General features: G+C 70.5%; 106 protein-coding genes, 1 tRNA gene and 1 pseudogene (2 of these 108 running past the window's edge). 54 read left to right on the forward strand and 54 right to left on the reverse strand.

Features of this window, described 5'->3' with window-relative positions; translation table 11 throughout:
• The 3 genes in view from KZJ41_RS08055 to KZJ41_RS08065 are tightly spaced (at most 4 nt apart) and all read right to left on the reverse strand, a layout consistent with a single transcriptional unit that may run on beyond the window.
• Nucleotides 1-75: the beginning of an SGNH/GDSL hydrolase family protein gene (locus tag KZJ41_RS08055; RefSeq protein WP_050034797.1), read on the reverse strand. 591 nt of this gene lie to the left of the window's left edge; only the first 75 of its 666 coding nucleotides appear in the window; it begins with the start codon at nt 73-75; its stop codon lies beyond the left edge, outside the window.
• Nucleotides 72-1193 carry a glycosyltransferase gene (locus KZJ41_RS08060; RefSeq protein WP_185713734.1) on the reverse strand — a complete coding sequence of 374 codons (1122 nt, stop codon included), beginning with the start codon at nt 1191-1193 and terminating at the stop codon, nt 72-74. The genes KZJ41_RS08055 and KZJ41_RS08060 overlap by 4 nt, the downstream gene beginning before the upstream one ends.
• Before the next feature lie 4 nt (nt 1194-1197).
• A complete protein-coding gene (locus KZJ41_RS08065; protein WP_251550429.1) occupies nt 1198-1752 on the reverse strand; it encodes a colanic acid biosynthesis acetyltransferase in 555 nt (184 codons plus the stop codon).
• Between the two features lie 100 nt (nt 1753-1852).
• On the opposite strand from KZJ41_RS08065, the gene KZJ41_RS08070 reads away from it, so the two are divergent.
• Genes KZJ41_RS08070 through KZJ41_RS08080 form a run of 3 tightly spaced genes read left to right on the forward strand, consistent with a single transcriptional unit; the run spans nt 1853 to nt 5318 of the window.
• On the forward strand, nt 1853-3088 hold the full coding sequence (locus tag KZJ41_RS08070; RefSeq protein ID WP_231771885.1) for a hypothetical protein: 1236 nt from the start codon (nt 1853-1855) through the stop codon (nt 3086-3088).
• An 8-nt stretch (nt 3089-3096) separates the two neighbouring features.
• A complete protein-coding gene (locus tag KZJ41_RS08075; protein WP_231771884.1) occupies nt 3097-3993 on the forward strand; it encodes a glycosyltransferase in 897 nt (298 codons plus the stop codon).
• The gene (locus KZJ41_RS08080; protein WP_050034801.1) at nt 3993-5318 is read left to right on the forward strand and encodes a lipopolysaccharide biosynthesis protein; all 1326 of its coding nucleotides are present in this window, start codon (nt 3993-3995) and stop codon (nt 5316-5318) included. The genes KZJ41_RS08075 and KZJ41_RS08080 overlap by 1 nt, the downstream gene beginning before the upstream one ends.
• On the opposite strand, the gene KZJ41_RS08085 is transcribed toward KZJ41_RS08080, so the two are convergent.
• Nucleotides 5281-5892, reverse strand: a complete 612-nt coding sequence (locus KZJ41_RS08085; protein WP_072634641.1) for a serine O-acetyltransferase — start codon at nt 5890-5892, stop codon at nt 5281-5283. The genes KZJ41_RS08080 and KZJ41_RS08085 overlap by 38 nt on opposite strands.
• Nucleotides 5893-5902: 10 nt before the next feature.
• A complete protein-coding gene (locus tag KZJ41_RS08090; RefSeq protein WP_050034803.1) occupies nt 5903-6406 on the reverse strand; it encodes a YdcF family protein in 504 nt (167 codons plus the stop codon).
• 296 nt (nt 6407-6702) lie between these two features.
• Here KZJ41_RS08090 and KZJ41_RS08095 point away from each other — a divergent pair, with 296 nt between their 5' ends.
• Nucleotides 6703-7839: a glycosyltransferase gene (locus tag KZJ41_RS08095; RefSeq protein ID WP_251550431.1), complete on the forward strand. Its 1137-nt coding sequence runs from the start codon at nt 6703-6705 to the stop codon at nt 7837-7839.
• Here KZJ41_RS08095 and KZJ41_RS08100 read toward each other — a convergent pair.
• The 3 genes from KZJ41_RS08100 to KZJ41_RS08110 form a co-directional block, all read right to left on the reverse strand.
• The gene (locus tag KZJ41_RS08100; protein WP_251550433.1) at nt 7836-9323 is read right to left on the reverse strand and encodes a lipopolysaccharide biosynthesis protein; all 1488 of its coding nucleotides are present in this window, start codon (nt 9321-9323) and stop codon (nt 7836-7838) included. The two genes, KZJ41_RS08095 and KZJ41_RS08100, sit on opposite strands and share 4 nt — an antisense overlap.
• A 96-nt stretch (nt 9324-9419) precedes the next feature.
• On the reverse strand, nt 9420-10364 hold the full coding sequence (locus tag KZJ41_RS08105) for a TIGR03621 family F420-dependent LLM class oxidoreductase (RefSeq protein ID WP_251550435.1): 945 nt from the start codon (nt 10362-10364) through the stop codon (nt 9420-9422).
• A gap of 44 nt (nt 10365-10408) precedes the next feature.
• Nucleotides 10409-11479: a class I SAM-dependent methyltransferase gene (locus KZJ41_RS08110; protein ID WP_251550437.1), complete on the reverse strand. Its 1071-nt coding sequence runs from the start codon at nt 11477-11479 to the stop codon at nt 10409-10411.
• A gap of 14 nt (nt 11480-11493) precedes the next feature.
• Here KZJ41_RS08110 and rfbC point away from each other — a divergent pair, with 14 nt between their 5' ends.
• Nucleotides 11494-12048 carry a dTDP-4-dehydrorhamnose 3,5-epimerase gene (gene rfbC, locus KZJ41_RS08115; RefSeq protein ID WP_043800389.1) on the forward strand — a complete coding sequence of 185 codons (555 nt, stop codon included), beginning with the start codon at nt 11494-11496 and terminating at the stop codon, nt 12046-12048.
• On the opposite strand, the gene KZJ41_RS08120 is transcribed toward rfbC, so the two are convergent.
• From KZJ41_RS08120 to KZJ41_RS08135, 4 genes are read right to left on the reverse strand one after another with little or no spacing between them, the layout of a single operon-like run.
• Nucleotides 12032-13060, reverse strand: coding sequence for an NAD(P)-dependent oxidoreductase (locus tag KZJ41_RS08120; RefSeq protein ID WP_251550439.1), 1029 nt, complete (start codon nt 13058-13060; stop codon nt 12032-12034). The two genes, rfbC and KZJ41_RS08120, sit on opposite strands and share 17 nt — an antisense overlap.
• A gap of 1 nt (nt 13061) precedes the next feature.
• The gene (locus tag KZJ41_RS08125) at nt 13062-13715 is read right to left on the reverse strand and encodes a PIG-L deacetylase family protein (RefSeq protein WP_029542156.1); all 654 of its coding nucleotides are present in this window, start codon (nt 13713-13715) and stop codon (nt 13062-13064) included.
• On the reverse strand, nt 13712-14506 hold the full coding sequence (locus tag KZJ41_RS08130; protein WP_029542158.1) for a glucose-1-phosphate cytidylyltransferase: 795 nt from the start codon (nt 14504-14506) through the stop codon (nt 13712-13714). The genes KZJ41_RS08125 and KZJ41_RS08130 overlap by 4 nt, the downstream gene beginning before the upstream one ends.
• A complete protein-coding gene (locus KZJ41_RS08135) occupies nt 14503-15759 on the reverse strand; it encodes a class I SAM-dependent methyltransferase (protein WP_029542160.1) in 1257 nt (418 codons plus the stop codon). Before KZJ41_RS08135 ends, KZJ41_RS08130 begins: the two co-directional genes overlap by 4 nt.
• Nucleotides 15760-16005: 246 nt before the next feature.
• Between KZJ41_RS08135 and KZJ41_RS08140 the strand changes: the two genes are divergently transcribed.
• From KZJ41_RS08140 to KZJ41_RS08165, 6 genes are all read left to right on the forward strand, one after another.
• Nucleotides 16006-16467, forward strand: coding sequence for a GyrI-like domain-containing protein (locus tag KZJ41_RS08140; RefSeq protein ID WP_072634659.1), 462 nt, complete (start codon nt 16006-16008; stop codon nt 16465-16467).
• Entirely contained in the window at nt 16464-16889 is a 426-nt protein-coding gene (locus KZJ41_RS08145; protein ID WP_029542164.1) for a hypothetical protein, read from the forward strand. Before KZJ41_RS08140 ends, KZJ41_RS08145 begins: the two co-directional genes overlap by 4 nt.
• Nucleotides 16890-17402: 513 nt before the next feature.
• Nucleotides 17403-17747: a hypothetical protein gene (locus KZJ41_RS08150; RefSeq protein WP_251550441.1), complete on the forward strand. Its 345-nt coding sequence runs from the start codon at nt 17403-17405 to the stop codon at nt 17745-17747.
• Nucleotides 17747-19876: an Rv1355c family protein gene (locus KZJ41_RS08155; protein ID WP_373566469.1), complete on the forward strand. Its 2130-nt coding sequence runs from the start codon at nt 17747-17749 to the stop codon at nt 19874-19876. The genes KZJ41_RS08150 and KZJ41_RS08155 overlap by 1 nt, the downstream gene beginning before the upstream one ends.
• A 45-nt stretch (nt 19877-19921) precedes the next feature.
• A complete protein-coding gene (locus KZJ41_RS08160) occupies nt 19922-21778 on the forward strand; it encodes a bifunctional diguanylate cyclase/phosphodiesterase (protein ID WP_029542170.1) in 1857 nt (618 codons plus the stop codon).
• Nucleotides 21779-21999: 221 nt separating this feature from the next.
• Complete coding sequence (locus KZJ41_RS08165) at nt 22000-23412, forward strand: sugar transferase (protein ID WP_050036302.1); 1413 nt, start codon at nt 22000-22002, stop codon at nt 23410-23412.
• Nucleotides 23413-23449: 37 nt separating this feature from the next.
• On the opposite strand, the gene efeB is transcribed toward KZJ41_RS08165, so the two are convergent.
• Genes efeB through efeU form a run of 3 tightly spaced genes read right to left on the reverse strand, consistent with a single transcriptional unit; the run spans nt 23450 to nt 26768 of the window.
• The gene (efeB, locus tag KZJ41_RS08170) at nt 23450-24724 is read right to left on the reverse strand and encodes an iron uptake transporter deferrochelatase/peroxidase subunit (protein ID WP_029542174.1); all 1275 of its coding nucleotides are present in this window, start codon (nt 24722-24724) and stop codon (nt 23450-23452) included.
• Entirely contained in the window at nt 24721-25860 is a 1140-nt protein-coding gene (efeO, locus tag KZJ41_RS08175; RefSeq protein WP_050034810.1) for an iron uptake system protein EfeO, read from the reverse strand. Before efeO ends, efeB begins: the two co-directional genes overlap by 4 nt.
• Before the next feature lie 29 nt (nt 25861-25889).
• Nucleotides 25890-26768, reverse strand: a complete 879-nt coding sequence (gene efeU, locus KZJ41_RS08180; RefSeq protein WP_050034811.1) for an iron uptake transporter permease EfeU — start codon at nt 26766-26768, stop codon at nt 25890-25892.
• 139 nt (nt 26769-26907) lie between these two features.
• On the opposite strand from efeU, the gene KZJ41_RS08185 reads away from it, so the two are divergent.
• The 6 genes from KZJ41_RS08185 to KZJ41_RS08210 all read left to right on the forward strand — a co-directional run bounded on the left by KZJ41_RS08185 (nt 26908) and on the right by KZJ41_RS08210 (nt 31410).
• The gene (locus KZJ41_RS08185; RefSeq protein ID WP_006940789.1) at nt 26908-27669 is read left to right on the forward strand and encodes a lytic transglycosylase domain-containing protein; all 762 of its coding nucleotides are present in this window, start codon (nt 26908-26910) and stop codon (nt 27667-27669) included.
• A 153-nt stretch (nt 27670-27822) separates the two neighbouring features.
• Nucleotides 27823-29109, forward strand: coding sequence for a phosphopyruvate hydratase (gene eno, locus KZJ41_RS08190; protein WP_006940797.1), 1287 nt, complete (start codon nt 27823-27825; stop codon nt 29107-29109).
• A gap of 10 nt (nt 29110-29119) precedes the next feature.
• Nucleotides 29120-29782, forward strand: coding sequence for a septum formation initiator family protein (locus KZJ41_RS08195; protein ID WP_006940798.1), 663 nt, complete (start codon nt 29120-29122; stop codon nt 29780-29782).
• Nucleotides 29779-30306 (forward strand): DUF501 domain-containing protein, encoded by a 528-nt coding sequence (locus KZJ41_RS08200; protein WP_065922861.1) that lies wholly within the window; start codon nt 29779-29781, stop codon nt 30304-30306. Before KZJ41_RS08195 ends, KZJ41_RS08200 begins: the two co-directional genes overlap by 4 nt.
• Nucleotides 30303-31262 (forward strand): Ppx/GppA phosphatase family protein, encoded by a 960-nt coding sequence (locus KZJ41_RS08205; RefSeq protein WP_029542185.1) that lies wholly within the window; start codon nt 30303-30305, stop codon nt 31260-31262. Before KZJ41_RS08200 ends, KZJ41_RS08205 begins: the two co-directional genes overlap by 4 nt.
• Before the next feature lie 74 nt (nt 31263-31336).
• Nucleotides 31337-31410, forward strand: a tRNA-Leu gene (locus KZJ41_RS08210).
• A 218-nt stretch (nt 31411-31628) separates the two neighbouring features.
• On the opposite strand, the pseudogene KZJ41_RS28590 reads toward KZJ41_RS08210, so the two are convergent.
• Both KZJ41_RS28590 and KZJ41_RS08215 read right to left on the reverse strand, forming a co-directional pair.
• A pseudogene (locus tag KZJ41_RS28590) lies at nt 31629-32354 on the reverse strand (DUF1214 domain-containing protein); the annotation flags it as partial.
• A complete protein-coding gene (locus KZJ41_RS08215) occupies nt 32351-32701 on the reverse strand; it encodes a DUF1254 domain-containing protein (RefSeq protein ID WP_029542191.1) in 351 nt (116 codons plus the stop codon). The gene KZJ41_RS08215 and the pseudogene KZJ41_RS28590, both read right to left, overlap by 4 nt.
• Before the next feature lie 533 nt (nt 32702-33234).
• Between KZJ41_RS08215 and KZJ41_RS08220 the strand changes: the two genes are divergently transcribed.
• Nucleotides 33235-33405, forward strand: coding sequence for a hypothetical protein (locus tag KZJ41_RS08220; protein WP_006935777.1), 171 nt, complete (start codon nt 33235-33237; stop codon nt 33403-33405).
• Between the two features lie 32 nt (nt 33406-33437).
• Here KZJ41_RS08220 and KZJ41_RS08225 read toward each other — a convergent pair whose 3' ends face one another.
• Nucleotides 33438-33617 (reverse strand): hypothetical protein, encoded by a 180-nt coding sequence (locus KZJ41_RS08225; RefSeq protein WP_006935779.1) that lies wholly within the window; start codon nt 33615-33617, stop codon nt 33438-33440.
• A 144-nt stretch (nt 33618-33761) separates the two neighbouring features.
• On the opposite strand from KZJ41_RS08225, the gene KZJ41_RS08230 reads away from it, so the two are divergent.
• Nucleotides 33762-35255 carry an amidase gene (locus KZJ41_RS08230; protein WP_050034814.1) on the forward strand — a complete coding sequence of 498 codons (1494 nt, stop codon included), beginning with the start codon at nt 33762-33764 and terminating at the stop codon, nt 35253-35255.
• A 19-nt stretch (nt 35256-35274) separates the two neighbouring features.
• Here the strand turns inward: KZJ41_RS08230 and KZJ41_RS08235 are convergent, their stop codons facing one another.
• The 3 genes from KZJ41_RS08235 to KZJ41_RS08245 all read right to left on the reverse strand — a co-directional run bounded on the left by KZJ41_RS08235 (nt 35275) and on the right by KZJ41_RS08245 (nt 36640).
• Complete coding sequence (locus tag KZJ41_RS08235) at nt 35275-35424, reverse strand: hypothetical protein (protein ID WP_006935782.1); 150 nt, start codon at nt 35422-35424, stop codon at nt 35275-35277.
• A gap of 94 nt (nt 35425-35518) precedes the next feature.
• A complete protein-coding gene (locus KZJ41_RS08240; protein WP_050034815.1) occupies nt 35519-36220 on the reverse strand; it encodes a type 1 glutamine amidotransferase domain-containing protein in 702 nt (233 codons plus the stop codon).
• A gap of 276 nt (nt 36221-36496) precedes the next feature.
• The gene (locus KZJ41_RS08245) at nt 36497-36640 is read right to left on the reverse strand and encodes a hypothetical protein (protein ID WP_006935784.1); all 144 of its coding nucleotides are present in this window, start codon (nt 36638-36640) and stop codon (nt 36497-36499) included.
• Nucleotides 36641-37004: 364 nt separating this feature from the next.
• On the opposite strand from KZJ41_RS08245, the gene KZJ41_RS08250 reads away from it, so the two are divergent.
• Nucleotides 37005-38516 (forward strand): DUF4389 domain-containing protein, encoded by a 1512-nt coding sequence (locus tag KZJ41_RS08250; RefSeq protein WP_050034816.1) that lies wholly within the window; start codon nt 37005-37007, stop codon nt 38514-38516.
• A gap of 69 nt (nt 38517-38585) precedes the next feature.
• On the opposite strand, the gene KZJ41_RS08255 is transcribed toward KZJ41_RS08250, so the two are convergent.
• Nucleotides 38586-38783: a CsbD family protein gene (locus KZJ41_RS08255; protein WP_006935789.1), complete on the reverse strand. Its 198-nt coding sequence runs from the start codon at nt 38781-38783 to the stop codon at nt 38586-38588.
• Nucleotides 38784-38918: 135 nt separating this feature from the next.
• On the opposite strand from KZJ41_RS08255, the gene KZJ41_RS08260 reads away from it, so the two are divergent.
• Nucleotides 38919-39110, forward strand: a complete 192-nt coding sequence (locus tag KZJ41_RS08260; protein ID WP_029542193.1) for a hypothetical protein — start codon at nt 38919-38921, stop codon at nt 39108-39110.
• 25 nt (nt 39111-39135) lie between these two features.
• Here the strand turns inward: KZJ41_RS08260 and KZJ41_RS08265 are convergent, their stop codons facing one another.
• Nucleotides 39136-40152, reverse strand: a complete 1017-nt coding sequence (locus KZJ41_RS08265) for a magnesium transporter CorA family protein (RefSeq protein ID WP_006935791.1) — start codon at nt 40150-40152, stop codon at nt 39136-39138.
• A 51-nt stretch (nt 40153-40203) separates the two neighbouring features.
• A complete protein-coding gene (locus KZJ41_RS08270; RefSeq protein ID WP_065922860.1) occupies nt 40204-43698 on the reverse strand; it encodes a serine/threonine-protein kinase in 3495 nt (1164 codons plus the stop codon).
• A 161-nt stretch (nt 43699-43859) separates the two neighbouring features.
• On the opposite strand from KZJ41_RS08270, the gene KZJ41_RS08275 reads away from it, so the two are divergent.
• The 3 genes from KZJ41_RS08275 to KZJ41_RS08285 all read left to right on the forward strand — a co-directional run bounded on the left by KZJ41_RS08275 (nt 43860) and on the right by KZJ41_RS08285 (nt 46306).
• Entirely contained in the window at nt 43860-44219 is a 360-nt protein-coding gene (locus KZJ41_RS08275; RefSeq protein ID WP_006935793.1) for a hypothetical protein, read from the forward strand.
• Nucleotides 44213-45358, forward strand: a complete 1146-nt coding sequence (locus KZJ41_RS08280) for a class I SAM-dependent methyltransferase (protein ID WP_006935794.1) — start codon at nt 44213-44215, stop codon at nt 45356-45358. The genes KZJ41_RS08275 and KZJ41_RS08280 overlap by 7 nt, the downstream gene beginning before the upstream one ends.
• Nucleotides 45359-45454: 96 nt before the next feature.
• Nucleotides 45455-46306 (forward strand): Bax inhibitor-1/YccA family protein, encoded by an 852-nt coding sequence (locus KZJ41_RS08285; RefSeq protein ID WP_029542200.1) that lies wholly within the window; start codon nt 45455-45457, stop codon nt 46304-46306.
• Here the strand turns inward: KZJ41_RS08285 and KZJ41_RS08290 are convergent.
• A complete protein-coding gene (locus KZJ41_RS08290; protein ID WP_251550446.1) occupies nt 46303-47265 on the reverse strand; it encodes an SGNH/GDSL hydrolase family protein in 963 nt (320 codons plus the stop codon). The genes KZJ41_RS08285 and KZJ41_RS08290 overlap by 4 nt on opposite strands.
• Before the next feature lie 120 nt (nt 47266-47385).
• On the opposite strand from KZJ41_RS08290, the gene KZJ41_RS08295 reads away from it, so the two are divergent.
• The 3 genes from KZJ41_RS08295 to KZJ41_RS08305 all read left to right on the forward strand — a co-directional run bounded on the left by KZJ41_RS08295 (nt 47386) and on the right by KZJ41_RS08305 (nt 51670).
• Entirely contained in the window at nt 47386-48771 is a 1386-nt protein-coding gene (locus KZJ41_RS08295) for a cystathionine beta-synthase (protein WP_006939058.1), read from the forward strand.
• A 69-nt stretch (nt 48772-48840) separates the two neighbouring features.
• On the forward strand, nt 48841-49995 hold the full coding sequence (locus KZJ41_RS08300) for a cystathionine gamma-synthase (RefSeq protein ID WP_185713730.1): 1155 nt from the start codon (nt 48841-48843) through the stop codon (nt 49993-49995).
• A 280-nt stretch (nt 49996-50275) separates the two neighbouring features.
• A complete protein-coding gene (locus tag KZJ41_RS08305) occupies nt 50276-51670 on the forward strand; it encodes a bifunctional lytic transglycosylase/C40 family peptidase (RefSeq protein WP_203329468.1) in 1395 nt (464 codons plus the stop codon).
• A 92-nt stretch (nt 51671-51762) separates the two neighbouring features.
• Here KZJ41_RS08305 and greA read toward each other — a convergent pair whose 3' ends face one another.
• Nucleotides 51763-52257, reverse strand: coding sequence for a transcription elongation factor GreA (greA, locus tag KZJ41_RS08310; RefSeq protein ID WP_003935085.1), 495 nt, complete (start codon nt 52255-52257; stop codon nt 51763-51765).
• Between the two features lie 222 nt (nt 52258-52479).
• Nucleotides 52480-52911, reverse strand: coding sequence for a DUF4307 domain-containing protein (locus tag KZJ41_RS08315; protein WP_065922857.1), 432 nt, complete (start codon nt 52909-52911; stop codon nt 52480-52482).
• A gap of 154 nt (nt 52912-53065) precedes the next feature.
• Between KZJ41_RS08315 and mca the strand changes: the two genes are divergently transcribed.
• The 3 genes from mca to KZJ41_RS08330 are packed head-to-tail and all read left to right on the forward strand — an operon-like array spanning nt 53066 to nt 56251.
• Nucleotides 53066-53944, forward strand: coding sequence for a mycothiol conjugate amidase Mca (gene mca, locus KZJ41_RS08320; protein WP_185713729.1), 879 nt, complete (start codon nt 53066-53068; stop codon nt 53942-53944).
• Complete coding sequence (locus tag KZJ41_RS08325) at nt 53941-54216, forward strand: hypothetical protein (RefSeq protein ID WP_006940388.1); 276 nt, start codon at nt 53941-53943, stop codon at nt 54214-54216. The genes mca and KZJ41_RS08325 overlap by 4 nt, the downstream gene beginning before the upstream one ends.
• Nucleotides 54217-54226: 10 nt before the next feature.
• Nucleotides 54227-56251: a thioredoxin domain-containing protein gene (locus tag KZJ41_RS08330; protein WP_043799697.1), complete on the forward strand. Its 2025-nt coding sequence runs from the start codon at nt 54227-54229 to the stop codon at nt 56249-56251.
• A gap of 12 nt (nt 56252-56263) precedes the next feature.
• Here KZJ41_RS08330 and KZJ41_RS08335 read toward each other — a convergent pair whose 3' ends face one another.
• Nucleotides 56264-57178 carry a mechanosensitive ion channel family protein gene (locus KZJ41_RS08335; protein WP_043799699.1) on the reverse strand — a complete coding sequence of 305 codons (915 nt, stop codon included), beginning with the start codon at nt 57176-57178 and terminating at the stop codon, nt 56264-56266.
• Between the two features lie 62 nt (nt 57179-57240).
• The gene (locus KZJ41_RS08340) at nt 57241-57909 is read right to left on the reverse strand and encodes a hemolysin III family protein (protein ID WP_006940391.1); all 669 of its coding nucleotides are present in this window, start codon (nt 57907-57909) and stop codon (nt 57241-57243) included.
• A gap of 164 nt (nt 57910-58073) precedes the next feature.
• Here KZJ41_RS08340 and KZJ41_RS08345 point away from each other — a divergent pair, with 164 nt between their 5' ends.
• Nucleotides 58074-58841 carry an isoprenyl transferase gene (locus KZJ41_RS08345; RefSeq protein ID WP_006940394.1) on the forward strand — a complete coding sequence of 256 codons (768 nt, stop codon included), beginning with the start codon at nt 58074-58076 and terminating at the stop codon, nt 58839-58841.
• 60 nt (nt 58842-58901) lie between these two features.
• Here the strand turns inward: KZJ41_RS08345 and coaA are convergent, their stop codons facing one another.
• The gene (gene coaA / locus KZJ41_RS08350) at nt 58902-59834 is read right to left on the reverse strand and encodes a type I pantothenate kinase (RefSeq protein WP_006940397.1); all 933 of its coding nucleotides are present in this window, start codon (nt 59832-59834) and stop codon (nt 58902-58904) included.
• A gap of 175 nt (nt 59835-60009) precedes the next feature.
• Here coaA and KZJ41_RS08355 point away from each other — a divergent pair, with 175 nt between their 5' ends.
• The 3 genes from KZJ41_RS08355 (at nt 60010) to KZJ41_RS08365 (ending at nt 64230) form a co-directional block, all read left to right on the forward strand.
• Entirely contained in the window at nt 60010-61200 is a 1191-nt protein-coding gene (locus tag KZJ41_RS08355) for a DUF885 domain-containing protein (RefSeq protein ID WP_203329467.1), read from the forward strand.
• Nucleotides 61201-61311: 111 nt separating this feature from the next.
• Complete coding sequence (gene glyA, locus KZJ41_RS08360) at nt 61312-62607, forward strand: serine hydroxymethyltransferase (protein ID WP_006940399.1); 1296 nt, start codon at nt 61312-61314, stop codon at nt 62605-62607.
• A 267-nt stretch (nt 62608-62874) separates the two neighbouring features.
• Nucleotides 62875-64230, forward strand: coding sequence for a PhoH family protein (locus KZJ41_RS08365; RefSeq protein WP_170914056.1), 1356 nt, complete (start codon nt 62875-62877; stop codon nt 64228-64230).
• An 85-nt stretch (nt 64231-64315) separates the two neighbouring features.
• Here KZJ41_RS08365 and KZJ41_RS08370 read toward each other — a convergent pair whose 3' ends face one another.
• Genes KZJ41_RS08370 through KZJ41_RS08380 form a run of 3 tightly spaced genes read right to left on the reverse strand, consistent with a single transcriptional unit; the run spans nt 64316 to nt 66811 of the window.
• On the reverse strand, nt 64316-64726 hold the full coding sequence (locus KZJ41_RS08370) for a carboxymuconolactone decarboxylase family protein (RefSeq protein WP_006940401.1): 411 nt from the start codon (nt 64724-64726) through the stop codon (nt 64316-64318).
• 52 nt (nt 64727-64778) lie between these two features.
• Nucleotides 64779-65204, reverse strand: a complete 426-nt coding sequence (locus tag KZJ41_RS08375; protein WP_006940402.1) for a limonene-1,2-epoxide hydrolase family protein — start codon at nt 65202-65204, stop codon at nt 64779-64781.
• Complete coding sequence (locus KZJ41_RS08380) at nt 65201-66811, reverse strand: serine hydrolase (protein ID WP_043799707.1); 1611 nt, start codon at nt 66809-66811, stop codon at nt 65201-65203. Before KZJ41_RS08380 ends, KZJ41_RS08375 begins: the two co-directional genes overlap by 4 nt.
• Nucleotides 66812-67137: 326 nt before the next feature.
• On the opposite strand from KZJ41_RS08380, the gene KZJ41_RS08385 reads away from it, so the two are divergent.
• Nucleotides 67138-67728 carry an LGFP repeat-containing protein gene (locus tag KZJ41_RS08385; RefSeq protein ID WP_029542213.1) on the forward strand — a complete coding sequence of 197 codons (591 nt, stop codon included), beginning with the start codon at nt 67138-67140 and terminating at the stop codon, nt 67726-67728.
• 25 nt (nt 67729-67753) lie between these two features.
• Here KZJ41_RS08385 and KZJ41_RS08390 read toward each other — a convergent pair whose 3' ends face one another.
• From KZJ41_RS08390 to KZJ41_RS08400, 3 genes are read right to left on the reverse strand one after another with little or no spacing between them, the layout of a single operon-like run.
• The gene (locus tag KZJ41_RS08390; protein ID WP_029542215.1) at nt 67754-68737 is read right to left on the reverse strand and encodes an NADPH:quinone oxidoreductase family protein; all 984 of its coding nucleotides are present in this window, start codon (nt 68735-68737) and stop codon (nt 67754-67756) included.
• Nucleotides 68738-68777: 40 nt separating this feature from the next.
• The gene (locus tag KZJ41_RS08395) at nt 68778-69572 is read right to left on the reverse strand and encodes an SDR family oxidoreductase (protein ID WP_165036117.1); all 795 of its coding nucleotides are present in this window, start codon (nt 69570-69572) and stop codon (nt 68778-68780) included.
• Between the two features lie 3 nt (nt 69573-69575).
• Nucleotides 69576-70832, reverse strand: a complete 1257-nt coding sequence (locus tag KZJ41_RS08400) for an acyl-CoA dehydrogenase family protein (protein WP_029542219.1) — start codon at nt 70830-70832, stop codon at nt 69576-69578.
• 169 nt (nt 70833-71001) lie between these two features.
• On the opposite strand from KZJ41_RS08400, the gene KZJ41_RS08405 reads away from it, so the two are divergent.
• Nucleotides 71002-71478: a MaoC family dehydratase gene (locus KZJ41_RS08405; RefSeq protein WP_029542221.1), complete on the forward strand. Its 477-nt coding sequence runs from the start codon at nt 71002-71004 to the stop codon at nt 71476-71478.
• Nucleotides 71479-71545: 67 nt separating this feature from the next.
• Here the strand turns inward: KZJ41_RS08405 and KZJ41_RS08410 are convergent, their stop codons facing one another.
• Nucleotides 71546-72928 (reverse strand): MFS transporter, encoded by a 1383-nt coding sequence (locus KZJ41_RS08410; protein ID WP_029542223.1) that lies wholly within the window; start codon nt 72926-72928, stop codon nt 71546-71548.
• Nucleotides 72929-73079: 151 nt separating this feature from the next.
• Between KZJ41_RS08410 and KZJ41_RS08415 the strand changes: the two genes are divergently transcribed.
• On the forward strand, nt 73080-74597 hold the full coding sequence (locus KZJ41_RS08415) for a class I adenylate-forming enzyme family protein (protein ID WP_006932894.1): 1518 nt from the start codon (nt 73080-73082) through the stop codon (nt 74595-74597).
• A gap of 51 nt (nt 74598-74648) precedes the next feature.
• On the opposite strand, the gene KZJ41_RS08420 is transcribed toward KZJ41_RS08415, so the two are convergent.
• From KZJ41_RS08420 to glpX, 3 genes are all read right to left on the reverse strand, one after another.
• Nucleotides 74649-75623, reverse strand: coding sequence for a phosphotriesterase (locus tag KZJ41_RS08420; RefSeq protein ID WP_006932897.1), 975 nt, complete (start codon nt 75621-75623; stop codon nt 74649-74651).
• 94 nt (nt 75624-75717) lie between these two features.
• Nucleotides 75718-77127, reverse strand: coding sequence for a class II fumarate hydratase (locus tag KZJ41_RS08425; RefSeq protein WP_006932904.1), 1410 nt, complete (start codon nt 77125-77127; stop codon nt 75718-75720).
• Nucleotides 77128-77211: 84 nt separating this feature from the next.
• The gene (gene glpX / locus KZJ41_RS08430) at nt 77212-78249 is read right to left on the reverse strand and encodes a class II fructose-bisphosphatase (protein ID WP_006932905.1); all 1038 of its coding nucleotides are present in this window, start codon (nt 78247-78249) and stop codon (nt 77212-77214) included.
• A 178-nt stretch (nt 78250-78427) separates the two neighbouring features.
• On the opposite strand from glpX, the gene KZJ41_RS08435 reads away from it, so the two are divergent.
• Entirely contained in the window at nt 78428-78997 is a 570-nt protein-coding gene (locus tag KZJ41_RS08435; RefSeq protein WP_072634681.1) for a DUF4245 domain-containing protein, read from the forward strand.
• Nucleotides 78998-79009: 12 nt separating this feature from the next.
• Here the strand turns inward: KZJ41_RS08435 and KZJ41_RS08440 are convergent, their stop codons facing one another.
• The 3 genes from KZJ41_RS08440 to KZJ41_RS08450 form a co-directional block, all read right to left on the reverse strand.
• Nucleotides 79010-79213 (reverse strand): exodeoxyribonuclease VII small subunit, encoded by a 204-nt coding sequence (locus tag KZJ41_RS08440; RefSeq protein WP_037201491.1) that lies wholly within the window; start codon nt 79211-79213, stop codon nt 79010-79012.
• 103 nt (nt 79214-79316) lie between these two features.
• Nucleotides 79317-80564, reverse strand: a complete 1248-nt coding sequence (gene xseA / locus KZJ41_RS08445; RefSeq protein WP_006932910.1) for an exodeoxyribonuclease VII large subunit — start codon at nt 80562-80564, stop codon at nt 79317-79319.
• Entirely contained in the window at nt 80561-81295 is a 735-nt protein-coding gene (locus KZJ41_RS08450; RefSeq protein WP_006932911.1) for a lipid droplet-associated protein, read from the reverse strand. Before KZJ41_RS08450 ends, xseA begins: the two co-directional genes overlap by 4 nt.
• Nucleotides 81296-81374: 79 nt before the next feature.
• On the opposite strand from KZJ41_RS08450, the gene KZJ41_RS08455 reads away from it, so the two are divergent.
• A complete protein-coding gene (locus tag KZJ41_RS08455) occupies nt 81375-82376 on the forward strand; it encodes a 4-hydroxy-3-methylbut-2-enyl diphosphate reductase (protein ID WP_006932912.1) in 1002 nt (333 codons plus the stop codon).
• Between the two features lie 10 nt (nt 82377-82386).
• Here the strand turns inward: KZJ41_RS08455 and KZJ41_RS08460 are convergent, their stop codons facing one another.
• On the reverse strand, nt 82387-83292 hold the full coding sequence (locus KZJ41_RS08460; protein WP_006932913.1) for a DUF6542 domain-containing protein: 906 nt from the start codon (nt 83290-83292) through the stop codon (nt 82387-82389).
• 53 nt (nt 83293-83345) lie between these two features.
• Entirely contained in the window at nt 83346-84509 is a 1164-nt protein-coding gene (locus tag KZJ41_RS08465; protein ID WP_029542241.1) for a DNA recombination protein RmuC, read from the reverse strand.
• An 84-nt stretch (nt 84510-84593) separates the two neighbouring features.
• On the opposite strand from KZJ41_RS08465, the gene KZJ41_RS08470 reads away from it, so the two are divergent.
• Nucleotides 84594-85769 carry an exonuclease SbcCD subunit D gene (locus tag KZJ41_RS08470; RefSeq protein ID WP_006932915.1) on the forward strand — a complete coding sequence of 392 codons (1176 nt, stop codon included), beginning with the start codon at nt 84594-84596 and terminating at the stop codon, nt 85767-85769.
• The gene (locus KZJ41_RS08475) at nt 85766-88741 is read left to right on the forward strand and encodes an AAA family ATPase (protein ID WP_043799172.1); all 2976 of its coding nucleotides are present in this window, start codon (nt 85766-85768) and stop codon (nt 88739-88741) included. The genes KZJ41_RS08470 and KZJ41_RS08475 overlap by 4 nt, the downstream gene beginning before the upstream one ends.
• Before the next feature lie 10 nt (nt 88742-88751).
• Here KZJ41_RS08475 and KZJ41_RS08480 read toward each other — a convergent pair whose 3' ends face one another.
• Nucleotides 88752-89930 carry an AI-2E family transporter gene (locus KZJ41_RS08480; RefSeq protein WP_043799175.1) on the reverse strand — a complete coding sequence of 393 codons (1179 nt, stop codon included), beginning with the start codon at nt 89928-89930 and terminating at the stop codon, nt 88752-88754.
• A 127-nt stretch (nt 89931-90057) separates the two neighbouring features.
• On the opposite strand from KZJ41_RS08480, the gene KZJ41_RS08485 reads away from it, so the two are divergent.
• Genes KZJ41_RS08485 through ychF form a run of 3 tightly spaced genes read left to right on the forward strand, consistent with a single transcriptional unit; the run spans nt 90058 to nt 92204 of the window.
• Complete coding sequence (locus tag KZJ41_RS08485) at nt 90058-90474, forward strand: hypothetical protein (RefSeq protein WP_029542247.1); 417 nt, start codon at nt 90058-90060, stop codon at nt 90472-90474.
• Between the two features lie 29 nt (nt 90475-90503).
• Nucleotides 90504-91112, forward strand: coding sequence for a bifunctional 2-polyprenyl-6-hydroxyphenol methylase/3-demethylubiquinol 3-O-methyltransferase UbiG (locus KZJ41_RS08490; protein ID WP_029542249.1), 609 nt, complete (start codon nt 90504-90506; stop codon nt 91110-91112).
• A gap of 12 nt (nt 91113-91124) precedes the next feature.
• Nucleotides 91125-92204, forward strand: a complete 1080-nt coding sequence (gene ychF, locus KZJ41_RS08495; RefSeq protein ID WP_006934885.1) for a redox-regulated ATPase YchF — start codon at nt 91125-91127, stop codon at nt 92202-92204.
• 224 nt (nt 92205-92428) lie between these two features.
• Here the strand turns inward: ychF and KZJ41_RS08500 are convergent, their stop codons facing one another.
• The 3 genes from KZJ41_RS08500 to KZJ41_RS08510 all read right to left on the reverse strand — a co-directional run bounded on the left by KZJ41_RS08500 (nt 92429) and on the right by KZJ41_RS08510 (nt 95456).
• Complete coding sequence (locus KZJ41_RS08500) at nt 92429-93406, reverse strand: pseudouridine synthase (RefSeq protein WP_043799180.1); 978 nt, start codon at nt 93404-93406, stop codon at nt 92429-92431.
• A gap of 301 nt (nt 93407-93707) precedes the next feature.
• Entirely contained in the window at nt 93708-94670 is a 963-nt protein-coding gene (locus tag KZJ41_RS08505; protein WP_043799183.1) for a hypothetical protein, read from the reverse strand.
• 156 nt (nt 94671-94826) lie between these two features.
• The gene (locus KZJ41_RS08510) at nt 94827-95456 is read right to left on the reverse strand and encodes a bifunctional 2-polyprenyl-6-hydroxyphenol methylase/3-demethylubiquinol 3-O-methyltransferase UbiG (RefSeq protein ID WP_044475844.1); all 630 of its coding nucleotides are present in this window, start codon (nt 95454-95456) and stop codon (nt 94827-94829) included.
• 242 nt (nt 95457-95698) lie between these two features.
• On the opposite strand from KZJ41_RS08510, the gene KZJ41_RS08515 reads away from it, so the two are divergent.
• The 3 genes from KZJ41_RS08515 to KZJ41_RS08525 all read left to right on the forward strand — a co-directional run bounded on the left by KZJ41_RS08515 (nt 95699) and on the right by KZJ41_RS08525 (nt 98031).
• On the forward strand, nt 95699-96238 hold the full coding sequence (locus KZJ41_RS08515; RefSeq protein WP_231385873.1) for a nitroreductase family deazaflavin-dependent oxidoreductase: 540 nt from the start codon (nt 95699-95701) through the stop codon (nt 96236-96238).
• A gap of 256 nt (nt 96239-96494) precedes the next feature.
• Nucleotides 96495-96719 (forward strand): hypothetical protein, encoded by a 225-nt coding sequence (locus tag KZJ41_RS08520; protein WP_065922847.1) that lies wholly within the window; start codon nt 96495-96497, stop codon nt 96717-96719.
• Nucleotides 96720-96807: 88 nt separating this feature from the next.
• Entirely contained in the window at nt 96808-98031 is a 1224-nt protein-coding gene (locus tag KZJ41_RS08525; RefSeq protein ID WP_029542262.1) for an EAL domain-containing protein, read from the forward strand.
• Here KZJ41_RS08525 and KZJ41_RS08530 read toward each other — a convergent pair.
• Together KZJ41_RS08530 and KZJ41_RS08535 are read right to left on the reverse strand one after the other, a co-directional pair.
• The gene (locus tag KZJ41_RS08530) at nt 98018-99709 is read right to left on the reverse strand and encodes an FAD-binding oxidoreductase (RefSeq protein ID WP_065922846.1); all 1692 of its coding nucleotides are present in this window, start codon (nt 99707-99709) and stop codon (nt 98018-98020) included. The two genes, KZJ41_RS08525 and KZJ41_RS08530, sit on opposite strands and share 14 nt — an antisense overlap.
• A 25-nt stretch (nt 99710-99734) precedes the next feature.
• Entirely contained in the window at nt 99735-101390 is a 1656-nt protein-coding gene (locus tag KZJ41_RS08535) for an alkaline phosphatase D family protein (protein ID WP_065922845.1), read from the reverse strand.
• Nucleotides 101391-101610: 220 nt separating this feature from the next.
• Between KZJ41_RS08535 and KZJ41_RS08540 the strand changes: the two genes are divergently transcribed.
• A complete protein-coding gene (locus KZJ41_RS08540) occupies nt 101611-101811 on the forward strand; it encodes a hypothetical protein (RefSeq protein ID WP_260502470.1) in 201 nt (66 codons plus the stop codon).
• Nucleotides 101812-101949: 138 nt separating this feature from the next.
• Here the strand turns inward: KZJ41_RS08540 and KZJ41_RS08545 are convergent, their stop codons facing one another.
• A complete protein-coding gene (locus KZJ41_RS08545) occupies nt 101950-102432 on the reverse strand; it encodes an SRPBCC family protein (protein WP_050034837.1) in 483 nt (160 codons plus the stop codon).
• Entirely contained in the window at nt 102429-102761 is a 333-nt protein-coding gene (locus KZJ41_RS08550; RefSeq protein WP_043799194.1) for a metalloregulator ArsR/SmtB family transcription factor, read from the reverse strand. Before KZJ41_RS08550 ends, KZJ41_RS08545 begins: the two co-directional genes overlap by 4 nt.
• A 66-nt stretch (nt 102762-102827) precedes the next feature.
• Here KZJ41_RS08550 and KZJ41_RS08555 point away from each other — a divergent pair, with 66 nt between their 5' ends.
• The 6 genes from KZJ41_RS08555 to KZJ41_RS08580 all read left to right on the forward strand — a co-directional run bounded on the left by KZJ41_RS08555 (nt 102828) and on the right by KZJ41_RS08580 (nt 112499).
• The gene (locus KZJ41_RS08555) at nt 102828-103325 is read left to right on the forward strand and encodes a DUF2505 domain-containing protein (RefSeq protein ID WP_006948023.1); all 498 of its coding nucleotides are present in this window, start codon (nt 102828-102830) and stop codon (nt 103323-103325) included.
• A 114-nt stretch (nt 103326-103439) separates the two neighbouring features.
• Nucleotides 103440-106736, forward strand: coding sequence for an exodeoxyribonuclease V subunit gamma (recC, locus tag KZJ41_RS08560; protein ID WP_029542272.1), 3297 nt, complete (start codon nt 103440-103442; stop codon nt 106734-106736).
• A complete protein-coding gene (locus KZJ41_RS08565; RefSeq protein WP_185713699.1) occupies nt 106733-110029 on the forward strand; it encodes a UvrD-helicase domain-containing protein in 3297 nt (1098 codons plus the stop codon). Before recC ends, KZJ41_RS08565 begins: the two co-directional genes overlap by 4 nt.
• Nucleotides 110026-111909, forward strand: coding sequence for an exodeoxyribonuclease V subunit alpha (gene recD, locus KZJ41_RS08570; RefSeq protein WP_065922843.1), 1884 nt, complete (start codon nt 110026-110028; stop codon nt 111907-111909). Before KZJ41_RS08565 ends, recD begins: the two co-directional genes overlap by 4 nt.
• A 24-nt stretch (nt 111910-111933) precedes the next feature.
• A complete protein-coding gene (locus tag KZJ41_RS08575) occupies nt 111934-112137 on the forward strand; it encodes a hypothetical protein (protein ID WP_006948033.1) in 204 nt (67 codons plus the stop codon).
• A 53-nt stretch (nt 112138-112190) separates the two neighbouring features.
• Entirely contained in the window at nt 112191-112499 is a 309-nt protein-coding gene (locus tag KZJ41_RS08580; RefSeq protein ID WP_235194056.1) for a type II toxin-antitoxin system death-on-curing family toxin, read from the forward strand.
• On the opposite strand, the gene KZJ41_RS08585 is transcribed toward KZJ41_RS08580, so the two are convergent.
• A protein-coding gene (locus KZJ41_RS08585) for an NAD(P)/FAD-dependent oxidoreductase (RefSeq protein WP_065922841.1) crosses the window boundary here: on the reverse strand, nt 112444-113097 show its 3' portion. 564 nt of this gene lie beyond the right edge of the window; only the last 654 of its 1218 coding nucleotides appear in the window; its start codon lies off the right edge, out of view; its stop codon occupies nt 112444-112446. The genes KZJ41_RS08580 and KZJ41_RS08585 overlap by 56 nt on opposite strands.

A 113097-nucleotide genomic window follows, 5' to 3' on the forward strand; every position in this document is an offset into this window, starting at 1 on the left:
TACGAGTGCGCTGACCAAGACGTTGGCCGCGAGGACGGCCACGAGCGTCCGTGGAGCAATGGTGAGTCGCTTCATCGTTCACTCCCGGCCACGTCCGTGTAGGTATCGAGCAGTCGGTCACCGACCGCGTGCATCCCCAGGTCGGTGCGCACAGCACGGCGTCCTCGTTCCCCCATGGCACGCGCGAGAGACCGGTCGGCAAGCAGCGACTCGACCGCGGTGACCAGCGCGGGCACTGCCGGCTCCGTGACGATTCCACTGCCTGTTCGTTCGATCGTCGGGGCGAGCCCACAGTCGCGGGTCACCACGACGGGAACACCCACGGACATGGCCTCGAGCACCGACATCGGGTAGGGCTCACGCACTGAGGGGAGCACGTACACGGTCGCTGCCGCCATTCGCCGGGGCACGTCGTCCGGGTCGAGCGCTCCCTCCCAGGAAATCCGCGGGTCTGCTTCGGCTGCGAGCATGGCGCGCAGCGCCGGGCCCTCGCCCTCGTCCGGTCCCACCAGGGTGAACCGGGCGTCCATCCCGGCGGAGAGCAGAACTTCGGCCATTTCCACGAAAGCCGTCGGGCGTTTGCGCGGGTGCATGCGTGCGACGAAGAGCACCTCGGGAGGTTCCGCGCTCGGCCGGCCGGGTGGGTAGCACGGCACGCCGTTGCCGAGCTGCACGAAAGGCAATGACGTCCGTGCGACGGTGGCGAGCTGGTCCTTCTCCAGCGCGGTGAGGTGGAACACGGCTCCGGCGTCGCGCAGCACCTTCCTCGTCCACAGTGCGTCGAGTGGGCCGGCGAGCGGATGATCGGACGGAGTGACCATGCCGTGGGGCTGGAGCACGTACAGGATCCCGTGGTGCCGCGCGCTCACCGCAAGCGGGAGCACGACGAGGTCGCGGCCGAAATGGATGTGGACGATGTCGAACCGAGTTCGGTTGCGGTGGAACCATCGCTGCAATCCGGGCGCACCGACACCGGCGAACCCCGTCCTGGGAACTACGGTTCGGACGGTGAACAGCTTGACCGGTACGTCGTTCAAGCGGGTCGGTACGACCGGGAACCCCCGGGCGCCGGCGCCGAGCGTCACCTCGTGGCCCCGGCGGATCAGCTCCATACTCTGATTGAGCGCGACCCGGGCGGGTCCCCCGTACGCGCCGTCGGGGTCGAGCAGCGTGACCACTTGCAGGATGCGCACGGAGTCAACCCGGTGTGACGATCGATCGCGGAGCCCGGACGAGTGAATCGGGAGGAACGTCGGCGGTCACCAGTGCTCTCGCTCCCACGACCGAATTCGCGCCGATGGTCACGCCCCGCAAGACGGTGGAACCGGCGCAGAGCCAGACGCCGTCCTCGATGACGATCGGGCCGTTGTCGAACTCGAAGGTCTTCGACCGCCTGTCGTGACTCCCCGTGCAGAGGTAGGTGTACTGCGAAACGCAGACATCCGAACCGATCACGATTTCGTCGATGTTGTAGAGATCGGCATCTGTTCCGATCCACGAATCGTTCCCGACCACCAGCTTCCACGGCCATTGAACTTTGACCCGGTGCTTGATCAGCACCCCGGTGCCGATGCGGGCCCCGAAGCACCGCAGGATCGTGCACCGCAGGCGCGCCGGACACCATACCTGGGTGAAGATCAGCGTCGAGACCGCAACCCACAGGGCTTGGGCGGCGAAGCCGCGACCCTTGTCGTAGGGGCGGCCACGCAGGGATTGCAGCGACCGCTTGGACTGTGCAGCGGACACGCGCACCTCCGCAGGACAACGCACTACACTTCGAGAGGATACGCCGTGTTCGGCTCCGACCGAGGGGCATTTCGTGACAGATCTCGGGTGTGCATCCGTCCCTACCGTGGCCGAACGCCAGCGTGCACACCGTCAGGTGCTGGCCCGAGTGGCCCTGTTCGCTATCGGCGCCACATCGGGTGTTCAATTGGCGAATTTCACCGTCACCGGGTTGTCGGTGGTCTGTCTGCTGCTGGCACCCGGATTCCTGCTCATGATGCACCGGGGGATCGACCTGTTGCCGGCCGTACTCGCGGTGGCGGGATCACTCTCCTTTGTCGCGTCGTGCGCGGTGAACGGGGTCACCGTGCTATGGCCCAACGCAATCGCATTTCCTGCATTCCTGCTCTACCTCGTGGGCCTGACCGTGCTCACAGTCCGTGCGGTGGACGCGACCGCCACAGTCCTCGCCGGAATCGCCACCGGCACTATGGCCTTCTTCCTGACCCAGGGAATCGAACTGACGCGAACCGGGAGCATTCCTGACCTTTGGAAGTACGGAATCGCTCACGCGGTGACGATTCTCGTCCTCTTCGGAATGACGACGGCGCGGATTCAGCCGCTGTTGCAGTCGGCGGTGCTCGTGGCGCTTGGGCTGGCGAGCCTGGGACTGAACTTCCGCTCGCATGCCCTCGTGTGTCTCCTCGCCGGCGCCATCGTCTTCACCCGGCACCTGCTGGGCTCCCGGATCGGACGAGGCTGGCAGTTCCTGGGGGTCGCGGTGTTCGGGTTGGTCTTCGCGCAGGTGATGCCGATCGCTGCGCGGGCAGGACTGTTCGGGGCCGCGCTGCAGCAGAAGACGCTGGAGCAGGATGCCACGAATCTGCCGTTGCTGCTGGCCGGCCGCACCGAGCCCCCGCTGAACATCACAGCGATCCTCGAGCGTCCGTTCCTCGGTTGGGGAAGTGCCTTCAACCTGACTCCGGACGTGTATGCCCGGGCCCAGCACCTGGCGATCCGGATGGGATTCGATCCCACTTTCCCGTTCGAACTCTACTGGCGGCTGCCGCCGAGTGATTACTCCGCAACCCATTCGATCCTGCTGGGTTCCTGGGTCGAGGGCGGCATTCTGGCGGTGCTTCTGCCGCTGTGGCTCCTCGTCGCCTGCGTCGGCGTGGTCTGGAACAGCACATCTTTCGGCCGCTGGAGTCCGCTCGTGGTGACCCTCGCACTGCAAGGCATCTGGGACCTGCTCTACGCGCCATGGACGTACAACATGATCCCGGAGTTTGCCTGCATCACGCTCTTCTTCTGCGCGGTACGCGTCCGCCGGCCGATGGTTGCTGTACGGGACTCGTCATGAGACCGAGTGTGAGCGTCGTGATCCCCACGCTCGGTCGGCCTTCCCTGTACGGCGCTGTGCAATCCGCTCTCGAGCAGACGTATCCGGTCGCCGAGGTCATCGTGGTCGCGGACACCGATCTGGCCATGTCCCTGCCGTCGGACGACCGCATCGTGGTGCTGCGCAGCGAAGGTCGGGTCGGACCCGCCAGATGTCGGCAACTGGGAATCGATGCCGCGCACGGGAGCGTGATCGCTCTGCTCGACGACGACGACGAGTGGCGCCGGGTCAAGCTCGAACGACAGTTGGCGGCCGTCGAGCATGAGGCGGCCTTCGGAAAGCCCTGGATCGCATCGTCGCGTATGGCGGTCGTCGGGCCGGGGACCCGGCGGCGAGTCTGGCCGCGGCGACTTATCGGATCGGAGCAATCCGTCGCAGAGTATCTGTTCCGGTTCACCGGATTCACGGTCGGTGGCGCGACTTTGCAGACCTCGACACTGTGCTTCCCCGTGGACCTCGTGGGCACCGTCCCATGGGATACCGACGCGGACGCGCCGCACGAGGAGGCGAGCTGGCTGCTCCGGATCCGACGTGCCGTCCCTGATGTCTGCCTCGTCCACCATCCGGACGTGTTGAGTACCTACCACGTGGGGAATTCGTCCCTGTCCCACAGCTCGTCGGACCGAGCCGATGAGTACATTGCCTGGGGACTGCAGTATCTCGGTGAGGAATCGCCGCGCGTTCGTGGTGATTACCTCTGCACGAGCCCGGTGAGCGCGGCGGTGTCCGCGCGGTCGCTGGCAGGTGTGCGGCGCTCGATGTGGTCGGCGATACGTCATGGCAGGCCGGGTCCGTTCGCGGTCGTCTACGCAGTTCTCGGCGCCGCGCGGATACTTGTGCGCACAGCACATGCATCGGTCCGTTGATGGCAGCGGAGCACGATCAGCTCACGCCGGAGGAGCGTCGAGCATTGTTCCGGGGCACGCTGTACCGCATTCTCGGTACTCCGGTGGTTGCTGTCCTGGGACTCGCCAACACGGCCGTCATCGCGCACGAGACGGGAGCGGCGGTCTTCGGGCTGGTGTCCTTGATCGCAACGATCACTCTTCTCGTGCCATTCGTCGACTTCGGGATCGGCGCGACGGTGCTGAGCGCCAGTGCGACGCTCCATCAGCATGAGGGGGATTCGAGTGCGGCCGATGTCATCCGACGTGCCTATCGCGTCCTGTTCGTGGTCGCCGCCGCAGTCGTGTCCGGGGCCTTGGTCGTCATGGCATTCGACGGCTGGACCGTGCTCGTCGGCATGTCCAGTGGTCCCGCGGACCGGTGGGCGATCACTCTTGCCGCGTGTGTCTTCGCCCTCACGATTCCTGCCGGCCTCGGTTTCCGGATCCTCATCGGGATCGGACGGATCCCTGAGGCGACGCTGGTGCAGATGAGCTGTCCGGCTGTCGCGCTGGTCATCACCCTCGTGCTGTACGTGACCGGGGTGAACGAGATCTGGTACGCAGTATCGGCGCTCGGTGGTCTGCTCGGCGGACAGATTCTCGGTACGGTCTTGGCTTTGCGACTGAGCGGGCTCGGATGGTCGGCGTTTGCACGGACGTCCGCACCGACGACCGGCGCCAGGCTGCTGGCGGGCAGCGGATGGCTGTTCGTCGTCGGCGTGGGGCTGCCCATCGGGCTCCAGTCCGGACGGGTTCTCCTGGCGCATCTGTCGACACCCACCGAACTGTCCGAGTACGCCGTGATGGCCCAGATCTACGGTGTGGTCTGGTCGGTTCTCTCGACGGTGGGATTGGCTTATTGGCCGGTGTTCGTGCAACGACGGTCCGCCCCTGACGAGACGATCCGGATGTGGTGGCGGCTCACGGCTGTACTCGTCCTGTGCGCAGCGATCGGGGCCATCGGAATCGCGCTGCTCGGCCCATGGGCCGCGTCCGTGCTTTCGGGCGGTCAGATCGACGTGTCTGCATTGCTCGCGCTCGGATTCGGTGTGCTGATGGTCGCACAAACCGCACATCTCCCGGCGAACGTGCTGCTGGTCGGTCCCGGCGAGGCGCGGTGGCAAGCGCTGTGGACGGTCGTCATGGCCGCACTCAGTCTCGGGCTAGGGTTCGCGTTGGCGGGACCGTTCGGAGCAGTGGGCGTGGTGTGCGCGTCTGTACTGGGCATTTGCCTGGCGCAAGTTCTCCCGGATCTGCTGTGGGTACCTAGCCTGGTTCGTCGCCGGTCACTCGCGGGCCCCTGAGTTCGGTGGCCAACGGGGCGACTACGGTCGTCCCTGCAGGCACATCACGGATCACCGTCGCGTTCGCGCCGACGGTCGCCCCGTCGTGCAGGGTGATCGGACCGATCACGATCGCGCCGGCGCCGACGCGGACCCCGTCACCGAGGGTCGGCCTTCCCCGCGCGTCGTGACCGATGGTGACCTGCTGGTTGATCCAGCAATGACGCCCGATGGATTCGGCCGTGACGATCGTGCCGACGCCGTGCTGAATGAAGAGACCGGGACCGATTCGGTCCGCTTCGAGAGTCAGCGTGGCGGCGGGTCGGTACAGCGCGCGAAGCAGCATCCGTAGGACCGGCGGGGCGGAACGGAGACGGTAGTGCACGAGCGTACGAAACTCGGTGAGCGCCCCGGCCAGATAGGCGAATCTCGAGTACCTGTCGAGGGACGCCAGATCCGCGTCCCCGATGCACTCGCTCCACCAGTCGACGTCCTCCGTGATCGCATCCGTCGAGTCCCAGTGGGCGGAGATCCACCACAGCGGAAACGCCCAGATGCGTGCGCCCTGGAGCAGTACTGCACGATTGCCTCGCATCGTCCGCCTTTCAACATCCCGGCTCCAGTTCGGCCTTCAGATAGCCCGCGGTCTGGTATAGGTACTCGGACGCCCATCCCCACAGCGAGAGCTCCGCTGGGCTTGCCACCATGATCAATTCGCCGTCGAAGCACCGCTGCAGGACGAATCGAGCTCGGGAGATGTGCGGTGTGTACGTCACGACGATCACCCGGTTCCAACCGTACTGCTCGGCCCGGCGGCGCACTTCTCGCGCTTCGCCCCGGGTCGTCGATGGATCGGGGAGGAAACAGTCCACTTCGAATCCGGGATACGCCTTCCCGCAGTTCTCCGAGGCCCAGTTGTCACCCGGCCCGTCGGGATGGGAGAGAACCACCTTCGGCGCCCAGCCTGCCATGCCGAGCTCGATGCCGAGCGAGTGGCGGCGCCAGTCCTCACCGCCGAGGACGAAGATCGCGTCGGCAGGGCGCAGCGAATCAGTCTGTGGCCGGACGTAGACCGGCAACCCGGTAACCAGTGCTGCGATCACCAGCATGCATATCGACGCCACCACCACACGGATGGAAGGCCAGTTGTTTCGAAGCCTCACCCACGCGTTCTCCGTTTCGAGCCGAGGGTGCCGTGACTACCGGCCAGTGTATGGGACGCAGCTCTGTCGGATCGTGCGGTCGGCGTCGAAATCGATACGGACGGAATCCTGCCTGCCGGTCAGGCCTGACCGGCACGCGAGGACCTCGATATCGCGGATCCCGATCGGCGACCTTCCCTGCACCGATCGACCTAGGATCTGGAGGTATGGAGCGAAGCCCTTCGGCGTCTCCCCGGCCTGACGTGGTGTTCGGGTTCTCGTACGAGATGTTCGACGATGCAGTCGGTCGTGAATTCTGCCGACCGCCCGACCAGACGCTGCTTGCCCTTGCCCACGACGATCGGGTCGGCGGACTGATCGTGGCCGATCCGTGGCGTTCCTACGTCGTATCCGCGGCGCGCCGTCGGCCTGTCCGGCTCGTCGAGGACATCACAGTCGCCGGGCGAAACGCGGTCCGCGTCCGGCCTCACCGATTGCGGACGGGCGATCCCACCGATCTCGGCAGGGTGGAACGGTCCTATCGCCGCTACGGCGCAGTGCTCGGGCGCGCGCTGGCTCGGACTCGCGGCGAACGGAAACCGCGTCCGAGGTCGGCGGCCCTGGTCACCTACAACCCCTTCGTGGCGGCATTCTGTGATTCTCCGTGGATCAGCAAGGTCGTGTATTTCGGCCAGGACGATTGGGCGACAGGGGAGGGGGTGGTTCGATGGTGGGATCTCTACCGCGAAGCCTACCGGCGCATCGAGGAACGCGGAGCCGCGATATTCGCGGTGTCCGAGGAACTCGCAGAGCGTATTTCGCCGCGCACCACAGTCGTGCCCAACGGGGTGATCGCCGACGTGTGGCGTCCGCGGCATCCTGAACCCGATCGGATCGCGGCGCTGCCGCGACCTCGCGCCGTCTACACCGGCACGATCGACGACCGTCTCGAAGCGGATCTGGTCGAGACCACGGCGAGCATGGTGGGTTCGCTGGTCATGATCGGCTATCCAGGAGATGCGCGGACCGTCGAGTGGCTGCGTTCGCTCGACCGCGTGCATGTGTTCGACCCAGTCGGGCAGCATGAACTCGCAGCATTGGTGCAAGCCTGCGACGTCGGATTGATTCCGCACCGCGATCAGGCCTGTATCCGCGCGATGTCGCCCCTCAAACTCTACGAGTATCTCGCTGCCGGGCTCCCCGTGCTGTCGGTTGATCTGCCCCCCATTCACGGAGTCGACGACGAGCGGGTGTGTATCTGCCGGCGCGAGGAATGGGCGAGTGGCGTGAAGCGGGTCCTCGACATGGGGAGCGCACCGGAAGGCCGGCGACAGCAGTTCATCGACGCGGTTTCGTGGGAGCGTCGGATGCAGCCCGTGGTCGAGGCCGCTGTCGATTAGCGCGCAACGTCGGTGCGACCCTCGGAGGAAACGGGCGGACCGCCCCCGCGGCCGAGTACCCGGTCGGCCATGTGCCGAAGTTCGGCGAAGAGTGTTGGATGTGCGAGTCGCAGAACGGTTGCACCCGCAACGGCCGCTCCCGGCATTCCGAGTACGAGCACGACCACAGTGCGATCCGGCACGAGGACGGCAACCAGAAGGTAGGTCGCCGCCGCCCAGATCGCCACGTGGAGACCCGGCAGCAACAAGGCGACCTGGCTGCGCAGAGTTACGCCGAGGAGTCGCCGCCGGATGAGCCACTCGACGGGGACGAGCAGTCCGGTCGCAAGACTGTAGCCGACTGCCACGCCGAACGGACCGAACGGCAGACCGGCGACGATGCCTGTGGTGGACACGACGGTGGTGAGCCACGCATAGCGCAGGTTGAGCCCTGCGTGCCCGAGCCCGAGCATCAGGGGAGCTGTCGACGGCTGGTAGATCGCCTGTATGGCGCCTGCCATGGCGAGTACCTGAATGATGGGGATTGCAGGTTCCCATTGGGAGCCGAACAGCAGGGCCATGAATTGGGGCGCTGCTACGGCGGCCGTGGCCATGACGGGCAGCGCGAGGACGGCATTGGCGCGCGTTGCACGCGCCAGTTCCCTACGAAGCGCGTCGAGGTCGTGCGCCAGTCGGGCGAACGCGGGAAACAACACCGCGCCGACGGTGGTGCATGCCAGCTGAACCGGCAAGAGCAGCAGCCGATACGCCAAGCCGTAGAAGGCCAGAGCTTGAGGGCCCTGAAACCGTCCTACCAACAGGTTGTCGATATTCCGGGACACCGAGTTGATCAGCAGTCCGGCGGTGAACGCCCGCCACGAAAAGGCGGCGATGTCGCGCAGGTGCCTCAGACGCAGATTCGGCGACCGTCCGGCTCCCGCTGCCAGCAGCATCAGCAGCAGCACCGAGTCGGTGGTGACAATCTGTGCCACCAGTCCCCAATAACTGCCCCCTGCCAGCGCGACACCCAACCCGGCCAACCCGCCGACCATTGCGGCCGTGATGTCGGCGAGGCCGATCTCGCGGAACCGCATGTCGCGCTGGAGCAGCGCCCGCGGAGTGATCGAGGCGGCTCGGATGAGCAAGCTGGGCGAAAGCGCCACGAGCACGAGGGTGAGCTCGGGGGAGTGCATGAAGGAGGCCCATGTCGAGGCGACGGCACAGGTCAGGGCGGTGAGCGCCCCCCCGACGGCCAGATTGACCGTAACGACCGCACCGGGCATGTCGGGTTCGATGCGTTCGCGCTGGATCAGTGCGCTGGAAAAGCCCTGGTCCAGAAGGAGTGCGACGATGCCGATATAGACCAATGCCTGCGCGACGATGCCGAATGCCTCGGGACCGATCAACCGGGCAAGCACGATCGTGAACCCGGCTCGGGACACCTCCCTACCGATCACGGAAATGCCGCTCCAGCGGATTCCCGTGGACAGACTGCTGTCAGGCATGGGGGGTCCGTGCCCGGGATCGCAGCGGGAGCCCTCGGTGCGTGGCGAATCGCCGAAGGCCCCGGCGTAGCGGAGTATCGGGTGCAGCCGATGTACTCACGGCGCAGCCGTCCGGACCGAAACGGACTGTACAGCCAGTTCTTCGATGATCCGAGCAGCGCTGTCGACGTCCTGACCCAAGTGCCAGTATGTGATTCCGTATCGGTCTCGCCACTCGAGCAGTTGCGCCGCGCATTCCGACGCCGTGCCGACAAGTATCGCCGGCGAGCCCTTCAACGTGTCGCCGGCCGCCTCGATGTGCCCCGACCACGACGAACGTGGCACGGAACCGTGCGGCGCGTCCGTCACGCGGACGTAGTAGCAGTTGAACTGGAGGACGGGACAGGGCCGCCCCGCGGCGTCGGCGGCGGCCCGGACTCTCCGGATCTTGGCCTCGATGCGATCGGGCGTGAGGTCGGCGATCGCCGCTTCGTCGATCGTGTTGGCGCGCATGCTCGGGTGTATCCCGACGATGTCGGCGGCACGTCCGGCGAGGTCGAGCATCCGGGGCCCTCCGGCGCCGACGAGAATCGGCGGATTCGGTTGCTGTACGCACCGTGGAAGGGCTTCCATGTGGCCGATTCGATAGTGTTCTCCCTCGAAATCGACGAACTCGGCCGTGAAGTAGCGCCGCAACACCGTCAATGCTTCGTCCAGCCTCGCGATCCGCCGGCCGGTGGTGTCGAATCGGAGGCCGAGGGCCGCGTAGTCGTCCGGCTGCCAGCCGGCGCCGATCCCGACTTCGACTCGTCCGCCTGAGAGCACGTCGATCGTCGAGATGTCCTTGGCGAGCAACGCCGGGTGGTGAAGATCGTTCGGCAACACGAGGGACAGGACCCGTAACCGGGTGGTGCCGGCCGCGGCGTATGCCATGGCGACCAGTGGAGCAAGTTGCCAGCCGTGGCTGACGTGCTGGGAGACGGCTACCGTGTCGAACCCCAGGGATTCGAGCCGGCGCACGTCGGCGATCCATCCGGCGCCGTCGGTCCGGAGCCGAGGCATGGGCGCGATCATGCGCATCGCGGGAGGGGCATGTCCGATCGAGCTCATGAACCGTCGACCTTCCATCGTCCGGCTAGTGCGGGGTACCTCCGATCGACTTCCGGTAGCAGATCCGGAAGTGTCAGCAGCACCCGGTCCGGCTCAGCTGCAACGAGTTCCTCCGGCGAGATGATCGGCACGTCGGTGCCGGGCATTCGGCGCCCTTGTTTAGCCGGTGAGGCGTCGGCTACCGCGGCCACCAGCCTCCGGTCGACGGCCGCGAGGCTGAACAACGCCACCGCACGGGACGCCGCGCCATATGCGTACACGCGTTTGCCGGAACGGTATTCGTCCTCGAGCCAGGTGCGCAGTGAGCGCACATGGTCGTCGGCAGCACGTTGCAGTGAACCTACGGTGCGTGGATCGGTCATACCGGTTTCGTCGGCGAAGACCCTCCGCACCGATTCGTCCGGTTCGACCTGCCCGTGCATGGCCGCGACGAGGACCGTGCCGCCGTAGAGGTCGAACGTCCAGGCCGCCACCGGACCCATGCCGACGTCCTCGAGGAGGCGGTTCAGCGCCGTCATCGAGTAGTACGCGAAGTGGCCATGACGAAGCGCGTTCCACTGGCCCCGGCAGACGATGGTGGCCAGGGAATGGAACTGGACGAGCAGCACACCGTCCGGGGCTGTGGCAGCGGCTCGCTCGACCATGGCCTTCAACTGGTCCGGTTCGTGCATCAGGCCGAAACAGTCGAGCACGACGTCGCAGGTACCGTCGGCCACGGTGAAGCCACGCTCGACGAGCAGCGGAAGCCACGTCCCTCCGTGGGGACTGCCGAACTCCCGTACGGTCGAGCCCCGTAACCGCTCGGATCGAGCGACGCACCGTACCGCACACACGGCCTGTTCTCTCAGGGCCTGCGGTTCGACGCCGCGTGGCTCCTCGATGATCGTATCGTCCTCGGCGAGTTGCGCGAGGCCGCACGTCGCACACAGATCCATGGCAAGGGGATGCGAGACCTCGTCGTCGCCGATGACGTCGTCGGCCGGGGGAAAGTGATCGGCGGCCGGCACCTTTCCGAGATCGAGTACTCGATCCAGATCGGGCATTCCGCACGCTCGGCACACACTCATGGGAACATTTCCTCGTGCGCATCGAGGAAGCCGAGTTGGCCGACGTGATCGTGCTGATTCCGCAGCCCTTCCGCGACGAACGGGGGCTGTTCACGCGCACGTTCGACGCGGAGACCTTCGATGACCACCTCGGCAGGCCGGGAACTGCCGCGGCGTTCGTGCAGGACTCCCAATCCCGGTCGGTCCGCGGCGTCGTCCGGGGAATGCACGGTAGGTCCGGCCGTAGCGAAGCCAAACTCGTGCGCTGTGCGAACGGCGCGGTGCACGACGTCCTGATCGACATCCGGCCCGACTCGCCGACGTTCGGACGAAGCCAGGCTTTCCGGCTCGACGACGAAGAATTTCGCCACCTCTACGTTCCGCCGGGATTCCTGCACGGGTTCCAGGCACTGACCGCGACGGCGGACGTCTGCTACCGGATCGATCGGCCGCACGACCCGGCGGAGGACATCGGCGTCGCCTACGACGACGCGGATCTCGGGATCGACTGGCCGCTGCCGGTAACGGCCGTGTCCGCGAGGGACGCGAAGGCCGGAAGCTGGCGGGAGTTGCTCACGCGATTGCATTGACAAACCGCATCGATTCGTCCAGGATTCCCGTTTCCCGTAGCTCCTTCAGGTGTGAGAGCCGGGTGAACCGCTCGTGGAAGTCCTCCATTTTCAAGCTGAAGGCGGTGTACTTCTCGTACAGTTCCGCGGCGCCTTCGGGAACTGTCCATTTCGCCTCGTAGCTGAGCCGATCCCGAGCAGCAGAGAAGTCGACCCGGTACGAGCGAGGGTCGGGGCCGCTCTCCCCGGTGATCACGAGTTCGGAGCCAGGGACAACGTCCACCACGGCACCGGCGATGTCGGCCACCGTCAGGTTGTTGGCTTCGGTGCCGATATTGAATGCGTGGCAGTGGATGGCGTCCACCGGCGCCACGAGGCAGCGCGCGAACGCTTCCGCGATGTCCCGAGCGTGCACCAACGGTCGCCAAGGGGTTCCGTCCGACAGCACACGCACCTCGCCGGTGAGAACGGCATACCCCACCAGGTTGTTCAGGACAATGTCCGCTCGCAGTCGGGGGGAGAACCCGAATGCGGTGGCGTTGCGGAGAAACACCGGCGAGAAGCCGGGGTCGGCGATCGCAGCCACGTCGTCCTCGACGCGCACCTTGCTCTCCGCGTACGGCGTGAGCGGGCGCAGCGGTGCACTCTCGTCGACGGCCTCTTCCCCGGCGGCGCCGTAGACAGAGCAGGTGGATGCGTAGAGGAAGCGACGCACACCAGCCGCCTTGGCGCATCGAGCGAGCCGCACGGAGGCCTGGTGATTGATCTCGTAGGTGATTCTCGGTTCGAGCGCGCCGAGGGGATCGTTGGACAGGGCCGCGAGGTGGATCACGGCGTCGAATCCCGTCAGGTGCGATGCGGTGATGTCCCGTAGATCGAGCCGGATCGCGGGAGGATCCTGCGGAGCGGGCCCGAGAATGCAGTCGGCGAAGAGACCGGAATCCAGGCCGATCACCTCGTGACCGTACGAGCGAAGGACCGGCACCATGATCGACCCGAGGTATCCCTGATGACCGGTGACGAGGACACGCATGTCATACCTTTCCGAAGTGGACGGTGGCCTTTTCCACGACGAAGGCCTCGGCGTGCGGCCGTCGGCATTGCACGCCGCGGAGACGGGAAAGACCCAGGAATGCCTGTTCGTCGAACCAGTCGTGGTCGGTCTGGGACGGGTAGTGCTTGAGCAGGATCCGTGCCTTCTCCTCGGCGATCCTGCGGGTCAGCGGATGGTAGATCGTCGGTCGTGGCGTATCCGTTTCCCATTTGAGGATCTCGTACCCCAGGACCAGGTGGTCACGGAAGACGGTGGGCACCAGTTCGGCCAGTATTCGATGATCCTGATGCGCGTCGTCGCGATGCGGCGCGAACACCACGTCGGGTTCGCAGGTGTGCCGGAACGATTCGAGTGCGTTCTTGATGGGCTCCCAGTATCCAGGGGCGTGGCCGTCGGGAACGTCGAGGACCCTCACCTCGACCTCGGCACCGGGACACAGCGCCGCCAGAGCGTGCCGCTCTTCGATCTCGCGCCGCGAGTCCTCACCGGAAAGTACGAACGCATGCACGCGCAGCGGGGACGAGACCCGAGCCGACAGCGTCAGCAATGTGCCGCCGACACCGATGGCGATGTCGTCGCAGTGCGCACCGAGCACTGCGATCTCTCGGACGTCGCCGGCACAGAGCTCGATCATGATTGCACCGCCACGGCAGTCGGTTCCCACAGCATCCACGGCCGGATCCCTCGCGCGTAGTTGTCGTCGAGCTCCGCACGTTCCTTGAACGTATCCGCCGGCTTCCAGAAGCCGTCGTGCCGATATCCGAACAGGCGGCCGCGGCCCGCAAGGGTGCCGCACACGTCGGTGACAAGGTCACCCCCTGGCGGCAACAGCTCGAAGATCTCCCGATTCAGCACGAAGTAGCCACCGTTCTCCCAGATGGGGAAGTGGCTGACCGGCACGATTTCCTTGATTTCGCCGTTCTCGGCCAGATCCACACAGTGGAACGAGGACTGTGGGGGTACGACCAGCAGTGCGGCGGTCGCGCCGGACTCGTGGTACCGCTCGATCATCCGATCGAGTGGCGCGTCGGTGAGCACGTCCGCGTAGTTGGCCAGGAAGTGCTGGTCGCCTCCGAGATAGTTCCGCACGCGTCGAAGCCGCTCGCCGATCGAGGATTCGAGGCCGGTGTCGACGAAGGTGATCGACCAGTCGCTGATATCCGTATGGAGCAGTTCGACCCGGTTGCGGTGCATGACGAAGTCGTTGGATGCCTCCTCGTGGTAGTCGAGGAAGAACTCTTTGATCTTGGTGCCCCCGTAGCCCAGACACAGGATGAACTCGGTGTGGCCGAAGTGCGCGTAGTACTTCATGATGTGCCACAGCAGCGGCCGCGGTCCCACCATCTGCATGGGCTTGGGGATTTCGTCGGTGCGGTCGCTGCGCATCCGCATGCCGTAGCCGCCACAGAACAGAACGACTTTCATACCGTGATCCTCCTGACGAAGTCGGCGGGGCCGATGGTGGTGTGCAGAGTGGGCAGCGGGAAGACGAGCCGGCCGCCCCAGGCGGCGATGTACTGCAGCTGCGTCGTCAGTTCGGCCGCCAGGTTCCACGGCAGGGCGACGACCACGTCGGGCCGGTCCTTGTCGATCTGCTCCGGCGGCAGGATCGGGATCCGGGCGCCGGGCGTGTAACGCCCGTGCTTGTACGGATTCCGGTCGACGGTGTACGCCATGAGGTCGGGGCGGATGCCGCAGTAGTTGAGCAGGGTGTTGCCCTTGCCCGGCGCGCCGTAACCGACGACGGACAGGCCCTGGTCGTGGCAGTCGAGGAGGAAGCGCAGGAGGGTTTGGCGGACGGAACGGGCGCGGGCCTCGAGTTCGCGGTAACCCGCCCTCGTGTGCAGACCCGCCCGGCGTTCCTCCTCGAGCACGGCTTCCACCCGTGACCCGGGGGGATCCGCGACCTCGTCCGGCCGGGCCCAGAGCCGGATCGATCCGCCGTGGGTGCCGAGAAGTTCCACGTCGACGACCGACAGGCCGCCGGTGGCGAGCGCCCGCATCGCGGACAGCACCGTGTAGTACTGGAAGTGCTCGTGGTAGACGGTGTCGAACTGCGCTTCGCGCACGAGGTTCAGTGCGTGGTGCACCTCGATGGAGATCCAGCCGTCGTCGGCGACGAGGGTGCGCAACGATCGGGTGAACCCGAGCAGGTCCGGGATGTGGGCGTAGACGTTGTTCGCCACGACCAGGTCCGCGGGCCCGTACTCCCCGCGGATGTCCTCGGCGAGGCTTTCGTCGAGGAAAGCGGTGACGGTGGGAACCCCGATGGCACGAGCCGCGGAACCGACATTCACCGACGGTTCGATGCCCAGGCACGGGATGCCGGCCGCGACCGCGTGCCGCAACAGATAACCGTCGTTGCTGGCGACCTCCACGATCGACGAGCCCGCGCCGAGATGTAGATCCCGGATGGCGGCTTCCACGAACTGCCGCGCGTGGTCGACCCAGGAGTCGGAGAACGACGAGTAGTAGGCGTATTCGGTGAAGGTGTCCTCGGGTGTGATCAGCGCCGGGATCTGCAGCAGTAGGCAGTCCTCGCACAACCGCAGGTGCAGCGGATAGGTGGTCTCGGGCAGGTCGAGCTCGTCCGCGGCCAGGAAGCGTTCGCACGGCGGTGTGGCGCCGAGATCGAGCACGCTGAGGAGCCGTTCCGATTCGCACAGGCGGCACTTCATTGATGGCACCCCTCGGGCAGTCGGTGGGAACCGTGCCGACGAGATATTCGCAACATCAGGTCCGACTCGATTAGATAATCATACTGAGGGGATGAATGGAACCCTGAAACAATCTTCGAGATTGTTTTGCCTGCTGTTTGGTGCCAATTGGTAGACACCCCTAGACTCGAATCACTCACACCCCACACGTGGGTCGGGCACGCCGGGGTGTCGAGGCGTACGGTGAGATCCTGGGGAGGTCGCCCGATGTCGTTTCAGATCGTTCAGCGTGACCAGACGCTCGTCGCCGGCCTACCCGTGCGCAGCCCGCGCCGGGCCCTCGGCAAGGTTCGCGACCGGGCGCTCGAACGGGCATGGTCGGCGGTGCTGAAGCAGGAACTCGGCGGGCCCCTGGCCTCCGCCTACACCGATCATGCGGTCGACATCGACTCCTACTACACCCAGACGGTCGGGTATCAGTGCGAGTCGTTGGATCAGGTGACCGAAGGCCACCTCGTGGCCTGCCTGCCCGCCGGGACCTACGCGAAGTTCTCCTCGACCGGTACGTTTCCCGGCGTCTTCATCGACCTGTGGAACCAGATCCGTGCGGCCGAGGAGGCGGGCGAGATCGTCCGGTCGTTCACCGGCGACTTCGAGTTCTATCCCCACGCGTACCGCATCGACATGTACGTGGCGATCCGAACCACGGAAAAGGGTGGTGCGCAATGACTTTCGAACTCACCAAGCTGCACGACCACTATGTGGGGGGACTCGTTCTGCCCGGACTCGAGCCGGGGGCAACCGGGCAGCGGTCCGAACTGCTGACCTTTACGGAGGATCGCATCCGCGCGCGCGGCATCGGCGAGGTGGTCGTGGTCTACATCTGCCACCCCGAGGTCGGATGGAACGCGGTGGTCGGCTATCGCTGCGACGGCCTGTCCGACCTGACGATCGGAGACTCGCTGGTGCGGATCCCCACCGGATACTTCGCCCGATTCGTTCCGGGCGGGGATCACTCCGATCCCGTCGAGGACGTGTGGCACCAGGTCGAGATTGCCGAAAAGGAGGGTCGGATCGAACGGGCGTACCGTGAGGAGGTGGCTGTCATCGGCCCGTCGGGAGTAACGGAACTTTACATATCTTTGGCTTGAAGACCGTGTGAAACACCCGAATACTGCATACTCGACCCATACAGCCACATGTATGCCCCGTGCTGTCCCAGGTCGACGATCACGACGGCGGTGAGCGAGAGGGCCTGATGTGGTCCGCCGGGTAACTCCGATCGGGGTCACCCGCAAGGTCGGAGGCCGACAGTGGATCGAGCAGTGCGGGTCGCATCGGACTCGGTGCGCGAGCGCGTCTCGACCTACAGGGATCCTGCCTCCGGGTATTCGTTCGTCGCTGCCGCACCGAGTGCGGCGCCGGATCTGTGGAACGAATATCTCGCCCGGGCATTGGGTGCCTATCGCAGATTCGGCGTCGAGTGCGCACTCGAGTACGAGAAGGTGCGAAGCGGGGAGAACACGGCGATGTTCTGCGCAGGGCTCGATCGAAGGGGGGTCGTCGTGGGTGGGGTACGAGCCCAGGGGCCTTTTCGCAGTGCGGACGAGTCCCATGCCGTGACCGAGTGGAGTGCTCCCGAGCACGTCGATCACCTCCGCAGCATGATCGAGAGCCGAATCCCGTTCGGTCTGATCGAGGCGAAGGCTGCATGGGTGTCCGAGGATGTGCCCCAGCGTCGGGAGCTCACCCTTGCGATAGCCCGGATGGGCGCGAAGTTCATGGACCTGCTCCAATCCCGATACATGATGGCCACGGCCGCCGACAACCTTCTGGATCTGTGGAAGACCTGCGGGGGAGTGGTGGACGAGAGCATGCCGGCCACCCCGTACCCGGACTCCCGCTATCGGACCCGGCTCATGTGGTGGGACCGTCTGTGCGCCGATCCGCTCGGCGACGAACTCCGACGAGAAGTGGGTGGTTTTCCGTTCGACGGGGAGCCGGCGTGATGTCCGACGGCGAGGCGGGATGGACGGCTTCCGTGTTTGTGGAAGACCGGCCGGAGGATATGGAGGAATTCCGGCGCGTTCGTTCCGAACCCGGCCTCGTGGTCGTCGACCGTCTCGCCGATCAGGTGAGAGGACTGCGCGAAGTGCTCCCACCGCCGGGGAGCGAATTGCTCGACGAACCGGCACGGTGGGTCCACTACCCCTGGCGCCGGACCGTCGTCCGCGTGCTCGGCCCGCACTCGTTCCGGCGGCTACGGCTGGACCGCAACCGGAACAAGGTGACGTCGGCCGAACAGGACCGGCTGCGCGGGGTGACGGTGGGGATCGTCGGATTGAGCGTCGGCTTCTCGGTTGCGCAGGCGCTGGTGCTCGACGGGGTGGGCGGGGAACTGCGGCTCGCCGACTTCGACCCGATCGAGCTGTCGAATCTCAACCGGGTGCCGGCCTCCCTCGTCGATCTGGGCACGAACAAGGCGGTCGTGGCCGCGCGACGACTCTCGGAGCTGGATCCGTACCTGTCCCTGTCGGTGTGGCCCGACGGGGTCGGACCGGAAACGATGAGCGAGTTCCTGGACGGACTCGACGTCGTCGTGGACGAGTGCGACTCCCTGGACGTCAAGGTCGTGTTGCGCGCGGAAGCGGCCCGGCGAGCAATCCCGGTGGTGATGGAGACGAGTGACCGGGGGTTGATCGACGTCGAGCGCTTCGATCTGCGGCCGGGACCCCCGTTTCACGGATTGCTGGGAGAGATCGACCCGCAGCGGCTCGCCGCCCTGTCGGGTCGGGAGAAGATTCCGTACGCTCTGCGCCTGCTGGGACCGGAGCGGATCTCGACCCGGATGGCCGCCTCCCTCCTGGAGGTGGAGCGGACGCTGGTCACCTGGCCTCAACTGGGGAGCGAGGTGATGCTCGGCGGCGCGACGGTCGCCGCGGTCGTGCGCCGGCTGGGCCTCGGGCAGCCGCTGAACTCGGGGCGAGGCCGCGTGGACGTCGAGGCCTGCCTCGACGCCCTGACCCCACCTGCGGATCCGGGGAACCGGGCCGTCGCGGAAGCCTCCCTGCCCGCGGAATCGAACGATCCGATCGACCGGGTTCTGCATGCCGCGAACAGAGCCCCCTCGGGAGGTAACAGCCAACCCTGGTCCATCACGGCCGGCGGCGGGATGCTGGAGATCGACATCTCGGACGACTTCGTGCCGACCGCGATCGACATCCACTGTCGGGGCACCTACGTGGCGCTCGGCGCAGCCCTGCAGAACGCGCGCATCGCCGCGGCGGCCCACCGGATACTCGGCCCGGTCCGAGTGCTCGCGCGGGACCGCGGCGAGCCGCCGCGCGAGGTGATCGCGACGATGCGGTTCTCCGACGACACCGACCCGGTGCTGGCCGCCCAGTACGAGGCCATGCTCTCGCGCGGCACCAATCGGCAACCTGGTGACGGAACGCCACTGTCCGATGCCGAGACGGCTGCCCTGTACGAGGCGGCCGCGCGGGAGGGCGGCCGGATCCGGGTCGTCACGGACGTCGATCGCCTGGCCGAGACCGCGGAGCTGCTCGCGGAATCGGACAGGATCCGCTACCTGACTCCCGTCCTGCGCCGGGAGATGCTCGCGGAACTGCGGTGGCCGCACTCCGAGGCCATCGACAGTGGCATCGACGTCGGAGCACTCGGGATGGACGACGCGGAGCGCACGATGCTCGACCTGACGGTGCGAAACGATGTGCTCGATCAACTCGGGGAGTGGGACCTCGGGCACGGTCTGGGGCGTCTGACCGGAACGCGGGTGCGGAGCAGCTCGGCACTCGTAGCGGTCTTCGCGTCGGGACCGCGGCCGGCCGACTACGTCCGAGCGGGAATGGCGGCCGAGAGCGTGTGGATATGCGCCCACGGCATGGGCCTGGCGGTTCAGCCGGCGTCACCGGTGTTCCTCTACGCCGAGGACGACACCGACCTCACCCGGCTCTCGGAGGTCCGGTTCGGCGCTCTCGGAAAACTGCAGTCGACGTTCGACGACGTGTTCGACAGACCGATCGGACGACGCTTCGCCCTCCTGCTCCGGGTGGCGCGGGCGAAGCCGGAACGGGTTCGCAGTGCGCGCCGCTCGGATAGGGTTCGAAGACATCCCTGATGCGGCCACGGTCGCGTCGGATGTGCTGCTCACAAGGGGTTTGGGATGGCGGAGAAGAGCTTCGAGAACATTGTCACCCGGGTCGCTTCCCGCCTCATGCCGGCGGACGCCGCGTCTCATCACTCGGTGATCGAAAGGGTGCTCCAGGACCTCGTCGAGCACTTCGAGGTCGACACCTGCTTCCTTCGCTACAACGACCATGACATCCACGCGACGGTGCTCGTCGCCGAGTGGCCGCCGCGGGAGTTCGTGCCGAGCCCGGATCCTCTGGGCGTGGTGCACTTCCGCGACGCCGACCCGATCTTCGCCATGACCGAGACCATGAAGGAACCGGCGGTCAGCCGTCCGGCGCAGTCGGGTGCCGAATACGCGGACCGGGTGCGTGCGGGTTCGGGAGTGCCCGAGGTCTCGGTCGCGGCGGTGCCGCTGATCTCCGGCAGCGTCACCACCGGCACCCTGGGCTTCATCAAGGCCGGTGATCGTGACTGGAGCGAGGACGAGATCAATACCTTGATGATGATCGCGGCGTTGCTGGCCCAGGTGCAGGCCCGGGTCCGCGCGGAACAGGACCTGCGCGACGCCGCCTATCACGACGACCTCACCGGCCTGGCGAGCCGGCGGGCTCTCCTCGAACACCTCGAGGAGCGGTTGAAGCGGGGGCAGCCGGGACCGGTCGCCGTCCTCTTCCTCGATCTGGACCGCCTCAAGCCGCTCAACGACTTCCTCGGTCACGCGGCCGTCGACGTGTTCCTGTGCCGCACCGCGCAGCGGCTGTCGCGGGTGTGCGATCCGAAGGACATGGTGGCGCGCCTCGGCGGTGACGAGTTCGTCATCGTGCTCGACGGGGCGGTGTCGCTCGAGGTGGCGCGGGAACGCGCCGAGGCACTGCGGTGGGCGGTCGGGATGTCGGTGCAGCTGGGCAGCCAGGTCGTCGGTCGCGGCGGCAGCCTCGGTGTTGCCGTAGGCGAGCCCGGACGGATCACTCCGGTGGCGTTGCTCGGGCGCGTCGACGAGGCGATGCTGATGGCCAAGAGCAAGGGCGGCAACAGCGTCGTCGCGTACACCGACGACATGCGGGGCGCGAGCGAACGCCGCAACCTCATCGAGCTGAGCCTGCGGACGTCGATCGACGACGAGCACCTCACCCTCGAATATCAACCCGAATTCGACCTGCGCGACGGCAGCATTCTCGGTGTCGAGGCCCTGGTGCGGTGGAATCACCCGGTGCTGGGCAAGCTGCAGCCGGCCGAGTTCATCGAGGTGGCCGAGTCGACGAACCTTGCGGGCGAACTCGGGCGCTGGGTGCTGCGGACGGCGTGCGGGCAGCTGGCCGAGTGGCGGCGCCGGATTCCGGGGTTGAACCTGCAGATGAGCGTGAACGTCTCGCCGGTGCAGCTGGTGAGCCTGGACTTCGTGGAGACGGTGGAGAGCACGCTGGAGGAGTTCGGCCTGGGCAGCTCGTGCCTGTGTCTGGAGATCACCGAGTACGTGGTCGTCAGCGATCTGGAGCGCTCCCGCAAGACACTGCGCCGGCTCGAGCGTCTGGGTGTGTGCTGCGCGATCGACGACTTCGGCACCGGCTACAGCTCGCTCGCCCACCTGAAGTCTCTGCCGGTCCACACACTCAAGATCGACAAGGCGTTCGTGCTCAATCTGCAGCGCAGCGAGAGCGACCGCGTCATCGTCGAATCGATCATGGGGCTGGCCTCCGCGTTCGGGCTGGACGTCGTGGCCGAAGGGCTCGAGTCCGTGGCGGCGGCGATGAAGCTGCTGGAACTCGGGTGTCGACGCGCGCAAGGATTCCTCCTCAGCCGGCCCCAGCCGCCCGAGCAAATCGTCGAGATGCTGCGTCACGGCAGGATCGAACTCCCGTGGAGACTTCCGGCTTCGCTCCCCGAATGAACTACCAGTCCGTTATTGCCGGGGAAACAATCTCCGAGTATGTTTTAGGGGTCCGAGAGTCGTGCGACTCCGAAATGGGGCGGGCCCTGATGCAAAACCGGGAAACGGCGAGAACCTTCGCTGGGGCGGGAAACGCCCCAGAAGGCTCGTCCGTGGAGCGAAGGGGCGGGGACCGGACAGGAGTGGTCCGGAGCCTGCCCGGGCTGTGTGCTCCGGAAGCCGTGCCGCGGCCGGCCTGGGAACGACGCTATGCGATTCTTGTCTTCTGCATCGACCTCTTGTGCGTGCTGATTGCGGACCTGGCCGTCACCTTCGGCTACCACCGGGGGGAGTTGCCCAGTGGTAAGACGCTCGCGCTCGTGATGGTCGTACCATTCGCTGCCGTGCTCGCCCTGGCGGTGCAAAAGGCATGGGATGCCAGGGTTCTCGGGGCGGGTGTCGAGGAGTTCCGGCGTGTCGGCCGTGCCTACGTCCTTGCGATCGCGGTCCTGGCGGGGGCCGGATACGCGTGGGGGACGGCAAGCGGCCAGTCCTGGATCTTCGGCGCCTTGCCCCTGGCCGGCGCTGCAACGCTGGGTGCCCGCCTGCTGTTGCGGCGATTCGTCCGCATGCGCCGCCGCCGGGGACGCCTCGTGCGGTCGGTGCTCGTCGCGGGTGACTCGATCGAGGTGCACGAGCTGCTGGCCCGGGCGGGGGAACTGCGTGATGCGGGCTGGCAGGTGGACGGGATCTGCCTGCCCGCCAGGACGTCAGGAGTGGTGCTGCCCCTCGCCGTCGACGATGTGCCGGTGCTGGGGACCGAGGACGACATCGTCGGAATCACTCAGCTGCACGGATTCCAGGCGGTGGCGCTGCTGCCGTCGAGCGGTTGGACGCACTCGAAGACCCGCAGACTCAGCTGGGATCTGGAGCACACGGGCGCCGATCTCCTCATGGCCCCGGTTCTCATGGACCTGGTGGGGCCGCGCCTGCACATGGCACCGCTCGCCGGGCTGCCGTTGCTCCAACTCAGTGCCCCGCGCTACGCCGGCCCGGCGTGGTTGGTGAAGAACATCTTCGACCGCGTGGCCGCCCTGATGATCGTGGTGCTCCTGGCGCCGTTGCTGCTGGCCATTGCCCTCGCCGTCCGGCTCACGAGCCCGGGTCCCGTGCTCTTCCGGCAGACCCGGGTCGGCAGGGACGGGCGGACGTTCACGATGTTCAAATTCCGCAGCATGGTGGTCGATGCGGAGGATCGTCTCGCCGACCTGACCGACTGCAGCGACGGCAACGGGATCCTGTTCAAGATGCGGGAGGACCCCCGTGTCACGCGGGTCGGCCGCTTCATCCGCCGGTACTCGCTCGACGAACTGCCGCAGCTGTTCAACGTGGTCACCGGCGACATGTCGCTGGTCGGCCCACGTCCCCCGCTGGAATGCGAGGTGGCGCGGTACGGAGAGGACGGCGCCCGCCGGCGGCTGTTCGTCAAGCCGGGACTGACCGGCTTGTGGCAGGTCAGCGGACGAAGCAACCTGAGCTGGGAGGAATCGGTCCGCGCCGATCTGCGTTACGTCGAGAACTGGACCTTCGCCCTCGATCTGTCGATCCTGCGCAGGACCCTCCGGGCCGTCCTGCACCGCGACGGCGCCTACTGAGCCCCGCTCGGCGTCACCGATCTCGTTCCGGGACGGTTCACGCCTCGAAGAGCGCCTGCCCCCAGTACTCGCCCGGTGCCGGCCCGGCCGGGCACGCGAATACCGCCGACCCGACGTGCTGGATGTACTCGTTGAGCGCGTCGCGTCGTGCCAGTTCGCGCTGCATCGGCACGAACTGCTCGAGCGGGTTGCGGCAGAACGCGATGAAGAACAGGCCCGCATCCAGGTGGCCGAAGCCGTCGGAGCCGTCGGTGAAGTTGTAGCCCCGGCGCAGGATCTTCAGTCCGCCGAGGTGCTGGGCCGACGCGAGGCGCACGTGTGCGTCGACGGGGACGAACGGCCCGTCCGGTCCCCTGGACTCGAGGTCGAGTTCGTCGAACTCGCCGGTCTTCCCGAGCGGAGCGCCGTCGCGCTTGGTGCGGCCGATCACCTGCTCCTGCTCTTGCAGCACCGCTCGGTCCCACTGCTCGATGAGCATGCGGATCCGCCGCGCCACCAGGTAGGTGCCGCCGGCGAGCCAGGCCTGGTCGTCGCCGGGGCCGACCCACACCGACTCGGTGAGCGCGCCGGGGTCCTCGGCCTTGAGGTTGTTGGTTCCGTCCTTGAATCCGAACAGGTTCCGCGGCGTCTGCTGCGACGTCGAGGTGGACGAGGTGCGGCCGAATCCGAGCTGCGACCAGCGCACCGACGCGGTGCCGAACGCGACCCGTGCCAGGTTGCGGATGGCGTGCACCGCCACCTGAGGATCGTTGGCGCACGCCTGGATGGCGATGTCGCCGCCGCTGCGGGCCGGATCGAGGTTGTCGGCGGGAAAGTGCGGAAGTTCCTCGAGTGCAGAGGGTCTGCGGTCGGCGAGACCGAACCGGCCGTCGAACAGCGACGGGCCGAACCCGATGGTCAGGGTCAGCTGGGAGGCGTCGAGGTCCAGGGCCTCGCCGGTGTCGGTGGGCGGATGGTAGGGACCCTCGCCGGTGGCACCGTCCTCGGTGGCCTCGAGCCCGGCGGTCATCCGCTCGGCCATCTCGGTCCACGTCTTCAGCAGCGCGACGAGTTCGTCCCGGTCGTCGGTGGTGACGTCGAACGCCACGAAGTGCATGCGGTCCTGGGCGGGGGTGACGATCCCGGCCTGGTGTTCGCCCCGGAACGGGACGGCGCCGGCGTGGGCGGTGTCCGCGCCGGGTGCGGTGACCCGGCCGACCACCGCGCCCGCTCCGGCGAGCGCGGCGCCGGCACCGACCGCACCGAACAGGCGGCGGCGAGAGATGCCTCCGCGGGCGGCGGGGGCCGCGGCGGTGTCCGGGGTCCCGCTCATGCGCCTGCAGCTCCCGCGACGACACCCTGCACCTTGCTCACCTCGGCCGAGAGCGCGTCGATCAGGCGCGAGAGTTCCTGCCGCTGCGGCTCGGTCACGGTGTCGTAGGAGACGAAGCCGTCGCCCTGCCGGTACCGGGCGAGCGCGGCGTCGAGGTCGGCGAACCGGGCGTCGATGGCCTGCCCCAGCTGGGGATCGTTCGCGTCGAGGATCGGGCGCAGCGCGGCGACCGCGGCCTGCGAGCCGTCCACGTTGCCCTGGAAGTCCCACAGGTCGGTGTGGGAGAAGATGTCCTCCTCACCCGTGATCTTCGAGGTGGCGATCTCGTCGAGCAGGCCCTGCGCATTTCCGGCGATCTTGGTCGGGTCGACCGTGTAGTCGGCGGCGTTCACCAGGTCGGCCAGCTCCTGGACGTCGACCGCGAGCTGATCGGCGATCGCGCCCGTGTCGGGCTGGGGGCCCTGCACCCACAGGTCCTTCTCGAGCCGGTGGAATCCGGTCCAGGCCTGGCCGGGCTCGAGGTCCGCCTCGCGCAGGTCGATCCGCGGGTCGAGGTCGCCGAAGCTCTCCGCCTCCGGCTCGATGCGTTCGAAGTAGGTGCGGCTGACCGGGAACAGCCGCTTGGCCTCGTCGGCGTCGCCGGCCTTCACGGCGGCCACGAACTCGCCCGTGGCGGTGACGAGGGCTTCGGTCTGGCTGCGGATGTACCGGCGGTAGCCGTCGCCCGCCTCGGTGAGCTTGCCGTCGGCGTCGGTGGCGGCCTGGGAATCGCCCGTGACCACGAACTCCTGACGGATCCCGTCGCCGACCATGCCGGGGCGGCAGGACAGCTCGTAGGTGCCGGCCTCGGGCAGGTTCACGATCAGCTGCCGGGTGAGTCCGGGGCCGATGTTCTCGATCTCGCCCATCACCCGGTCGCCGGCGGCGAACACGTAGAACTCGGTGACCTTGGTGCCGTTGTTGGTGATGCTGAAGGTCGAGTGCCCGGTCGCGCCGTCCGCCGCCGCCACGTCGCATGCGGTGTCGGTGGCGGTGACCGCGATCGCGTCGTCGCCGGCGGTGGACTTCTCGGTGCAGCCCGCCAGGGCGAGGGGCAGGGCCGCTGCCGCCGCGAGGGCGTACGTGGATCGACGCATGGATCGGTGCCTTTCGAACAGGGAGGGGGTCAGACGGCGACGGCCGGTTCGGGTGTGCGGGCCGGCGCGACGGGACGCAGGAACACGTACAGGACGACGACGAGGTAGCTCACCCACGCGACGGCCTGGAGGACGGTGGGGTCCGGACGGAGGTTGAAGATCCCGGCCAGCACGGTGCCGTACCAACTGCCGGCGTCGTAGTGGGCCGAGACGTCGAAGGCGAGGTTCGAGCCCCCGGGCAGGACGCCGCCGATCTGGAGGGCGCGCAGGCCGTAGGCGAGAATGCCGGCCGCGACCACGATCAGGAAGGCGCCGGTGTACTTGAAGAAGCGGGCCATGTCGATCCGGATCGCCCCGAGGTACATCAGTACCGTGAGCCCGGCGGCCACGCCGATGCCGAGGAGCAGGCCGACGAGCGGCCAGGCGCTGCCGGCGGTGTTCTCCGCGTACCCGACCATGAGCAGTGCGGTCTCGAGGCCCTCACGGCCGACCGCGAAGAACGACAGGGTGAGCACCGCCGCCGGTCCCGCGAGCAGTGCCTTCTCCATTCCGGAGCGCAGGTCCCCGGAGATCGACCGCGACGCCTTGCGCATCCACAGCACCATGGCGGTCACGATCACGACCGCGGCGAGCGACGCGAGGCCCGCGGCCACCTCGGCGGCGAGGCCGGTGAGGGTGGTGGTGCCGAAGTGGATGATCCCGAACGTCGCGGCGACCATGGCGACCGCGGCGCCGACGCCGAGCCATACCCACCTCAGGGCGTCGCGGCGCTGGGCCTTGACGAGGAAGGCGACCAGGATCATCACGACGATGCCCGCTTCGAGGCCCTCGCGGAGCCCGATGAGGCCGGAGCCGAACAGCTGGGTGGCGATCGACGGGGCCTCGGAGCTCGCGGCGAGTGCGGACATGGGCATGACTCCAACGGTTAGGTGAGGCGAACCTCTCTTAGGTGATGCAAGCCGAAAACATACACCCGGTCGGGACTCCGTCGACAGGGACCTTGGTCTCTTTACCTGCGCTTTGCCGGGGATATGGATGATGGGAACCATGCCCCCTGCCGCCTCGCGCCGACGCTCACCGTGGCCGCGCGTCCTGGTCGGCGCCGTCGCCGCGGTGATCCTCGTGGTCGTCGGCGTTGCCGTCTGGAGCCCGCGCGAGCCGCGCATCCCGATCCCGGACGGCGTCCCGCCCGCCCCCGGAACCGCGGTCCCGGCGATCGACGTCGACGCCCCCGGCCGCACCGCCGACCAGTTGCGGGACTGGGCGGCACCGCAGGCCGAGGCGCTCGGCATCCCCCGCACCGCGCTCGAGGCCTACGGTCACGCCGCAGCCGTGCTCGCCGCCTCGCGCCCCGGCTGCGGGCTCGCATGGACGACGCTCGCCGGCATCGGGAGCGTGGAGAGCCGGCACGGCCGGTACAACGGCGCGAGCATCGCCCCCGACGGACGCGTCGACCCGCCCATCCGCGGTGTGCCCCTCGACGGTGGTCCCGGACTGGCCGAGATCCGGGACACCGACGGCGGCCGGCTCGACGGCGACCCCGTTCTCGACCGGGCGGTGGGGCCCATGCAGTTCATCCCCGAGACCTGGTTCCGCTGGGGCGTGGACGCGAACGGCGACGGCGTCGCCGACCCCGACAACATCGACGACGCGACCCTGACCGCCGGCCGCTACCTGTGCGACCGGGGCGGCGACCTCACCACCGCCGAAGGCTGGACGCGGGCGCTGACGGCCTACAACCTCTCGGGCGAATACCTCGCGCTGGTGCGCGACCGCGCCGCCGCGTACGGGGTGGGCCGTCGGCCCTGACGCGGCTGCCCGATCCGTCCGCCTCCCCGCCGGGCGGGCGGCCGGTGGCCGCCGCCGTGGGGCGCGCCGTGCTTCGGGCGCAGGTCGGGGCGGTTAGGCTGTTCCCAGCGTGCAGACCCCGCAGCGTGAAGTCCATCGAAGGAGAATCAGCCAGTGGCCATCATTGAGCAGGTAGGAGCCCGCGAGATCCTCGATTCGCGTGGTAACCCCACGGTCGAGGTCGAGGTGCTGCTCGACGACGGAAGTTTTGCCCGCGCTGCGGTGCCCTCCGGTGCGTCCACCGGTGAGCACGAGGCCGTCGAGCTGCGCGACGGTGGCGAACGCTACCTGGGCAAGGGCGTCGAGCAGGCCGTCGAGGGCGTCCTCGGCGAGATCGCCCCCGCCATCATCGGCCTCGACGCGACCGAACAGCGCACCGTCGACCAGGCCCTCCTCGACACCGACGGCACCCCCGACAAGGGCCGGCTCGGCGCCAACGCCCTGCTCGGCGCGTCCCTCGCCGTCGCCAAGGCCGCGGCCGAGTCCTCCGGACTCGAGCTGTTCCGCTACCTCGGCGGCCCGAACGCCCACATCCTGCCCGTGCCGATGATGAACATCCTCAACGGCGGCGCCCACGCCGACACCGGCGTCGACGTCCAGGAGTTCATGGTCGCCCCGATCGGCGCCCCCACCTTCAAGGAGTCCCTGCGCTGGGGCGCCGAGGTGTACCACGCCCTCAAGTCCGTGCTCAAGAGCCGCGGCCTGGCCACCGGTCTCGGTGACGAGGGCGGCTTCGCGCCCGACGTCGCCGGCACCAAGGAGGCCCTCGACCTCATCAGCGAGGCCGTCGCCAAGACCGGTCTGAAGCTCGGCACCGACGTCGCGCTCGCGCTCGACGTCGCCGCCACCGAGTTCTACACCGAAGCTGCCGGCTACAAGTTCGAGGGCAAGGACCGCACCGCGGACGAGCTCGCCGACTTCTACAACGAGCTGCTCTCCGCGTACCCGCTGGTGTCCATCGAGGACCCGCTGAGCGAGGACGACTGGGACGGCTGGGTCGCACTGACCGACAAGATCGGCAACAAGGTGCAGCTCGTCGGCGACGACCTGTTCGTCACCAACCCCGAGCGTCTCGAGGAAGGCATCGTCAAGGGCGCCGCCAACGCGCTGCTGGTGAAGGTCAACCAGATCGGCACCCTCACCGAGACCCTCGACGCCGTCGACCTCGCGCACCGCAACGGCTACAAGTCGATGATGAGCCACCGCTCCGGCGAGACCGAGGACACCACCATCGCCGACCTCGCCGTCGCCGTGGGCAGCGGCCAGATCAAGACCGGTGCCCCGGCCCGCTCCGAGCGCGTCGCCAAGTACAACCAGCTGCTGCGCATCGAGGAGTCGCTCGGCGACGCCGCCCGGTACGCCGGCGAACTGGCGTTCCCGCGTTTCAACATCGAGGGCTGAGCGCACCCGCATGAGCCAGCGCGGTAGGTCCCGGCCCGGTGCCCGGCGCACCCGCACCGAGGGTGCGCCGGGCGTCCGGCGGCCCGGACGGGCCCGCCCGGCCGGACCTACCGCCTCGACGGAACCGCCCGCCGACGCTCCCGGTGCCCGCACCGGGGGCGCATCGGGGCGGGCCCGGCCCACCCGCGTCGGAACGCCGCGCGAGTCCCGGCCCGCCCGTGCCGAGCGCACCTTCCTCGGCCTGTCCACCGGCCGTGCCGTCGTCCTCGCCCTCGTGGTGTGCGGCCTCGCCCTGACCCTCGCGGTTCCGTTGCGCACGTACGTCAGCCAGCGCTCCGAGGCCGAGCGGGTCGCCGCGGAACGGGCACAGCTCGAGCAGGAGATAGCGGCGCTCCGCGAACAGAAGGCGCAGATCGAGGACCCGGCGTGGATCCGCGCCCAGGCCCGCGAACGGCTACGGTTCGTCATGCCCGGCGAGACTCCCTACCAGGTGCAGCTGCCCGGCGACTACCAGGAACCGGTCACCGAGCAGACCGAGGAACTGCCCTCCACCGGCGCCTGGTACAGCGACCTGTGGCAGTCGGTGTCCGTTCCCGCGCCAGAACCCGAACCCGCCCCGGTGCCGCGGCAGATGCCGGTGGCGCCCCCAGAACCAGGAGAACCGACCGGGTGACCGATCCCGTCGCACAGGAAGACCTCGACGCCGTCGCCGCCCAGCTCGGGCGGGCCCCGCGTGGCGTCCTCGCCATCGCCTACCGCTGCCCGGACGGAGCCCCCGGCGTCGTGAAGACCGCGCCGAAACTGCCCGACGGCACGCCGTTCCCGACGCTGTTCTACCTCACCGATCCGCGGCTCACCGCCGAGGCCAGCCGGCAGGAATCCGGCGGGGTCATGAAGGAGATGACCGAGCGGCTCGCCGCCGACCCCGACCTCGCGGCCGCGTACCGGCGGGCCCACGAGTCCTACCTCGCCGAACGCGACGCCATCGACTCGCTCGGCACCGACTTCAGCGGCGGCGGCATGCCCGACCGCGTCAAGTGCCTGCACGTGCTGATCGCGCACTCCCTCGCCAAGGGGCCGGGCGTGAACCCGTTCGGCGACGAGGCCGTCGCCCTCGCCGCCGACGCCGGCCTGCGTGGCACCGCCGTCCCCGCCGACTGGCCGACCTACGCCGAGCTGCGCGGAGAGACCGAGTGACCGCCGTCGGCGCCCGCCGCGTCGCGGCGATCGACTGCGGCACCAACTCCATCCGCCTGCTCATCGCCGACCTCGGCGACGACGGCCGGCTCACCGACGTGACGCGGCTGATGCGCATCGTCCGGCTCGGGCAGGGCGTCGACGCCACCGGCCGGCTCGCCCCCGAGGCGATCGAACGCACCCGCGTCGCCCTCGTCGAATACGCCGGCCTCATCCGGGAGACCGGTGCGCAGGCGGTGCGGATGGTCGCGACCTCCGCCACCCGCGACGCCGCCAACCGGGACGACTTCTTCGCGATGACCCGCGAGGTCCTCGGTGCGGTGATCCCCGGTGCCGAGGCCGAGGTCATCACCGGCGACGAGGAGGCGCGGCTGTCCTTCACCGGCGCCGTCGGCGAACTCGACCCCACCCGGGGGCCGTTCGTCGTCGTGGACCTCGGCGGCGGCTCCACCGAGGTGGTGCTCGGCGACGCCGACGGTGTCCATGCCGCCTACTCCACCGACATCGGCTGCGTGCGGCTCACCGAGCGGTGCCTGCACGACGACCCGCCCACGGCCGAACAGATCGCGGCGGCCCGCGAGTTCACGAGGGAGAAGATCGCCGAGGCGCTCGCACACGTGCCGGTCGAGCAGGCCCGTACCTGGGTCGGCGTCGCCGGCACCATGACCACGATCGCGGCCCTCGCGAACGGCCTCGCGGAGTACGACCCCGAACGCGTGCACCTGTCCACCGTCGGTTTCGACCGGCTGCGCGAGGTGTGCGACGGCCTGCTCGCCGCCACGCACGACGAGCGCGCGGCGCTCGGCCCGATGCACCCCGGACGGGTCGACGTCATCGGCGGCGGGGCGATCGTGACGACCGTGCTGGCCGACGAACTCGGCCGTCGCGCGGGCATCGGCGAGCTCGTCGTCAGCGAGCACGACATCCTCGACGGGATCGCGCTGTCGATCGCGTAGGTGGCGTTGCCGCCGTGGTGTCCTTCCGGACCTGCCCGGGTCCGGGAGGACACCACGCACTACCCTCTTCTTGCGCCCCCATAGCCCAATTGGCAGAGGCAGCGGACTTAAAATCCGCCAAGTGTCGGTTCGAGTCCGACTGGGGGCACTCGATCTGTACAATTCGGCGACCAATTCGCGGCGTAGCAAATGACCCGCACCACCGGGTGCGTCGTCGGGTGAACAGTAAGAGGTGCCCAGCATCGACGGCGGTGATCCCTTCAGATCTCCACTTCTTCGATCTCCCCGGGGCGCCAGGACCTGTCGAAGAACGGTTGCAGCGGGCTGTAGAGACGCAGGCACACACGATCCCCTGTCCGGCGTCGTCTGGATCCAGGTGCCATCGGGTACGCCGTCGGGGAGTTCGGGCGCGAAGTGCACCGTCGTCGACCCGTCGGGATCGGCGGTCGCAGCCCGGCGAGGGTAGCCCTGGCTGCCGACTTTCGAGAATCGTTGCGGTGTGTCGAGCATGGACCGGGTCTGGTTGTCCCACGCGGTCAGGGACCAGAACCTGGCGGCCGGGATGCCAGGGGGAAGCGACACCGTGTAATGCCTGCCGCCGTCGAGGGTTCGGCCCTCTTTGTCCGCGGCCGCGACGAGGTACTGCGAACCGAGGTTCGTGATCCGCATGCACATCGCCGGACTGATTCCCCAGGCGAGGTAGAAGAACTGGGTGCGAAGATGCAGCTTCCGTGCGCCGTCGGACGGGTACGGCCCGATTCCCGTGTCGGAAACCTCCGCGGGCGGGGTCATGAGGTCGTAACCGCCCGCGAGCAGGCCGTTGACCCATTGCGACGCCTCCCCGTAGTAGTGGACCCCGTCTTCTGTGCGCGGGCGGAAGGTGAGGGTGCGTGCGATCGCATTGCCCACGGCGGCTGCCTCGGTCAGGATCTCCCGCATCCGCGCGTCCGGCTCGAAGGCCTTGCCCTTGACGATCCCGATCGCGGCGAGTTCGCCGGCAATCTCGGCATCGAGTGCCTCGGCGGGCTGGTCGCTCACCAGGTCACTCGCGAACTGGTAGAACGAACTGTCGTTGGGATTGACGGTGTTCATGGGGAGACCGGTTCCCTCGACGAACCGCCGGCACCGCGGTCCGGGCCGCCCATGCCGGAGTCGGTCACCCACCGTGCCCACATGTCGTTCATGAATGTGAGTGTGAGCGGCGGACTCTCGACTACCAGTGGACCGCCGGTCAGGTCCGCGGACGTCGAGAAGTAGAGAGAGCTGGAACTTCCCCCGAGCAGGATCGTCCTGGAGTCCAGCATCCCCGACCACACGACGACGTCGTTGTCCCGGATGCCCGCCTCGAGATACCCCTTGCGCATCGCCCAGCTGTTGACTCCGGGAAGTGCATTCAGGAACGTGTTGAGGGCCTCCGAAGGCCGCGTGGTTTCGTCCATGATGTCGGTCCTCTCTCGGAATCAGTGGACTCGCAGGTTGAGCCCCGGATGCGCGGTACACAGTCGTCGGCCGCCGATCGAGTAGCTCCCTTCACCTGCAAGGGATGAGGAGCGCAGGCCCCGCCTGCTCCCAGCCCATTCCTCGGTCGGGAAGCGTCCACGGGTGCGTGCGTGCCCACGCGTCCGCCTAGTCCTGGGTCGCGAACGGCTGCTCGTCGACGACGGCGCCGTCCGTGTGCACGATCCGGGAGTACTTCCAGTGGGCATCGTCCCGGACGAAGGCCCTGGTCGCGGCGCATTCGTCGAATCATCTGCGCTCAGCAGCCGCCAGGCAGCGAAGGCCTGTTGCTGTCCCCGACAGCCGACCGACACCCACTGATGATCTTGTTCGCACGGACTTGCGGACCGACCAGGTCCTCACCGTTGTCGGGGTTCTGTTCTCGGACGCTCGTGACTGCCGGCGAGCGTTGACGGAGGCGGACGACCGCTCGTCTCACCCAGCGGAGGACCCGCGATGACGATACGTTCGGTGTATGTCGAACGAAACCGAAAGTGCCGTTCTGCCCCTCAGCACCCCGGTCACGATGAGCATCGTCCGTGCGTTCCTCGCGGGCGCTCCGGAAGACGCCACGCTGGAACTCGATTCGTCCAATTCTGCAGAGCCGAGACTCGTGCTGACGTGGGCGAAGCGTCAGGAGGGCTGAATCCACCCCCCGAGCAGCCCGGTCCGCTGCGGTCAGGTCCGCTCGGAGTTCTCCCGCTTCTCCCAGTCTGCCTCGACCTGCTCCTCCAGGGTCCATCCCGGGGTTCCCGCCCGCGGATGCGTGTGCGCCCACGCCAGGGCCTCGTCCTCGGTCTCGAACGGCTGCTGGTCGACGACGGACCCGTCTTCGTTGACTATCCGAAAGTGCTTCATATCCAAAATCGTTGCAGGCCCCCGTCCCGATCGGGCGCATTCGGTCGAACCCGGTCGCGCGAACATCGCGGGAAAGCGCTCCCCTCGCGCTGGCCCCGGCGGGAGAATGAGGAGACACCGCCGGGTTCCCGAGGAGGCGGAGCCGTGGACTACGCCGAGTACCGCCGGTTCGACGCCGTGGGCCTTGCCGGGCTCGTCGCGAGCGGGCAGGTCGACGCGGGGGAGCTGCTCGAAGCGGCGCTGAGCCGACTCCACACTGTGGAGCCGACTCTGAACACGGTGGTGTACCGGCTCGACGAGCGCGCCCGTGCCCGGGCGCGCGAGATACTCACCGGCCCGTTCGCCGGGGTGCCGTTCCTGGTCAAGGATCTGTTGCAGGACGTCGCCGGGACGCCCACCGGAAGTGGCAGCCGCGCCCTCGCCGCACTGCCCGCCGAGCGCAACGCGCTGGTCGTGGACCGGTGGCTCGGAGCGGGACTGGTGATCTTCGGGAAGACCAACACCCCCGAGTTCGGCGCGAAGGGCATCACCGAGCCGGAGGTCAACGGTCCCACCCGTAATCCGTGGAATCCCGCGCACACCCCGGGCGGATCCTCCGGGGGTTCGGCCGCCGCGGTGGCGGCGGGGGTGGTGCCGGCGGCGGGGGCGAACGACGGCGGCGGTTCGATCCGTATCCCGGCGGCGTGCTGCGGGCTGGTCGGCCTGAAACCGGGGCGCGGTGTGGTTCCGAGTGGTCCCGCGTTCGGTGAGCTCCTGCACGGAGCCGTCAGCCACGGGGTGGTGACGCGCACGGTACGGGACACGGCGGCGATGCTGGACGTGCTCGCCGGTCCGGACCCGGCGGGTCCGTATCTGGTTGCCATGCCCGAGGATTCGTATTCCTCTGTGGCGTCGGAAGAACCCCGCAGGCTGCGCATCGGATTCGCGACGGAATCGCCGCTCGGCACGCCGGTGGATCCGGCGGCCGTCGCGGCCGTCGCCGATGCGGCGACCCTGCTCGGCGAACTCGGGCACCACGTGGAACCCGCGGCCACCGGAGTCGACGAACGCGGCCTCGCAGTGGATTTCCTGACGATGTGGTTCGCGGGGGTGGCCGTCGAGATCCGGCGAGCCCGTCGGCTCACCGGGTGTGGTCCCGAGGGATTCGAAATGGACACCCGTCTTCTCGCCGCCCTCGGGGACTCGGTGCGGCCGTCCGAGTACCTCGCCTCGCTCGAGCGGTGGAACGGATACGCCCGCCGGTTGGCGGTCTTCCATGAGACGTACGACCTGTTGCTGACTCCGACGCTTGCGTTCCCGCCGGCGCGGATCGGTGAGTTGACCACCCCCCGCGTCGTCCGCGCCGCCGGTCGCGCCCTCCTCGCGGCACATCTGGGAGGGGTCCTCCGCCGGGCGGGCGTCATGGATCGCATCGTGGACGAGAACCTCGGTCGGACGCCCTACACCCAGTTGGCGAATCTGACCGGAAGGCCGGCGATTTCGTTGCCGCTGTACTGGACGACGACGGGCCTGCCGCTCGGGGTGCAGTTCGTGGCGCCTCTGGGCGGTGAGGGTTTGCTGCTGTCCCTGGCGGCCGAACTCGAGCGGGCACGACCGTGGTTCGACCTGCAGCCGCCGTTGTCGGTGCCGGCTGCCTGACTGCAGTGTCGGCCACGCGTCAGGGCAGCGGCGCGCCCGCCGTCAGCAACAGCACGGTCCCCACTGCGACGACGACCGCGATCATCACGACGATCGCGGCCGTGCCACGGGGCTCTTCGGGGTCCCCGAAGAACGGCTCTTCCTTGTTCCACTTCCACAGCCGGCGCACCCCTACATGAAACCGGGTGACCGGTATGTCCGCAATGTGACACCCCGCGCCCCGGCTCGGTCAGGGCGACAAGCGTCGCCCGCTCGGGGCGAGATCAGTTCTTCGCCGCCTCGACCACCCGCTCCGCCACCTCGCGCGACGACGCCGGGTTCTGTCCGGTGTAGAGGCGGCGGTCGACCACGACGTGCGGTTGCCACGCCGGTCCCGCGGAGAACTGGGCGCCGCTCTCACGGAGGCGATCCTCGAGCAGCCACGGCGCCTTCTCGGCCAGCCCGGCCTGCGTCTCCTCCTCGTTCGTGAAGCCGGTCATCCGGTACCCGTCGAAGAGCCAGCCGCCGTCCGCGCGTCGTGCCGGCAGCAGTGCGGCGGGGGCGTGGCATACGACGGAGACGAGCTTGTCGGCGTCCAGGAAGTTCCCGAGCAGCCGGCCGAACGGTTCGGACACGGCAAGATCCTCCATCGGGCCGTGCCCACCCGGGACGAACACGAGGTCGTAGTCCTCGGCGCGCACGTCCTCGAGCACGGTGGGGGAGTCGAGGACCGGCTTCAGGTCGGCGAGGGTCTGCCGCAGTTCGTCGCTGCGCTCCTCGCCTCCGGCGGCGTCGGGCGCGAGACTGGCTTCGTCCACGACGGGGGTGCGGCCACCCGGTGTGGCGAACGTGATGTCGAATCCGGCGTTGGTGAACACCCGGTACGGCTCGATCAGCTCCTCGGCCCAGAACCCCGTGGGGTGTCGCGTCCCGTCGGCCAGCGTCCAGTGATCGGCTCCGGTGACGACGAACAGCACCTTGGTCATGATGGAAGTCCTTCCGGTCGGGAAAGGGTCGTGGGCGACCCTCGGACTGCGTTCCCGTTCCCGGCCGATTCCAATCGTCGACCGAACGGCGTCCGGAATGACGAACGCCCCGGCGCGGGGCCGGGGCGTTCGCGTGGCCGGGTCTTCCCCACCGGCCGCCGTCCACTGTACGCCTTCCGGACGGCGGCCCTGTCGCACGGGCCTCGAGGGCAGGGAGACTGCCGGGATCGTCTGGCGGGCTTGTCATCCCGCAATCCGGGCCGGCAGTGACGCGGATCAGGCCCGGGCGGAGAAGATGCCGTGGTAGTCGTACGGACCGCTCGGCGGCTGCGAGGTCGCGACGGGCTCGGTGTTCCCCTCGTCGCCGGGAGTGGTGGGCTCGACGAAGAGCGGCGTCTGGAACTCGGTTTCGTTGTGCATGATGTCCTTTCGGGCCGGCGAGCCGGGTCGGGGCGGCGGAGCCGCAGCTGTGGTACCCCGACGCTGCCGCCGCTACACCCGTACCCGGTATGCGGGTAGGACGGTCACGGGACAGGGCTCGGTTGGTGGTGCTCGACCGAAATCACGCTGTACTCGCCCGATCGGAAGCGATCGACCGAGACGTGTCGTCGATGCAGTCACCCTACACGGCGGGAGGTGGCCGATGCGTTACGCGCATGGAACCTGTGCGTGACGTGTCGCGGGGTGCGGCGCGGCGAGGTGAGGCAAAGTCTTGTTCGTCCTGTTCGGTGGCGTCTACGGTGAGTGCGGACCGCGTGTACGACACTGCGAATCGGAGGCCGATATGAAGGCCGGCAAGATCGTCATGTTCGTTGTAGGCGTCCTGCTGTCGATGCTCGGCCTGGCGTTGCTCGTCGCCGCCGGAGTGCTCGGCTGGGGATACTTCGCCCAGCGCGACGACGGCTGGTTCACCGCTCCCACCGAGCGGTACCGCACCGACTCGAGTGCGCTCGTCTCCGAGCGCATCGACCTGGTCTTCGACGACGCGCCGACAGGTTTCGGCGCCGAGGACCTCGGCCGGCTCAGATTGCGTGCGGCGTCGGAGGATCCCGGCCGGCCGGTGTTCGTCGGCATCGGCCCGCAGGCGGAGGTCGACGCCTTCCTGTCCGGCGTCGCGCACGCCGAGATCACCGACGTCCGGTTCGAGCCGTTCCGCGCCGAGTATCGCGAGATCCCAGGCGACGACCCCGCCCGCGTGCCCGGTGACGAGGACTTCTGGGCCGCGTCGGCCTCCGGCCCGGGCACCCAGGAGCTGCGCTGGGAATTCCAGGAAGGGGTGTGGTCGATCGTCGTGATGAACGCCGACGCCACCCCGGGCGTGGCGGTGGACCTGCAGGCGGGCGCCCAGTTCCCGTTCCTGGGACCGCTCGCGCTGTGGCTGCTGATCAGCGGGCTCGTGCTACTGGTGATCGGGGTGCCGCTGCTCGTCCTCGGAGCGGTGGGACTCGGCCGGCACGGCCCGCCCGCGGCGCACGCTCCGCCTCCCTCAGCCGTCGCCCCGGGCTCCTATCCGGTGATGCTGCGCGGCGATCCGGACGCGCCGTCGCGCGGGCTGTGGCTCGTGAAGTGGCTCTTGGCGATCCCGCACTACATCGTGCTCTTCTTCCTCGCGATCGCGCATTTCGTCACGACGATCGTCGCGGGCTTCGCGATCCTGTTCACCGGCCGCTACCCACGGCCGCTGTTCGACTTCAACGTCGGCGTGATGCGGTGGTGGTGGCGCGTCGGGTTCTACACCTACGCGGCCCTGGGCACCGACCGGTATCCGCCCTTCACGCTGCACCGCACGGACTATCCCGCCGATTTCGACGTCCCCTACCCGGAACGCCTCTCCCGGGGACTGGTGCTGGTCAAGTGGTGGCTGCTCGCCGTCCCGCACTATCTGATCCTCGCCGTGCTCGTCGGGGGTGGGGCCACAGCGGCGTCGGGGAACGGCGACGACTGGGACGACGCGGTGTGGACCTACTCGTGGTCGCTGCTCGGCATTCTCGTGCTCGTCGCGGCGATCGCCCTGCTGTTCACCGCCCGTTACCCGAGCGGGTTGTTCGATCTCGTCGTGGGCATCAACCGCTGGCGGTTCCGCGTGTGGGCCTACGCGGCCCTGCTGCGCGACGAGTACCCGCCGTTCCGGCTCGACCAGGGTCCCCGGGAACTGCACGAGTACGCGGCACCGGAGGGGCCGCACGACGACCTCCCGCCCGAACACGGCCCCACCCGAACGCAGATCCCGCTCTCGAAGGAGCAGTACGGCGACCCGGCCTCCGGGGAGCAGACCCGCCCCGGGGAGGGACGCTGACGGTCCCCGGACATGAGCCGTGGCCTCGTCGACAGGGTCGACGAGGCCACGTGCATGCGTGCCGCGGCACTACTTCTTGAACGAGTCCTTGACCTTGCCGGCGGCGTCGGAAATCTTGTCGCCGGCCTGCTTGAGGCTGCTCGACGCCTGGTCGCCCCGGCCCTCCGCCTCGAGGTCACGGTCACCGGTCGCGCGGCCCGCTCCCTCCTTGGCCTGACCGGACACGTCCTCCGCCTTGTGCTTGGCCTTGTCGATGAAATCAGCCATGTCTCCTCCTTCGTCCGTGGTCGCTTCCCCTGCCGGTTACCCCACAGCGCGTCGGCTCAATCCCCGCGCCGCGGGGACGGCTCAATCCCCCGCGCCGCGGGTTTGGCCGCCGCGTCACCGGGGAAAGCCCCGGGCATGGCTACTTACCGAGTGATCGACCCCAAGGGCGAAGTGGTGGCGACCAAGGACATCGAGAGCGCGGACGACGCGCACGCCTGGTTCGTGGACTCCAAGGCCGACAACAGCGAGCTGGGCTGGCGTATGGAGGTCAGGGTCGAGGGCGACCACGACTGGCGGTTCTTCGACGACACCGAAGGAACCTCGTAGCACGGCCGGACGCGGGCCGCGCCGGTCACAACCAGTTGCGTTGCTTGAACACGATGTAGAGCATCCCCGCCGACCCGGCGATGATCGCGGTGCTCGACAACACCCCGCTCCACTGCCCGAAGCCGGGGTACGGCACGTTCTGGCCGTACCAGCCCGTCACCGCGGTGGGCACGGCGATGATCGCGGCCCACCCCGTGAGCTTCCTCATCACCATGTTCAGCCGCGCGTCCTGCAGCGACAGGTTGGTCTCGAAAACCGTGGTGACCATGTCGCGCAGCGACTCGGTCCACTCCGTCGCGCGGATCACGTGGTCGTACAGGTCGGTGTACCAGCCGTCGAGCTCGACGGAGTTTCCCCGCTCGGCCCGGTGCCGCATCACCGCGGCCACCACCTCCCGCATCGGCAGCACGACCCGGCGCAGCTGGACGAGTTCCTTGCGTACCCGGTAGGTGTGACGCTGGAGCGCGCGAATGTGCGCGCGCTCGTCGAACAACCCGTCCTCCAGTTCCTCGATCGCGTCGTCGAGCCCCTGAATGGTCTCGAACTGGCCGTCGACGACGACGTCGAGCAGCCCGTGCAGCAACGCGGCGGTGCCGTGCCGGAGCAGATCGGAGTTGTCGTCCCAGCGCCGCATCACCTCGCCGACGTCCAATCCGGTGCCCCGATGCACCGTGACCAGGCCGCGCGGGACCACGAACACCGAGACCCGCGTGATCCTGAGCCGTGACCCGTGCGCATCGGCCGGCTCGCTCTCGTCCGCCAGCGACGTGGCGTAGATCGTCATGAAGGTGTGGGTGGCGTAGCGGGTGACCTTCGTGCGTTCCGCGTGCGCCACGACGTCCTCGACGGCATGCGGATCGAAATCCAGCTCGTCCGCGACGTCGGACAGCTCGCGGTGCGTCGGATCGTGCAGGTCCACCCACACCAGGGCCCCCTCGTCCTGAAGGTGCTCGGAGACCTCGGCCAGCGGATAGTTCTCGGCGACGAGCCGTCCGTCGCGCCAGAGCCGGGTGCGGACGTGGTCGGGAACAGCAGCGGTCACGTTCGCAGTCTGCCCTACCCGTCCGCCGACGCGTGCCCCGACGGCCGGTGCTCAGAGCGCGGTGCTCGTGCCGCCCGACTCCGTCAGCCGCAGCATCTCGTCGAGAAAGGCCTCGTCCACCGCCGGCCAGTCCGGGGGCCACAGCAGAGTCTGCAGCCGGTCGCGGAGCAACGGGAGGACCTGCACCACATGGGCTCCACCGTCGACGAGATAGCGGAGCATGCCCAGCCGCCCGCACGTGGCCACCGCGGGGGCCAGCACCTCCTGGGCCTCCTCGAGACGTCCGGCCGCGTGCAGGCACGCCACGAGCAGCCGCGCCGCCTGCAGTTCGGCGCGGTACCGGCCGCGGCCGGACACCCGGCGATGCCACAGCCGGGCCCAGTCGCAGGCCCGGGCCACGTCCTCGGCCCGGCCCGTGCCGTAGAGGAGACGGATGGCGGTGGCGTCCTCCACCTGCGCGGTGATCTCCGCGATGCCGTCCGGATCCGGGGCGTCGGAATCCGGCATCTCCCGCGGGGCGGGCCGCGGAACCGGCAGGCCGAGCCGCACGCGTTCGTTGATCACCCGGGCACGCAGCCGCGGCAACCGGTAGTCGTCGGCGGCCCGCGCTCCCTCGTCGAGCAGTGCCGCCGCCGCGGCGCGGTCGCCGCGCAGCGCCTTGAGCCGCGCGGCCGTGACGAACCGGGCGATCATGAAGTCCGGTACGCCGCCCTCGGTTCCGAGCTCGTGACTCTCGTCGAGCAGAGCCTCGGCCTCGGCGATCCGGCCCTGCTCGTAGAGCAGCTCCCCGAGCATGGCGGCGGCCAGGCGCGCGGCATGGGTGTGGACGCCGCCCCCCTTGCGGGCGGCCCGCAACCCCGCGCGGAAGTGCCTTTCGGCCGTGGCGACGTCGAGCTGCTCGTTTGCCGCGATGCCGAGCAGGCACAGCCCGTACACGAGGCTGAAGGGGCCGTTGGTGGCCCGGTGGTACGGCTCGGCCCACCGCTGCCGTCGCCGCGCCGCCTCGAAGTCGAACCGGTAGACGTCCACGAAGGTCGCCACGTTCGCCGCGACGGACACCACCCAAGGGCGGAAGGTGTCCGGGTCGTCCAGGCACGGCGCGACCTTGTCCGCGACGCCGGCGGTGTGGTCGGTGGAGGCGGCGACGACACCGTCGACGACGTCGGCCTCGACCTGCAGGACCGCGATGTCCTCCTCGGGCGCGTTGCAGCAGCTCAGGCATCCCCGGGCCGCGGCGAGGGCGACGCGGGTCTGGTCGGCCCGTTGCAGCAACGCGTTCGCCCACGCGACGGTCATCTGCAGCTGCGGATGCGCCGCCACCCCACGCGGCGGCAGTTTCGCGACCAGCGCCAGCAGCGTCGTCATGTGGGAGTGCTCGACCAGGAGCATCCCGTCGGCGGCGACCATCTCGACCGCGAGTTCCGGCTCGTCGGCGCTGAGCGCATGGTCCACGGCCTCGCGCAGCATGTGCTGGCGCGCAAACCATTCCGCGGCGGCGTGGTGCAGCGCGCCCACGCGTTCGGGGTGATCGCGTTCGAGCCGGCGGCGCAGGAAGTCCGCGAACAGCCGGTGGTAGCGGAACCAGCGGCCCTCGTCGTCGACCCGGCGCAGGAACAGGTCCCGCTCCTCGATCTGCTCGAGCATCGCCTGCCCGTGCGGGTCGCCGGTGAGCGCGGTGGCGAGGCTGCCGGTGATCTCCTCGGTGATCGACGTCGCGAGCAGGAACTCGTACACCTCCGGCTCGAGGGTGTCGAGCACGTTGTCCGCGAGGAACTCGCCGATGGCGTGGTGCCGGCCGGAGAGGTTCTCGATCAGCCCGGTCGGATCCTCACTGTCGCGCAGCGACAACGACACCAGTTGCAGCGCGGCGACCCAGCCGTCGGTGACGTCGGTCAGGTCGCGGACGTCCTCGGGCTCGAGGTCCAGGCCGCTCACGTCGCGCAGAAAGGCATCGGATTCCTCGGCGTCGAAACGCAGGGCGTCCGAGTCGATCTCGATGAGCTCGTCGAGGACCCGCATCCGGCTGAGCGGTAAGCCGGCCTGGCTCCGGCTGGTCACCACGATCTGCAGGTGATGGCACCCGCGGTCGAGGAGGAAGTCCAGTGCGGCGACGGTCCCCGGGGCGGTGACGAGGTGCCAGTCCTCGATCACCAGGGCCATCGGCGCCTCCTCCCGGTGGATCTCGTCGATCAGGGTGGACAGCACGTACCGCTCGGCGTCGTCGCCGTGGGCCTCGAGCACCTGCCGCAGCTGACGGGCGAACTGCGGACGCACCTGCCGGAACGCCTCGATCAGATGGGTGAGGAACCACACCACGTTGTTGTCGTCCCGATCGACCGCGAGCCACGCCACCGCAACACCCTCGGCGGTGAGTACCTCCCGCCACTGGGCGGCCAGCGTCGACTTCCCGAACCCGGTCGGGGCGTGGATCGCGACGAGGCGGCGGCGCCGGCCGAGGCGCAGCCGGTCGATGAGCCGGGTGCGCTTCACCAGCGGCCGGGTGGGTGCCTGCGGCCGGAATCGGGTCGCCGGCACCGGCGGCGTGGTGATCGCGGTGGGCGTGGGGTGCGGTCCGGTGGTGTGCGTGGTCCCCGCGACCGGCAGCGGCCCGAGACTGTCCGGACCCACGGGCAGCGCCATCTCGTCCACGTCGCAGCCGCCGCGCTCCTGCGCCTGCTGCAGCAGCTCCCCGAACTCCGCGGCGGACTGCGGACGGGCATCCGGCTCGGTGGCCATGCCGCGCTCGAGGGCCGAGCACACGTCGTCCGGGACGCCGGTGCTACGCAGATCCGGGACCGGTTCGGTCGTGATCCGCAGGAACTGTGTGACGACCTGCTCGCCGCGGCGCCGCTCGAACGCCGCGTGCCCGGTCAGCGCACAGAACAGGGTGGCGGCCAGGCCGTAGACGTCGGCGGCCGGGGTGGGCGGCGTGCCGGCCAGGATCTCCGGCGCGGTGAACGCCGGGGAGCCGGTGATCGCGCCCGACGAGGTGTGGAAGCCGTCGCCGATGCGCGCGATGCCGAAGTCGGTCAGCTGCGGTTCGCCGTACTCGGTGAGCAGGATGTTCGCGGGCTTGACGTCGCGGTGCAGCACGTCGGCCCGGTGTGCCGTCTCGAGCGCCCCGGACAGCTTGACGCCGATGCGCAGCACGTCCGGCCACGGCAGCGGTCCGTAGCGGCGGATGCGGGCCTCGAGCGAGTCGTGCGGGTGGTAGTGCATCACCAGGTAGGGCCGGCCGCTGCCGGTCGTGCCGACCTGCAGCACGGTGACGATGTGCGGGTGCCCGGAGAGCCGGCCCATCGCGCGCTGCTCGCGGAGGAACCGTTCGAGGTTGTCGGCGTCGAGCGTCGCGGTGAGCACCTTCACCGCGACGGTGCGGTCTAGTGCCGTCTCCCGGCACCGGTACACCACCCCGAAACCGCCGCGGCCGATCTCCACGGCGTCCGCGAACCCCGCGAGGCGCAGATCTTCGACGGTCTCGTCCTCCGCCGCGCCGGCGTGGGAGACCGGGGCTCGCCGGGTGGCGAGTGGATCGTTCTCTGCCATCGGGGCACTCACCTCACGTGGATTCCTCCAGGATAGTCCCGGGTGTGGCGGGCACGACACGGATCGATCGCCGGTTCTCCATTACCGTTGTCCGGCCGGGCCTCCCGGCAACGACGGCCGGAAACTCCGGGAAACGACACTGCGATCGGAATTGGGAAACGATGAAGAAGACTCTCGCGGCGCTGTTCGGTACGGGTGCGGTGCTGCTCGCGGCGGCCTGCGGATCGTCCGGCGACTCCGGCTCCGCAGGGGAGGGGACCACCGAGTCCACCACCGCCGCGCCGAGCACGAGCCAGGTCACCGGAAGCACCGGCATCGAGCTGGGCCAGAGCTACGACCAGATCTGCAGCGCCCTGGTGCCGTACTTCGACCAGCTCGAATCCTGGGGGCAGGACCGCACCCAGGCCGCGACCTCCGTCGCCGACGCGCAGAAGTCGCTGCCGGGTTGGGCGGAGCTGAGCGAGGAACAGCAGGCCGAAACGCTGCGCGCCGTCGAGAACGCCGGCAAGGGGCAGTGCTGACCGGCGACTCTGCTGCCGGCGACGAGTTGTTCGGCCGGTTGCGGCGCCTCCCGGACGTGGAGGCGCCCAACCTGGTCGCCGTCGACGCCGCCGACAGGTTGATCCTCGACGAAGCCGACGCCGCGCTCGCCGCGGCGCCGGCCGGGACCGTCGCGGTGATCGACGACCACTACGGCGCCCTCACCCTCGGCGTCGCCGTGCGGTACTCCGCGTCGGGGATCCGGGTGCACCAGGACTCGGTGGTGGGGGAGCGGGCCCTGGCCGCGAACGCCGCGCGCGAGGGCCTGTCCGACCGTTTCACCGTGCACGGTCTCGGGGCCGATCTGCTCACCGGTGCCCGGGTGGTGCTGCTGCAGCTGCCGCGGTCGCTCGCCGCGCTCACCGAGATCGCCGAGACCGTCGCCCGGCACGCCGACCCCGGCGTGACGGTGTTCGCCGGTGGCCGCGACAAGCACATCACGCCCGCGATGAACGAGGTGCTGGCCCGGAGCTTCACCGAGGTCCGGGCCTCCCGGGGCCGGCAGAAGTCACGGGTGCTCACCGCCCGCGGCCCGATCGCCGCCGAGCCGACCTACCCGGTGACCGAGACGGTGACCGACGTCGGGCTCACCGTCGTCGCGCACGGGGCCGCGTTCGCCGGTTCCCGCCTGGACATCGGCACCCGATTCCTGCTGGACTTCCTGCCCCGGCTGCCACGCGACGCGAGGACCGCCGTCGACCTCGGCTGCGGCACCGGCATCCTCGCCGTCGCGGCGGCCCGGCGGTTCCCCGGGCTGCGGGTGATCGCCACCGATCAGTCGGCCGCGGCGGTCGCGTCGGCCGCCGCCACCGCCGCCGCGAACCACGTCGCGGACCGGGTCGAGGTCCTGCGCGACGACGTGGCCGGGTCGCTGCCGGACGCCTCCGTCGACGTGGTGCTGTGCAATCCGCCGTTCCACGTCGGCGCCGCCGTGCACACGGGCGCGGCCGTGAAGATGTTCGACGCGGCCGCCCGGCTGTTGCGCCCGGGCGGTGAACTGTGGACCGTCTACAACACCCACCTGAACTATCGTGGGATGCTGCAGCGGACGGTCGGCCGCACAGAAGTTGCAGGACGCAACCGTAAGTTCACCGTGACCCGCTCCGTGCGCACCCGGTAGAGTCCGGTTTGTCCGTGCTCGGCTCCGGTCCGGGGAACTCCCGGCGTCCGCGGATCGTTGAACGGACAGAACCGACCACGAGAAGGGATGTGCACGGTGCGCACCACCAGTAACCCGGTGTTCCGCAACCTGCCCAAGCAAGAGGGCGGCGGATACGCCACGTTCGGCTCTGCGACGGCGGGCGCCGCGCAGGTCACCCAGCAATTCGGCCAGCCGCAGTACGCGCAGGCGGACCCCTGGGCCCGGCCCACCACCGAGCGGTCGATGACGATCGACGACGTCGTCACCAAGACCGGCATCACGCTCGGCGTGCTGGCGATCTCGGCGCTGATCTCCTACGTCCTCGTCAACGGCAACGTGAATCTGGCCGCGCCGTTCGTCATCGGCGGTGGTCTCATCGGCCTGGTCCTGGTCCTCGTGGCCACCTTCGGCCGCAAGATGGACAACCCGGCCATCGTCCTGGCCTATGCCGTCGCCGAGGGCTTCTTCCTGGGTGCGCTGTCGTTCATGTTCACCGACATCACCTTCGGTGGCGCCGGCGGCGGAACCCTGATCGTCCAGGCGGTGCTCGGCACGTTCGGCGTGTTCTTCGGCATGCTCGTCGTCTACCGCACCGGGGCGATCCGCGTGACCCCGCGCCTGACGCGCATGATCGTCGGCGCGCTGATCGGTGTCCTCGTCCTGGCGCTGGGCAACCTGGTGGCGAGCTTCTTCGTCGACGGCGGCCTGGGCCTGCGCGACGGCGGCACCCTGGCGATCGTCTTCAGCCTCGTCTGCATCGGCATCGCCGCGTTCAGCTTCCTGCTGGACTTCGACGCCGCCGATCAGCTCATCCGCGCCCAGGCGCCGGAGAAGGCCGCGTGGGGCGTCGCCTTCGGTCTGACCGTCACCCTGGTCTGGCTGTACGTCGAGATCCTGCGCCTGCTGTCGTACTTCCAGAACGACTAGCCGATCTCTCCGGCCACCGTGCCGACCGCGGGCCCCGGGAACAGCCGTTCCCGGGGCCCGCGGCGTGTCCGGGGCAGCCACAGCCGGGCAGCCGCCAACGTCAGCGGCGGCTCCGGCACCGGACCGCCCGCCCAGTGACCCAGCGCGGCGGCCAGCACCGGCAGCAGGTGACGGGCCGCCAGCTCGTATCCCGCGGCCGAGGGATGGAACCCGTCCGCGGAGAACAGGCGGTCCGGCGCGGAGAGGAACTCGGGCGTCAACAGGTCGGCCAGCGGCACCGGATGCCCACCGGCCGCGCGCGTCGCCGCGGCCTGCGCGCGGGCCAGTTGCCGCCCCCACGTCCGCACCACCGTGCGCAGCGGCTGGGGGATCGCGCCGACCACCCCGAGGTCGGGGCACGTGCCGACGACCACGACGGCGCCGCCGGCGCGCAGCCGGTGCACCGCCGAGCCCAGCCGCTGCGCCGAACGATGCAGCGACTGCTTCGCGGTCACGTCGTTGGCACCGACCAGGATGACGGCCGCGTCCGGCGGCGGTCCCGCCACGTACATCGCGTCGACCTGCCCCGCCAGGCCCCGCGAGGTGGCCCCCGCGATCGCCTTCGTGCTGAGCCGGACCCGGCGACGGGACTCGTCGGCCAGGGCGCGGGCCAGCAGCACCCCGGGCACCTCGGCGGCGCTCGCGCAGCCCAGGCCGGCCGCCGTCGAATCCCCGAAGATCATCAGGTGCAGGTCGAACGGCACGTCGCGGCGCCACGGCACCGGGGACTGCGCTCCGGGCAGGTACACCCCGTCCGCCTCGGGCGGCTTCGCCCAGGTGCGGCCGATGACGCCTCTCGCTTCCGTCGCCTGGCGCATCAGGTACGTGTACGTCAGCCACGAGGCGCCGCCGGCGCCGGAGCCGGCGGCGACGGCCGTCGCGCCGGCCAGCGCCGCGGCACGCCACGAAGTTCGGGGCACGGTGGATCACCTTTCCGAGAGGACGGCCACACCCTGAAGTTGCCGTGTCCAGTGTGCGTCGTATGCGTCGCTCGAGCAGCCGGAACGGCGTTGTGCAGAGGCATCTGAGACCATGGAGGAATGCGCATAGCGGATTCCGTCGTCGGTCTCATCGGAAACACGCCGCTGGTCAAGCTCAACTCGGTGACGAAGCCGGGTTCGGGGCTGGTCGCGGCGAAGGTCGAATACTTCAACCCCGGTGGCAGTTCCAAGGACCGCATCGCGGTCAAGATGGTCGACGCCGCCGAAGCCTCGGGTGCGCTGAAACCGGGCGGCACCATCGTCGAGCCGACCTCCGGCAACACCGGCATCGGTCTCGCGCTCGTCGCGCAACAGCGCGGCTACAAGTGCGTGTTCGTGTGTCCCGACAAGGTCAGCGAGGACAAGCGCAACGTGCTCCGCGCGTACGGCGCCGAGGTCGTGGTGTGCCCGACCGCGGTGCCCCCGGAGCATCCCGACAGCTACTACAGCGTCTCCGACCGGCTCGCCCGGGAACTGCCCGGCGGCTGGAAGCCCGACCAGTACTCCAACCCGGCCGGGCCGGAGAGCCACTACGAGACCACCGGCCCGGAGATCTGGCGCGATACCGACGGCAAGGTGACCCACTTCGTCGCCGGCGTCGGCACCGGCGGCACCATCACCGGCACCGGCCGCTACCTCAAGGAGGTTTCCGGCGGCAAGGTCAAGGTGATCGGCGCCGACCCGGAGGGCTCCGTCTACTCCGGCGGCACCGGTCGCCCGTACCTCGTCGAGGGTGTGGGCGAGGACTTCTGGCCCAGCGCCTACGACCCCTCGATCCCCGACGAGATCATCGCCGTCTCCGACGCGGACTCGTTCGACATGACCCGGCGTCTCGCCCGCGAGGAGGGCCTGCTCGTCGGCGGGTCGTGCGGCATGGCCGTCGTCGCCGCCCTGAGGGTCGCCGAGCGCGAGGGACCGGACGCGCTCGTCGTGGTACTGCTTCCCGACGGTGGGCGCGGCTACATGTCGAAGATCTTCAACGACAAGTGGATGGCCTCGTACGGTTTCCTGCGGGCCCCGCTCGACGGCAAGCCGGACGATTCGACCGTCGGCGACGTGCTGCGCAGCAAGTCGGGGGAGCTGCCCGCCCTCGTGCACACGCACCCGTCGGAGACGGTCCGCGACGCCGTCGAGATCCTGCGCGAGTACGGGGTCTCGCAGATGCCGGTCGTGGGTGCCGAGCCGCCCGTCACCGCCGGTGAGGTCGCGGGCAGCGTCAGCGAGCGCGAGCTCCTCAGCGCCGTCTTCGAGGGCCGCGCGAGGCTGGCCGACCCCGTCGCGAAGCACATGAGCCCGTCGCTGCCGCTGATCGGTGTCGGCGAGTCGATCGCCGCCGCCACGAAGGCGTTCGGCGACACCGATGCGCTGCTGGTCATCGACGACGGCAAGCCCGTCGGCGTGATCACCCGTCACGACCTGCTCGGGTTCATCAGCGCGGGCTCGTAGCGGCCGCGCCGGTGGCCCGGGGTGTGTTCCCCGGGCCACCGGCGTGTGCCCCCGACTAGGCTGAGCCGCATGAGTGAGCAGCGCAGCCACGGCTTTTCCACCCGAGCGATCCACGCCGGATACGATCCCGACCCGGCGACCGGCGCCGTCAACGTCCCCATCTATGCGAGTTCGACGTTCGCGCAGGACGGGGTCGGCGGGATGCGCGGCGGATTCGAGTACGCCCGCACCGGAAACCCCACCCGCAAGCCGCTCGAGGCGAACCTCGCGGCCATCGAGGCGGGCACCTTCGGCCGGGCCTTCAGCTCCGGCATGGCCGCCACCGACTGCCTGCTGCGTTCGGTGCTGCGGCCCGGCGATCACCTCGTCATCCCCAACGACGCCTACGGCGGCACCTTCCGGCTGATCGACAAGGTGTTCACGCAGTGGGGCATCGAGTACACGCCCGCGCCCATCTCGGACGTCGACGCCGTGCGCGAGGCGATGCGCCCCACCACCAAGCTGGTGTGGGTCGAGACCCCGACGAACCCCCTGCTCAACATCGGCGACATCGCGGCCCTCGCCGACGTCGCGCACACCGGTGGGTCGAAGATCGTGGTCGACAACACGTTCGCGTCGCCGTACCTGCAGCAGCCGCTGGCCCTGGGGGCCGACGTCGCACTGCACTCGACCACCAAGTACCTCGGTGGCCACTCCGACGTGGTCGGCGGCGCGCTGGTCACGAACGACGAGGAACTCGACACCAGGTTCGCGTTCCTGCAGAACGGTGCGGGCGCCGTCCCGGGCCCGTTCGACGCGTACCTGACGATGCGCGGCATCAAGACGCTGGCACTGCGGATGGAACGGCACAGCGACAACGCCGAGAAGATCGTCGAGCTGCTCGACGGGCATCCCGCCGTCGCCCAGGTGATCTACCCCGGCCACGAGGCGCACCCCGACCACGCCGTCGCCTCGAAGCAGATGCGCCGGTTCGGCGGCATGGTCTCGCTGCGCCTGGCCGGCGGCAAGCAGGCCGCCCTCGACTTCTGCGCACGAACCGAGATCTTCACCCTCGCCGAGTCCCTCGGTGGTGTCGAGTCGCTGATCGAGCACCCGGGCGCGATGACGCACGCCTCGACCGCCGGGTCGCTGCTCGAGGTCCCGGAAGACCTGGTGCGCCTGTCCGTCGGCATCGAGGATGCCGCCGACCTCGTCGCGGACATCGAGCAGGCACTGGAGGCGTAAACCCGGATGTGACTGCGGCGAGGGGGCGGATGTGGGCGCCTCTTCTCGCATGTGGCCGCAGGAACCGCCCTCTCGACCCCCGAACCTCCTGGTCGACCGCGCGGTGATCGAGCGCCGCATTTCCTGTTGATGTAACTTCGAGTTCGCTGTGTGGCGCGTCACAACAGCCAAACTGGAACAGGTTCTTACATATATATGATATCCATGTAACGAAACCGCACCGGTGACAGAGATCACAAGTACGGTGAAGGCGGTCGTCTGAGGGATGGGGAGTTCGCGTATGTCAGTTGACCCGTCGGCGGTGATTGTGGCGGTGGCCACGGCGGCGAGTGCCCTGGTACAGGGAGCGGACATCCCGGATCAGATCAAGGAACAGGTGACGCAGGCGGTCGAGTCGTTCCAGGCATCGGCCGAAGCCTCCGCCGCGACCACGGACCGGCAGGTCGCCGATCTGGTGGCGGGGTTGCCCGAGCCGATGCGTCCGGCGGCGGAGCAGGCCGTGGCGGACGCGACGTCGGCGGCGAAGGACGCGCTGATGCCGCACCTGCCGGCGGAGGCGGCCGCGGTGCTCGAACCGCCGCCGGCGCCGGTGGAGAACCCGGTGCAGGCCGTGCTCGAACAGGTGCCGTCGGTGCCGGCGCCGGCCGCGCCGGCGGGACGGCCGTCGGTGTTCGGGGCGCCGGCCACCGGGGCGACGGGCAGCGACGCGTGGGCGCCGGGTCCGGCGTGGGGTGGCGGCGCGGTGACGTTGCCGTCGATCCCGGCGATCCTGCCCGGGACGAACCTGGCGCCGATCGGCGCGATCGCGGTGTTTGCGCCGTGGCTGCGCAAGGCCGGCCAGTTGTGCGACGGGGTCGGCGCGCCGGTGCTGGCGGCGCTGTACTCGGCGGAGAACGGCTTCCGGTACGGGCCCAGCGCCCCGGTCTCGCCGGTGGGGGCGAAGGGGCCGGGGCAGTTCATGCCCGGAACCTGGGATGCCTACGGCAAGGACGCCGACGGGGACGGGCGGGCCGATGTGCTGGGCATCGCCGATCCGGTGATGGCGTCGGGGAATCTGTTGTGCGACAACTACCGGCAGATCGAGCAGTGGAAGGCGCAGGGGGTGGTGCGCGGGGACACCCTGGACCTGACGTTGGCGGCGTACAACGCCGGGCTGGGGGCGGTGCGCCGGTCCGGGGGGATGCCGTCCGGGTCGCCGGACTACGAGAACCAGACCAAGCCGTACGTGGCGAAGATCCGGGCGACGGAGATGGTGTTCGCGCGGCTGCTCTCGCCGTTCTTCGGGCTCGGGTTGCCGGGGATGACCGAGACCGGCAACCGGGTGGTGGACCTGGCGTTCCGGTATCTGGGGCTGCCGTACGTGTGGGGTGGCGGCAACGTCAACGGTCCGTCGGGGGGCGGGTTCGACTGCTCGGGCCTGACGTCGTACGCGGTGTACGCGGCGACCGGGGTGAGGTTGCCGCGCACCTCGCAGACGCAGTGGCGGGTCGGCACCGAGATCCCGATCCAGCTGGCCCGGCCGGGGGATCTGGTGTTCGGCAACTGGCAGTCCGACGGGCCGGGGCATGTGGGCATCTACATCGGCGGCGGTCAGATGGTGCACGCCCCGACGTTCGGGGACGTGGTGCGCGTCGGCGCGGTCTTCCCTGGCATGAAGGCCCGGCGCCTGCTCTGAACCGCCTGCCCCGGGCGCGCGAGAAGGGCCCGACCGGAGACCGGTCGGGCCCTCACGTCGTGCCGGCCGCGCCGCGAGGCGGCTGCCGCCGATCAGCTGTGGTACGGCTCCGCGCTGACGAGCGTCACCTTCATGGTGCTGCCGTTGGGGAGCGTGTACTCGCGGGTCTCGCCGACCTTCGCGTCGATCAGGGCACCGCCCAGCGGGGAGCTGGGCGAGTAGATCTCGATCTCGTTGCCCCGGGCGCCTTCCTCACGGGTGGCGATGAGGAACGTTTCCTTGTCGCTTTCGTCGCCGTCGTAGTACACCGTGACGACCGAGCCGGGCAGCGCGACGCCGGACTGGGTGGGCGCAACACCGACCTTCGCGTTGTTCAGCAGTTCCTGCAGCTGACGAATCCGGGCCTCCTGCTGACCCTGCTCCTCGCGAGCGGCGTGGTAACCACCGTTCTCCTTGAGGTCGCCCTCTTCACGGCGCTCGTTGATCTCGGCCGCGATGACGGGACGATTCGCGATGAGCTGGTCGAGTTCTGCCTTGAGTCGGTCGTACGACTCCTGTGTCAGCCAGGTCACCTGGGTCTCGGTCATCCTCGATCACTTCCTTCGGGTTGGAGCCCCCGGCTCCGTCGACTGGTCGCCGCACTCGCAGCGACGACGGCAACGCGGATCCCTCGAACGTTCCCCCCAAGCCAGTGGCGAACAGGACCGCACTGCTTCCTATGCAGCAATACACGGCCCCAAAGGGTGGAACCGTGTATCCGGCGATTCTAGCACCAACGTGGTCTCCACCACGGAATCCGCAGCGTGCGGTCAGTGTGCGCGCAGGTATTCGGGCACGTCGAAGCTGCAGCCGTACATGTCCGCCATGCCCGGGCGCTGCGACGTCACCACCGGTGCGTCCATCAGCAGGGTGCCGGACTCGGACGAGGGGATCAGCACCTCGCGGCGGCCCGTCTCGGACCCGTCCTTCGACCGCGAGCGGATGATGCACACCGCCGCCTGCGACGGATCCTTCCGCGTCACGGTGAACTGCACCTGGACGGTGGAGTCGTCGACGACGGTGTAGGTGACGACGTCGCTCTCGATCTCCGGGGTGCCGAACTTCTGGTAGAGCAGGAACGCCCCGACCACCCCGACGACGAGCCCGCCCGCGACCAGCGCCCACAACCAGGTGCGGCGGGATCCGCCCGTCGCCGGGTAGCGGCCGGTCGGGTAGCGGTCGATCGGGGTGGTGTCGGTCATCACATTTACTTTCGTGCACCCGCGAAGGCCGCGGGGGCGTGGCTGACGATGGACGTGTCAGGTGGAACTATAGGGGAGGAACCCAGGACGCCGGCTCGCAGTGCCGGTGGTCCGGGCCGCGACGATGCAGCCGACGGCGAGGTGGAGGAAAGACGTGAGCGGACTACGGCTCATGGCCGTGCATGCCCATCCCGATGACGAGTCGAGCAAGGGTGCCGCCACGACGGCCCGCTATGCCGCGGAAGGGCACGAGGTGCTGGTGGTCACCCTCACCGGGGGTGAACGCGGCGACATCCTCAATCCCGCCATGGACATCCCCGGGATCCAGGACCGCATGCCCGAGGTCCGGCGCGAGGAGATGGCCGCGGCCGCCCGCATCCTCGGCGTGCAGCACCGCTGGCTCGGCTTCGTCGACTCCGGGCTGCCGGAGGGCGACCCCAAGCCGCCGCTGCCCGAGGGCTGCTTCGCGCTGGTGCCCCTCGAGGAACCGACCCGCAAGCTCGTCGAGGTGGTCCGCGAGTTCCGGCCGCACGTGATGACCACGTACGACGAGAACGGCGGCTACCCGCACCCCGACCACATCCGCTGCCACGAGGTCTCCGTCGCGGCGTACGAGGCGGCCGGCGACCCGGATCGGTTCCCCGAGGCCGGCCCGGCGTGGAAGGTGCAGAAGCTGTACTACTCGCACGGGTTCATCCGCAAGCGCCTGGAATTGTTCCGCGAGGAGTACGAGCGGCGCGGCGAACCGTTCCCCATGGAGGAATGGCTCAAGCGGTGGCGCACCGAGCAGGGCGACATCATGGCGCGGGTGACCACGCAGATCACCTGCAGCGACTACTTCCCGAAGCGGGACGACGCACTGCGCGCCCATGCGACGCAGATCGACCCCAACGGCTCCTTCTTCGCCGTGCCGCTGGACATCCAGCAGAAGGTGTGGCCGACGGAGGAATTCGAATTGGCCAAGACCCGCGTGCACACGGCGATCCCCGAAACGGATCTGTTCGCGGGCCTCGAGGACGGACAGGTGAGATGACGGTAGGCATGCTGGCGGCCGAGGTTCTGGCCCAGGACCCCACCGGCCCCGAATTCGGTAAGGCGTCGCCGCTCGGTCTCGCGCTCATCGTGATCCTGCTCGTGGCGACCGCCCTGCTGATCCGCTCGATGAACAAGCGGCTCGGCAAGCTGCCCGAGACGTTCGAGCCCGAGCATCCGGAGCCGGACCAGGCCGCGGACGAGGGGACCGATCGCGGGGCCGCGGAGAGCCGCAAACCCGACCACCCCCAGCCCCCGATGGCCACCAACTGACGGGCGCGTCGTGACACCCCCGGAGCCGTCGGTGCCCGGCACCCGCAACCGGAACACCCTCGGCGAGGCGACCAGCCCCTACCTGCGGCAACATGCCGGCAACCCGGTGCACTGGCACCAGTGGGGTGACGAGGCGCTGGCCTGGGCCCGGGAGCGGGACGTGCCGGTCCTGCTGTCCGTGGGGTACGCGGCGTGCCACTGGTGCCACGTGATGGCGCACGAGTCGTTCGAGGACGAGGCCACCGCCGCGCTGATGAACGAGCACTTCGTGTGCATCAAGGTGGACCGGGAGGAACGCCCGGACATCGACGCGATCTACATGAACGCCACCGTCGCGATGACCGGTCAGGGCGGCTGGCCGATGACGTGCTTCCTCACCCCGGACGGTGCCCCGTTCTACTGCGGCACCTACTACCCGAAGATGCCGCGCGGCGGCATGCCGTCGTTCACCCAGCTGCTCGAGGCGATCGCCGAGACCTGGCGCAACCGTCGCGCCGACGTGCACCGGTCCGCCGTCGCCATCGTCTCCGAGCTGCGCCGCGGCAGCGGCGGCCTCGCTCCCGGCGAGCGCCCGGTGGACGCCGCGCTGCTCGACGCCGCCGACGCCGCCGTCGCCGCCGACGAGGATGCGGTGCACGGCGGGTTCGGGGGCGCCCCGAAGTTCCCGCCGTCCGCGCTGCTCGAGGGTCTGCTGCGCGGATACGAGCGCAGCGGGAACCCGGCCGTGCTGTCCCTCGTCGAGCGGACGGCCGAAGCGATGGCGCGGGGCGGCATCTACGACCAGCTGGCCGGCGGCTTCGCCCGTTACAGCGTCGACGCCGGGTGGGTGGTCCCGCACTTCGAGAAGATGCTCTACGACAACGCGCTGCTGCTGCGGGTGTACGCGCACCTCGCGCGACGGATGTCGGCGCCCTGGGTGCGGCGGGTCACCGAGGAGACCGTCGAGTTCCTGCTGCGGGACCTGCGCACGGCCGGGCGCTGCTTCGCCTCCGCTCTCGACGCCGACACGGACGGGGTCGAGGGCCTGACCTACGTGTGGACCCCCGGGCAGCTGGCCGAGGTCCTCGGCGACGACGCGCAGTGGGCGGCCGAGCTGTTCACCGTGACCGACGCCGGCACCTTCGAACACGGCTCGTCGGTGCTGCAGCTGCTCGCCGACCCGGACGATGCCGAGCGCTACGAGCGGGTGCGGGCCGAGCTGTTCGCCGCCCGGCTGCAGCGGCCGCAGCCCGGCCGCGACGACAAGGTCGTCACGGCGTGGAACGGTTTCGCGATCACCGCGCTGGCCGAGGCCGGTGCCGCGTTCGGCCGCACCGACTGGGTCGACGCGGCCGTCGACTGCGCCCGGGCCCTGCTGGACCTGCACCTGGTGGACGGACGGCTCCGGCGTGCCTCCCTCGGCGGCACGGTCGGCGCCCCCGCGGGTGTGCTCGAGGACTACGGCGCCCTCGTCACCGCCCTGCTGGCGGTGTACCAGGCGACGGGCGACGCCGCGTGGCTCGACCCGGCCCGGGCCCTCGCCGACGTCGCGTTGACGCACTTCCAGGATCCGGCGCGGCCCGGAAGCTGGTTCGACACCGCCGACGACGCCGAGACCCTGGTGGCGCGGCCTCGTGACCCGATCGACGGCGCCACCCCGTCGGGGGCGGCGCTGATCTCCGAGGCCCTGCTCACCCTCGCCGCGGTCGTGCCCGAGGACCCGCGGTACGCCGACGCGGCGGACGCGTCGCTGCGGTCGGCGGTGGTGCTGCTCGAGCGGGCGCCGCGCTCGGCCGGGCACTGGCTGACGGTCGCCGAGGCGGCGGTGCGCGGCCCGATCCAGGTGGCCGTGGTCGGCGGCGGCGAGCTGCTCTCCGTCGTGCGGCAGGCGGCCCCCGGCGGCGCCGTCGTGGTCGGCGGGGACCCGGACTCGTCCCCGTTGCTGGCCGACCGCCCGCTGGTCGACGGAGGGCCGGCGGCGTACGTGTGCCGCGGATACGTGTGCGACAGGCCGGTCACGACGGAGGCCGAACTGCGCGCGGCGCTCTCGGCCTGAGCGGTCCGGGGCTCAGCCGGCGCGGGACGGGGTGAGCAGCGCCGGCAGCGGAGCGTCGATGCCGTTGCCGTCGAACGCCTCGAGCACCGCGCGGGCGATCGCCCGCTGCACGGCCCACTGCTTGCCGGCACGCGTGCGCACGGTGATCCGCAGCGTCACCGACTCCGGGGTGACGGAGTTGACGCCGAGCATCTCGGGCGGCTCGAGGATGTCGCCGGCCAGGTCGTCGCGTTCGACCGTCTCGAGGGCCGCGCGCAGGGCCACCTCGCAGGCTCGGTGCACGTTGGCGGCGTGGGCGATGGGGGAGTCGACGACGGCGACGGCGTAACCCTGGCTCATGTTGCCCACGCGCAGGATCTCGCCGTTGCGGCAGTACCAGAGGGTGCCGCTGATGTCGCGGACGGTGGTGACCCGCAGGCCGACGGATTCGACGGTGCCGACCGCGTCGCCCAGGTCGACGACGTCGCCGACGCCGTACTGGTCCTCGAGCAGCATGAACATTCCGGAGATGAAGTCACGCACCAGGTTCTGCGCACCGAAACCGAGGGCGACGCCGACGATGCCGGCGGACGCGATGAACGGCGCGACGTTGAGTCCGAGCGTGCCGAGGATCTGCAGGACGCACCAGACGAGAACCACGACGGAGACGCCGGACTTGAGCACCGAGCCGATCGTCTCGGCGCGCTGCGTGCGCCGCTCGTTGACCAGCACGCCCGGCAGGCCCCTGGGGGCGCGTTCCTGGAAGGGCCGGAGCAGGCCGGGTTTGCCGTTCTGGTGCCGCGGCTTCGTCATCCGGTCGATGAACCGGTGCAGCACATACCTCAGGATCAGCGCTGCCACGAGGTATCCCGCGATCGTCAGCGGCCGCTCGACGAGCCACTCCCGGTTGGTTTCGGTCAGTTCGAATGCCAGTCGCTGAACAGTCATCCCGGCCGAGTCTACGGATCCGTGCCGCGACTGCCACCGATGTGATCTTCGTCCGAACGGGTTTACCCGAACACCACCAGCCACACGGCAACGGCATGGCACAGCGCGGCGAGCACGGTCGCCGCGTGGAAGAACTCGTGGTAGCCGAAGACGTGCGGCCACGGGTCGGGCCACTTGGTGGCGTAGAGGATAGCGCCGATGCTGTAGAGGATGCCGCCGACGAGCAGCAGCACCATCGGGACGATGCCCGCCTCGTCGATCAGCTGACCGGCGACGGGGACGATTGCCCAGCCGAGCAGCAGGTACAGCGGGACTCCCACCCAGCGCGGCGCGGTGGGCCAGAGCATCTTCAGCGCGACCCCCGCGAGGGCGCCGGCCCACACCACGAACAACAGGGTGCGGCCGGTCTCCGGCGGCAGGGCGAGCGTCGCGAAGGGGGTGTAGCTGCCGGCGATGAACAGGAAGATCATCGAGTGGTCCGCACGCTTCATCCACGTGCGTGCCCGCGGATTGTGCCAGTGGACGCGGTGATAGAGGGCGCTCACGCCGAACACACCGCAGACGGTGAGGCTGTAGATCACCGTCGACCAGCCCGCGGGCGGATCGGCCACGGTCTGCGACAGGACCACCAGCGCGATGCCGGCCACCACTGCGACGCCGAACGCCCACAGATGGATCCAGCCGCGCATCCGCGGCTTCACGGGCAGTTCGTCGATCCCGAAAACCGTCATGGTCGGGCCTCCCTTCGATACCGAAGAGTAACCTACGCTTCCGTAACTTTCGCGGTGTGCCGGATCCGCGACGGGGCGGAGGCCGGCGCACGGGCGTCGGCCACGACCGCCGCTGCGACCGGAGACGACCGTGAGCGTAATGTGACCCGCGTGGTGATCTCGGGGTGAACGCGCGCGGCCTGCTGTATCAGCTCTACGAACGACGGCTGCTGAGCAAGCTGGACGGCGCGCAGCATCCCCGGCACGTCGCCGTGATGTGCGACGGCAACCGTCGCTGGGCCCGCGAGAACGGGTTCACCGACGTCAGCCACGGGCACCGCATGGGCGCACTGAAGATCGCCGAACTGCTGAGCTGGTGCGACGCCGCCGGCATCGAGCGGGCCACCATCTACCTGCTCTCCACGGAGAACCTGCAACGTGAGCCCGAGGAACTCGAGGCGCTGCTCGAGATCATCACCGACGTCGTCGAGGAGATCTCCGGGCCGGAGCAGAACTGGAGCGTCAAGATCGTCGGCACGCTCGACCTGCTGCCGGACGAACTGGGCCGGCGGCTGAGCGAGGCCGCCGAGCGCACGCAGGGGCGCACCGGCACCCACGTCAATGTCGCGGTCGGCTACGGCGGCCGGCAGGAGATCGCCGACGCCGTGCAGGCCCTGCTCCGGGCCAAGCAGGCCGAGGGGCTCGACGGCGAGGGCCTGGTCGAGGCCGTCACGGTCGAGGCCATCAGCGATCACCTCTACACCTCGGGGCAGCCCGATCCCGATCTCGTCATCCGGACCTCCGGCGAGCAGCGGCTCTCGGGCTTCCTGCTCTGGCAGAGCGCGTACTCCGAGATCTGGTTCACCGAGGCCTACTGGCCGGAGTTCCGCCGCGTGGACTTCCTTCGCGCCCTGCGCGACTTCGCGGCGCGGCACCGCCGGTTCGGGACGTAGCCGCGGTGTGTCCTTCGGGCTGTTTCCGCCGCCCGAAGGACACACCGGCGGCGAAGCCGCCTACAGCTTCCGCAGGCGCAGGCGGTTGACCGAATGGTCGGAGTCCTTGCGCAGGACCAGCGTTGCGCGCGGCCGCGTCGGCAGGATGTTGTCCACCAGGTTCGGCCGGTTGATCGAATGCCAGATCTCCTTCGCGGCCCCCACGGCGTCGCGGTCCGACAGGTTCGCGTAGTGGTGAAAATGCGCGTCGGGGTCGGAGAATGCCGTCTTGCGGAGCGCGAGAAACCGCTCGACATACCACTTCTCGATGTCCTCGAGGCGGGCGTCGACGTAGATCGAGAAGTCGAACAGATCCGAGACCATCAGCCGTGGACCGGTCTGCAGGACGTTCAGGCCCTCGATGATGAGGATGTCCGGTTGCCGCACCACGTGGTACTGGCCCGGGATGATGTCGTAGGAGATGTGCGAGTACACCGGAGCGGCCACCTCTGCGGCGCCGGACTTGACCTCCGTGACGAACCGCAGCAGCTTGCGACGGTCGTAGCTCTCCGGAAAGCCCTTGCGGTGCATGATGTTCCGACGCATCAGCTCCCGGGAGGGGTACAGGAAGCCGTCGGTGGTCACCAGGTCCACCCGGGGATGGTGCTCCCACCGCGCCAACAGTGCCTGCAGCACGCGTGCCGTCGTCGACTTGCCGACCGCGACCGACCCGGCCACCCCGATCACGAACGGCACCTGCTGGTCCGGGTGCTTCTCGCCGAGGAACGTGGCGGTCGCGGCGAACAACCGCTGCCGCGCGGCGACCTGCAGGTGGATCAGACGGGCCAGCGGGAGGTACACCTCCGCCACCTCCGCCAGGTCGATCTGCTCGCCGAGGCCGCGCAGGCCGCGCAGTTCCTCCTCGGTCAGCACCAGCGGCGTCGACTTGCGCAGCGTCCGCCACTGCTTGCGATCGAACTCGACGTACGGACTCGGCTCGCTCAGACGCGCCACCGGCACACTCCCGACTCGACGACGGGCCCGGCGGCATACCCCGGGTATGGCTGGCGGCGAAGGATGTCCATATCGGCCGATTGTGCTCGCTGACACATCCGCTCGCCGCGCGGGGTCCGGTTTCCGGGTTCGCCGGCAGGCACGGGGCCGATCCGGGGGACTAGGGTGCCAGGGCATGGACCCGGACTCGTTGGTGCGCGAATATCTCCTGCTCGGCCTGGCATTCGACCGGCTCGAGGAGGGTTTCGTCGACGCCTTCACCGGCGACCCCGCCCTGCGTGGCCGGGTGGAGAACGCGCCGGCCCCCGATCCTCGTGATTTATCCCACACCGCGCGCACACTGCGGGCCGCGCTGCCCGTCTCCGGGCTCTCCGACGAGCGCACCCGCTTCCTCGACGTGCACCTGCGCGCCCTCGAATGCTCGGCCCGCAAGTTCGCCGGTGCGGACATCGCCTTCGTCGACGAGGTCGAGGCCTACTTCGACGTGCATATCGACATGGGCGACGAGGACGCGTACCGCGAGGCCCACCGCCGCATCGACGCGCTGCTGCCGGGCAGCGGCCCGCTCGCCGAGCGAGTGCAGGCCCACCGCAAGTCCGAGGTCGTCCCCGCCGAGCGCCTCGCCGAGTGTGTCGACGCCTTCTCGAGCGCCCTGCGCGACAGGGTCCGCGCGGTGTTCCCACTGCCCGAGACCGAAACCGTCGAATACGAGGTGGTCGGCGACAAACCGTGGTCCGGGTTCAACTACTACCTCGGCAACTACCGCTCCCGCGTCGCGATCAACTCCGACCTCGAACAGCACATGTCCCACCTGCCGCGGCTGATCGCGCACGAGTCCTACCCCGGCCACCACACCGAACACTGCCGCAAGGAGGCCGGACTCGTCGCCGGCGGGCACGACGAGCAGACCCTCTTCGTCGTCAACACCCCGCAGTGCCTCATGGCCGAGGGGCTCGCAGACCTCGCCCTCGAGACGATCGTCGGGCCCGGCTGGGGACAGTGGGCGCAGGACATCTACGCCGACCTGGGCCTGCGGTTCGACGGTGAACTCGCCGAGAAGCTGCACGAGGCGTCCGCCGGCCTGCTCGGCGTCCGCCAGGACGCCGCCCTGCTCCTGCACGACCGCGGCCGCACCGGCGACGACGTCGTCGCCTTCCTGCAGCGCTGGTCGCTGTCGAGCCCGGAGCGGGCCCGGCAGTCGCTGCGCTTCCTGTCGTCGCCGTTGTGGCGCGCCTACATCAGCACCTACGTCGAGGGTTACCGCCTGCTCGGTGGCTGGCTGGCGCAGGCCCCTGCGGGCGCGGAACGCATCGAACGGTTCCGTCGCCTGCTCGACGAACCGCTGGTGCCCAGCGCCCTGCGGTAACGAGCGGGCGTGACCTGGTCCATTGCCCGAGGGGACCGGGTTCCTCGACCGGGGGTGAGGTTCGTAGACTGGTAGGTGAATTCCTGCCGTCCCCAGCTTGGAGAATCCTCGATGACCGTTGTGCCCGGCACCGACGTCAACACCGCCTCGCTCTCAGACCTCGACCCCGAGCTGGCGCAGGCCATGGCCGGCGAGCTGTCGCGCCAGCGCGACACGCTCGAGATGATCGCGTCGGAGAACTTCGTGCCGCGCGCGGTGCTCCAGGCGCAGGGCAGCGTGCTCACCAACAAGTACGCCGAGGGCTACCCGGGGCGCCGCTACTACGGCGGCTGCGAGAACGTCGACATCGTCGAGGACCTCGCCCGCACCCGCGCCAAGGAACTGTTCGGTGCCGAGTTCGCGAACGTCCAGCCGCACTCGGGCGCGCAGGCCAACGCCGCCGTGCTGATGGCGCTGATGAACCCGGGCGAGAAGCTGCTGGGGCTCGACCTCGCCCACGGAGGGCACCTGACCCACGGCATGAAGCTGAACTTCTCCGGCAAGCTGTACGACGTCGCGTCCTACGGGGTCAGCAAGGACGACCACCGCGTCGACATGGACGAGGTCCGCTCCATCGCGGTGGCCGAGAAGCCGAAGGTCATCGTCGCCGGATGGTCCGCGTACCCGCGGCACGAGGACTTCGCCGCGTTCCGCTCCATCGCCGACGAGGTCGGCGCCTACCTGTGGGTCGACATGGCGCACTTCGCCGGGCTCGTCGCCGCGGGCCTGCACCCGTCGCCGGTGCCGTACGCCGACGTCGTGTCCACCACCGTCCACAAGACCCTCGGCGGCCCGCGCTCGGGTCTGATCCTCGCCAAGCAGGAGTGGGCCAAGAAGATCAACTCCGCGGTGTTCCCGGGCCAGCAGGGCGGCCCGCTCATGCACGTCATCGCCGCGAAGGCCGTCGCGCTGAAGATCGCCGCGAGCGAGGAGTTCAAGGACCGGCAGCGCCGCACCGTCTCCGGTGCGCAGATCCTCGCCGAGCGCCTGATGCAGTCCGATGTCACCGACAAGGGCATCACCGTGCTGACCGGCGGCACCGACGTGCACCTCGTCCTCGTCGATCTGCGCAACTCGCAGCTCGACGGCCAGCAGGGCGAGGACCTGCTGCACGAGATCGGCATCACCGTCAACCGCAACGCGGTTCCGTTCGACCCGCGTCCGCCGATGGTCACGTCCGGTCTGCGCATCGGCACCCCGGCACTGGCCACCCGCGGCTTCGGGGACGAGCAGTTCACCGAGGTCGCCGAGATCATCGCGGCCGCGTTGACGGGGTCGTCCGACACCGCGACGCTGCGCGGCCGGGTGAGCAAGCTTGCCGCCGACGCTCCGCTGTACCAGGGTCTCGAGGACTGGAACCTGGTCTAGGCGCGACGCCCGGCAATCTGTCCGGATCGTCTCGTTTACCCAATCTTCACCGACACGCCTCGTCGCTCATCGAGCGGACGGGGCGTGTCGGCGTTAGCGTCGGGGGTGTAGACGGCGCAGTTGCCGGCTACGCGGGAGGTCCTGATCGTGACTGTGACAGGCAGAGCGAGGGGCCGGCACCCGGCCCTCGTGTCCCTCGTGGACACCAGGTTCGACCGGCCCATCGAACGAAGTCTGTGTGGTGCTGCACAGATCTAGGAGCCTCACGTGACTGCAACACGCTCCGTCCCCGCCCGCCGCTCCGGCAGGACCCCGGCGAAGAAACTCGATGTACGCACCTTCGTACTGGACACCTCCGTGTTGCTCTCCGATCCGTGGGCGGTGACCCGCTTCGCTGAGCACGAAGTGGTGCTGCCCCTCGTAGTGATCGGCGAACTCGAAGGCAAACGGCACCATCACGAACTGGGTTGGTTCGCGAGGGAATCGTTGCGGCTGCTCGACGACCTGCGCCTGCAGTACGGCCGGCTCGATCAGCCCATCCCCATCGGGACCGCGGGAGGCACCCTGCACGTCGAGCTCAACCACACCGACCCGGAGGTGTTGCCGGCCGGATTCCGCACCGACACCAACGACTCCCGGATCCTCGCGTGCGCGTTGAACCTCGCCGGCGACGGCCGCGACGTGGTGCTGGTCAGCAAGGACATTCCGCTCCGGGTCAAGGCCGGTGCCGTCGGGCTGACCGCCGACGAGTACCACGCCCAGGACGTGGTGACGTCGGGCTGGACCGGCATGACCGAGCTCGAGGTGGACAGGGCGCTGATCGACGACCTGTTCGCCGAGGGGATCGTCGACCTCGACACCGCGAGGGATCTGCCGTGCCACACCGGGATCCGGCTGCTGGGCGGCTCGTCCAGCGCCCTGGGCCGGGTCACGCCGGACAAGCGGGTGCAGCTGGTGCGCGGAGATCGGGAGGCGTTCGGGTTGCACGGCCGTTCCGCGGAACAGCGGGTGGCGCTGGACCTGCTGCTCGACGAGTCCGTCGGCATCGTCTCGCTCGGCGGGAAAGCCGGGACGGGCAAGTCGGCGCTGGCGCTGACCGCGGGCCTCGAGGCCGTGCTGGAGCGTCGCACCCAGCGCAAGGTCGTGGTGTTCCGGCCGTTGTACGCCGTCGGCGGACAGGAACTGGGCTATCTGCCCGGCAGCGAGAGCGAGAAGATGGGGCCGTGGGCGCAGGCCGTGTTCGATACCCTCGACGGTCTCGCGAGCCCGGAGGTGATGGACGAGGTCATCAGCCGGGGCATGCTGGAAGTGCTTCCGCTGACCCATATCCGGGGCCGGTCGCTGCACGACTCGTTCGTCATCGTCGACGAGGCCCAGTCCCTCGAGCGCAACGTGCTGCTCACCGTGCTGTCCCGGCTCGGCGCCGGCTCGCGGGTGGTGCTCACCCACGACGTCGCCCAGCGCGACAACCTGCGGGTGGGCCGCTACGACGGCGTCGCGGCGGTGATCGAGAAGCTCAAGGGGCATCCGCTTTTCGCGCACGTCACCTTGACCCGCAGTGAGCGCTCGCCGATCGCGGCGCTGGTGACCGAGATGCTCGAGGAGTTCGCCCCGGGCGCCTGACGCCGTCGGCTGGTGGGCCGAATGTCACACCGGTGCGATGTGATCGACCCGATGTGACATTCGGCCACCGCCCCGCGCGGGCGGGTCAGTCCTGGGAGGGGCGCGGGCCGAGTTCGGCCTCGAGGACCTCCTGGACGACGCGCATCGCGGCCAGGCCGGCCGGGGCGCCGCAGTAGGCGCCCGCGTGGATGACCGCCTCGACGATCTCGGTGCGGGTCAGACCGTTTCGCAGGGCGCCGCGCACGTGCCCGCGCAGCTCGTTCTCCGCGCGCAGCGCGATCAGCATGCCCAGGTTGAGCAGGCTGCGGCTGCGACGGTCGAGTCCCGGCCGGGTCCACACCGAGCCCCACACGTGCTCGGTGACGAACTCCTGCATCTCCTCGGAGTCGGTGCCGCGGGCGCGGTCGAAGGCCCGCTCGACGAAGTCGGCGCCCATCACCTCGCTGCGGACCTGAACTCCGGCCTCGAACGCGGGCGTCCGGTCGGCGTCGGTCATCGTCGTGCTCCCTGCCTCGTCGCCGTCGAACGGTTCGGCGGCCGGGGAGATTCTACGACCGGCGCAGCACCGCCCGGAGCGCGCCGGCGCCCAGTGCGCCGACGATCGTGCCGACGTTGTAGTGGTCGTCCCACACCGCGATCTTCCCGTCGCGCAGTTCGAACGTGCCGCACACCCAGAACCGGGTGGAGACGGGGCCGAGGCGCAGGACGTCGGTGCGCTCGGTGAGCACCACGTTTCCGGTCGCGGCGATGTGATGGATGGTGACGTCGAAGCCCAGCGACGGCCGGCGCAGGCCCTCGAGGATGCGCCGCACGCGGGGCAGGCCCCGCACGGTCGGCAGCGACGTGTTGTGCCAGGCGATGTCCGGGTCGAGGAGGGCGACGGCGCGCTCGACGTCCTCGGCGACCATCGCGTCGAGGAACTCGCGGACGACGGCGACGGACTTCTCGTCCACGGAGGTGTGCGGCTCGGTCATGACGCTCCTGTTCGGGTGAAGGTTCCCAGGCCGTTCTCGTTCCAGTACTCGAACGTGACGCCGTCGGGGGTGAAGGTGGCCGTGGAGATCGTCCCGTCCGGGGCGTTCTCACCGCCGTCGATCGGGAAGGTGAACACGTCGCCGTCCCAATGGTCGAGCCGGTAGGTCTGCCCGGCGGGACCGATGGTGAGCACCAGTGTGCCGGCGCGATCGTCGATCCGCGCGGGACCGTAGTACTCGCTGGTGTAGACGCCGGTGTACTGCCCGAGGGGGCGGGCCGGGGCCGGATTCGTGGGAGCGGGGCGTCCGACGAGCGAGCCCTTCGGGTCGTCGAACGATGCGAACGCCTTCTCGTAGAGGGCGAACCAGTCCTCGCGGATCTCGCCGAACTGCACGAGATCGGCGAACTCGGCGGCGAGGGTCTCCGGCACGCCGATCGGGGCGGCGTTGGTGAGCGCGACGATCGCGACGTCCGCCGACGGCAGGGCCGTGAACGCGGTCGCGGCACCCAGCGAGAACGCCCCGGAATGGCTCAGCGTCACCCGCCCGGCCGGGCTCGTGCCCACATTGAACCCGTACCCGTAGAACCCCGCCCGGCTGTCGACGGTGCCCGGCGGGCTCGACACGGCCTGCGGGGACACCGCCGGCAGCAGGGCGTCCGCGTCGACGATGCGCCGGCCCTGGTACTCACCGTCGCCGAGCAGCATGGTCAGCCACCGCGCGACGTCGGTGACCGAGGCGCTCACCCCGCCGGCCGGGGACTGGGCGTCGGGATCGCGGACGGCGCGCGCGACGTAGTCGCCGTCGACGAGCTGATGACCCACGGCCCGGTTGGGCCGGGCCTCGTAGTCCTCGAATCGTGAACTGGTGGAGGTCATTCCGAGGGGTTCGTACAGCACCCGTGCCGACAGGTCCGCCCAGTCGGCCCCGGACGCGTCGGCCACCGCCTGCGCCGCGGCCGTGAGCCCGAAGTTGGTGTACTCGTAGGAATCCCGGAACGGCCCGAGCGGCAGCAGGCGGAACCGGTCGAACACCTGCTCGCGGTCGAAACCGAGATCCTCGAGCTCGTCGCCGGCGTGGTCGGGAAGCCCGGAGCGATGGGCGTAGAGATCGCCGACAGTCACGCGGCTCGTCACGTACGGGTCCGCGAGGGCGAAGCCCGGCAGGCGTTCGATCACCGGGGTGTCCCAGCCGATCACGCCCTCGCCGACCTGGTGTGCGACGACGGTTGCACCGAGCGGCTTCGACATCGACGCCAGCTGGAAGACGGTGTCGGCGTCCACCGCGGCGTCGCGGCCGGCCTCGCGCACACCGAACCCCTTCGCGTACACGATCTCACCGCGGTGCACGACCGCGACGGCCATCCCGGGGATGGCGGTCCGATCCATCAGTTCGCGTGCGAGGTCGTCGAGGCGGGCGACGGCGTCGTCGACCTGCCCGTCCGGGATGTCGACGCCGGCAACCTGCGGGGGAGTGAGCGACCGGGACTCCGGCGAGGCCGGTGCCGAGGACGTCGGGGAATCGGTGTCGACCGAGACGCACCCGGCCGACAGGGTCGCCACGAGGGCGAGGGCGGCGCCGATCCGGCGACGACGGGGTGCGCGCATGTCACGGCCTTTCTCGTCCGTCGCATGGTAAGCCCTGCGTCCGTGGCGCGGAAGCGTTCTGTTCCGCGTCACGGGCGCCGGTGACGGCGACGGACGCCGGTCGCAGCCTCGTTCGCCGATCGTTGTCCGACTGTGACGAGGAGAGCGGGCCGGGACGGTCGAACCGCCGCACCGGGCGCGACCTGCGCCGATGCTGCGATCGCGGCGGGGCGCGGACGGGCACCGGCCGCGCGGTCCGGTCCGGCGCGAGGAAACCGCCGCACGGGACGGTACGGGATGGTTAGCGTCGAGGGGCCGGTGTTCGGATGCCAACGAGGAGTGATCCCATGAATCGAATCCCGCGTCGTTCTGCCACTGTCGCCGCGGCCGTCGCCGCTGCAGGGCTGGTACTGGCCGGCTGCAGCAGCGACGACGGCACCACCGCAGAGGATGTGGTCGGCAGCGCCACGAGTGCAGCGCAGTCCGCGGTCGAGGGGGCAACGTCCGCCGCCCGGTCCGCGGTCGAAGACGCCACCGGAACCGGAGGCCCCACGGAACCGGGCGCCTCCGTGGAGGAGACGACCACGCTGCCGGGTGCGGGCGGCGCCGAGTACACCATCAGCGGGCCGATTCTCGCGAAGTACAACGAGATCGGCGGGGCGAACAGCCCCCTCGGGGCGCCGACCGCGGATCAGCAGGACGTCGGCGACGGCTACATTGCGGAGTTCGAGGGCGGCATCATCGCCTGGAGTCCCGACACCGACTCGCACGTGGTGTGGGGCGAGATCCGCACCGCCTGGGAGGCCCAGGGCGGCGCGGAGGGTGAACTCGGCTTCCCGATCAGTGACGAGCGCCCGATCCCGAACGGCCTGGAGAGCGAGTTCGAGATGGGCACCATCACCTACGTCGCGGGTGCGACGCAGGTGATCCCGAAGTAACCCGTCCCGATGTAGCCCGCGCCGGCTACGGCTGGAACACGAGCCGGCCGACGGTGTGCCCGTCCCCGAGGCGGGCCACCCCGTCGGCGACGTCGTCGAGGGAGAGCCGCTCGCTGATCAGCGGCTTGATGGCGCCGTCGTCGGCGAGGCGGCACAGTTCCTCGTGGCACGCCTCGATCGCGGCACGGTTGTACTGCCGGTACAGGCCCCAGTGCAGGCCGATGATCGAGTAGTTCTTGATGAGCGCGTGGTTCAGCGCCGGTTGCGGGATGGTGCCCCCGGCGAACCCGATCACCAGGATGCGGCCCTCGAACGCGATGCACTTGGTGGAGCGGTTGTACGAGTCGCCGCCGACGGGGTCGTAGATCACGTCCGCGCCGCGGCCGGCGGTGACGTCCTTGACGACGTCGACGAAGTCCTCGCGGTGCCGGTCGACGACGACGTCGGCGCCGAGAGCCCGGCAGTAGTCGGCCTTCTCGGCGCCGCCGACGACGCCGATCACGGTGGCCCCGGCGGCCTTGCCGAGTTGCACTGCGGCACTGCCGACCCCACCGGCGGCAGCGTGCACGAGCAGGGTCTCCCCGGCCCGCAACTGCGTACGGCGGTGCAGGGCGAACCACGACGTCTGGTACCCGATCGACAGCGCCGAGGCCTCGGCGTCGTCGAGGGACGCCGGAGCGCGGTAGGCGTCCTCCTCCGGAACCACGGCGAGCTCGGCGAATCCGCCGAAGGGGAACTCGGGATTGCCGATGATTCGGTCGCCGACGGCGAAGCGGGTGACGCCCTCGCCGGCCGCGACGACGGTCCCGGCGAGTTCGACGCCCGGTGTGAAGGGCAGTTCCGGCTTCAGCTGGTACTGCCCGCGGCACAGCAGCACGTCGGGGAAGTTGGCCGGCGCCGCGGCGACGCGCACGACGAGCCGTCCGGGCCCCGCCTCGGGGTCGGGGACGTCCATCAGCTGCAGCGCTTCCTTGGGCTCGCCCACTTCGTGAATTCGCCAGGCCTTCATAGGGTTACCTTTCGCTCGAGTTCGGTGTGCGGAGGTGCGCTCAGCGGGCGGCGACGCCGGCCTCGGCTGCGGCGGCGGTACCGAGCATCGCTCCACCGTCGACGACGAGGGTCTCGCCGGTGATCCAGCTCGCCGCGTCGGAGGCGAGGAAGGCCACCGCCGAGGCGATGTCGGCCGGCTCGCCGATCCTGCCGAGCGGCAGGGCCGCGTCGAGCCGGTCCTCGTGGTCCTTCCACAGGGCCTCGGCCAGGCGGGTGCGCACGACGCCCGGGGCGACGGCGTTGACCCGCACCCGCGGCGCCAGCTCGAGGGCGAGCTGGCGGGTGAGGTGGATCAGCGCCGCCTTCGAGGCGTTGTAGAGGCCGATGTTCGCTTCGGGTGCCATCCCGCCGACGGAGGCGGTGTTGACGACCGCGCCCCCGTGCTCGCCCATCCACTCCTGCACGGCCAGGGAGGTCCACAGCACCGGACCCCACAGGTTGACGTCGAAGGTCTTGGCGAACCGGGCGTGGTCCTGGGCGATCACCGGGCCGAACGCGGGGTTGGTGCCGGCGTTGTTGACGAGGATGTCCAGGCGCCCGAACCGCTCGACGGTGAGTTCGACGCACCGCCGGGCCGCGTCCTCGTCGACCGCGTGCGCGCCGACACCGAGTGCGGTGCCCCGCACCCCGGCCGCGGTGACCTGCGCGGCCGCGGCGTCGGCCGCGTCCTGCTTGCGGGAGGTGAGCACCACGTTCGCGCCGGCCGCCGCGAGGTCCCGGGCGACGGCCAGGCCGATACCGCGGGACGCCCCGGTGACGATCGCGGTGCGGCCGGTCAGATCGAGTCCGGTCATGGGTCAGCCCACCGTCACCTTGTGGCCGTTGACCGACGGGGCGCCGGCGGGAGCGGTGCGGTACTTGCGCAGCTCGGCGACGGCGATGGAGCGCTTGTGCACCTCGTCGGGGCCGTCGGCGAGGCGCAGCGTGCGCATGTGTGCGTACATCATCGCGAGCGGGAAGTCGTCGGTGACGCCGCCGCCGCCGTGCACCTGGATGGCACGGTCGATGATCTTCAGCGCCATCGTCGGGGCGGCGACCTTGATGGCCGCGATCTCCATGCGTGCCTGCTTGTTGCCGACGGTGTCCATCAGGTGCGCCGCCTTCAGGGTGAGCAGCCGGGTCATCTCGATCTCGATGCGGGCCTCGGCGATCCAGTCCTGGATGTTGGCGCGCTCGCTGAGGGGCTGACCGAACGTCACCCGGCTCGACGCGCGCCGGCACAGGAGCTCGAGGGCCCGCTCGGCCATGCCGATGGCGCGCATGCAGTGGTGGATGCGGCCGGGTCCGAGCCGGGCCTGGCTGATCGCGAAGCCCTCGCCCTCGCCCGCGAGGACGTCCTTGCTCGGCACCCGCACGTTCTCGAAGGTGATCTCGGCGTGGCCCTCGCGGTCGGCGTACCCGAAGACCGGCAGGTTGCGCACCACTGTCACGCCGGGGGCGTCGATCGGGACGACCATCATCGACTGCTGGCGGTGCGGGGCGGCGGTGGGATCGGTCTTGCCCATCACGATGAGCACCTTGCAGTTCTTGTGCATCGCGTTGGAGGCGAACCACTTACGCCCGTTGAGGACGTACTCGTCGCCGTCCCGGACCATGGACAGCTCGATGTTGGTGGCGTCGGAGCTGGCGACGGCGGGTTCGGTCATCGCGAACGCCGAGGCCATCGTGCCCTCGAGCAGCGGGCGCAGGTACTTCTCCTTGTGCTCGTCGGTCCCGAAGAGGGTGAGCACCTCCATGTTGCCGGTGTCGGGGGCGTTGCAGTTGCACGCCTCGGAGGCGATGTGGCTGCGGCCCATGATCTCGGCGAGGGGCGCGTACTCGAGGTTGGTCAGACCCGGGCCCCAGTCGGGGTGGGGGTGGAAGAGGTTCCACAGGCCACGCCGGCGGGCCTCGGCCTTGAGCTCCTCGAGGATCGGGGGCTGGAAGTGCGGGTCCCCGGAGGCGCGCATCTGCTCCTCGTACACCGCCTCGGCGGGGTAGACGTGCTCGTCCATGAAGGCGAGCAGGGTGTCGCGGTACTGCACGGTGCGCTCGGACATTTCGTAGACCGACATGGTCACTCCTGGCGGAAGGGGGGCAGGGCTGGGATCGCCCGTCGTCGAAGGCGGTGCGTCGCGAAGAGGATGGTGACGGACGTCTCCCTCTCTGTATAGTTGAACGCGGTTTCAACTTCAAGTTTTGATTCGGCGCGAGTCGTTCCGGCCGCGCGGAGAGGAAGCATCCATGACCGACGACATCACCACTCTGCCCGTGCGTCCCACGGGCCTCGACGACCTCCAGGCCCTGGTGGGACGGGATATCGGGCCGACGGACTGGGTGCCGGTCACCCAGGAACTCGTGAACGCCTTCGCCGAGGTCACCGACGACCACCAGTGGATCCACGTCGACCCCGAGCGCGCCGCGACGAGTCCTCTGGGCACGACGATCGCGCACGGTCTGCTCGTGCTCTCGCTGGGGCCGGGACTGTCCTACAAGCTCATGAGCTTCGACGGGTTCGCCCACGGGCTCAACTACGGCTACGACAAGGTGCGCTTCGTCTCGCCGCTGCCGGTGGGCTCCCGCATCCGGATGCGCATGCAGGTTCTCGGGGCCGAGGCCGCCGGCGGCGGCATCCAGATCCGGACGCTGCAGACGTTCGAGCGCGAGGGGCAGGAGAAGCCGGTCGCGGTGGCCGAGTCGCTCGCCCGCGTCGTCGCCTGAGGGGTATACGGCAAAGATGCTGCCGGCCTCCACGAGTGATCGTGGAGGCCGGCAGCACCCGTTCCGGTTACCGTGCGTGGGCGATGCCCGGGACGGCCTTCGGGTCGCGGCGCACCGCCGCGGGGTTGGTCTCCTTCAGCACCCACGCCGAGAACAGCGTGAGGGCGCCCATCAGGGCCACGAACACCGAGACCCACGTCGTCGTGCCGGTGTTGGCGATCAGGGCGGTCATGATGAACGGCGTGCCACCGCTGACGGTGACGGCGGCGAGCTGGTAGGCGAGCGACGCGCCCGAGAGCCGGACGTTCGGTTCGAAGAGCTCGCCCAGGTACGCCGCCAGTGGGCCGTACGTCATGGACTGGAAGATCGAGCCGACCGTGACGGCCACCGCGAACAACACGAGATTCGCGGTGTTGACGAGCCAGAAGTAGGGGAAGGCCCACAGCACGAGCGCCGCTGCCCCGATCATGATCATCGGCCGGCGGCCGACGCGGTCGGAGATCCACCCCGACCACAGGATGAACCCGAGGCCCACCAGCGAGCTGGCCAGCGACACGGCCAGGATCGAGTTGCGGTTCATGCCGAGTTCGGTGGTGCCGTAGCTCAGGACGCCGGCGATGCTGATGTAGAACAGCGAGTTCGTCGCGGCGAGCAGGCCGCAGCCCAGCAGGATCTTGCGCCAGTGGGTGCGGATCGCCTCGGCCAGCGGGGCCTGGACGACCTGCTGCTCGGGCCGGGTTGCTGCGACTTCGGCCTGCAGTTCCCGGAATTCGGGGGTGTCCTCCACCTTGGTCTGGATGTAGAGGACGACGGGGAACAGCGCCGCGCTGGCGAGGAACGGGATCCGCCAGCCCCAGTCGAGGAACACCTCGTTCGGCATCGCGGCCGTCGCCGTCAGGAAGGCGACGTTGCCCAGGATGACGCCGCACGGCACACCCATCTGCCCGAACGTGCCGGCGAAGCCGCGCCGCTTGGGATCCGCGGACTCGGTGAGCAGCAGGACGATTCCGCCCCACTGTCCGCCGCAGGCGATGCCCTGCAGGAAGCGCAGCGTCACCAGGAGGATGGGGGCGAGGACGCCGATGGAGGCGGCGGAGGGCAGGCAGCCGATGAGGAACGTCGCCAGGCCCATGAGCAGCAGGGAGACCACGACGACGGGTTTGCGGCCGTAGCGGTCACCGAAGTGGCCGGCTACGAGTCCGCCGATGGGACGGGCCACGAATCCGGCCCAGAAGGTGCTGAAGGACAACAGCGTTCCCATCAGGGGTGAGCTGTCGGGGAAGAACACGTGCGGGAAGACCAGCGCCGCGGCGGTGCCGTAGAGAAAGAAGTCGTACCACTCGATCGAGCTGCCGATGAGCCCGGCGGCGAGCAGCTTACGATGAGCGCGCGTGTGGTGCGACGTGCCGGCGGGCGCGATGCCGGTCGGACTCACGGATGACGATGTCACAGATCAATTCCTCCGGTCGGACGGGCCGAGAAACAGCACTCAAACATGAATTCGGGTTCAGGCTGTGGTGCTAGTCTGGGGCATCCGTCATGTGATGTCAATCACGAGCGGGCCTCCCCCCAAAATGTCACTCGACGAAGGGAAACCAGTCATGGCCAGTGTTCTCGACCCCGTCCTCGCCCATGCGGACGCGGCGCCGGAACGCATCGCCCTGCGCACGCAGGACGGGCAGCGAAGCTATCGCCGGCTTCGCGACGACGCGCTGCGCTACGGCGCACTGCTCCGCGGTCGCGGCGTCACCACCGGCGACCGGGTGCTCCTGCTCGCCCCGTCGGTACCCGAATTCGTCGTGGCCTACCTGGGCATCCAGGCGGTCGGCGCCGTGGTGGTTCCGGTGAACACCATGTCCACCGCGGCCGAGCTGAGCTATACGCTCGGGGACTCGCGGGCCGTGCTCGCGATCGCCTGGCACGGCGCCTCCGCCTCGGTGGCCGAGGCCGCGGAGGGTCTCGGCGTGCCGTGGCTGCCGCTGGAGCCGGGCGCCGCGGTCGAGGAGGACCCCATCGACCCCGTCGACCGTGCCGACGGCGACATCGCGGCGGTGCTGTACACGTCGGGCACCACCGGCCGCCCCAAGGGGGCCCAGCTCACCGTCTCGAATCTGCTGTCCGCGGGCCGTATTTCGTGCACATTGTCCGGATCGGGACCCGAGGACCGTGTGGGGACCGGATTGCCGCTGTTCCACATCTTCGGCCAGGCCTCGGTGATGATGTCGGCGTTCACCGCCGGATCCTCCCTGTCCCTGCTGTCCCCGTTCGACCCGGCGGCGATGCTCGATCTCGTGGTCCGGGATCGGCTGACGGTGGTGTGCGGGGTTCCGACCATGTGGAACGCGATGCTGCATGCCGAATCGCCCTACGGCCCGGCGGATTTCGAGGGGCTGCGGCTGGCGGTCTCGGGGGGAGCGTCGCTGCCGGGTGAGGTGGCCCGCGACTTCGGGCAGCGCTTCGGCTGCACCATCCGGGAGGGCTACGGCCTGACGGAAACCACGGCCATGGCGACCTTCTCGTGGGGGGACGTCCCGGCGCGCATCGGGTACAGCGGAACCGCGGCCCCGGACATCGAGGTCGAGGTCTACGGGCCGGACGGTGCCCCGTGCGGGCCCGGCGAGGTGGGGGAGGTGTTCGTCCGCGGACCCGTCGTCATGGCCGGCTACTGGCAGCGCCCGGCCGACACCGCGGCCGTGCTCGACGAGCAGGGCTGGTTCCGCACCGGCGACCTCGGAGAGTTCGACGAGCAGGGCCGGTTGCGCATCGTCGACCGGGTCAAGGACCTCGTCATCCGCGGCGGCTACAACGTGTACCCCAGCGAGGTGGAGGAGGTGCTCTACGAGCATCCCGACGTCGTCGAGGCCGCCGTGGTGGGCGTCCCGGACCGGCACTACGGCGAGGAGATCGCCGCGGTGGTCGTGCTGCGCGACGGCGGCGGCGCCGACGCCGAGGACGTCGTGCGATGGTGCCGGGAGCGGTTGTCCGCCTACAAGGCACCCCGCATCGTCCGCTTCGTCGACGCACTGCCGAAGGGGGCGTCCGGGAAGATCCTCAAGCGGGCCATCGACCGGGACGAGTTGTCCCGGTTCGTCGTACGCCGCTCCGAGTCGGCGGTGTGATCCGCGCCGTCCGCTGCCGGGTGCCACACCCGGCAGCGGACGGCACCCGACTCAGTACGTGTCGCGGCGTTCGAAGATCTCGCGCGGGTTGTCGATCAGCATCCGGTCGATGTCCGCCTCGCTCACCCCGGCCTCCCGCAGGGCGGGCAGCACGTCGTTGTGCAGGTGCATGTAGCTCCACCGCGGCGTCTCCACGGCGAGCATCTTCGGATCGAGCCAGTCGTTGAGGGTGGCGTAGTCCTGCGACAGCAGCATCCGGCCGGCATAGCCGCGCTCGACGAGGGTCGCGATGGTCTTCACCCGCTGCTCGAATCCGAGGTAGACGTCGACGCCGCAGCGGTCCATGCCGATGTACGACCCGGCGTCCATCAGCGACGTGAGGTAGCCGATGTCGTCGGAATCGCCGCTGTGGCCGACGATCACACGGGAGAGGTCGACACCCTCCTCGGTGAACAGGCGCTGCATCACCAGCCCCGACTCGGAGTGGGCGTGGGTGTGCACGGTGATCGGCACGCCGGTGCGGCGGTGGGCGACCGCCACGGCCCGGGCCGTGCGTTCGACGCCTGCGGTCAGGCCCGGGGCGTCGATGGCGCACTTGAGCATTCCGGCGCGCACTCCGGAATCGAGGATGCCCTCCTCGATGTCGCGGACGAAGAAGTCCACCAGGGGTTCCGGGCCACCGAACAGGGTGCCGGGACCGCGGTAGTGGAAGTAGTGCGGCAGGTCCATGTAGGTGTAGAGACCGGTCGCCACGACGATGTTCATGTCGGTGGCCTCGGCGACCCGCCGGATCAGGTCGATGTTGCGGCCCGTGCCGACCACGGTGAGGTCGACGAACGTGTCGAAGCCGGCCGCGTGCACCTCCCGGACGCGGTCGATCGCCTCCGCGACCGCCGCGTCGAGGTCGACGCCGATGTCCCAGTTGCCGTGCAGTTCGGGGGAGAGGACGAACAGGTGCTCGTGCATCAACGTCCGGCCGAGGCTGCCGCTGTCGACGGTGCCGGTGACGGTGGGGACGGTGGTCATGGCGTCTCGCTTCCTGAAGACCTGAATTGGAATTCAGCTTCATATGAGACCACGATGAGACGCCTGTCACAAGACCCACCGGCGTCGGGCGCAGTCAGCCCTGCGGCTCGACCCGCGTCATCGCCAGCACGTCGAGCCGCCGGTCCAGCTCCTCCTCGCTCAGGCCGTCGCCGATCAGGCCCCGGTCGATCACCGCCTGCCGGATCGTCTTCTTCTCCCGCAGCGCCTCCTTCGCGACCGCGGCGGCCTCCTCGTATCCGATCGCCGAGTTCAGCGGCGTCACGATCGACGGCGACGACTCCGCCAGGGTGCGCAGGTGCTCGGTGTTCGCCACGAGACCGTCGACGCACCGCTCGGCGAACAGGCGCGAGACGTTGGCCAGTAGGCGCAACGACTCGAGCAGGTTGCGGGCCATCATCGGGATGTACACGTTGAGCTCGAACGCGCCCGCGGCGCCGCCCCACGCCACGGCCGCGTCGTTGCCCACGACCTGCGCCGCCACCTGGGTCACCGCCTCCGGCAGCACGGGGTTCACCTTGCCCGGCATGATCGAGCTGCCCGGCTGCAGGTCCGGCAGCTGGATCTCGGCGAGACCCGTCAACGGACCCGACCCCATCCACCGGATGTCGTTCGCGATCTTCGTCAGCGAGACCGCGATGGTCCGCAGCGCCCCGGACGCCTCGACCAGACCGTCGCGCGCGGCCTGCGCTTCGAAACTGTTCTTCGCCGGCGTCAGCGCCTCCACCCCGGTCGCGCGCACCAGTTCGGCGACGACGCGGGGGCCGAACCCCTCGGGGGCATTCAGGCCCGTCCCGACGGCGGTGCCGCCGATGGCCAGCTCGCCGAGCCGCGGCAGCGTCGCCTGCACCCGCTCGATGCCGGCCTCGATCTGCCGGGCGTAGCCCCCGAACTCCTGCCCGAGCGTGACCGGCACGGCATCCATCAGATGGGTCCGGCCGGACTTGACGACCCGCTTCCACTCCTCCGCCTTCACGGCGAGGGACGCCCGCAGCTGGTCGAGGGCCGGGATGAGATCCTTCACCGCCGCCTCGGTGGCGGCGACGTGCGTCGCGGTGGGGAAGGTGTCGTTCGACGACTGCGACATGTTGACGTGATCGTTGGGATGCACCGTCACCCCGCGCTGCGCGGCGAGGCTCGCGATGACCTCGTTGGCGTTCATGTTCGAGCTCGTGCCCGAACCGGTCTGGAACACGTCGATGGGGAACTGGTCGTCGTGCAGGCCCTCGGCGATCTCGGTAGCGGCGGCGACGATCGCGTCGGCCTTCTCCGCGTCGAGCAGGCCCAGGTCCTGGTTGACCCGGGCACACGCCGCCTTGAGCAGGCCCATCGCGCGGATCTGGGTGCGTTCGAGGCCGCGGCCGGAGATCGGGAAGTTCTCCACGGCCCGCTGGGTCTGAGCGCGCCACAGGGCGTCGGCCGGGACCCGGACCTCACCCATGGTGTCGTGTTCGATTCGGAACTGCTGCTCGGGATTTTCGGCCATGGCTTCACAGTAGGCGGCTCGCGCCGCAGGGGCGCCCCTTCGGACCGGCGGAGATCCGAAAGGACACCACGACCGCGAAGCGGGTCACGGCATGGGAGGAACGGCCCCCGCGACGCCGTGGAAATCGATCGACGTGAACTCGCTGAGCTTCTTCAGACGGTGGTACGCCTCGACCATCCGGACGGTGCCGGACTTGCTGCGCATCACGATCGACTGCGTCGTCGCGCCGCCGCCGTAGTAGCGGACACCCTTGACGAGTTCGCCGTCGGTGACGCCGGTCGCGCAGAAGAAGATGTTCTCGCCCTTGACCAGGTCCGTGGTGGTCAGCACGCGGCCCGGTTCGTGGCCCGCGTCGATCGCCTTCTGCCGCTCCGCGTCGTCCTTCGGCGCCAGCCGGCCCTGCAGCGCGCCACCCATGCAGCGCATCGCGGCCGCGGCGATGATGCCCTCCGGGGTGCCGCCGATGCCGAGCAGCATGTCGACACCCGAACCCGGGCGCGCCGCGGCGATCGCGCCGGCGACGTCACCGTCGGAGATCAGGCGGATGCGCGCGCCGGTCGCGCGCACATCGCTGATGAGCTGCGCGTGCCGGGGACGGTCGAGGATCGTGACGGTGATGTCGGAGATCTCCGAGTGCTTCGCCTTCGCGACCCGGCTGATGTTCTCGGCGACGGGCGCGGTGATGTCGATGACGTCCGCGGCCTCCGGGCCGACGGCGATCTTGTCCATGTAGAACACGGCGGACGGGTCGAACATGGCGCCGCGCTCGGCGACGGCGAGCACCGCGATGGAGCCGGGCGCACCCTTCGCCATCAGGGTGGTGCCGTCGATCGGGTCGACCGCCACGTCGCACAGCGGACCGTCGCCGTTGCCGACCTCCTCGCCGTTGTAGAGCATGGGCGCCTCGTCCTTCTCGCCCTCACCGATCACGACGACGCCGCGCATCGACACCGAGCTGACCATGTGACGCATGGCGTCGACGGCGGCGCCGTCGCCGCCTTCCTTGTCACCGCGGCCGACCCAGCGGCCCGCAGCCATCGCCGCGGCCTCGGTGACACGCACCAGCTCGAGGGCGAGATTGCGGTCCGGGGCCTGGCGGCGGGTCGGGGTGCTGGCCGTCATGGGCTACTGCCTCCTGATGCAGTCGGTCGGCGCGGACGCCGACGCGGGACGGCCGCCGAGGGGACAGCCGCCGGGTTCCGATGGTTTCGAGTGGTAATTCTCTCATCACCGCCCCGTCGGCGGGGCTCGGACCCGGCCACGTGCGGGTATCGGTGCGGACGGCTGTCAGACTGGAAGCGTGGCCTCCCAGAAACCCCGCATTCTCCACGACACGCGCGACATGGCGTGGTCGCTGATCCCGCTTCTGCTGATCATGGTCGTCGTGGCCGCGATCGCCAGCCAATGCTCCTTCAGCCCCGGCGGCCCCACGGCGGGACCCGTGCCCAGCTTCGACGTCGACGCCGGCCTGAAGTACGACGCCCGCGAGCTGGACTTCCCGATCCGGCAGCCGAAGGTGCCCGAGGACTGGCAGGCCAACTCCGGCAGCCGCAGCATCATCACCGGCGAGCAGGGTGGCGATTCGAGCACCGTCGGATTCATCACCCCTGACGGCCGGTACGTGCGGTTCACCCAGTCGAATGCGGGGGAGGACGAGCTGGTGCGGTTCGTCGCCGGGGAGCCGCGCACCGCGACCGGGGCGCAGAGCCTCGCCGGCCGCGACTGGGTGGTCTACGGCGGCGAGGGCGTCGAACCGCTGTGGGTGTCCGACTTCGGCGACGTCCGGATCCTCATCGGCGGCTCCGGCGACGAGGCCGAGTTCCGCGAGCTGGCGACCGCCGCGGGTGCGGCCGAACCGCTGCAGCCCTAGCAGCCGCTCCGCTCACTCCTCGTCGTCGTCGGCGTGCGACAGCGCGGTCTCCACACGCTGCCGGGCACCGGCGAGATGCTCCTCGCAGCGCCGCGCGAGCGCCTCGCCCCGTTCCCACAGCGCCAGCGAATCGTCCAGGTCCAAGCCACCCTGTTCGAGCATCTTGACCACGTTGACCAGTTCGTCGCGCGCACGCTCGTAGCCGAACTCCGCCACGTCGTCGTTCGGGCCGCTCGCGGAGGTGGTCTTCGGGCCGCTCGCGGCCGTGGTCTTCGGGCCGCTCGCGGCCGTGTCCTTCGTCTCGCTCATCCGTTCCCCGTCACTTCTCTCGTCCGATGACGGCGGCGCGCAGCGCCCCGTCGGTGACCCGCACCCGCAGCTGGGTGCCGGGCGGTGCGTCGCCGGCCGACCGCAGCACCTCCGGATCCCCGTCGGGGACCACCCGCTGGACCACCGCGTAGCCGCGGGCGAGGGTGGCGGCGGGACCGAGGGTCGCGAGCCGCGCACCGAGGTGCTCGATCCGGGCGGCCTCGGCGTCGATCGCGCGGGTCACGTCGCGACGGGCGCACTGCCGCAGCCGCTCGATCTCCTCGCTTCGCCGGTCGACGGTGCTCAGGGGGTCTGCGAGCACCGGCCGGCTGCGCAACTGCTCGATCACGTGCTCCTCCCGGCGCACCCAGTTCCGCAGCGCCGCCGCCGACCGCCCTCGTAGCTCGTCCACCAGGTCCTGTTCGGCCACCGCGTCCGGCACGATCCGTTTGGCGGCGTCGGTGGGGGTCGCCGCCCGCAGGTCGGCGACGTGGTCGGACAGCGGGCTGTCCGGTTCGTGCCCGATGGCGCTGACCACCGGCGTCGTGCACCGGACGATCGCGCGGCACAGCGCCTCGTCCGAGAACGGCAGCAGGTCCTCCACGCTGCCGCCGCCGCGCGCGAGCACGATGACGTCGACGGACGGGTCGGCGTCGAGTTCCTCGAGCGCATCCAGGATCTGCGGGACCGCGGTGGGCCCCTGGACGGCGGTGTTGCGGATCTCGAAACGGACGGCCGGCCATCGGCGCTGCGCGACGCTGAGCACGTCCCGCTCGGCGGCGCTCGCGCGCCCGGTGATCAGACCGATCCGCTGCGGCAGGAACGGCAGGGGCCGCTTGAGCCGAGGGTCGAACAGTCCCTCGGCCGCGAGCAGCGCACGCAGCCGCTCGATGCGGGCGAGGAGTTCGCCGATACCGACGGCGCGGATCTCGGTGACCCGCAGGGCGAGGGTGCCGCGGCCGGTCCAGAACGACAGCTTGCCGAACATCACCACCCGGCTGCCCTCGGTGAGCGGTACGGGGGAGTTCTGCACCAGTTGCGGCGAGCACGTCACCGACAGCGACATGTCCGCCGACGGATCCCGCAACGTGAGGAACGCGGTGCGGGTGCCGGGACGCACGTTGAGCTGGGTGATCTGGCCCTCCACCCAGACCGAACCGAGCCGGTCGATCCAGCCGGCGACCTTCTGCGAGACGGTCCGGACCGGCCACGGATGCTCCGCGGAGTTGGACGGGGTGACCGTGGGCGCGGAGGTCACTTGGTGCTTGCGTTCGCGATCCGGTTGGACAGCATGGTCTCGAACGGGTCGCGTGCGCGCGTGGCGCTCTCGTACTCGAGCAGCGCCCGCAGGTCCTCGACCGACAGGGTGCGCATCCGGGCCCGCAGCTGTGCCAGGGTCAGCGACGGGTAGTCGAGCAGTTCGACGATCTCGGGCACCTCGGATCCTGCCGCGCTCCCGGCGGCCGTCTTCTTCGCCGCCTTCTTCGCGGATTTGCCCCCGGCCGCGTCAGCGCCGCCGACGGCGGTCTTGCCGGCGCTGATCTTCGCGGCGGTGGACTCGGCGGGCGACCCGGTCTCGGCGGCGCCGGAGCCGGCGGTCTCCGTCTCGGCGACGGGGGACTTGCCCGCGTTCGGGCCGGCGGCCACCGGCACCGCGGCCTCCGCGGCCGGCGGCATCGAGTAGAGCGCGAACCGCCCCGGCGCCGCGGCAGTCGACATCTCGGCAGTGCCCGCCGGCACCTCGGCGTCGTCGTCGAAGGTGGCCCACGACGGCTCCTCGGCGGGGGCCGCGCCGAGCAGCTCGAACAGCTGGTCGCCCTTGATGGCGAGCGACGTCATCGTCTGCTGGATCCGCATCGTTGTCTGAAGGATCTGGCTGACCGTGGTCATCGGCAGCGCGACCGCGGTGGACGGCAGCTTGAGGGTCTCTTCGTACGCGGTGACGGCCAGCCCGGCCGCCACCCGCGCCATGAACGGTGGACGGATCATGAGAAACAGACTGCCTCACGTGCCGCCCGATTGGTAGCCGACGAGGGCCGACCCCGCGAACGGCCCGTACCCTGGAGGCATGTCTGCGCCTGTTCCCCTCGAAGTCGGAATCACTCGGTCGGCCGGTTCACCTGCTGCCGGTAAGCGCGTCCTGCTCGCCGAGCCGCGCGGGTACTGCGCCGGCGTCGACCGGGCCGTCGAAACGGTGGAGAAGGCACTCGAGAAGCACGGTGCCCCGATCTACGTCCGCAAGGAGATCGTCCACAACCGTCACGTGGTCGAGACCCTCGCCGAGCGTGGCGTGGTCTTCGTCGACGAGACCGACCAGGTGCCGGCGGGCGCGGTGCTGGTGTTCTCGGCGCACGGTGTCTCGCCCGCGGTGCACGCCTCCGCCGCCGAACGCAACCTGCGCACCATCGATGCCACGTGCCCGCTGGTGACGAAGGTGCACCAGGAGGCCAAGCGCTTCGCCCGCGACGACTACGACATCCTGCTCATCGGTCACGAGGGTCACGAGGAGGTGGAAGGCACCGCCGGCGAGGCTCCCGACCACGTCCAGCTCGTCGACGGGCCCGACGCGGTCGACCACGTCACCGTGCGCGACGAGGCCAAGGTGATCTGGCTGTCGCAGACCACCCTCAGCGTCGACGAGACCATGGAGACGGTCCAGCGGCTGCGCACGAAGTTCCCCCTGCTGCAGGACCCCCCGAGCGACGACATCTGCTACGCCACCCAGAATCGGCAGGTGGCGGTCAAGGCGATGGCGCCCGAATGCGACCTCGTCATCGTCGTGGGCTCGCGCAACTCGTCGAACTCGGTGCGGCTCGTGGAGGTGGCGCTGGGTGCCGGTGCCCGGGCCGCGCATCTCGTCGACTACGCCCGCGAGGTCGACCCGGCCTGGCTCGAGGGCGTGCAGACCGTCGGGATCACCTCGGGCGCATCGGTGCCGGAGGTTCTGGTGCGCGGCGTGATCGACCTGCTCGCCGAGCACGGCTTCGCCGACGTGCAGTCGGTGACCACGGCCAACGAGACCCTGGTGTTCGCGCTGCCCCGGGAACTGCGCTCCGCGCGGCGCGCCTGATCGGGCACGCTCAGTCCTCGTACCGGTCCCGGTAGCGCACCCGGGGCCGCCGGTATTCCGGGGTCTCCGGAACCGGGGACTGCCTGCGGGGCGGCGGGGGAACATCGCCCCGCTCGTAGGGCCGGTCGGTGCGGGTCCGGTGGTCGCCGCGCCGGTCGTATTCCCGGCGGGCCTCGGCGGCCCGTCGCGGTGCCGGTTCGCTGCGCCGCGGCCGGTCGGCGACGTCACGTGCCGCGGCCGGTTCGGTTGCGCCGCGACGGACCGCGTCCGGAGCCGGGGCCGGGGCGGTGGTGCGGCGCCGCACCACCGGGTTGTCGCGCGTGTCCGCCACCTGCCGCACGCTGGCCTTGGTGGAGGCGGGCGGCCGCGCGGCCGGGCGCCCGCGACGGCCCCGCGCCGGCTTCGCGGGCACGGTGGTGTCGCGGTCCTGCTGCGCGGCCCGCGACGGGGCCTTGGCCGCACGCGCTGCCGCGCGTGCGCTCCTCCTGCCCGCTCGGGCCGGAGCCGGCACGGGGGGCCGGCTCAGGAAGATCCGCAGGCCGCCGACGACCAGGACCGCCACCGTGGCGGTGAGCATCACGGGGAAGCGGTTCACCAGCGGATACGCGACGTTGAGCGCCAGATCCTTCAGGCCGCCGCCGCCGGATTCGACGAGGAACTCCTGCGCGATCGGGACGGCGACGAGGAGCAGCAGCGGCGGCTGCGCCATCGCCGTGAACAGCGCCCGGTGCTGCACGGCCGCCACCGCCGCGATGCATCCGAGCACGTAGAACGCGGAGAACGCCGAGCCGAGCTCGTTACCGCGTGCCGCATCGATGAGGAAGCCGAGCAGGGTCGAGCCCGCCGCGACGAGGATCGCGCCCCACCACGGGACGCCAGGCACAGTGGGCGCCACCGACCGCATGTCGAGCGGCACCGCCGAGCGAGCACGTTGCGTTGCAGACACATGTCGACACTAGACCCATCGGGTCAACTTGCTTCGTCGACAGGACCGCCGGACTCGGAGATGTCGGTCGGAGTCGTGCGGCGCGGCCACGCGTCGACCGGTCGCACCTCCGGATGCTCGCCGTCGAAGATCTCCAGTTCGCTCAGCTTCCGCGCCGTCACCGCCACCCGGGATTCCATCGACGCGACGGTCAGATTGAACGAGTCGACGGCCTTGCCCAGCTGGGATCCGAGCCGATCGAGGTGCCCCCCGACGACGCCGATCCGCTGGTACAGCTCCCGGCCGAGCTGGTGGATCGTCGCGGCCTCCTTCGACAGGGCCTCCTGCCGCCACGTGTGCGCGATGGTGCGCAGCAGCGCGACGAGGGTGGTAGGTGTGGCCAGGATCACGTTCCGGGCGAACGCGTACTCGAGCAGCTCCGAATCCGCGGCCAGCGCCGCATCGAGGAACGGGTCGCCGGGGACGAACAGCACCACGAACTCGGGCGTCGGATCGAACGACTCCCAGTAGGCCTTCGCCGAGAGCTGATCGATATGCGTGCGCACCTGGCGGGCGTGCCGCACCAGGTGCTGGTCCCGCCGGGCGACGTCCTCCTCCTGGGCGGCGTCGAGATAGGCGGCGAACGGCACCTTCGCATCCACGACGATCTGCTTGCCGCCGGCGAGATACACCAGCAGATCCGGGCGCACCCCGTCCTTGGCGACCTGGGTGTCGAAGTCACAGTGCCGCACCATCCCGGCGAGCTCGACCACGCGTTCGAGCTGGATCTCGCCCCATCGTCCGCGCACCTGCGGGGCGCGCAGGGCCGTCACCAGCTGCTGCGTCTGCGTCGAGAGCAGCTGCGAGGCGCGGTGCATGCCCTCGACCTGCTCGGTCAGGCCGGCGTAGGCGTGCACCCGGTTCCGCTCGACGTGCTCCACCTGCCGCGCGAGGGCTCCCACCGCCTCCTGCAACGGCCCGACGAGACGTGAGACCTGCTCGCCGATCGCACCGGAATGCCGGCGGGCGGAATCCTCGCTCACGGCACCGAGCGCCTGCCGCAGTTGCGCTTCGTTCTCGCGCAGGGCCGCGAGCTGGGCCTCCGCCCGCGCGGCGCGGTCGCCGCTGCGCGCGGCGTGCAGCAACCAGCCGAGAACCGCGCCGAGTGCGAGGGCGGCGAGCAACGCGAGTGCCGTGAGTGCCGTCATGGTGCGCATGATGCCCGAGACGACCGACAGGCTCACCCGGACCGGGAGATGCCGTGTCGGTGAGCTGCTCTACGGTCTGACGGCATGCGGATCCTGCACACCTCGGACTGGCACATCGGCCGCACCTTCCACGGCGTGGACCTGTTGTCCGACCAGGCGCAGGCCCTCGCTGCCCTCGCCGACCTCGTCGCCGAGCGGCGCGTCGACGTGGTGGTGGTGGCCGGCGACGTCTACGACCGGTCCATCCCGAGCGCGGATGCCGTCGCGGTGTGCAACGCGGGACTCGAGGCGATCCGCCGGGCCGGCGCCGTCATCGTCGCGACGTCCGGCAACCACGACTCGCCCGTCCGTCTCGGCGCCGCCGCGGCATTCGCCGCCGAGGGCGGGCTGCACCTGATCACCCGGGTCTCCCAGGTCGACCGGCCCGTCCTGCTCGACGACGCCCACGGCACCGTCGCCTTCTACGGCATCCCCTATCTGGAGCCGGAGATCACCCGCGCCGAACTGGGGGTGCCCGAGGCCCGCTCGCACGCGGAGATCCTCGGGGCGGCGATGGACCGGGTCCGCGCCGACGCGCGCGCCCGCGGCGTTCGCGCAGTGGTGCTCGCCCACGCCTTCGTCGTCGGCGCCGAGGCCGCCGGCTCCGAACGGTCGATCTCGGTCGGCGGCGTCGAAACCGTCCCGGCGTCGGCGTTCGACGGCGTCGACTACGTCGCGCTCGGTCACCTCCACTCCCCACAGACCGTCGCCGAGCACATCCGCTACTCGGGCTCGCCGCTGCCGTACTCGTTCGGCGAACGCACCCACCGCAAGGCCGTGTGGCTCGTCGATCTGGACGCCACCGGGCGGGCGGCCGTCGAGCGCGTCGACCTGCCGGTCGTGCGGGGCCTGAGCCGTCTCACCGGCGTCCTCGACGACCTGCTCACCGACGTCGCGCACACCGGGGCGGAAGACCACTACGTCTCGGCCGTCCTCACCGACGCCGTGCGCCCCCTCGACGCGATGCGTCGGCTGCAGTCCCGTTTCCCCCGTGCCCTCCACGTCGAGTGGGAACCGCCCGTCGCGGCATCGACCGTCACCTACCGGCAGAAGGTGCGCGGCCGAAGCGACCTCGACGTCACCCGCGGATTCCTGGCCGATGTGCGATCGGAGCCGTCCGAGCGGGAGCTGCGCTGGGTGCAGCAGGCGCTGCGCGACGTCGACCGTGCCGCGGGCGTCGGGACCGAGCAGACCGTCGCACCGGGGGAGGCGTCCGCGTGAGGCTGCACCAGCTGGAGATCACCGCGTTCGGGCCGTTCGCCGACACCGTGCGGGTGGACTTCGACGAGCTCGGCGCGGACGGGCTGTTCCTGCTGCACGGCCGCACCGGCGCCGGCAAGACCTCCATTCTCGACGCGGTGGCGTTCGCCCTGTACGGCACGGTGCCCGGAGCCCGCGCCGACGGACGCCGGCTGCTGTCGGACCACGCCCCCGCCGGCACCGCACCGCAGGTGAGTCTCGAGGCGACCATCGCGGGCCGGCGGCTGCGGATCGTGCGCAGCCCCGACTACGAGCGCCCGAAGCTGCGCGGGACCGGGACCGTCAAGCAGAATGCCAAGGCGAGCCTGACCTGGCTCGACGGCTCGGGCGAGCACCTCTCGCGGCTGCCCGACATCGGGGAGGCCGTCCGGCGCCTGCTCGGGATGAGTGCCGAGCAGTTCTTCCAGGTGGTGCTGCTGCCGCAGGGCGAGTTCGCGAAGTTCCTGCGCGCCGACAGCGAGGACCGCGGCAAGCTGCTCGAGCGGCTGTTCGACACCACGCGATTCGGCTCCGTCGAGCGCTGGTTCAAGGACCGCCGCAGCACCGCCGCCAAACGCCTCGAAGAACAGCAACGCGCCGTCGACCTGCTGCTCGCCAAGGTCAGCGCCGCGGCCGGCCTCGAGGCCGGCGCCGACGCCGAACCGGTCGTGTGGGCGCACCGGCTGCGCGACGACGCCGCCGAGAGCCGCGATCTCGCGCTCGCGGCGCTCGACGTCGCGCGCGCCGACGACACCCGCGACCGGGCGGTCCTCGCCGAGGCGACCGAGCTGCGACGGTGCCAGGAACGACGCGCCCGCGCGGTCGCCGAACTCGCCGACCTCGATGCCGCGGCCGGCGAGCTGCAAACCCTGTCCACGGAACTCGAGACGGCCCGGCGGGCGGCGCCGGTCGTCGACGTCGCCCGCGACGCGCACCGCGCCGCGGAGGCCGCCGCCGCCGCACACGCCGCCGCGGTGGCCGCGGCCGCCCCGCTCGCCGCCGACGGGGAGGGACAGGCCCTCGTCGCCGAGCTCGACGGTTCCCCCGCCGAAACCGACCGCGCTCTGATCCGCCCCCACGAACAGCGGTGGTCTGCAGAGGTGGTCCGCCTCGACGCCCTGCTCGAACAGGAGCAGCGCCTGACCCGGCTCGAGGCCGACCGCGTCGCCCTGCAGCAGCAGCGGCGCGACCTGGCCGTGCGCGCCGAGCGGATCGCCGCGGAACTGGAGGGACTTCCGGGCCGCCGCGACGCCGCGGAGGAGGCCGCGCGCCGGTCCGAGCGGGCCGCGGCCACGCTGCCCCGGCTCGAGGCCGAACTGGCGCGGGCCACCGACGCCCTCGCGGCCGCCACCGAACTCCAGGACCGGGCCCCCCGGCTGCGACGCCTCGAGGACGAGGTCGTCGCCCTGCGCGACGCACACCACGACGCCCGCACCGCCCTGCTCGACGTGCGCGAGCGCCGCATCGCCGGGATGGCCGCCGAGCTGGCCACCGATCTGGTCGACGGGCGTCCGTGCGTGGTGTGCGGAGCCACGGCGCACCCGAACCCGGCCCGGCCCGCCTCGGACACCGCGACCAAGGCGGACGAGGACGCCGCCCGGGAGGCCGAGCAGCGAGCCGCCGCGGAACTGACGCGGGCGCAGGCGGCGGTCGCGGACGCGGCCAACACCGTCGCGGTGCTGCGGCAGCGCTGCGGTGACGCCGGTCTCGACACGCTCACCGAGATGCGGGCCGCGGCCGCCGCCACGCACGCCGCGACGGCGGCCACCGCCGCCGAACGCGAGCGCCATCGCGGCGAGATCGCCCGGCTGCGCGGGCTCGACGCGGACCTGCGCGAGCAGGCGCACGCGGTGGACGTCGAAGCCGCCCAGGCCGCGCACCGCGAGGAGAGCGCCGCGGCAGAGGCCGACGAGATCCGCACCCGCATCACCGCGGCGGCCGGTGCCGAGGACTCCCTCGCCGCCCGCCGACGTCGGATCGCGGCGCTCGCCGGTGCCGCGGCGAACCTGCTCGACGCCCGGGTGCGGGCCGCGAACGCCGCGACGGTCGCGCGCGAGCGGGCCCAGGAGGCGGCGGCAGCCGCCGAACGGGCCGGGTTCGCGAGCATCGAGCAGGCACTCTCGGCGGTGCGCCCCGATTCGCGCCTCCGCGAGATCGAGCAAGCCCTGCGCGCGGCGGCGGACCGGCGTGCGGCCGCGCAGGCCGTGCTCGACGACCCGGACACCGCCCGGGTCGGCGACGACCCGGTGGACCTGACGGAACCGGAGGCGGCGGTCACCCGGAGCGCGGCCGCGCTGGCCGCGGCGGTGTCCGCGGCCTCCGAGGCCGAGCGGCGCCACGCCGACATCGAGAAGTTCGCGGCGCGCCTCGAAGAGGAGTACGCCAAGCTGGTGCCGCTGCGGGACGAGCAGGCCGAACTCGCAGCGCTCGCCGACGTCGTCGCGGGCACCGGGCAGAACACGCGCAAGATGTCGCTGCGCTCGTACGTCCTCGCGGCTCGCCTCGAGGAGGTGGCCGAGTCGGCGTCGGTGCGGCTGCGGCGCATGTCCGGCGGCCGCTACGAGTTCGTGCACACCGATGCCGCCGGCACGCACGGCAAGCGCGGCGGCCTCGGCCTCGACATCCACGACGAGTACACCGGTGCGGTGCGGTCGACGAAGACCCTCTCGGGCGGCGAGTCGTTCCAGGCGTCGCTGGCGCTGGCCCTCGGGCTCGCGGACGTCGTCGCCGCCGAATCCGGGGGACTGGTGCTCGACACGATGTTCATCGACGAGGGGTTCGGCACGCTCGACGCCGACGCGCTCGACGCGGTGATGGGGGTGCTCGACGAGCTACGCGCCGGCGGCCGCGTCGTCGGCGTGGTCAGCCACGTCGACGAGATGCGTCAGCGCATCCCCAGCCGCCTGCACGTCGTGCGCGGCCGCACCGGATCCACGGTGGAGATCGCGAGCTGAGCCCCGCCGATCAGGCCGGGCCCGGCTCGGCTGCCGCCGGTCCCGGCGGCAGCGCCGGGGTCTCCTCCCCGGCAGTTTCGGGCTCCTCCGGCGCGGCGCTGCGTTCGTCGATCTGCTCGCCGACGTAGCGCAGCACCACCGCGGCGACGGCCGCGACGGGGACGGCGAGGAACGCGCCGATGATCCCGAACAGCGACGTCCCGGCGGTGACGGCGAGCAGCACCACCACCGCGTGCAGGTGCATGCTGCGTGACTGCAGCACGGGCTGCAGCACGTTCCCCTCGAGCTGCTGCACCGCGATGATGATGACGAGAACGATGATCGCGGTGGTCAGACCGTTCGCGACCAGCGCCACGAGGACGGCGAGCGCTCCGGCGACGAAGGCACCCACGATCGGGATGAACCCGCCGATGAACGTGAGGATCGCCAGCACGGGCGCGAGGGGCACCCCGAGGATGACCAACCCCAGGCCGATGAAGAACGCGTCGATGAAGCTGACGAGCGCCTGGGTGCGGATGAAACCGCCGAGGGTGTTCCACATCCGGATCAGCACCTCCTCGAGGTGCCGCCCGGCGCGACCGCCGCCGACGGCGTGCACCCACGGGATGAACCGCGGGCCGTCCTTGATGAAGAAGAACACCAGGACGAGTACCAGACCGATCGTCACCAGCAGGGAACCGGCCGTGCTGACACCGGTGAACACGCCGCTGGCGATGGTCGCGCCGCTTTCCTGGACCTTGTCGATCACCACCTGCGTCGCGTTCTCGAGCTGCTCGTCCTTCAGGTTGACCGGGGGGCCCTGCACCCAGTCCAGCACCTTGTTGATGCCGTCGGTGGTCTTGTTCGCAAGCTCCGGCGCCTGCGCCACCACCGACGGGACGATGCCGGCGATGATGCCGCCGAGAATCGCGAAGAACAGGAACAGGGTCAGGCCCGCCGCGGCCGCCGGCGGCACGCCGCGCTTCATCATGCCGCGGGTGGGCGGCCACAGCATCGTGGCGATGACGATCGCCAGCGCCACGGGCAGGACGATCACCCACATCTTCTCGATGATCCAGCCGATGACCAGTGCGCCCGCCGCGATCACCACCAACGCCGCCGACCACTTCGCCAGCGTCAACCCGCCGGAGGCGATCAGCGTGGTGCGGTCCGGTTTCGGTGCCGGTGGCTTCCGCTCGGTGCTCTGCACATCGCTCAACGGACGGTCCTTCCGATGCTCTCGACGACGTGGATCGGGCTCGTCTGCAATCTACGGGAACCGCGCCCCGCGGGGCGGTTCACCGGCGCGAACACCCGGATCGTGGCAGGCTCTGATCATGAGGAAGCTCACCGCCGTGCTGGCCGCGGGTGCCGCGGCCGTCGTGCTCGTGTCCTGCAGTTCCGGTGACGACGCGTCGAACGAATCCGATGCGGCGCGCACGACGCTCGGCGGGGCGGCCTCGAGCCTCGCCTCCGCCGCGTCGAGCGTGGCCGAGCGGGCGCGCGGCGCCTTCGACGAAGCGAAGCTCGCGACGTTCGTCGCCGCGTTCCGCACGGGCTATCCCAACCTCGCCGCCGACCGCGACGACGCCTCCATCGAGGCGATCGTCATCGAGACGTGCCCACTGATCGACTCCGGCGCGAGCGATCAGGAGGTGATCGCGAAGGTCGGGGAGCTGGCACAGAACGGGGACACCGCTCCCACCGAGGAGCAGGCCGGCCGGATCTCGCAGCTCGTCCGCGTCGCCTGCTGACGCCCGCGGCCCGGGCTAGCATCGGGCCCATGTCCGCGACGCGATGGCAGTCCGAGCGCAGTGCCGGGGATTCCCGGGCCTACATCGAGCGGTTCGCCGAGCTCGCCCATGCGGGGACGGATCTGCACGGGGAGGCCCGGTTCGTCGACGTGCTCGTTCCGCGCGGCGCGCGGATCCTCGACGCCGGCTGCGGCACCGGCCGTGTCGGGCTCGAGCTGGCCCGGCGTGGCCACAGCGTGACCGCCGTCGACCTCGACCCGGTGCTCGTGGAGGAGGCCCGGGCGCACCCGGAGCTGACCGTGCATCTCGCCGACCTGGCACAGCTGGATCTGCCGGGCGAGCGGTTCGACGCGGTGGTCTCGGCCGGCAACGTGATGGTGTTCCTCGCGCCCGGTTCGGAGCGGACCGTGCTCGAGCGGATCGCCGCGCATCTGCGTCCCGGTGGGGTGTTCGTCGCCGGCTTCACCACCGGCGCGGCATACCGCCCGTCGCAGTTCGCCGCCGACCTCGCGGCCGCCGGCCTGAGCCTCGAGCACCGCTTCGCCACCTGGGACCTGCGGCCGTGGCACGACGACGCCGAGTGGCTGGTGGCCGTCGCACGCCGTGGGGATGGAAGGGGCGCGACCGCGACCACGTAGAATATCGATTCCGTGAGCCTAACCCTCGGAATCGTCGGTCTTCCCAACGTCGGAAAGTCGACGCTGTTCAACGCGCTGACCAAGAACGAAGTGCTTGCCGCGAACTACCCGTTCGCCACCATCGAGCCGAACGTCGGCGTCGTCGAACTGCCGGATCCGCGGCTGGAGCGGCTCGCCGAGATCTTCGGGTCGCAGCGGATCCTGCCCGCGACCGTGTCGTTCGTCGACATTGCCGGCATCGTCAAGGGCGCCTCCGAGGGTGCCGGGCTCGGCAACAAGTTCCTCGCCAACATCCGGGAGGCCGAGGCCATCTGCCAGGTCGTGCGGGTGTTCGCCGACGACGACGTCGTCCATGTCGACGGCCGCGTCGATCCGCTCGCGGACATCGAGATCATCGAGACGGAGCTGATCCTCGCCGACCTGCAGACCCTGGAGAAGGCCCTGCCACGCCTCGAGAAGGAGGCGAAGAAGAACAAGGAACTCAAGCCGCAGTTCGACGAGGCCGTCAAGGCCCAGGGCGTGCTCAACGAGGGGAAGACCCTGTTCGCGGCGAAGGACTCGCTCGACTTCGGCCTGCTGCGCGAGCTGAACCTCATGACGACCAAACCGTTCCTGTACGTGTTCAACGCCGACGAGGCGGTGCTCACCGACGAGGCGAAGCAGCAGGAACTCCGCGCGGCCGTCGCCCCGGCCGACTGTGTGTTCCTCGACGCGAAGGTCGAATCCGAGCTGATCGAACTCGAGCCCGACGAGGCCCAGGAGCTCCTCGAGTCCATCGGCCAGACCGAGCCGGGCCTGCACTCGCTCGCCCGCGTCGGCTTCCACACTCTCGGCCTGCAGACCTACCTCACCGCCGGTCCGAAAGAGGCTCGTGCATGGACCATCCCGCAGGGTGCAACCGCACCGCAGGCCGCCGGCGTCATCCACTCCGACTTCGAGCGGGGCTTCATCAAGGCCGAGGTCGTCTCCTTCGAGGACCTCGACTCGGCCGGGTCGATGGCCGAGGCGAAGGCCCGGGGCAAGGTCCGCATGGAGGGCAAGGACTACGTGATGGCGGACGGCGACGTCGTGGAGTTCCGCTTCAACGTCTAGATGTATGAGGCCACGACGTTGGTGACACCGGCTCGGCGTCTGCTCACGAGCCGGTGTCGGTGACGATGCGGTGGATGTGCCCGATGCCGTGGCCGGCGCGAGGGCGATGCGCCGCGCCGACCGCTTCTTCTCGCGTCGCAACTGCTCGAGCCGGGCGACGACCTCGGCCGTCGCGTCCACCGGGTTGCCGAGCGCGACGCCACCCGGCCGCACGCGCGCGGCGCTCAGCGCCCCGACACGGGTGCCTCGCACAGCGTCCGGCGGGTGACGAACCTTCGCGGCGTCCCCGACAGCGGATCGCTGAACTCCAATTCCCGCGCGAGCAATTGGAGTGGGAGGGAATGATCGTCCGGGGCCTCGGGCAGCAGGTCGGGATACCAACGGTCGCCCAGGATCCCGGCGCCGAGCGCTGCCAGATGCACCCGCAACTGGTGCATCCGTCCGGTGTGTGGACGCAGAACCGTGTGCAGCACAGCACGTCCGGAGGCGCTCACGCCGGTCCCACTCACATCGACCACCGTCTCGGCGTTGGGCTCACGGAAGTTGTCGACGACCACCCGTAACTCCCCGCGCCGCGCCTCGATGTGGTTGCGGTAGACGATGGGCAGGGCGCGCCCGGCAAGCGCCGGTGCGTCCGGGTCCCACCCGGGCGGTCGCGCCGACACCGCCTCGTAAACCTTCACGACCCGCCGCTTTTCGAACAGCGACTGGTATGCGCCGCGCGTCGCGGGACGGGCCGAGAACATCACCAGGCCGGCGGTCGCTCGGTCGAGTCGATGGATCGGCGTCAGGTCCGGGTTGTCGAGGCGGGTCCGCAACCGGACGAGCGCGGACTCGCGCAGGTATCGTCCGCCCGGAGTGGTCGGGAGGAAGTGCGGCTTGTCGATCACGACGAGGTCGTCGTCGACATGCAGGATCTCCTCGTGGAACGGCATCGGTTCCTCCACCGGCAGATCGCGGTAGTACCAGACGAACCGATGCGCGCCCAGCGCGGTTCCGCGACCGATCGCACTGCCGTCGGAGCCCACGATCTCGCCGGCGTCGAACCGCCGGTACAGGTCGTCGGCGTCCAGGTGGTCGAACCTCGCGACGACGTACGCGGCGATCGTTGCCCACGGACCGGACGTCGGGACGCGCAGGCGCGTCGGTCCGACCCCGTTCTTGACGGGGAGCGGTGAGGGCATCGGCACGCCCGTCATCATCCCACCGCCTGCCGTCTCGTCCCGCCGCGGGTCGCGACGAGACGTGGGGTGAGGCGGCAGATTCCTCGGTGTGCCGCCGACGTCCGAAACCGGATGCTTCCGGGACAAGGGTGCCCGGGGGTCCTGTGGTTCGTGGTTGATCCCTTCCGGCACCGGGATTCGCAGCCGGTTGCGCGGTGCGTCGAATCATCCACGTACGCAATGGGACCGGGGGAGATTCCCGCCCGCGCGGGACTGCCCGGCTCACAAGTGACCGCCGGGCCCCGCGACGCGGAACCCGGCGATCTCCTGGGGCGTGTGATCAGTGGAGCCCGACGACCTCCTGGGCGATGGCGGCCAGGCGGGTCTGGGCGGCCGACACGACGCCGTGCCGGTTCTTGTGGGCCTCCTCGTACGCGACGATCGCGCGCACGTCGGCCGGTTCGGTCAGTTCCTTGACGGCGGCGACCGCCTGGGAGACGTTGAGGCTGTCGTAGTCGGGGATCGGGAGTTCCTCGGCAGTGAGGATCCCGGTGGCACTGCGGGCCGTGTGGATCGCCCGGGCGGTCCCGTCCGCACCTTCGCGGCGGGTGATCCGTTCGGCGGTCTCGAGCGCGGCGTCCCGGCTGGCCGTCAGGGTCTTCGTGGCGACGTCGCCGGCGTGGGCGCCGCGCGCCAGCAGCGCGCCGAGGGCGGGCCGCGTCGAGCGGGCGGCGTCGATCGCGCGGTCGATACCGCGCGTGGACCACGTCACGGGCAGGTTGACGATGCGGACCGCGGCGCCCGCGGCGGCCTGCAGCGGGGTGCGCCGCAGCGCGGCGGGTCCGCCGAGCGCATCCTCGGCCAGGACGGTGGTCAGCCACTCCACGGTCGCGCTGTGGGCGGTGATCAGCCGGTCGGCCAGGCCGACGACCGCGGGGGCCTGGGCCGCCGTGGCGAGGGCCTTGAGGTAGCGGGCGCGGTCGAGTAGCTGGTGCTCGAGCGCGAGGTCGCCCAGCAGTGCCTCGTCGAACGGCTGGGCCTGTTCGGCCATGGCCTTCACCGCGGCGGCGGCGCGGCCGACGAACGGGCCGATGACGTCGGGCAGTCCGCCCAGCTCACGGATGGTGCGCTCGATGGCTTCGGCGCGGGCCCGGCCGTTGGCGGCGTTCTCGGTCAGTTCGCGGCGGACCGCGTCGGTGCGGGCCTGGGGAATGCGGGTCTCGGCGACCTGGATCTCGGTGTTGGTCAGGTCGAGCAGTGCTCGCAGCTGTGTGAGCAATGTAGCGGTGTCGGTCTTGGTCATCGTGCGTTCGCTCCTTCGGTCGATGTCATCGATGGGGCTCACCGACGTGACACGATTCGGCTACCCGGCTCCTACCGACGGGTAACACGGTGTGAGGGAGGACACATCCAGCGGGATGTGATCGGGGGCCTGCTGGTCCGGCCCCGACGCCGGCGATCAGTCCGCGCGCGACATCACCGCCACCAGGAACTCGGACTCGTCGGTGAACGGGCGCAGATCCCAGGTCGAGAGCTTCAGGTCCACCACGAGACCGTTGGCTGCGGCGTCGGCGAGGAACTGCGGGAACTCGTAGCCCCGGTTGGCCCCGAACCCCACGACCGCCCGGCCGGTGGGCGCGAGATGACGGGCGAAGCTCGCCAGTACCGCACCCCGGGTGGACGGCGCCAGGAACGTCATCACGTTGCCCGCGCAGACGATGACGTCGAAATCGGCCGCGACCCCGCGGGCCGGCAGATCCAGCTCGGCGAGATCACCGACGAGCCAGGTCGGACCGGGATGATCCTCCTCCGCGGCGGCGATCAGCACCGGATCGACATCGACGCCGACCACCACGTGACCGGCATCGTGCAGATAGCCACCGAGCCGGCCCGGTCCGCACCCCGCGTCGAGGACCCGTCCGCCGCGGCCGAGCATCGCGTCGACCAGGCGTGCCTCCCCGACGATGTCCTTGCCCTCCGCCGCCATCGACCGGAAACGCTCCACGTACCACGTGGAATGCGCGGGATCGGCAGCGGTGATCTCCTCCCACTGGCTGGGGGTGCGATCGCTGGGAGTACGTGCACTCATCGTCGGTTCCTCCTCGATTCGACCGCGCGGCACGCCGCGGTCACCTGTGCGGCCCACCTTAGGCACCCGGGGCGTCGGCCCGCCGATGCCCGCCCGCCCGATGCCCGGTCACCGACCTGTCTCGGGCAGGTTGACATTTCCGCGCCCGGGGGCAAATCTCCGGTGGGACGAATCCGACGACGGCGGCCGTGGTGGGAGTCGTGCACCCTGCTCGCCCGATCTCCGGCGCAAAGGAGCGCGATGTGAGTTCCCGCGATGTGAATTCCCCTGCCCAGCCCGACCGTCCGGTTCCGGACGAGGGGCCCGGCGCCGGGAACCGCCCCGGCGCGGCGCGGCCGATCCGCCGGTATCGCAGGGGCCGGGCTCATCGCCTGGAGAACGCCCTGATGAGCGCGCTGGTCCGGGCCGGCGTCGTCCCGCACTCGTACCTGCTGACCACCCGGGGTCGTCGCACCGGCCGGAAGCGCGCCAACCCGGTCACGGTCGTCGAGCATGCGGGCCGACGTTGGCTGGTAGCGCCCTACGGTGTGGTGCCCTGGGTGCTCAACGCGCGCGCTTCCGGCCGCATCGGCCTGACCCGCAGGTTCCGCACCCGTCACTACACGATCCGGGAGGTGTCGGCGCGGGAGGCCGGACCCGTCCTGCAGAAGTACGTGGCCATCGCATCCGCGACCCGGGACTACTTCCAGGCCGACAAGAATGCCTCCCCGGAGGAATTCGCGGCCGAGGCCGACCGCCACCCGGTGTTCGAACTCGCCCCGTGCGGGACGTCCGAGGGCTGAACCGAACCTCTTCCGGCACCGAACCTCTCCGGAACCGAACCTCACCGGAACCGGGGCGCCCCCGGAGAGGCGCCGGATCCGAGGCAGACCCTCCCGGGTCTGTTATTCATTCGTGACCGTTTGTTGCCGTTCGGTGATGTCGGCAGGGGTGGGAATGTCACCGTAGGGGGGCATGCTCGAGCACGTCAGGCTCAGGAGCATCAGCAGCAACGGTCGGGCGACGACTGTGCGGTGCGCACGAGGTTGGGACGTGACCATGGCGACCAGACCGGCATCCCCCACCGTGTCCTCCGAGCGAACCGCGTCCTCCGAGCGGGCCGCCCCGCTCGTCGAGAGCCCCGGGGTCGGGTGGATTCTGTTGACGCTCTTCGGCCTCGGTGGGGGACTGGTGGCGGCGTCGATCGCCGGGTCGTTCCTGATCGGGATCTCGGTGGTGCTGCTCGTCGGCGGGCTGGCCGCGGTGCTGGTCGCCGTCGTGTGATCTCCGGTCCCGGCTGGGGAAGGTCGGGACCGGGCCCGTCGCCCGCACCGGCCTTTGCGCAGCGGGTCGCGCATGCGACGCTGGGGTCATGGTGTTCGTCCTCTCCGACCCCACCCGGCACGCGGATCCCGAGGCCGCGGGCCTGCAGGTGACGCCGTCCTACGCGCCGGTGCGCCGGCTGGACTCGGGCGCGCTCGCGGCGGTGGAGGTCCAGTTGCGCGGCCCCGCGGACGGGCCGCTCGCCACCGCGGAGGCCCTGCGGGTCGCGGCGCGGACCATGAGCGAGAAGTGGCACCTCGACCGGCTCAAGTGGTCGGTCGCGCAGTCGAGGCCGGTCCGGAACGTACCCGCGCTGGTGGCGATGGACCTCGAGTCGGTCGAGAGCCTCGACGTTCCCGATTCGGAGGGATTGCGGCGCGACGTCGTGGTGATCACGGAGGAGTCCCTGACGGCCAACCCGTCGCGGACGCTGCGCGCGGTGGCCGATGCCCGCCGCAGTGGCAAGGTCGTCGCGGTCGACGAGGTCGGGTCGCGTCCGCAGTCCCTGGCCCTGTTGCCGCTCGTCGAACCGGACGTGATCATCCTCGCGGCGCGGCTGCTGGCCCATCGTGCGGACACGGACACCGCCCGTACCGCGCACGCCGTGGCCGCCCAGGTCGAGCGGACGGGCGCGCTCGTGATCGCGGACGGCGTCGACTCGGAACTGTGCCGGCGACGGGCCCTGGGGCTCGGGGCCACGTACGGCCTCGGCGCGCTGTACCCCGCCGTCGACACCCCGGAACAACTCGACGAGGAGGGGATCGACCCCTTCCCGCCCGCACCCGTCCGCAGCGTCCGCCCGGAGGAGGCGCGCACCCCGTTCGCGATCGCCTCGGTGGGGCGCCGGCCCGTGCGCAGCCTCAAGCGCCTCCTGGTCGCGATGAGCACGAATCTCGAGAAGCAGGCCGGCGCCGCGGGCCCGGAGACCATCGTGCTCGGCACCTTCCAGTACGCCCGGCACTTCGGTGAGCGCACCCGCGCGCGGTGGCAGTACATGGCGGACCGGATCGCGTACGCCGGGGTGTACGGCGTGGGCCTCGGGCACTACGCGGAGGCGGGCATCCACCACGCGCCGCTCGACCCGGACGACCCGCTCGTCGAGGAGTGGAACGTCGTCGTCCTCGGCCCGCACTTCGCGTGCGTGCTGTCGGCCGTGGACCTGCATCGCGGCACCGCCGACCTCGACCGCGAGTTCGACTACGTCGTCTCGTACGACCGCGACACCGTGGTGCGCTGCGCCCGCTCGATCATGGACCGGTTCACGACGACGTAGGGCCGTCCGGCGCGGATGCCACCGGGCCGATCAGGACCCCCGGGTTCAGGATGCCCGCCGGGTCGAGAGCCGACTTGGCCGCCCGCAGGACCGCCGCGAACGGCTCGGGGCGTTGACGGTCGTACCAGGGCCGGTGATCCCGGCCGATCGCGTGGTGATGGGTGATCGTGCCGCCCGCAGCGAGGATCGCCTCCGACACGGCGGCCTTGATGTCGTCCCACTGGGCCACCGTGCTGCCCCACCGGCCCGCGGCGTAGATGCCGAAGTAGGGTGCGGGGCCGTCCGGGTACACGTGGCTGAATCGGCACGCGATCACCCCCGTCGCGCCCGCCCGGCGCATCGCGTCGTTCGCGGCGTCGTGCACCGCCGCCCGAAGAGAATCGAATGTGTCCCACGTGCAGGCGGTTTCGAAGGTCTCGACGATCATCGACCGCGCGGCGAGGGCGTCGCGCAGGTACGGCATGCGCAGGAACGACGACCGCCACCTGCCCGCGGCGTCCGTGTCCCTCTCGTCGCCGGCCGAGCCGGTGCGCCGCGGCGCCTCCGGCGCGGTGCGCCGCGGCGCCTCCGGCGCGGTGCGCCGCGGCGCTTCCGGCAGGGTGCCGCCGTGCCCGCGGCACAGTTCGACGGCGCGGTCCATCCAGGCGTCCACGGGATGATCGGCCGACTCGAAGGCGAGCAGGAGGACACCGCCCCCCGACGGCGTGGCCGCGTTGACGAACGCCTCGACGGGGTCCAGCAACCGGCAGTTGGCGGGCCGGAGACCGGACTGGGCGACGGCGCGGGTCGCCGCCACCGCCGCTCCGTAGTCGGTGAAGTGCACCGACGCGTCCGCCCGCCACCGGGGGCGCGGATGCAGCCGCATCCAGGCCTCGGTGACGACACCGAGGACCCCCTCCGAACCGAGGAACAGGCGATCCGGTGACGGTCCCGCTCCCGAGCCGGGCAGGCGACGCGACTCGCACGTGCCCGCCGGGGTGACGACCCGCATCGACTCCACCAGGTCGTCGATGTGGGTGTATCCGGTCGCGAAGTGGCCTCCCGAACGCGTGGCCAGCCAGCCTCCCAGCGTGGAGAACTCGAACGACTGCGGGAAGTGGCGCAGCGTCAGACCGGACGGGCGCAGTTCGTCTTCGAGCGCGGGACCCAGGGTGCCCGCCCCGATGCGGGCCGCCCGGCTCGTGCGGTCGATCTCCCGAACTCCTTCGAGGGCACCGAGATCCAGGCTCACCGCACCGGAGAAGTCGCCGTCGAGCCGCGGCTCGACACCGCCGACGACGGACGTGCCGCCGCCGAACGGAATCACGGCGACGTGCACCCGGGCACACCAGTCCAGGACGTCCACGATCTCGCCCTCGACGGTCGGCCGCACGACGAGGTCGGGCGGATGGCGCAGGTCGCCGAGCAGGTTCCGGACCACATCCCGGAACGCGCGCCCGTGGGTGTGGGCGGCCCGGTCCGTCGGGTCGGAGGAGCACAGCGCCGCAAGGGAATCCGGTGGAACGATCCGCGGGGGCGGCAGTCCGAGCGACGGCACGTCGGGCGGCGGGTGGTCCGTGAGGTCGGCGCCGGGCAGCAGGGCCGAGGCACGGTCGACCAGGTCCCGCAGCTCGGCGCCGCGCACCGCGTCCTCGACCGTGCCCCAGCCCCACCAGGAACGCGTGCCGGATCCCGTCACCGGACCCGCCTCGCGGTCCGCAGGGTCACGTGGTCTCGTCCGGCGTCGACAGCACGAGGTCGGCGGTGGTGGTGAAGCCGATGGGACCGTGCGGGACCCGGCCGGCCCGTTCCAGCACCAGATGCGCGGCGCGGCCGGCCAGGCGCAGCGTCGCGATCTGATTGCCGAAGAACGGTCCCGTCGCCTTGGTCCACTCGATCGGCACCGGCGGCACCTCCGACACGCGCCCGAGCGCGAAGCGCACGGTCCGTTCCATCGCCCGGCTCCAGGAGATGCGGAACACCGCCCGGACCGCGGCGGGCACGTAGTTGTGCAGCGGCGAGCAGGTCAGCTGGTACACGCGGGTCGGCATCGGATCCGGGAACCGCGCCTGCGCGACGTAGGCGTGGTGCACGTCGCCCGAGAGCACGCAGATCGTCGCGGGGGGACGGCCGGACGGTTCGGTGCAACGGCCCCGGCCGATGTCGGCGAAGAGCCGGGCGAGCCGGTCGAACGAGTCGCGGAACGCCGCCCAGTGCTCGAGATCCGCGCCGCGACGGACGGTCTCCGCCCAGCGGGCGACCCGATTCCCGCGCACCCCGGCGGCGAGCCGCTCGTCCCAGGATTCGAGGTCGTGCAGCGCCCGCGGCAGCAGCCACGGCAGCGACGTCCCGACGAGCAGGTGGTCGTAGTCGCCCTGGGTCTGCCGCTCGATCCAGGAGAACTCCGGGTCCGAGACCATCTCCCGCCGGCCGCCGGACAGGACCCGCCCGCACCGCGAGTCGATCACGAGCAGTCGCACCCTCCCGAGGTCGCGCCGGTAGGACCACTGGGCGCCCTTCGCGCCGTCGGCCTCCTCGTCCGCGGCCGACGCGAACTCGCGCAGCAGCGGCTCGGCGTCCCCGTCTGCCTTCCGGACGCGCTGGTACAGCGCGTTCTCCGCCAGTTGGACGGGGTCGAGGTTGCCGAGGTGCTGGTACACCCAGTACGACGCCAGCCCGCCGACGATGCGTTCCTCCCACCACGAGGTGGCCTCGACCTCGTCGCGCCAGGACTGCGAGGTGTTCCAGTCGTCGTGCACGTCGTGGTCGTCGAAGATCATCGACGTGGGGACGGTGGACAGCAGCCACCGCACGTGCGGATCGGACCACGACTCGGCGTAGAGCCAGGTGTACTCCTCGTAGTTGCGGACCTGCGGGCCGGGAGGCTCGTCGAGGTCGTGGTGTTCGCGGACCCGCGCGAGGGTCTGTTCGGACAGTTCGTCGGCGTAGACCTGGTCGCCGAGGAGCAGCAGCGCGTCGGGCCACCGGTCCGGGGTCCGGGTCATCATGCGCTGCGCGTATGCGTCGAGGGCGTCGGCGCCGAGCTTGTCGTGGTTCTCGGTGGCGGACGTGGTGGCGAACCGGCACGAACCGAAGGCCAGTTCGAGCGGCCCGTCGTCGCTGAGGGTGCGGACGACGGACGCGGGGAAGTCGGGGTGCGGCCAGACCGGATCGCCGTCGAGGCGGACCTCGTACGGAGTGGTCGAGCCGGGCTCGAGGTCCTCGATCACCACCAGTGCGTAGTGGTGGCCGGCCACGGTCCAGGTGCGCTCCCGGTGGCCGAGAATCTCGACGGTGCACGGGTCCGACGTCTCCACCCACACGGTGGCGTCGCTGCGACCGACGTGCCGAAGGACCGGGCCCAGGATGAGCTTCGCCATGGCGCCACCTACCTCGGGGTTCGGATCGGCGATACAGCCATGCGCACGAGCCTACTGGTCCGCGGGGTCTCCGCGGCCCGGCTCGGCCGATTCGTCGGCGGGGGTGGTGCCGGGCGCCGATGCGGAGGATCGTGAGGGGTGCCGGGCGACCGGCGGCCAGGTGCACCGCGAGGGGATCGGAGCGAAACCGTTGAGTACCGAGCACAGGCCCGAGGATCCGCTGGAGAACATCGACGAGGACACGAAGCGCCGCGCGAAGGAACAGGCGGAGGAGATGCAGCGCCGGTACGAGCCGGGGGCCCGGCCGACGGTGACGCTGCCCGGGACCGGGGGGACGGTGTCGGGCACGGCGTTCGCCGACCTCGTCGACACGGGGTCCGACGAGGTCGACGAGGAGGGCGACACCGCCTCCGGTCGCTGAGCCCCGCACCGCGGGGAGGCGCTGAGCCCCGCACCGCGGGGAGGCGCTGAGCCCCGCACCGCGGGGAGGCGCTGAGCCCCGCACCGCCGGGAGGCGCTGAGCCCCGCACCGCGGGGAGACGCTGAGCCCGGACGGCGGTCACATCCGGGCGAGCAGCGCGTCCAGCGCGTCGTAGCTCTGGCCGAGACCCTCGGCCATGCCGGAGTTCAGCATGCCGTCGCGTTCCTCGGGCGTGTGGAACTGCGAGACGGTGACCACGCGGGTGCGGCCGTCGCCGAGGTCCTCGAACGTCGCGGTGTCGATGGCGACGTATGCCGGCATCCCGTCCCATTCGAAGGACTGCACAATGCGGTCCTTGGGCGTGATCTCCCGGAATCGCCCTTCGAACCCGTGGGTTTCGCCGTCGCTGTGCTCGACGAACCGCCAGTGTCCACCCCGTTCGAACTCGTAGCGTTCCACGTCGAGCCGGTTGCCCCGGCCCCACCACTGGGCGAGCAGTTCGGGCTCGGTGTAGGCGGCCCACACGCGGTCGCGGTCGGCGTCGAAGACGCGCTCGACCCGGATCTCGCGCTCGCTGGGCGTCGTAACGGCAAGCGGAGCAGAGGGATTCGTGGTGGTCATGACGTTCCTTTCGTTCGGTCGAGGAACTCCGCGAGGCGGTCCATGCGGCCCTCGATCATCTGCTGGTGGTTGCGGATCCAGTCCGCCTCCCGCTCGAGCGGGTTGGTGCCGAGCCGGCAGTAGCGCACCCGGCCCTTCTTCTCGGTGACGACGAGACCTGCCTCCTCGAGTAGCCGGACGTGTTTGGTGATCCCGGTCGGCGTCATCCGGTACCGGGCGGCCAGGTCGCTGATCGAGGCCGGTCCGGCACGCAGGTCCTGGAGGATCCCGCGCCGGGTGGGGTCCGACAACGCCGCGAACGTGGCATCGAGACTCGAATACTGAACCATTAGGTTCAGTGTTGCATCGGGGCGGAGCCCTGTCAACGGTCCGGGCGGGCCGATAATGTGCAGCTCATGCCGAAGTCCTTCGCCTTCACCACCGAGCTGGACCACCACGTCCGGGACGTGCACGCGGCCCTGATCGACGAGCGGTACTGGCTCGACCGGGTGGCGGACCGGGCGAGCGCCACCGCGGTGGTCGAGGAACCGCACGGTCCGGGCACCCTGCGCGTGACCGTCACGGACCGGTCCGAACCCTCGGAGCTGCCGTCGATCGTGCGCGGGATGCTGCGCGGCCCGCTGGTCATCGAGCGCACGGACGAATGGGGTCCGCTGATGGGCGAGGCCGCCGAGGGGCGGATGTCCGGAGGCGCCACCGGCCTGCCCGTCGCCCTCGAGGGACGCTCGCGGCTGCGGGTGAGCGAGACCGGCGGCACGTTCATCGACGTACAGGGGCAGGTCGTGGTCCGGGTCCCGCTCCTCGGGGGCCGGATCGAGTCGATGGTGCACGGGATGGTCCTGCAGATCGTCGAGAACGATCGGATCGCGATCGCGGCGTGGCTGTCGCGCTGACCTGCCGCGACCGCCCGCGCCGCGCCTGCTGCACCGCCGCGGCGGCGAGCCCTGTCACCGCGGTGTGATAAGCCGGTGGAGGACCGGAACACACCGAGCGACGAGGGGACCTGCGTGCTGACGCTGCACCGCGCCGAGCGCGCCGACACCCTGGCGGCCGCCCTCGCCGACCTGCTCGCCGTGCCCCTCGCCGACCCGTTCGCCCGCGAGCTCGTCGCCGTCCCCGCCAAGGGGGTCGAGCGGTGGCTGACCCAGCGGCTGTCGACGGTGCTCGGGGGCACCTGCGGCGACGGCGTCGCCGCCAACATCGACCACCCGTCGCCGGCACGGTTGGTGGACGAGGCACTGGCCGCCGCCACCGGCCGGGCTGCGGAGGACGACCCGTGGCATCCCGACCGGATGCTGTGGACGCTGCTCGACGTCGTCGACGACTGCCTCGACGAATCGTGGTGCACCGTCCTCGCCCGGCATCTCGGCCGCGACGGCGTCGATCACCGCGCCGGCCGTCGCTACGCCACCGCCGCCCACCTGGCCGGCCTGTTCCGCAGCTACTCCACGCAGCGCCCGGAGATGCTCGTCGACTGGGCCGCCGGACGCGACACGGACGGCACCGGCCACGGCCTCGCCGACCACCTCGGGTGGCAGGCACGGCTGTGGCGGCGGCTGCGCGAGCGCATCGGCGACGACAGTCCCGCCGAGCGGCTCACCGCCGCCTGCGCGCGGTTGCGCGCCGAGCCCGCGCTCGTGGACTGGCCGTCGCGGCTGTCGCTGTTCGGACCCACCCGGCTCACCGTCGCCCAGTGCGCCGTGCTGTCCGCGATCGCCGCGAACCGCGATGTGCACCTGTGGATTCCGCACCCCAGCCCGGCCATGTGGGAGGGGCAGGCGGCCGCGGAGCCGGTGCGCCGGCGCGCCGACGACCGCAGCGCCCTCGCGGTGCAACACCCCCTCCTGGCGAGCCTGGCCCGTGACGTGCGCGAACTGCGCGCGCACCTGGCCGGCCCCGGAGTCGCCGACGTGCACCACACCGGCCGGCCCGGCCCCGACACCCTCCTCGGCCGGCTGCAGGACGACCTCCGCGCCGACCGGCCCCCGGCCCGCTCCGCGGTCGCCGACGGCACGATCCGCATCCACGCCTGTCACGGCCCGGCCCGGCAGGTCGAGGTGCTGCGCGAGTGCCTGCTGCACCTGTTCGCGGACGATCCGGGTCTCGAACCGCGCGACGTGGTCGTCATGTGCCCGGACGTGGAGACCTACGCGCCGCTCGTGCAGGCCGCCTTCGGTCAGGGCGCCCTCGCCCAGCGCGACGCTTCCGGACACCCCGGGCACCGGTTGCGGGTGCGTCTGGCCGATCGGGGCCTGCGCCGCACCAACCCGGTGCTGGCGGTCGTGTCGACGCTCGTGGACCTCGCCGACGCGCGGGTGACCGCCAGCGAGGTCCTCGACCTCGCCGCCGCCGCGCCGGTGCGCCGGCGGTTCGGCCTCGTCGACGACGACCTCGAACGGCTGCAGGAGTGGACCGCCGCCGCCGGCGCCCGATGGGGCATCGGCAAGGGACAGCGAAACGCCTTCGGGCTCGGGGACTTCCCGCAGAACACCTTCGGCACGGCACTGGACCGGATCCTGCTCGGTGCGGCCGCCGACGAGTCGCAGAGCGAGTGGCTCGGGCTCACCCTCCCGCTCGACGACGTCGAGAGCAACGACATCGACCTGACCGGACGGTTCGCCGAGTACATCGACCGGCTGACGGTGGCGCTGCACGGCCTGCGCGGTCCGCAACCGGCCGCGCAGTGGGCCGCCGCCCTCGCCCGCGCACTGGACCTGCTGACCGACGTCGAGCCCGCCGACGCCTGGCAGCTCGCCCAGGCGCACCGCGAACTCGCGGCCGCCGTCGAGCACGCCGGGCCGGCGCCGCTGCGGCTCGCCGACGTGCGGGCCATGCTGGCGGCCCGGCTCGCGGGGCGGCCGACGCGCGCGAACTTCCGCACCGGTGAACTGACCGTGTGCACGATGGTGCCGATGCGGTCGGTGCCGCACCGGGTCGTGGTCCTGCTCGGCCTCGACGACGAGGTCTTCCCCCGCGCCGCGCACATCGACGGTGACGACGTGCTGGCATTGAACCCCTGTCTGGGAGAACGTGATCCGCGCAGCGAGGACCGGCAGTTGCTGCTCGACGCCGTCATGTCGGCGGGGGAGACGCTACTGCTGTTCTACACCGGTGCGGACCCGGTCACCGGCGCCCGCCGGCCCCCGGCGATCCCGCTCAGCGAGCTGCGCGACGTGGTCGAGACGATGGTCGGACCCGAGGGCATGGCCGAGGTCGTCACCCGGCATCCGCTGCAGCCGTTCGATCCGCGCAACTTCCGGCCCGGCCGCCCGCTGAGCTTCGACCGGGCCGCACTCGCCGGGGCGCGCGCCGCGCAGCATCCGGCGAGGCACCGGCCCGGGCTGCTGCACCGTCCGCTCGCGCCCGTCGCGCGCACCGACGTCGACCTCGCCGACCTCGTCGCGTTCGTCACCCACCCCACCCAGGCGTTCCTGCGGCAGCGGCTCGGGGTGCGGGTGCCCGACCGGGACGAGGACATCGCGGACGCCCTCGACATCGGGCTCGACCCGCTCGCCCGGTGGGACCTCGGCGACCGCATGCTCGAGGCGCTGCTCGCCGGCACGGACCCCGCGGACTTCCGGGCCGCCGAATGGCGGCGCGGGACACTGCCGCCGTACCGGCTCGGCGAGCTCGCGCTCGACGACGTCGCCGGCACCGTGGACGCCCTGGTGGCGGTGTGCCGGCCGATCTACACGGGACCGGCCGACACCGTCGACGTGAACGTCGACCTCGGCGACGGCCGGCGGCTGACCGGCACGGTCGGCGGGGTCCACGGCACCGTCGTCGCCCGCAGCACCTTCTCCCGGCTGGCGCCGAAGCACCGCCTCACCGCCTGGGTGCACCTGCTCGCCGTCGCCGCGTCGGACCGGCCGGGGCAGTGGCAGGCGATCACCACCGGCCGCGGCCGGTTCCGCAGCACCCCGGCCTGGCGGTCCACGATCAACGCCCCCGCCGACGCGCTCGAGCAGCTCGCCCGGCTCGTGGACCTGCGCGACCGCGGGCTGCACGAGCCGCTGCCGACGGCCACCGCCGCCGCCGCCGAGTACGCCGAGCGGCGACACCGCGGCGACTCCGTCGAGATGGGCGTCGACGCCGCCGCCCAGGAGTTCGGCTCCACCTACGGCGAACGCACCGACCGGCACATCGCCTACCTGTACGGCTCCGGCGTGACGCTGCGGGACCTGACCGCCGTCGCCGCCCGCGACGACGAGCAGGCGTGGCACGGCGAGCCCACCCGGTTCGGCGCCCTCGCGCGGCGCCTGTGGGAGCCGTTGCTGTCCAACGAGATCCAGGGGCGTCCGTGACCCGAACCGTGTCGAAGTTCGACCTGCTCGGGGCGCTCCCGACGGGCACCACCGTGCTCGAGGCCAGCGCGGGAACCGGCAAGACCTACGCCATCGTCGGCCTGGCCACCCGGTTCGTCGCCGAGGGGGCGGCGGAGCTGTCGCAGCTGCTGCTGGTGACGTTCAGCCGCGCCGCGACGCAGGAACTGCGCGAACGCACCCGGGACCGGTTCGCCGGCGTCGCGCGGGCGCTGGCCGACCCGGAGGCCGCGCGGCACCACCCCGACGAGCTGATCCGGCACCTCGCCGGCGGCGACGTGGCCACGCACCGGCGCCGGCTGCTGCGGGCCCTGTCCGACTTCGACGCCGCCACCATCGCCACCACGCACGGATTCTGCCAGCGCATGCTCGACGAGCTCGGTACCGCCGGCGAGCGGGACACCGACGCGGTGCTCGTCGAGGACGTCGACGACCTGACCATCGAGGTCATCGCGGACCTGTACCTGCGCCGGTACGGGCGGGCGGACAGGGCACCGATCTCGCATGCCGAGGCCGCGGAGGCCGCGCGCGCCGCGGTCTTCGACCCCCAGGCCGCCCTCGCCCCCGAGGGCGCCGACGGCACGCCCGCCGGGGAACGCGTCGAGTTCGCCCGGGCCGTGCGGGCCGAGGTCGACCGGCGCAAGCGCCTCGCGGGCCTGCGGGACTACGACGACCAGCTCGCGCTGCTGCACGCGGTGCTGACCGACCCGGAGCACGGCGAGGTCGCGTGCCGCCGCATCGGCTCCCGCTTCCGCGTCGTGCTCGTCGACGAGTTCCAGGACACCGACCCGCTGCAGTGGGAGATCCTGCGCAGCGCGTTCCACCGCCGCACGACCCTCGTCCTCGTCGGCGACCCGAAGCAGGCCATCTACGCGTTCCGCGGCGCCGAGGTGCTGAGCTACCTCGGCGCGATGGAGTTCGCCGACGGCCACCAGGAACTCGTCTGCAACTGGCGCAGCGACGGGAACCTGCTCGCCGCCCTCGACCATCTGTACGGCGGTGCGGCCCTGGGTGATCCGCGGATCGTCGCGCACCCGGTGGAGGCGGCGCAGCCGGCGTCCCGGATCGCCGGGGCAGCGCCGCTGCGGCTGCGGCACCTGCCGCGGACCGGGGCCGGCCCGTGCGGCGCCTCCGGTTTCCCGAAGGCCCAGGCGCTGCAGGAACGGGTGGCACGCGATGTCGCGGCCGACGTCGCGGCCCTGCTCGGTGGCGACGTCACCGTCGACCTCGGGGCCGGCCGCCGGCCCGTCGAACCCGGCGACGTCGCGGTCCTGGTGCGCACCAATGCGCAGGTCGCCCTCGTCCACGGGGCGCTCACCGGTGCCGGGATCCCGGCCGTGCTGGCCGGCGGGACGAGTGTCTTCGCGACCCCGGCCGCGCGGGAATGGCTGCGGGTGCTGCAGGCGCTCGAACAGCCGCACCGCCCCGACCGGGTGCGGTTGGCCGCTCTGACCTCGCTGATGGGCCGCACCGCCGAGGACGTCGATACCCGGGGCGACGAACTCGTCGCCGCGATCGGCACCCTGCTGCGCGAACTGGACGTCGTGTTCGAGCGGTCCGGCTTCGCCGCGCTCTTCGAGCGCCTCGCCGCGTTCTGCGACCTCGAACCGCGGCTGCTGGGATGGCCGGGCGGCGAGCGGGAACTGACCGATCTGCGGCACCTCGCGCAACTGCTCGACGAGACCGCGTCGGCCGAGGCGCTGGGTGTCACGGCGCTGACCCGCTGGCTGACGGAACGGATCGCCGAGGCGGGCACGGCCCGCGCCGACCGCAGCCGCCGCCTCGACAGCGACGCCGCCGCGGTGCAGGTGCTCACCGTCCACGCCAGCAAGGGCCTCGAATTCCCCGTCGTGTACGTGCCGTTCGCGTGGGAGTCGGGCGTCCGGTCGAAACCCGACCGGCTCCTGCTCCACGACGACGACGGCCGCCGCGTCCTCGACGTCGGCGGCGAGGGCAGCGCGGGCTACGGCGAGCGCCGCCGGCGCCACGACGAGGAGGTGGCCGGCGAGGAACTGCGCCTGCTCTACGTCGCGCTGACCCGCGCCCGCTGTCACCTGGTGCTGTGGTGGGCTCCGGGGTACAGCACCTCCGGTGCCCCGCTGCACCGCATGCTCTTCGGCCGCGTGCCGGGCACCTCCGAGATCGCCCACAAGGCGCGCGTGCCCGAGGACCCGATCGTGGCGCAGCAGCTGACCGGGTGGGCCGGCCGGGCCGCAGGCACGGCGTCCGTCGAGGCCGTCGGATCGGCGCCGATCCCCGCCGTCACGTGGGTGCGGCCGCACGAGACCGTCGTGGAACTCGAGGCCGCCCGCTTCGACCGCGAGCTCGACGACGCCTGGCGGCGCACCTCCTACACCGCCCTCACCGCCGCTGCCCACGAGGGGCCCGGCGCGGGCGCCGAGGCCGAACAGCCCGCGAAGACCGACGAACCCGAGGAACCCCCGCTGCTGCCGGCCGACGCGGCGGACGACGGCATCGCGTCCCCGATGAACCCGCTGCCCGGCGGGGCCGTGTTCGGCACCCTCGTGCACGCGGTGCTCGAGGTCGTCGACACCGCGGCCGCCGACCTCGGGGCGGAACTGCTGCGCTGTTGCCGCGACACCGTCGCCGAACAATTCTCCGACGTCGACCCCGAGGAGCTGGCCGAGGCCCTGCTGCCGGTCCTGCGCACCCCGCTCGCCGGGGGCGCGGGCACGCTCGCCGACATCGCTCCCGCCGACCGGCTCGCCGAACTCGACTTCGAGCTGCCCCTCGCCGGGGGTGACGACCCCGTCGCCACCACCGTCACCCTCGACGGTGTCGCCCGGCTGCTGCGTGCCCACCTGCCCGCCGGCGACCCGTTCGCGTCCTACGCCGATCTCGTGGGCATCCTCGAGCCGACCCCGCTGCGCGGCTACCTCACCGGCAGCATCGATTCGGTCCTGCGGATCCACGGCACCGAGCCGCGATTCGTGATCGTCGACTACAAGACGAACCGGCTCGGGCCGGAGGAGCTCACCACCGCCCACTACACCCGGGACCGGATGGCCGAGGAGATGCTGCGCGCCCACTACCCGATGCAGGCGCTGCTGTATGCCGTTGCCCTGCACCGGTATCTGCGGTGGCGGCTGCCCGGGTACGACCCGGCCGTGCACCTCGGCGGCGTGCAGTACCTGTTCGTGCGCGGCATGGTCGGCCCGGACACCCCCGCGGGCTGCGGCGTGTTCGACTGGGCGCCGCCGCCCGCCCTCGTCGCCGAACTGTCCGACCTGCTGGCAGGCAAGGAGGTCCCGTGACGAACGCCCAGGTGGCCCAGCGTGGCAAGGGGGCCCTGCGGGTCTTCAACGAGGCCGGGGTGCTCGCGGCCGCCGACGTGCACGTCGCGCTGCGGCTGGCCCAGCTGTCCGGGGAGACCGCCGAGGACGTGCACCTCGCGACCGCGTTGGCCGTGCGCGCCGTGCGTGCCGGTTCGGTGTGCCTGGACCTGACCCGGTTGCGGGAGGTCACCGTCGACGAGGCCGCAGAGGTGGATCTCGCGGCGCTGCCGTGGCCGGACGACGACGCCGTCGTCGCCGGGTTGCGCCGCAGTCCGCTCGTCGTCGGCGGCGACCGCGGCCCGCTGCGCCCGCTGCGCCTGGTGGACACCGCCGACGGTCCGCTGCTGTACCTCGAGCGCTACTTCCGTCAGGAAGAGACAGTCCGGCAGATCCTCGACGCCCGCGGGCTCGGTCATCCCGTCGTCGACGAGCAGACGCTCGAGCGGGGGCTGCGGGAGCTGTTCCGGGACCAGCGCGACCCCGGCCGCCCGGCCGCCGCACCGGATCGGCAGCGCATCGCCGCGGCGCTGGCCGCCACCGGGTGGACCACGGTCATCGCCGGCGGGCCGGGCACCGGCAAGACCCACACCGTCGCCCGGATCCTGGCGCTCCTGACCACGCTGCACGGCCCCGCCCTGCGCATCGGATTGGCCGCGCCCACCGGCAAGGCCGCGGCCCGGCTGCAGGAATCCGTCCGCGAGCAGGCCGAGCCGCTGGGCCTGCGCGCCGACCTGTCCGCGATGACCCTGCACCGCATGCTCGGCTGGCAGCGCGGCCGCACCCGGTATCGCTACCACGCCGGCAACCACCTGCCCTACGACGTCGTGGTCGTCGACGAGACGTCGATGGTGTCGCTGACCATGATGTGCCGGCTGCTCGAGGCCGTCCGCCCCGGCACCCGCCTGATCCTGGTGGGCGACCCCGACCAGCTGACCTCCGTCGACGCCGGCGCCGTCCTGGCCGACCTCGTCGCCCGTCCCGTCACCGCCGCGGGAAACCCCGTTCTCGGCCGCGTCGTCGGACCCGACCTCGACGCCGGCGACGACCCCGCCGAGGCGGCGCTCTCGCCGGGGGAACGGAACCGGCTGCGCGGCGGCGTGATCCGGCTCAGCCGCGGCCGGCGGTTCGGTGGAGACATCGCACACCTGGCCGTCGCCGTGCGGGAGGGCGACGCCGACGCGGTGATGCGGATTCTCGGGGGCGGTGGCACCGAGGTGTCCTTCCACGCCCCGAACGACCTGGAGGCCCTGCGGCACGACGTCGTCACCACCGCCGCGACCGTCACCGCCGCCGCCGTCGCGGGCGACGCCGGGACTGCGCTCGAGCAGTTCGAGACGCACCGCCTGCTGTGCGCGCACCGCGAGGGACCGTACGGGGTGCAGTGGTGGGCGCGGCGGGCGATGGAGTGGATCGCCACCGACACCGGCCGGCGGCTCGACGCCGAGCGCTGGTACCCGGGTCAGCCGCTGCTCGTCACCGCCAACGACCACGAGACCCGCATCTACAACGGCGACACCGGCGTCGTGGTCGTCGACGCCGCCGGCGAACCCGTCGCGGCATTCGCGCGCGGCAGGGAGCCGTTCCGGCTCCACCCGAGCCAGCTGTCGGCCGTGCAGACCGTGTACGCGATGACCATCCACCGCAGCCAGGGCAGCCAGTACGGCACGGTCTCGGTAATCCTGCCCCCACCCGAATCCTCGCTGCTGACCCGCGAATTGCTGTACACCGCGATCACCCGGGCGCGCGGTCACGTGCGCCTGATCGGCACCGAGGAAGCCGTCCGCGCCGGGGTCGAGCGGCGGGTGCTGCGAGCCAGCGGCCTGCGCCGGCAGCTGCCGGGCCCTCGGGCCGTCCGGTGATACCAAAGTGGTAGCATCGGACTCATGGCCATGACACTCCGGTTGACCGAAGAGCAGGAGCGAGCACTTGCGCTGTTGGCGGAGGCCGACGGTGTGAGTAAGCACGAGGCGACGGTGCGTGCCATCACGGAGGCGGCGGCGCGGCGCGTGCGGGACACGCGGGTGCAGGCGTTGTCCCGTGACGGCCGGGAGCGATACGCTGCGCTGCTCGACCGATTGGCTCAGTGAACGTCGAGTACCTGGAACTCGAGGATCTGCTCGCGCTTGCGGAGGATCTGGGAGTGCCGCACATTCGCGATCTCGGTCTCCTGGATTCGGCTGCGCACCGACCTCGCTCCTCGCTTTTCGGGCGTGATGCCTATCCGTCGATCCACGAGAAGGCCGCGGTGCTGCTCGAATCGATCGCGCGGAACCATCCTCTGGTCGACGGCAACACGCGGCTCTCGTGGATGGCGGTGTTCGTCTTCTACGGCCTCAACGGGCTCGATCTCGACGCGCCGGATGACGACGCGTACGACCTGGTGATCGCCGTCTCTACCGGGACGATCGACTACCGGGCAGCAGCCGAGACACTCGCCGGCTGGACGTAGCGTAGGTCCCCGACGAGCCGTATGAACGGCCGTGCGCCGGAGCGCCGAGTCGGGTCGGAACCCCAGCGGCGACGGGCGCGCGGTGCTCGACCAGGTGCCGGACGACGTGCCCGGCGTCCGCGCCGGCCCCGCCCACGAGCATCGAGCGGAACGACGACTGGAAGCACAGCCCGGTGAAGTACAGGCCGGGGATGTCGGTCACCACCCCGTGGTCCTCGAGCGGCCAGCCGTCCGGGCCGAGCACCGGCAGGTCGATCCAGTCGTAGACCTGGCGGAAACCGGTGCACCACAACACGTTCGTCACGTCGAGGACGCGCCCGCCGGCGAGGACCGGACGGCCGTCGACGACCCCGGTGACCCGTTCGGTGATCCGTTCGACGCCGAGCTCGGCGAGATCCTCCCGCTTGACCCGCAACAGCGGTGCGCCGTGCCGGCGTTCGTGTTCACGCACCTTCCGGCCGAGCGGGGTGCGTACGGAGAGCACGTGGCCCCACACGAACCACAGGACGGGGAAGAGCACCCGCATCCGGCGGCTCTCGATCCGCACCGGGAGCTGCCCGGTGTCGCGGCCGCACAGGATCGTCGGATGGGACGTCGC

The organism is Rhodococcus sp. 11-3, from assembly GCF_023704055.1.
Lineage (GTDB): Bacteria > Actinomycetota > Actinomycetes > Mycobacteriales > Mycobacteriaceae > Rhodococcus > Rhodococcus aetherivorans.

Coding starts and splice junctions, on each gene's coding strand:
- KZJ41_RS08080 (WP_050034801.1), top strand. CDS start 3,993: ATGGCAGCGGAGCACGATCAGCTCACGCCGGAGGAGCGTCGAGCATTG.
- KZJ41_RS08085 (WP_072634641.1), bottom strand. CDS start 5,892: ATGCGAGGCAATCGTGCAGTACTGCTCCAGGGCGCACGCATCTGGGCG.
- KZJ41_RS08090 (WP_050034803.1), bottom strand. CDS start 6,406: ATGCTGGTGATCGCAGCACTGGTTACCGGGTTGCCGGTCTACGTCCGG.
- KZJ41_RS08100 (WP_251550433.1), bottom strand. CDS start 9,323: ATGCCTGACAGCAGTCTGTCCACGGGAATCCGCTGGAGCGGCATTTCC.
- KZJ41_RS08105 (WP_251550435.1), bottom strand. CDS start 10,364: ATGCCTCGGCTCCGGACCGACGGCGCCGGATGGATCGCCGACGTGCGC.
- KZJ41_RS08110 (WP_251550437.1), bottom strand. CDS start 11,479: ATGAGTGTGTGCCGAGCGTGCGGAATGCCCGATCTGGATCGAGTACTC.
- KZJ41_RS08120 (WP_251550439.1), bottom strand. CDS start 13,060: ATGCGTGTCCTCGTCACCGGTCATCAGGGATACCTCGGGTCGATCATG.
- KZJ41_RS08125 (WP_029542156.1), bottom strand. CDS start 13,715: ATGATCGAGCTCTGTGCCGGCGACGTCCGAGAGATCGCAGTGCTCGGT.
- KZJ41_RS08130 (WP_029542158.1), bottom strand. CDS start 14,506: ATGAAAGTCGTTCTGTTCTGTGGCGGCTACGGCATGCGGATGCGCAGC.
- KZJ41_RS08135 (WP_029542160.1), bottom strand. CDS start 15,759: ATGAAGTGCCGCCTGTGCGAATCGGAACGGCTCCTCAGCGTGCTCGAT.
- KZJ41_RS08140 (WP_072634659.1), top strand. CDS start 16,006: ATGTCGTTTCAGATCGTTCAGCGTGACCAGACGCTCGTCGCCGGCCTA.
- KZJ41_RS08145 (WP_029542164.1), top strand. CDS start 16,464: ATGACTTTCGAACTCACCAAGCTGCACGACCACTATGTGGGGGGACTC.
- KZJ41_RS08150 (WP_251550441.1), top strand. CDS start 17,403: ATGATCGAGAGCCGAATCCCGTTCGGTCTGATCGAGGCGAAGGCTGCA.
- KZJ41_RS08155 (WP_373566469.1), top strand. CDS start 17,747: ATGTCCGACGGCGAGGCGGGATGGACGGCTTCCGTGTTTGTGGAAGAC.
- KZJ41_RS08160 (WP_029542170.1), top strand. CDS start 19,922: ATGGCGGAGAAGAGCTTCGAGAACATTGTCACCCGGGTCGCTTCCCGC.
- efeB (WP_029542174.1), bottom strand. CDS start 24,724: ATGAGCGGGACCCCGGACACCGCCGCGGCCCCCGCCGCCCGCGGAGGC.
- efeO (WP_050034810.1), bottom strand. CDS start 25,860: ATGCGTCGATCCACGTACGCCCTCGCGGCGGCAGCGGCCCTGCCCCTC.
- efeU (WP_050034811.1), bottom strand. CDS start 26,768: ATGTCCGCACTCGCCGCGAGCTCCGAGGCCCCGTCGATCGCCACCCAG.
- KZJ41_RS08185 (WP_006940789.1), top strand. CDS start 26,908: ATGCCCCCTGCCGCCTCGCGCCGACGCTCACCGTGGCCGCGCGTCCTG.
- KZJ41_RS08195 (WP_006940798.1), top strand. CDS start 29,120: ATGAGCCAGCGCGGTAGGTCCCGGCCCGGTGCCCGGCGCACCCGCACC.
- KZJ41_RS08215 (WP_029542191.1), bottom strand. CDS start 32,701: ATGGACGAAACCACGCGGCCTTCGGAGGCCCTCAACACGTTCCTGAAT.
- KZJ41_RS08220 (WP_006935777.1), top strand. CDS start 33,235: ATGTCGAACGAAACCGAAAGTGCCGTTCTGCCCCTCAGCACCCCGGTC.
- KZJ41_RS08225 (WP_006935779.1), bottom strand. CDS start 33,617: ATGAAGCACTTTCGGATAGTCAACGAAGACGGGTCCGTCGTCGACCAG.
- KZJ41_RS08240 (WP_050034815.1), bottom strand. CDS start 36,220: ATGACCAAGGTGCTGTTCGTCGTCACCGGAGCCGATCACTGGACGCTG.
- KZJ41_RS08245 (WP_006935784.1), bottom strand. CDS start 36,640: ATGCACAACGAAACCGAGTTCCAGACGCCGCTCTTCGTCGAGCCCACC.
- KZJ41_RS08250 (WP_050034816.1), top strand. CDS start 37,005: ATGAAGGCCGGCAAGATCGTCATGTTCGTTGTAGGCGTCCTGCTGTCG.
- KZJ41_RS08255 (WP_006935789.1), bottom strand. CDS start 38,783: ATGGCTGATTTCATCGACAAGGCCAAGCACAAGGCGGAGGACGTGTCC.
- KZJ41_RS08260 (WP_029542193.1), top strand. CDS start 38,919: ATGGCTACTTACCGAGTGATCGACCCCAAGGGCGAAGTGGTGGCGACC.
- KZJ41_RS08270 (WP_065922860.1), bottom strand. CDS start 43,698: ATGGCAGAGAACGATCCACTCGCCACCCGGCGAGCCCCGGTCTCCCAC.
- KZJ41_RS08275 (WP_006935793.1), top strand. CDS start 43,860: ATGAAGAAGACTCTCGCGGCGCTGTTCGGTACGGGTGCGGTGCTGCTC.
- KZJ41_RS08295 (WP_006939058.1), top strand. CDS start 47,386: ATGCGCATAGCGGATTCCGTCGTCGGTCTCATCGGAAACACGCCGCTG.
- KZJ41_RS08300 (WP_185713730.1), top strand. CDS start 48,841: ATGAGTGAGCAGCGCAGCCACGGCTTTTCCACCCGAGCGATCCACGCC.
- KZJ41_RS08305 (WP_203329468.1), top strand. CDS start 50,276: ATGTCAGTTGACCCGTCGGCGGTGATTGTGGCGGTGGCCACGGCGGCG.
- greA (WP_003935085.1), bottom strand. CDS start 52,257: ATGACCGAGACCCAGGTGACCTGGCTGACACAGGAGTCGTACGACCGA.
- KZJ41_RS08315 (WP_065922857.1), bottom strand. CDS start 52,911: ATGACCGACACCACCCCGATCGACCGCTACCCGACCGGCCGCTACCCG.
- KZJ41_RS08325 (WP_006940388.1), top strand. CDS start 53,941: ATGACGGTAGGCATGCTGGCGGCCGAGGTTCTGGCCCAGGACCCCACC.
- KZJ41_RS08335 (WP_043799699.1), bottom strand. CDS start 57,178: ATGACTGTTCAGCGACTGGCATTCGAACTGACCGAAACCAACCGGGAG.
- KZJ41_RS08340 (WP_006940391.1), bottom strand. CDS start 57,909: ATGACGGTTTTCGGGATCGACGAACTGCCCGTGAAGCCGCGGATGCGC.
- KZJ41_RS08355 (WP_203329467.1), top strand. CDS start 60,010: ATGGACCCGGACTCGTTGGTGCGCGAATATCTCCTGCTCGGCCTGGCA.
- glyA (WP_006940399.1), top strand. CDS start 61,312: ATGACCGTTGTGCCCGGCACCGACGTCAACACCGCCTCGCTCTCAGAC.
- KZJ41_RS08370 (WP_006940401.1), bottom strand. CDS start 64,726: ATGACCGACGCCGACCGGACGCCCGCGTTCGAGGCCGGAGTTCAGGTC.
- KZJ41_RS08375 (WP_006940402.1), bottom strand. CDS start 65,204: ATGACCGAGCCGCACACCTCCGTGGACGAGAAGTCCGTCGCCGTCGTC.
- KZJ41_RS08380 (WP_043799707.1), bottom strand. CDS start 66,811: ATGCGCGCACCCCGTCGTCGCCGGATCGGCGCCGCCCTCGCCCTCGTG.
- KZJ41_RS08385 (WP_029542213.1), top strand. CDS start 67,138: ATGAATCGAATCCCGCGTCGTTCTGCCACTGTCGCCGCGGCCGTCGCC.
- KZJ41_RS08390 (WP_029542215.1), bottom strand. CDS start 68,737: ATGAAGGCCTGGCGAATTCACGAAGTGGGCGAGCCCAAGGAAGCGCTG.
- KZJ41_RS08395 (WP_165036117.1), bottom strand. CDS start 69,572: ATGACCGGACTCGATCTGACCGGCCGCACCGCGATCGTCACCGGGGCG.
- KZJ41_RS08400 (WP_029542219.1), bottom strand. CDS start 70,832: ATGTCGGTCTACGAAATGTCCGAGCGCACCGTGCAGTACCGCGACACC.
- KZJ41_RS08405 (WP_029542221.1), top strand. CDS start 71,002: ATGACCGACGACATCACCACTCTGCCCGTGCGTCCCACGGGCCTCGAC.
- KZJ41_RS08415 (WP_006932894.1), top strand. CDS start 73,080: ATGGCCAGTGTTCTCGACCCCGTCCTCGCCCATGCGGACGCGGCGCCG.
- KZJ41_RS08420 (WP_006932897.1), bottom strand. CDS start 75,623: ATGACCACCGTCCCCACCGTCACCGGCACCGTCGACAGCGGCAGCCTC.
- KZJ41_RS08425 (WP_006932904.1), bottom strand. CDS start 77,127: ATGGCCGAAAATCCCGAGCAGCAGTTCCGAATCGAACACGACACCATG.
- glpX (WP_006932905.1), bottom strand. CDS start 78,249: ATGACGGCCAGCACCCCGACCCGCCGCCAGGCCCCGGACCGCAATCTC.
- KZJ41_RS08450 (WP_006932911.1), bottom strand. CDS start 81,295: ATGATCCGTCCACCGTTCATGGCGCGGGTGGCGGCCGGGCTGGCCGTC.
- KZJ41_RS08455 (WP_006932912.1), top strand. CDS start 81,375: ATGTCTGCGCCTGTTCCCCTCGAAGTCGGAATCACTCGGTCGGCCGGT.
- KZJ41_RS08465 (WP_029542241.1), bottom strand. CDS start 84,509: ATGACGGCACTCACGGCACTCGCGTTGCTCGCCGCCCTCGCACTCGGC.
- KZJ41_RS08470 (WP_006932915.1), top strand. CDS start 84,594: ATGCGGATCCTGCACACCTCGGACTGGCACATCGGCCGCACCTTCCAC.
- KZJ41_RS08485 (WP_029542247.1), top strand. CDS start 90,058: ATGAGGAAGCTCACCGCCGTGCTGGCCGCGGGTGCCGCGGCCGTCGTG.
- KZJ41_RS08490 (WP_029542249.1), top strand. CDS start 90,504: ATGTCCGCGACGCGATGGCAGTCCGAGCGCAGTGCCGGGGATTCCCGG.
- KZJ41_RS08500 (WP_043799180.1), bottom strand. CDS start 93,406: ATGATGACGGGCGTGCCGATGCCCTCACCGCTCCCCGTCAAGAACGGG.
- KZJ41_RS08505 (WP_043799183.1), bottom strand. CDS start 94,670: ATGACCAAGACCGACACCGCTACATTGCTCACACAGCTGCGAGCACTG.
- KZJ41_RS08510 (WP_044475844.1), bottom strand. CDS start 95,456: ATGAGTGCACGTACTCCCAGCGATCGCACCCCCAGCCAGTGGGAGGAG.
- KZJ41_RS08520 (WP_065922847.1), top strand. CDS start 96,495: ATGGCGACCAGACCGGCATCCCCCACCGTGTCCTCCGAGCGAACCGCG.
- KZJ41_RS08525 (WP_029542262.1), top strand. CDS start 96,808: ATGGTGTTCGTCCTCTCCGACCCCACCCGGCACGCGGATCCCGAGGCC.
- KZJ41_RS08535 (WP_065922845.1), bottom strand. CDS start 101,390: ATGGCGAAGCTCATCCTGGGCCCGGTCCTTCGGCACGTCGGTCGCAGC.
- KZJ41_RS08545 (WP_050034837.1), bottom strand. CDS start 102,432: ATGACCACCACGAATCCCTCTGCTCCGCTTGCCGTTACGACGCCCAGC.
- KZJ41_RS08550 (WP_043799194.1), bottom strand. CDS start 102,761: ATGGTTCAGTATTCGAGTCTCGATGCCACGTTCGCGGCGTTGTCGGAC.
- KZJ41_RS08555 (WP_006948023.1), top strand. CDS start 102,828: ATGCCGAAGTCCTTCGCCTTCACCACCGAGCTGGACCACCACGTCCGG.
- KZJ41_RS08575 (WP_006948033.1), top strand. CDS start 111,934: ATGGCCATGACACTCCGGTTGACCGAAGAGCAGGAGCGAGCACTTGCG.